The 115,343-nt window shown below is 44.9% G+C and carries 100 protein-coding genes, 1 pseudogene and 1 riboswitch (2 of these 102 only partly in view); of the genes and pseudogenes, 86 read left to right on the plus strand and 15 right to left on the minus strand.

Annotation, left to right across the window (positions count from 1 at the left end; all coding sequences use genetic code 11):
* Both ACE3K2_RS09585 and ACE3K2_RS09590 read left to right on the plus strand, forming a co-directional pair.
* Positions 1-513 carry the 3' portion of a DHA2 family efflux MFS transporter permease subunit gene (locus tag ACE3K2_RS09585; RefSeq protein ID WP_421891128.1) on the plus strand. The gene continues 969 nt to the left of window position 1, outside the view, so the window shows 513 of its 1,482 coding nt (coding positions 970-1,482); the start codon falls outside the window, past its left edge; its stop codon occupies positions 511-513.
* A gap of 297 nt (positions 514-810) precedes the next feature.
* Positions 811-1,452 (plus strand): hypothetical protein, encoded by a 642-nt coding sequence (locus ACE3K2_RS09590; protein WP_421889234.1) that lies wholly within the window; start codon positions 811-813, stop codon positions 1,450-1,452.
* Between the two features lie 91 nt (positions 1,453-1,543).
* Here the strand turns inward: ACE3K2_RS09590 and ACE3K2_RS09595 are convergent, their stop codons facing one another.
* Positions 1,544-2,521 carry an alpha/beta fold hydrolase gene (locus tag ACE3K2_RS09595; RefSeq protein ID WP_421889236.1) on the minus strand — a complete coding sequence of 326 codons (978 nt, stop codon included), beginning with the start codon at positions 2,519-2,521 and terminating at the stop codon, positions 1,544-1,546.
* Positions 2,522-2,757: 236 nt separating this feature from the next.
* Here ACE3K2_RS09595 and ACE3K2_RS09600 point away from each other — a divergent pair, with 236 nt between their 5' ends.
* Complete coding sequence (locus ACE3K2_RS09600; protein WP_421889238.1) at positions 2,758-3,735, plus strand: MBL fold metallo-hydrolase; 978 nt, start codon at positions 2,758-2,760, stop codon at positions 3,733-3,735.
* Positions 3,736-3,786: 51 nt separating this feature from the next.
* Here the strand turns inward: ACE3K2_RS09600 and ACE3K2_RS09605 are convergent, their stop codons facing one another.
* Positions 3,787-4,368: a LysE family transporter gene (locus ACE3K2_RS09605; RefSeq protein ID WP_421889240.1), complete on the minus strand. Its 582-nt coding sequence runs from the start codon at positions 4,366-4,368 to the stop codon at positions 3,787-3,789.
* A gap of 128 nt (positions 4,369-4,496) precedes the next feature.
* Here ACE3K2_RS09605 and ACE3K2_RS09610 point away from each other — a divergent pair, with 128 nt between their 5' ends.
* Positions 4,497-5,051: a helix-turn-helix domain-containing protein gene (locus ACE3K2_RS09610; RefSeq protein WP_421889242.1), complete on the plus strand. Its 555-nt coding sequence runs from the start codon at positions 4,497-4,499 to the stop codon at positions 5,049-5,051.
* A 150-nt stretch (positions 5,052-5,201) separates the two neighbouring features.
* On the opposite strand, the gene ACE3K2_RS09615 is transcribed toward ACE3K2_RS09610, so the two are convergent.
* Entirely contained in the window at positions 5,202-7,619 is a 2,418-nt protein-coding gene (locus ACE3K2_RS09615) for a family 43 glycosylhydrolase (protein ID WP_421889243.1), read from the minus strand.
* A 401-nt stretch (positions 7,620-8,020) separates the two neighbouring features.
* On the opposite strand from ACE3K2_RS09615, the gene ACE3K2_RS09620 reads away from it, so the two are divergent.
* On the plus strand, positions 8,021-11,758 hold the full coding sequence (locus tag ACE3K2_RS09620) for an alpha-L-arabinofuranosidase C-terminal domain-containing protein (RefSeq protein WP_421889245.1): 3,738 nt from the start codon (positions 8,021-8,023) through the stop codon (positions 11,756-11,758).
* Between the two features lie 122 nt (positions 11,759-11,880).
* On the opposite strand, the gene ACE3K2_RS09625 is transcribed toward ACE3K2_RS09620, so the two are convergent.
* The 4 genes from ACE3K2_RS09625 to ACE3K2_RS09640 form a co-directional block, all read right to left on the minus strand.
* Positions 11,881-13,278 carry a TrkH family potassium uptake protein gene (locus tag ACE3K2_RS09625; RefSeq protein WP_421889246.1) on the minus strand — a complete coding sequence of 466 codons (1,398 nt, stop codon included), beginning with the start codon at positions 13,276-13,278 and terminating at the stop codon, positions 11,881-11,883.
* Complete coding sequence (locus ACE3K2_RS09630) at positions 13,262-13,927, minus strand: potassium channel family protein (protein ID WP_421889248.1); 666 nt, start codon at positions 13,925-13,927, stop codon at positions 13,262-13,264. The genes ACE3K2_RS09625 and ACE3K2_RS09630 overlap by 17 nt, the downstream gene beginning before the upstream one ends.
* 158 nt (positions 13,928-14,085) lie before the next feature.
* The gene (locus ACE3K2_RS09635) at positions 14,086-14,346 is read right to left on the minus strand and encodes a hypothetical protein (RefSeq protein WP_421889250.1); all 261 of its coding nucleotides are present in this window, start codon (positions 14,344-14,346) and stop codon (positions 14,086-14,088) included.
* Positions 14,347-14,441: 95 nt separating this feature from the next.
* Positions 14,442-14,570, minus strand: a complete 129-nt coding sequence (locus ACE3K2_RS09640; protein WP_047842809.1) for a DUF4023 family protein — start codon at positions 14,568-14,570, stop codon at positions 14,442-14,444.
* Positions 14,571-14,774: 204 nt separating this feature from the next.
* On the opposite strand from ACE3K2_RS09640, the gene ACE3K2_RS09645 reads away from it, so the two are divergent.
* The 4 genes from ACE3K2_RS09645 to ACE3K2_RS09660 all read left to right on the plus strand — a co-directional run bounded on the left by ACE3K2_RS09645 (position 14,775) and on the right by ACE3K2_RS09660 (position 18,234).
* Entirely contained in the window at positions 14,775-15,527 is a 753-nt protein-coding gene (locus ACE3K2_RS09645) for a TrmB family transcriptional regulator (protein ID WP_421889252.1), read from the plus strand.
* Between the two features lie 122 nt (positions 15,528-15,649).
* Positions 15,650-16,813 carry an MFS transporter gene (locus ACE3K2_RS09650; RefSeq protein WP_421889254.1) on the plus strand — a complete coding sequence of 388 codons (1,164 nt, stop codon included), beginning with the start codon at positions 15,650-15,652 and terminating at the stop codon, positions 16,811-16,813.
* 214 nt (positions 16,814-17,027) lie between these two features.
* A complete protein-coding gene (locus ACE3K2_RS09655) occupies positions 17,028-17,594 on the plus strand; it encodes a sugar O-acetyltransferase (protein WP_421889256.1) in 567 nt (188 codons plus the stop codon).
* 37 nt (positions 17,595-17,631) lie between these two features.
* The gene (locus tag ACE3K2_RS09660) at positions 17,632-18,234 is read left to right on the plus strand and encodes a sugar O-acetyltransferase (RefSeq protein WP_421891131.1); all 603 of its coding nucleotides are present in this window, start codon (positions 17,632-17,634) and stop codon (positions 18,232-18,234) included.
* 198 nt (positions 18,235-18,432) lie between these two features.
* On the opposite strand, the gene ACE3K2_RS09665 is transcribed toward ACE3K2_RS09660, so the two are convergent.
* Complete coding sequence (locus ACE3K2_RS09665) at positions 18,433-19,866, minus strand: glycoside hydrolase family 1 protein (RefSeq protein ID WP_421889258.1); 1,434 nt, start codon at positions 19,864-19,866, stop codon at positions 18,433-18,435.
* A gap of 156 nt (positions 19,867-20,022) precedes the next feature.
* Here ACE3K2_RS09665 and ACE3K2_RS09670 point away from each other — a divergent pair, with 156 nt between their 5' ends.
* Together ACE3K2_RS09670 and ACE3K2_RS09675 are read left to right on the plus strand one after the other, a co-directional pair.
* Complete coding sequence (locus tag ACE3K2_RS09670) at positions 20,023-20,991, plus strand: LacI family DNA-binding transcriptional regulator (RefSeq protein ID WP_421889260.1); 969 nt, start codon at positions 20,023-20,025, stop codon at positions 20,989-20,991.
* Between the two features lie 195 nt (positions 20,992-21,186).
* A complete protein-coding gene (locus ACE3K2_RS09675; RefSeq protein WP_421889262.1) occupies positions 21,187-21,489 on the plus strand; it encodes a DUF3817 domain-containing protein in 303 nt (100 codons plus the stop codon).
* Positions 21,490-21,591: 102 nt separating this feature from the next.
* Here ACE3K2_RS09675 and ACE3K2_RS09680 read toward each other — a convergent pair whose 3' ends face one another.
* Entirely contained in the window at positions 21,592-21,729 is a 138-nt protein-coding gene (locus ACE3K2_RS09680; RefSeq protein WP_278295348.1) for a hypothetical protein, read from the minus strand.
* A 118-nt stretch (positions 21,730-21,847) separates the two neighbouring features.
* Between ACE3K2_RS09680 and ACE3K2_RS09685 the strand changes: the two genes are divergently transcribed.
* The 6 genes from ACE3K2_RS09685 (at position 21,848) to ACE3K2_RS09710 (ending at position 28,476) form a co-directional block, all read left to right on the plus strand.
* On the plus strand, positions 21,848-22,192 hold the full coding sequence (locus tag ACE3K2_RS09685) for a thioredoxin family protein (protein ID WP_421889264.1): 345 nt from the start codon (positions 21,848-21,850) through the stop codon (positions 22,190-22,192).
* A 188-nt stretch (positions 22,193-22,380) separates the two neighbouring features.
* Entirely contained in the window at positions 22,381-23,403 is a 1,023-nt protein-coding gene (locus tag ACE3K2_RS09690) for a LacI family DNA-binding transcriptional regulator (protein ID WP_421889266.1), read from the plus strand.
* Between the two features lie 115 nt (positions 23,404-23,518).
* The gene (locus tag ACE3K2_RS09695; RefSeq protein WP_421889268.1) at positions 23,519-24,508 is read left to right on the plus strand and encodes an ABC transporter permease; all 990 of its coding nucleotides are present in this window, start codon (positions 23,519-23,521) and stop codon (positions 24,506-24,508) included.
* Positions 24,509-24,524: 16 nt separating this feature from the next.
* Positions 24,525-25,412 carry a carbohydrate ABC transporter permease gene (locus tag ACE3K2_RS09700; RefSeq protein ID WP_017688674.1) on the plus strand — a complete coding sequence of 296 codons (888 nt, stop codon included), beginning with the start codon at positions 24,525-24,527 and terminating at the stop codon, positions 25,410-25,412.
* 36 nt (positions 25,413-25,448) lie between these two features.
* The gene (locus ACE3K2_RS09705) at positions 25,449-27,092 is read left to right on the plus strand and encodes a sugar ABC transporter substrate-binding protein (protein ID WP_421889270.1); all 1,644 of its coding nucleotides are present in this window, start codon (positions 25,449-25,451) and stop codon (positions 27,090-27,092) included.
* A 34-nt stretch (positions 27,093-27,126) separates the two neighbouring features.
* On the plus strand, positions 27,127-28,476 hold the full coding sequence (locus tag ACE3K2_RS09710) for a glycoside hydrolase family 30 protein (RefSeq protein WP_421889272.1): 1,350 nt from the start codon (positions 27,127-27,129) through the stop codon (positions 28,474-28,476).
* A gap of 109 nt (positions 28,477-28,585) precedes the next feature.
* Here the strand turns inward: ACE3K2_RS09710 and ACE3K2_RS09715 are convergent, their stop codons facing one another.
* Positions 28,586-28,990: a hypothetical protein gene (locus tag ACE3K2_RS09715; RefSeq protein ID WP_421889274.1), complete on the minus strand. Its 405-nt coding sequence runs from the start codon at positions 28,988-28,990 to the stop codon at positions 28,586-28,588.
* A gap of 218 nt (positions 28,991-29,208) precedes the next feature.
* On the opposite strand from ACE3K2_RS09715, the gene ACE3K2_RS09720 reads away from it, so the two are divergent.
* Both ACE3K2_RS09720 and ACE3K2_RS09725 read left to right on the plus strand, forming a co-directional pair.
* On the plus strand, positions 29,209-30,294 hold the full coding sequence (locus tag ACE3K2_RS09720; RefSeq protein WP_421889276.1) for a hypothetical protein: 1,086 nt from the start codon (positions 29,209-29,211) through the stop codon (positions 30,292-30,294).
* 59 nt (positions 30,295-30,353) lie between these two features.
* Positions 30,354-31,442: a glycoside hydrolase family 99-like domain-containing protein gene (locus ACE3K2_RS09725; protein ID WP_421889278.1), complete on the plus strand. Its 1,089-nt coding sequence runs from the start codon at positions 30,354-30,356 to the stop codon at positions 31,440-31,442.
* Positions 31,443-31,468: 26 nt separating this feature from the next.
* On the opposite strand, the gene ACE3K2_RS09730 is transcribed toward ACE3K2_RS09725, so the two are convergent.
* Positions 31,469-32,314, minus strand: coding sequence for an AraC family transcriptional regulator (locus tag ACE3K2_RS09730; protein ID WP_421889279.1), 846 nt, complete (start codon positions 32,312-32,314; stop codon positions 31,469-31,471).
* A 122-nt stretch (positions 32,315-32,436) separates the two neighbouring features.
* Between ACE3K2_RS09730 and ACE3K2_RS09735 the strand changes: the two genes are divergently transcribed.
* From ACE3K2_RS09735 to ACE3K2_RS09890, 32 genes and pseudogenes are all read left to right on the plus strand, one after another.
* Positions 32,437-33,894 (plus strand): alpha-L-fucosidase, encoded by a 1,458-nt coding sequence (locus tag ACE3K2_RS09735; RefSeq protein ID WP_421889281.1) that lies wholly within the window; start codon positions 32,437-32,439, stop codon positions 33,892-33,894.
* Positions 33,895-34,173: 279 nt separating this feature from the next.
* On the plus strand, positions 34,174-35,469 hold the full coding sequence (locus ACE3K2_RS09740) for an exosporium glycoprotein BclB-related protein (RefSeq protein WP_421889283.1): 1,296 nt from the start codon (positions 34,174-34,176) through the stop codon (positions 35,467-35,469).
* Positions 35,470-36,212: 743 nt separating this feature from the next.
* Positions 36,213-41,462, plus strand: coding sequence for a S8 family serine peptidase (locus ACE3K2_RS09745; RefSeq protein ID WP_421889285.1), 5,250 nt, complete (start codon positions 36,213-36,215; stop codon positions 41,460-41,462).
* A 374-nt stretch (positions 41,463-41,836) separates the two neighbouring features.
* Positions 41,837-43,009: a GntR family transcriptional regulator gene (locus ACE3K2_RS09750; RefSeq protein WP_421891133.1), complete on the plus strand. Its 1,173-nt coding sequence runs from the start codon at positions 41,837-41,839 to the stop codon at positions 43,007-43,009.
* Positions 43,010-43,233: 224 nt separating this feature from the next.
* On the plus strand, positions 43,234-44,535 hold the full coding sequence (locus ACE3K2_RS09755) for a glycoside hydrolase family 125 protein (protein WP_421889287.1): 1,302 nt from the start codon (positions 43,234-43,236) through the stop codon (positions 44,533-44,535).
* A gap of 79 nt (positions 44,536-44,614) precedes the next feature.
* Complete coding sequence (locus ACE3K2_RS09760) at positions 44,615-45,994, plus strand: extracellular solute-binding protein (RefSeq protein ID WP_421889289.1); 1,380 nt, start codon at positions 44,615-44,617, stop codon at positions 45,992-45,994.
* Between the two features lie 67 nt (positions 45,995-46,061).
* The gene (locus ACE3K2_RS09765; protein WP_091016580.1) at positions 46,062-46,928 is read left to right on the plus strand and encodes a carbohydrate ABC transporter permease; all 867 of its coding nucleotides are present in this window, start codon (positions 46,062-46,064) and stop codon (positions 46,926-46,928) included.
* Between the two features lie 22 nt (positions 46,929-46,950).
* Positions 46,951-47,775: a carbohydrate ABC transporter permease gene (locus tag ACE3K2_RS09770; RefSeq protein WP_339302599.1), complete on the plus strand. Its 825-nt coding sequence runs from the start codon at positions 46,951-46,953 to the stop codon at positions 47,773-47,775.
* An 18-nt stretch (positions 47,776-47,793) separates the two neighbouring features.
* The gene (locus ACE3K2_RS09775) at positions 47,794-50,598 is read left to right on the plus strand and encodes an alpha-mannosidase (protein WP_421889292.1); all 2,805 of its coding nucleotides are present in this window, start codon (positions 47,794-47,796) and stop codon (positions 50,596-50,598) included.
* Between the two features lie 240 nt (positions 50,599-50,838).
* Positions 50,839-51,843, plus strand: a complete 1,005-nt coding sequence (locus ACE3K2_RS09780; protein ID WP_421889294.1) for a Gfo/Idh/MocA family protein — start codon at positions 50,839-50,841, stop codon at positions 51,841-51,843.
* A gap of 24 nt (positions 51,844-51,867) precedes the next feature.
* A complete protein-coding gene (locus ACE3K2_RS09785; protein WP_421889296.1) occupies positions 51,868-52,791 on the plus strand; it encodes an AraC family transcriptional regulator in 924 nt (307 codons plus the stop codon).
* A gap of 12 nt (positions 52,792-52,803) precedes the next feature.
* On the plus strand, positions 52,804-53,901 hold the full coding sequence (locus tag ACE3K2_RS09790; protein WP_421889298.1) for a Gfo/Idh/MocA family protein: 1,098 nt from the start codon (positions 52,804-52,806) through the stop codon (positions 53,899-53,901).
* Positions 53,902-54,053: 152 nt separating this feature from the next.
* Positions 54,054-54,767 (plus strand): glycosyltransferase, encoded by a 714-nt coding sequence (locus tag ACE3K2_RS09795; RefSeq protein WP_421889300.1) that lies wholly within the window; start codon positions 54,054-54,056, stop codon positions 54,765-54,767.
* 194 nt (positions 54,768-54,961) lie between these two features.
* Positions 54,962-55,714: a FadR/GntR family transcriptional regulator gene (locus tag ACE3K2_RS09800; RefSeq protein WP_421889302.1), complete on the plus strand. Its 753-nt coding sequence runs from the start codon at positions 54,962-54,964 to the stop codon at positions 55,712-55,714.
* Positions 55,711-56,922, plus strand: a complete 1,212-nt coding sequence (locus ACE3K2_RS09805) for a M20 metallopeptidase family protein (protein WP_421889304.1) — start codon at positions 55,711-55,713, stop codon at positions 56,920-56,922. Before ACE3K2_RS09800 ends, ACE3K2_RS09805 begins: the two co-directional genes overlap by 4 nt.
* On the plus strand, positions 56,919-58,484 hold the full coding sequence (locus tag ACE3K2_RS09810) for an ABC transporter substrate-binding protein (protein ID WP_421889306.1): 1,566 nt from the start codon (positions 56,919-56,921) through the stop codon (positions 58,482-58,484). The genes ACE3K2_RS09805 and ACE3K2_RS09810 overlap by 4 nt, the downstream gene beginning before the upstream one ends.
* Positions 58,485-58,590: 106 nt before the next feature.
* A complete protein-coding gene (locus ACE3K2_RS09815; protein ID WP_278295326.1) occupies positions 58,591-59,508 on the plus strand; it encodes an ABC transporter permease in 918 nt (305 codons plus the stop codon).
* Positions 59,509-59,524: 16 nt separating this feature from the next.
* Positions 59,525-60,454 (plus strand): ABC transporter permease, encoded by a 930-nt coding sequence (locus ACE3K2_RS09820; protein ID WP_421889308.1) that lies wholly within the window; start codon positions 59,525-59,527, stop codon positions 60,452-60,454.
* Positions 60,455-60,475: 21 nt separating this feature from the next.
* Positions 60,476-62,500, plus strand: a complete 2,025-nt coding sequence (locus ACE3K2_RS09825; RefSeq protein ID WP_421889310.1) for a prolyl oligopeptidase family serine peptidase — start codon at positions 60,476-60,478, stop codon at positions 62,498-62,500.
* Positions 62,497-62,979 carry a hypothetical protein gene (locus ACE3K2_RS09830; RefSeq protein ID WP_421889312.1) on the plus strand — a complete coding sequence of 161 codons (483 nt, stop codon included), beginning with the start codon at positions 62,497-62,499 and terminating at the stop codon, positions 62,977-62,979. Before ACE3K2_RS09825 ends, ACE3K2_RS09830 begins: the two co-directional genes overlap by 4 nt.
* 165 nt (positions 62,980-63,144) lie before the next feature.
* Positions 63,145-63,507: an Asp23/Gls24 family envelope stress response protein gene (locus tag ACE3K2_RS09835; protein WP_421889314.1), complete on the plus strand. Its 363-nt coding sequence runs from the start codon at positions 63,145-63,147 to the stop codon at positions 63,505-63,507.
* Positions 63,508-63,576: 69 nt separating this feature from the next.
* Positions 63,577-63,711: pseudogene (locus ACE3K2_RS09840) on the plus strand (GNAT family N-acetyltransferase); the annotation flags it as partial.
* 211 nt (positions 63,712-63,922) lie between these two features.
* Entirely contained in the window at positions 63,923-64,528 is a 606-nt protein-coding gene (locus ACE3K2_RS09845) for a pentapeptide repeat-containing protein (protein WP_421889316.1), read from the plus strand.
* Positions 64,529-64,904: 376 nt separating this feature from the next.
* Positions 64,905-65,441 carry a GNAT family N-acetyltransferase gene (locus tag ACE3K2_RS09850; RefSeq protein WP_421889318.1) on the plus strand — a complete coding sequence of 179 codons (537 nt, stop codon included), beginning with the start codon at positions 64,905-64,907 and terminating at the stop codon, positions 65,439-65,441.
* 386 nt (positions 65,442-65,827) lie between these two features.
* The gene (locus ACE3K2_RS09855; protein WP_421889320.1) at positions 65,828-67,306 is read left to right on the plus strand and encodes an Lsa family ABC-F type ribosomal protection protein; all 1,479 of its coding nucleotides are present in this window, start codon (positions 65,828-65,830) and stop codon (positions 67,304-67,306) included.
* A gap of 199 nt (positions 67,307-67,505) precedes the next feature.
* Positions 67,506-68,072 (plus strand): TetR/AcrR family transcriptional regulator, encoded by a 567-nt coding sequence (locus tag ACE3K2_RS09860; protein WP_421889322.1) that lies wholly within the window; start codon positions 67,506-67,508, stop codon positions 68,070-68,072.
* Positions 68,073-68,424: 352 nt separating this feature from the next.
* Positions 68,425-69,579 carry a glycosyltransferase family 2 protein gene (locus ACE3K2_RS09865; RefSeq protein WP_421889324.1) on the plus strand — a complete coding sequence of 385 codons (1,155 nt, stop codon included), beginning with the start codon at positions 68,425-68,427 and terminating at the stop codon, positions 69,577-69,579.
* Between the two features lie 37 nt (positions 69,580-69,616).
* Positions 69,617-70,924, plus strand: coding sequence for an aminotransferase class III-fold pyridoxal phosphate-dependent enzyme (locus ACE3K2_RS09870; RefSeq protein WP_421889325.1), 1,308 nt, complete (start codon positions 69,617-69,619; stop codon positions 70,922-70,924).
* A gap of 43 nt (positions 70,925-70,967) precedes the next feature.
* Positions 70,968-71,999 (plus strand): zinc-dependent alcohol dehydrogenase, encoded by a 1,032-nt coding sequence (locus ACE3K2_RS09875; RefSeq protein ID WP_421889327.1) that lies wholly within the window; start codon positions 70,968-70,970, stop codon positions 71,997-71,999.
* 80 nt (positions 72,000-72,079) lie between these two features.
* A complete protein-coding gene (locus ACE3K2_RS09880; protein WP_421889329.1) occupies positions 72,080-73,324 on the plus strand; it encodes an MFS transporter in 1,245 nt (414 codons plus the stop codon).
* Positions 73,325-73,402: 78 nt separating this feature from the next.
* Positions 73,403-73,996: a DUF1349 domain-containing protein gene (locus ACE3K2_RS09885; protein WP_421889331.1), complete on the plus strand. Its 594-nt coding sequence runs from the start codon at positions 73,403-73,405 to the stop codon at positions 73,994-73,996.
* A 39-nt stretch (positions 73,997-74,035) separates the two neighbouring features.
* Positions 74,036-74,677: an HAD family hydrolase gene (locus ACE3K2_RS09890; protein ID WP_421889333.1), complete on the plus strand. Its 642-nt coding sequence runs from the start codon at positions 74,036-74,038 to the stop codon at positions 74,675-74,677.
* On the opposite strand, the gene ACE3K2_RS09895 is transcribed toward ACE3K2_RS09890, so the two are convergent.
* Positions 74,674-75,489 (minus strand): AraC family transcriptional regulator, encoded by an 816-nt coding sequence (locus ACE3K2_RS09895; RefSeq protein ID WP_421889335.1) that lies wholly within the window; start codon positions 75,487-75,489, stop codon positions 74,674-74,676. The two genes, ACE3K2_RS09890 and ACE3K2_RS09895, sit on opposite strands and share 4 nt — an antisense overlap.
* 294 nt (positions 75,490-75,783) lie before the next feature.
* On the opposite strand from ACE3K2_RS09895, the gene ACE3K2_RS09900 reads away from it, so the two are divergent.
* Both ACE3K2_RS09900 and ACE3K2_RS09905 read left to right on the plus strand, forming a co-directional pair.
* Positions 75,784-76,926, plus strand: coding sequence for an NAD(P)/FAD-dependent oxidoreductase (locus ACE3K2_RS09900; protein ID WP_421889337.1), 1,143 nt, complete (start codon positions 75,784-75,786; stop codon positions 76,924-76,926).
* Positions 76,923-77,210, plus strand: a complete 288-nt coding sequence (locus ACE3K2_RS09905) for a hypothetical protein (RefSeq protein ID WP_421889339.1) — start codon at positions 76,923-76,925, stop codon at positions 77,208-77,210. Before ACE3K2_RS09900 ends, ACE3K2_RS09905 begins: the two co-directional genes overlap by 4 nt.
* A gap of 134 nt (positions 77,211-77,344) precedes the next feature.
* Here ACE3K2_RS09905 and ACE3K2_RS09910 read toward each other — a convergent pair whose 3' ends face one another.
* Positions 77,345-78,784, minus strand: a complete 1,440-nt coding sequence (locus tag ACE3K2_RS09910; RefSeq protein ID WP_421891135.1) for a DHA2 family efflux MFS transporter permease subunit — start codon at positions 78,782-78,784, stop codon at positions 77,345-77,347.
* A 281-nt stretch (positions 78,785-79,065) separates the two neighbouring features.
* Here ACE3K2_RS09910 and ACE3K2_RS09915 point away from each other — a divergent pair, with 281 nt between their 5' ends.
* The 24 genes from ACE3K2_RS09915 (at position 79,066) to ACE3K2_RS10030 (ending at position 103,888) form a co-directional block, all read left to right on the plus strand.
* Positions 79,066-79,671 carry a TetR/AcrR family transcriptional regulator C-terminal domain-containing protein gene (locus ACE3K2_RS09915; RefSeq protein ID WP_421889341.1) on the plus strand — a complete coding sequence of 202 codons (606 nt, stop codon included), beginning with the start codon at positions 79,066-79,068 and terminating at the stop codon, positions 79,669-79,671.
* A 92-nt stretch (positions 79,672-79,763) separates the two neighbouring features.
* Positions 79,764-80,297, plus strand: coding sequence for a GNAT family N-acetyltransferase (locus tag ACE3K2_RS09920; RefSeq protein WP_421889343.1), 534 nt, complete (start codon positions 79,764-79,766; stop codon positions 80,295-80,297).
* 71 nt (positions 80,298-80,368) lie between these two features.
* Positions 80,369-81,043 (plus strand): response regulator transcription factor, encoded by a 675-nt coding sequence (locus ACE3K2_RS09925; protein WP_278295301.1) that lies wholly within the window; start codon positions 80,369-80,371, stop codon positions 81,041-81,043.
* Positions 81,040-82,410 carry a sensor histidine kinase gene (locus ACE3K2_RS09930; protein WP_421889345.1) on the plus strand — a complete coding sequence of 457 codons (1,371 nt, stop codon included), beginning with the start codon at positions 81,040-81,042 and terminating at the stop codon, positions 82,408-82,410. The genes ACE3K2_RS09925 and ACE3K2_RS09930 overlap by 4 nt, the downstream gene beginning before the upstream one ends.
* A 216-nt stretch (positions 82,411-82,626) precedes the next feature.
* Positions 82,627-83,616 carry an alpha/beta fold hydrolase gene (locus ACE3K2_RS09935; protein WP_421889347.1) on the plus strand — a complete coding sequence of 330 codons (990 nt, stop codon included), beginning with the start codon at positions 82,627-82,629 and terminating at the stop codon, positions 83,614-83,616.
* Positions 83,617-83,779: 163 nt separating this feature from the next.
* Complete coding sequence (locus ACE3K2_RS09940) at positions 83,780-84,763, plus strand: alpha/beta fold hydrolase (protein WP_421889349.1); 984 nt, start codon at positions 83,780-83,782, stop codon at positions 84,761-84,763.
* Between the two features lie 129 nt (positions 84,764-84,892).
* The gene (locus tag ACE3K2_RS09945) at positions 84,893-86,347 is read left to right on the plus strand and encodes an alpha/beta hydrolase family protein (protein WP_421889351.1); all 1,455 of its coding nucleotides are present in this window, start codon (positions 84,893-84,895) and stop codon (positions 86,345-86,347) included.
* Between the two features lie 34 nt (positions 86,348-86,381).
* The gene (locus ACE3K2_RS09950) at positions 86,382-88,469 is read left to right on the plus strand and encodes a serine hydrolase domain-containing protein (protein ID WP_421889353.1); all 2,088 of its coding nucleotides are present in this window, start codon (positions 86,382-86,384) and stop codon (positions 88,467-88,469) included.
* Positions 88,470-88,698: 229 nt separating this feature from the next.
* Positions 88,699-89,067, plus strand: coding sequence for a hypothetical protein (locus ACE3K2_RS09955; protein ID WP_421889355.1), 369 nt, complete (start codon positions 88,699-88,701; stop codon positions 89,065-89,067).
* Positions 89,068-89,069: 2 nt separating this feature from the next.
* The gene (locus tag ACE3K2_RS09960; protein WP_421889357.1) at positions 89,070-90,788 is read left to right on the plus strand and encodes an ABC transporter ATP-binding protein; all 1,719 of its coding nucleotides are present in this window, start codon (positions 89,070-89,072) and stop codon (positions 90,786-90,788) included.
* 421 nt (positions 90,789-91,209) lie between these two features.
* On the plus strand, positions 91,210-91,632 hold the full coding sequence (locus ACE3K2_RS09965; RefSeq protein ID WP_036670809.1) for a MarR family winged helix-turn-helix transcriptional regulator: 423 nt from the start codon (positions 91,210-91,212) through the stop codon (positions 91,630-91,632).
* Positions 91,629-92,708, plus strand: a complete 1,080-nt coding sequence (locus ACE3K2_RS09970; RefSeq protein WP_421889359.1) for a threonine aldolase family protein — start codon at positions 91,629-91,631, stop codon at positions 92,706-92,708. Before ACE3K2_RS09965 ends, ACE3K2_RS09970 begins: the two co-directional genes overlap by 4 nt.
* Positions 92,709-92,878: 170 nt before the next feature.
* Entirely contained in the window at positions 92,879-93,643 is a 765-nt protein-coding gene (locus tag ACE3K2_RS09975) for a class I SAM-dependent methyltransferase (RefSeq protein ID WP_421889361.1), read from the plus strand.
* Positions 93,644-93,654: 11 nt separating this feature from the next.
* Positions 93,655-94,284, plus strand: coding sequence for a pentapeptide repeat-containing protein (locus tag ACE3K2_RS09980; protein WP_421889363.1), 630 nt, complete (start codon positions 93,655-93,657; stop codon positions 94,282-94,284).
* 71 nt (positions 94,285-94,355) lie between these two features.
* A riboswitch (guanidine-I (ykkC/yxkD leader) is annotated at positions 94,356-94,456 on the plus strand.
* A gap of 101 nt (positions 94,457-94,557) precedes the next feature.
* On the plus strand, positions 94,558-94,896 hold the full coding sequence (locus ACE3K2_RS09985; RefSeq protein ID WP_421889365.1) for a DMT family transporter: 339 nt from the start codon (positions 94,558-94,560) through the stop codon (positions 94,894-94,896).
* Positions 94,896-95,210: a DMT family transporter gene (locus ACE3K2_RS09990; RefSeq protein ID WP_253435236.1), complete on the plus strand. Its 315-nt coding sequence runs from the start codon at positions 94,896-94,898 to the stop codon at positions 95,208-95,210. Before ACE3K2_RS09985 ends, ACE3K2_RS09990 begins: the two co-directional genes overlap by 1 nt.
* A gap of 116 nt (positions 95,211-95,326) precedes the next feature.
* Positions 95,327-96,727, plus strand: coding sequence for a DEAD/DEAH box helicase (locus ACE3K2_RS09995; RefSeq protein ID WP_421889367.1), 1,401 nt, complete (start codon positions 95,327-95,329; stop codon positions 96,725-96,727).
* A 132-nt stretch (positions 96,728-96,859) separates the two neighbouring features.
* Positions 96,860-97,216, plus strand: a complete 357-nt coding sequence (locus tag ACE3K2_RS10000; RefSeq protein WP_421889369.1) for an MmcQ/YjbR family DNA-binding protein — start codon at positions 96,860-96,862, stop codon at positions 97,214-97,216.
* A 277-nt stretch (positions 97,217-97,493) separates the two neighbouring features.
* On the plus strand, positions 97,494-98,183 hold the full coding sequence (locus ACE3K2_RS10005) for a hypothetical protein (RefSeq protein WP_421889370.1): 690 nt from the start codon (positions 97,494-97,496) through the stop codon (positions 98,181-98,183).
* A gap of 172 nt (positions 98,184-98,355) precedes the next feature.
* Complete coding sequence (locus ACE3K2_RS10010; protein ID WP_421889372.1) at positions 98,356-99,240, plus strand: alpha/beta hydrolase; 885 nt, start codon at positions 98,356-98,358, stop codon at positions 99,238-99,240.
* 258 nt (positions 99,241-99,498) lie between these two features.
* Positions 99,499-100,656 (plus strand): type III polyketide synthase, encoded by a 1,158-nt coding sequence (locus ACE3K2_RS10015; RefSeq protein ID WP_421889374.1) that lies wholly within the window; start codon positions 99,499-99,501, stop codon positions 100,654-100,656.
* Entirely contained in the window at positions 100,643-101,362 is a 720-nt protein-coding gene (locus tag ACE3K2_RS10020; protein WP_421889376.1) for a methyltransferase domain-containing protein, read from the plus strand. The genes ACE3K2_RS10015 and ACE3K2_RS10020 overlap by 14 nt, the downstream gene beginning before the upstream one ends.
* A 6-nt stretch (positions 101,363-101,368) precedes the next feature.
* Positions 101,369-102,517 (plus strand): NAD(P)/FAD-dependent oxidoreductase, encoded by a 1,149-nt coding sequence (locus ACE3K2_RS10025; protein ID WP_421889378.1) that lies wholly within the window; start codon positions 101,369-101,371, stop codon positions 102,515-102,517.
* A gap of 180 nt (positions 102,518-102,697) precedes the next feature.
* Positions 102,698-103,888, plus strand: coding sequence for a PLP-dependent aminotransferase family protein (locus ACE3K2_RS10030; RefSeq protein ID WP_421889380.1), 1,191 nt, complete (start codon positions 102,698-102,700; stop codon positions 103,886-103,888).
* 92 nt (positions 103,889-103,980) lie between these two features.
* On the opposite strand, the gene ACE3K2_RS10035 is transcribed toward ACE3K2_RS10030, so the two are convergent.
* Positions 103,981-104,406 carry a MaoC family dehydratase gene (locus tag ACE3K2_RS10035; RefSeq protein WP_421889382.1) on the minus strand — a complete coding sequence of 142 codons (426 nt, stop codon included), beginning with the start codon at positions 104,404-104,406 and terminating at the stop codon, positions 103,981-103,983.
* Positions 104,407-104,567: 161 nt separating this feature from the next.
* On the opposite strand from ACE3K2_RS10035, the gene ACE3K2_RS10040 reads away from it, so the two are divergent.
* From ACE3K2_RS10040 to ACE3K2_RS10080, 9 genes are all read left to right on the plus strand, one after another.
* Positions 104,568-105,482 carry a LacI family DNA-binding transcriptional regulator gene (locus ACE3K2_RS10040; RefSeq protein ID WP_421889384.1) on the plus strand — a complete coding sequence of 305 codons (915 nt, stop codon included), beginning with the start codon at positions 104,568-104,570 and terminating at the stop codon, positions 105,480-105,482.
* Positions 105,483-105,678: 196 nt separating this feature from the next.
* A complete protein-coding gene (locus ACE3K2_RS10045) occupies positions 105,679-106,566 on the plus strand; it encodes an AraC family transcriptional regulator (RefSeq protein WP_421889386.1) in 888 nt (295 codons plus the stop codon).
* 85 nt (positions 106,567-106,651) lie between these two features.
* Positions 106,652-107,917, plus strand: a complete 1,266-nt coding sequence (locus ACE3K2_RS10050; protein ID WP_421889388.1) for an ABC transporter substrate-binding protein — start codon at positions 106,652-106,654, stop codon at positions 107,915-107,917.
* A 54-nt stretch (positions 107,918-107,971) separates the two neighbouring features.
* Positions 107,972-108,862 carry a carbohydrate ABC transporter permease gene (locus ACE3K2_RS10055; protein ID WP_091016465.1) on the plus strand — a complete coding sequence of 297 codons (891 nt, stop codon included), beginning with the start codon at positions 107,972-107,974 and terminating at the stop codon, positions 108,860-108,862.
* 15 nt (positions 108,863-108,877) lie between these two features.
* Complete coding sequence (locus ACE3K2_RS10060) at positions 108,878-109,759, plus strand: carbohydrate ABC transporter permease (RefSeq protein WP_421889390.1); 882 nt, start codon at positions 108,878-108,880, stop codon at positions 109,757-109,759.
* Between the two features lie 201 nt (positions 109,760-109,960).
* Complete coding sequence (locus ACE3K2_RS10065; protein WP_421889392.1) at positions 109,961-111,370, plus strand: spore germination protein; 1,410 nt, start codon at positions 109,961-109,963, stop codon at positions 111,368-111,370.
* A gap of 40 nt (positions 111,371-111,410) precedes the next feature.
* Positions 111,411-112,514 carry a GerAB/ArcD/ProY family transporter gene (locus tag ACE3K2_RS10070; protein ID WP_421889394.1) on the plus strand — a complete coding sequence of 368 codons (1,104 nt, stop codon included), beginning with the start codon at positions 111,411-111,413 and terminating at the stop codon, positions 112,512-112,514.
* Between the two features lie 31 nt (positions 112,515-112,545).
* Entirely contained in the window at positions 112,546-113,721 is a 1,176-nt protein-coding gene (locus ACE3K2_RS10075; protein WP_421889396.1) for a Ger(x)C family spore germination protein, read from the plus strand.
* A 43-nt stretch (positions 113,722-113,764) separates the two neighbouring features.
* On the plus strand, positions 113,765-113,983 hold the full coding sequence (locus ACE3K2_RS10080; RefSeq protein WP_421889398.1) for a hypothetical protein: 219 nt from the start codon (positions 113,765-113,767) through the stop codon (positions 113,981-113,983).
* A 90-nt stretch (positions 113,984-114,073) separates the two neighbouring features.
* Here ACE3K2_RS10080 and ACE3K2_RS10085 read toward each other — a convergent pair whose 3' ends face one another.
* On the minus strand, positions 114,074-115,343 hold the 3' portion of the coding sequence (locus ACE3K2_RS10085) for a stalk domain-containing protein (protein ID WP_421889400.1). 5 nt of this gene lie beyond the right edge of the window; only the last 1,270 of its 1,275 coding nucleotides appear in the window; its start codon lies beyond the right edge, outside the window — the gene reads right to left on this strand; the stop codon is at positions 114,074-114,076.

Raw genomic sequence — 115,343 nt, forward strand, 5'->3', positions numbered from 1 at the left:
CTGAATGGATTCTTGTCTCCAATTATGGGACGTCTGTTCGACAAGTTTGGTCCAAAATGGCTGGTTATTATTGGGATGGCTATCGTATCCGTTGTTTTGTTCCTGTATACAGGCATCGAAGCAACAACTTCCCTTGGCACAATCATTACATTGCACGTATTCATGATGGTTGGTATTTCGATGATTATGATGCCTGCACAAACGAACGGTTTGAACCAATTGCCTCCTGAGTTCTACCCTCACGGTACTGCGATTATGAATACACTGCAACAGGTATCCGGAGCTATTGGTACGGCTGTGGCAGTAAGTATTCTGAGCGCAGGACAGACTCGCTTCTTGAGCAATGTGGCGAACCCTGAGACCCCGGAGAATCAATTGGCTGGTTTCACGTCAGGTGTACAAAATGCGTTTGTCTTTGCATTGGTTCTTGCTGTAATCGGACTGATCATTTCACTCTTTGTGAAACGGGTCAAAGTAGGAGCGCAAGCTGGACAACAAGGTCCAATGCATTAATTAATGTAAGCTACGTAAAAAAAAGCGATGCGTCCTTAACCATAAGGATGCATCGCTTTTATGCGTTATTTATTCTATCTTTTTTTGCTGTTGACGTGAAACGGGTTACAGCCATTAGAGTAAAAATGTAGCCGGAATACGATGGTTCAATAAATGAATTTCAGAGCAAATACTTCATGTTCCGGCAAAATTGTATATGTTCATACTAATATAAAAGGGTAATATAGAATGTATTAGTGCAATTTTTAACCAATCGAAAACGGTTTATATTTTATTTTTACTCAAGGAGACATCATTATGATCATCATCAATCCCATTGGCAATAACATTGAAAAGATGCTGCTGCACTACGAAAAAAATGGCCATCTCACTCTACAAGCTTCGCTTATTAGTAATAGCTCGGTTGTATATAGATTGCAAGACTATTGTCTCAAGGTATACGCTTCACGTGCAAGATTGGATGGGGAGATGGAAAGTGAAGCACTTAGGGCATTGCAATGTAATCCTTTTGCACCTAAATTGTATGCGTATTCACCGGGTGAGTATTCCCTGACGGGATGGATTGAAGCATTCAATCTGAAACAGTACCGTGAGAGATATGGACACATTCCTCCAAACTTGATATACGATATGTTTACGACGGAACTTCAGCAGATTCATGCTGGATATTGGGACTGGGATGTCATCCGATATGAGAACTTGCTCTGGACGGAGACAGGTGAAGTAAAAAGAACGAACTTTTGGTTGTGTGAGCCTGCGAAATCCAGTGAGAGCTTGTATCACCAGGTCATTCGAAAAATGGATAACATCTACAATGGGGATCGAACCGAAATGGAGGGGATAGAGCATTACTTTTATCGTCATCAGTTGACTTCGTCAGAGATCGAACAAGCTTTCAGTGATTTCAGGACTCAACGGCCAAGACTTACGATAGCATAATAAATTTCATACTTAAAACCCCAAAGATAGTTTAAGAATCTTTGGGGTTTCTTTCATAATATAGCGCAGCCTTGCTTTAGAAAAGTGACAGTTATTTCTTCACCAGCGCCAATATTTCATCAGCAACGAGGTCGGGGCGGAATTGATGGATGTAATGATCGGTATCTTTAATGGTGATCTGTTTTGAATCATCTGACCAAGATTTGAATTCTACTTGTGATTTATCCCATTCGGGCTCACTTGCACCAAGGTAATCAGCCGTCAGTATGGTGAGTGGAAACGGCAAGGTTTGTTTGTGATCTACGACCACTTTGGCATTGGGAGCTATTTCACGTAATTCATCCAACGTGTTCGCATTACCATAGTTGTACAACAGCGCAGTTGTATCCAATTTTTTCAGATCATCGGGTACAAGTTTCAATTCATTACGATTGGCATTGGAAGTTTCGACAACCAGGTCAGATTGCATGGAGAGGCGGAACAGTCCGGTTTGGATACGGAATTTATTCGCAAAACCACCAATTGTATCTGCCAAGGAGTCATCGTCTTTCGCATAATATTCCGGGCTTCCACCATCGATCATGACGATACCCTTAACAAGATCCGGGTACTTTTGTGCAAAACGGATGGTTTCCAGTGAGCCGAGTGAATGTCCAACTAATACATAAGGTGGCTTCTGTCCAGATACCTGTAACAACTCGTGTAATTCCTCTGCCACGGTATCGACATCACGTTTCTTCTCGGTCCGATCGCTATATCCATAGCCAAATCGATCATAGACAGCGAATTTGGTATTGGGAGCAAGCTTCTCATATAGCGGATAATAATCTACATAGGGATTAGCGGTACCCCAGCCGGAGGCAAGTACTACCGTTACATCACCTTCTCCACCGGTATATAGATGCATATTGTCTCCGTGCACTTTGTACAGCTTTCCAGGAGGTACGAGCATTTTGGCATCCTGCCTTAAACCCACTTGCTGGTAGATCACGCCTGTACCGAAAAGTAAAATAATTAACGCGAGGTCGAATATCAAAAACTTAACTAATCTTTTACGCCATTTCTTCATGTTCTATCACATACTCTCCATGTATTTTCTCTATCATATATGCCCAATCTTATACGAGAGAAAACAGAGTCTTAATTCTATCTTAATTCAGTATATTTTCGATCATACGGGAATGGGCGGTTTTGCCGAAAATTGAATATCAACGGTCAATGAATTAATATATAGCTACGATATGAATAGATCTTATCAAATGTTGAATCACAGATTGATTTTATATAGAACAGAAGGTATGTACAATGACAAAATACGAAAATCAGCTCCCGACATCAGCCGGCATGAACTTCAAGTCCTTGGTCAGTATATTGAGAGATTCCATGCGTGGAAATGTAGAGCGGAGGCCATCAGGCACGATGCCCATGGAGGTATGTGAACCTGCAGACTCATTCAGTGCTTCCGATAATTCGCAGGTTACATGGTTTGGCCATTCAGCCTTTTTCCTTGAAATTGAGGGCCACAGGTTACTCTTTGATCCGATGCTGGGCAATCGTCCATCCCCTGTATCCTGGGTGGGTACCAAACGATACAGCACGAATCTACCGATTCAACCGGAGGATTTCCCGACTCTGGATGCAATCATTATATCGCATGACCATTATGATCATCTGGACTATGACTCCATTCGCAGATTGAAGGATAAAACAAAGCGATTTATCGTGCCACTTGGTGTCCGGCGACGACTGATTCAACTGGGTGTGCCTTCAGAACAGATTACTGAGCATAACTGGTGGGATGAGTTAACGTACAAAGGTCTAACATTGGCTTGTACGCCAGCACGCCATTTCTCAGGCAGAGGATTATTCGACCGCAATTCTACCTTATGGTGTTCATGGGTCATCGCTGGAGAACATACAAAGGTGTTTTTTAGTGGTGACAGCGGATACGGTCCTCATTTTAAGGAAATTGGAAGGAAATACGGGCCATTTGACCTGACTTTGATGGAATGTGGGCAATATGATGAGCGGTGGTCCAACATTCACATGATGCCGGAAGAAACGGTGCAAGCGCATTTGGATGTAGGTGGCAAGTTGCTTATCCCGATTCATTGGGCGGCATTTACGCTGGCCTATCATGCTTGGAACGAACCGGTCGAACGGATCATCAAGGCAGCACATGCTTTGAATGTGAAGATTGCAACACCCAAAATTGGCGAGAAGGTTGTGCTTCATTCAGAGGATTACCCTACACACCCATGGTGGAGAACGGAATTAGGTTGAAATTAAAAGCGTTCAGCTCATTCAATGAGTGAACGCTTTTTCTGTTGCATTTTACATCAGGATCGATAGGGCACTGTAGATTAACAATATACCCATAACGATATTAACAGGACGCTCGTACCTTAATAGAAAGCTCTGAAATAACATGCCACCGAACGCCCAGGTCATATTGGCACTAATGCCGATAAAGGTGAGCAGCAAGGAAAATCCGGTTAATTGAACATGGGACTGCCCAAGAGGCAGAACAAAAACGGATATGGCCGTAAGTCCATACAGAATGACTTTGGGATTAATGAATTGAAGTGTGAACCCAAATAGAAATGAATAATGATTGACCTTGTTCTCTTCCGCATCGGCAGGTTTACTTCGCATAATTTTGACTGCCAGATAAAGCATGTACGCACATCCCAACAGGTTCAAAACAGGTGTGATCTTGGGGATATACTGATGAAGAATAAGGTTGAAATAACTGGACAGAAACATAATAAGCAGGCAGCCGGCTGCAACTCCACTAATAAACGGAAGGGTCTTGCGGAAACCCTGATTTCTTGCATGCGTCATGGAAATGATATTGTTGGGTCCGGGTGTAAATGAAGCGATGATTGCATAGGTCACTAAAGGTATGATGTTCATGGTTCCTCCACGTTTTCTTAGTTGTGTGATATAATAACCTAAATGTACGTTATAGCGCACGTTCTTTATCATTGTACAATATGTGCGTTATAAAGCACAACTGGTTTATATCATGAGGAGGATGGACTGTGAAAAACATTAATCATATTCTTGCCCAGAACTTGAAACAGCTCAGGGAACAGAGAAAGCTTAGTCTGGACAAGGTTGCCGAAATGTCCGGCATAAGCAAGACCATGCTGGGTCAGATTGAACGTGGCGAATCCAATCCATCGATTGCAACCGTTTGGAAGATTGCCAACGGCCTGAAAATTTCTTTTACTGCGCTGATCCACGAGCCGAAGTCAGATACTACCGTTGTAACGGGGGATGATATTCAAGTATTGATGGAGGATGAGGGAAGGATTCGGATCTATCCGCATTTTCCTTTTGAAGAGGGTCGGCGTTTTGAAATATATATGATGGAGATGGAGCCCCAGTCTGCGTTGAATGCTGAACCGCATATCGAAGGTACGGAAGAATTTATTACGGTTGTTGAAGGGGTCGTTACGATTCGGGTAGGGAGCGAAGAATATTCGTTGAAGCAAGGGGAGTCGATCCGTTTTGGAGCCGACAAGCCTCATGCCTATGTTAACTCCGGTGTTAAGGGGAACAAATTAAACATGGTTATTCATTATTCGAAGTGATATGCAATTCAATAAAAAGACAATAAAGCAGCCAGATAGATGAACAGACTCTCCATTGTTTAGTCGTGGACAAATGGGGTGCAGTTCAGTACATTGGCTGCTTTATTGGTTTGTTCGTTATGAAACCCAGCGTCTAAGATATGGCTCGGGTTAAGGCTTTTCTCTGGCCTGACGCTGGATTTCCTTCGCTGTTAATGCTTTATCATACACTCTTACATTATCCATACTGCCTTTGTAGAATGGATCAGCCGTGTAACGACTCTTGCCCACATACGCTTCCGTCACATGCAGATCTTTTGGGTTAAAGGTGATCTCAGAGCTGCTGGCAACAGATGTACCGTTCACATATAGAGTGCCTATATCACCCTGAAGGGTTACAGCAACATGAACCCACGTTTTAGAAGGCAAGGGATTTGCAGCAATCAGACTCTGATCCCGTCCCTCATTGTGAATGGTGAATTGTAATGCCCCATTATGCTGAGATGGAGTAAGGAACATATGTCTGGTCAAGCCATTTCCAAAGTCGAAAATACGCTGCCAGGAACCGCCGCCATCCCAATTGACCCAAGCGCTAAACGTGAAATCCGTGGTATCTGTAAGGAGTCCAGGCAACTGAATATAACTGTCGGTTCCATTAAATGTGGCAGCCTGATTTTTGCCACCTGCAGCAGTACTGACCACGTTATAGGCTTCTCCGTGATATCCGTTTTTACTGGAATCCTCTGCGACTTTGGCAAGTTTCTTGTGATCAAAAGTATATTCCCCAAGCAATGGGCTTACCGCTTGCTGCGGAATGATAACGTTAAACGTTTTGGAACTTACCGCAGTTCCTTTACGTATCGTTGCGGTTAATTTCACTTTGGCATCACCCTTGCCAGCGCGTGGTCGCTGCACTACCCCTGTAGCGGATAGCGCCGAAGTGTTGGAGCTTTTCCACGTAATGTCTGCATCACTTGTTCCCTTGGTAGGAAGAGAGAGATTAAAGAACACATGATCCGTATTACCAATGCTCAAATCCTTTTTCACTGCATTTACAATGTCTTGATCACTTCGTTCTACACCTTGAGTTCCCCAGATGGCAATCCCGGAGGAGGAGAGGGCGCTAAAGGTCAGAACTGTACTCTGAGATTCCGAATTCCATTCATGTGTGAAAACGCCGTTATACACAACTTGATTCGATGTAATCTGAACTTTGTTTTCTGTGCCAAGACTCCATGTTCCTGTCACGGCACCATGAATCCGGCCATCTGCTGTGAACTGTACGGTCTGAGATGGCTTGATATTCGCCGTGATGTCCTTACCATGATTCACCCATTGGTACTGACCGGTGATATCCTGAGTTGTCAGTTGGGCTGTATCCTCTTCCAAGGCAGCATAGCGATATGGAGAAACGACGGGCCAACCATCCGCATTCATATGCATCTCATGTACGCGAACTTCATGTTCTTCGCCACGCCCCGGAAAGCGAGTATGGAAGATGAGAAATTGTTTGCCAGTCTCCGCATCAAAATAAGCTGAGTTGTGTCCCGGTGATACATAACCGATTCCCAGGCCTGTGCCCGGATCGCCAATCTGTCTCTCGAACAGGAAGTTCCCCATTAATTTGACTCCAAAAGGCTCAATGGAACGATCATCAAATAGCGGTTTATCCTTGTCCGCTTTAACGTTGATCATATCGTTTCCTTCGGCATCCAGGAAAGGACCATCCGGCGTTTGGGAACGAGCAACTCGAATGTTATATCCTCCGTCAGCACCCAGTCCCCCGTAAGACAGGTACAGATAATAATAATCGGTTTCGGGACTGTAGAGCATATAAGGTGCTTCAATACGACTATGGTTACCTCCGGTCAGTTTTTTGCCATAACCTTGATTCGGCAGCGGTTTGCCTGTCGTCTCATCCATCTCCAGAATGAAAATTCCCCCGGAGTAGGAGCCATACACCATCCATAACTTGCCGTTTTTATCATAAAAGACATCAGGATCAACCATATTGGGATGAATCGTTGCATCGTAAATGGTACCATCCTCACTGATCTGATCCCACATGCCGGATTTCAACAGAATGCCCTGATCCTTATAAGGTCCTTCGATGTTATCTGCGACAGCAATTCCGAGGGCTGATCGGGGAGAGTCCCCTTTACAAGCATTGTAGTACATATAAAATTTGCCGTCCGCGAGCTGAATGACATCTGCCGCCCATAACGTATCAGTCTGTGCCCATTCCAGCGCTTCAGCAAATTCCTTGGTTACATTGGGGACAACAGGATTATTGTCCGTAACACCAGAGGCGACGAGATCCCAGTTCAGAAAATCTTTGGACTTGGCCACTTGCAGATGTGATCCAAAAATATAAAAGGTATCATCCACCTTAATGACAGAAGGGTCATGAACGGAAACATTTTTGAATGATGGAGCAGGATTTGCGATAGCTGTGATGGAAGTCTGCGAGTTGCCCACGTTTGTCCCTGAACCATTGGCGAACACCGAGACCGGAGCCAAAGTTGTTGCCGTAAGTAATGCGGTGCTTAGTACAGAAATGTTAAGTGCGTTTACCCAATAACGTTTCATACGTTTCCCCTTTCCTAATCCCAAAATGAAAATAACCCGATACTTGGCAACACACGATATAAGGTTCGGCAGACCTCCTTTGGGTATTTCAATATATTAAGCGCTTTCATTTGATATATTATCAATTGGTTTATATGTTTGTAAACCATAAAAATAATGAATTTATAGCAAAATGACAGAATATAAGAGGGGAAGAGAGAGCGCTAGAGCTTTTCGCATTCAATAAAAGACAAAGAAATCAGGAGTCATTCCTAAATTGAGGATTGAAATTGGGCGCTGAAATGCGATAGTATTACGTTTAGATCGTATGTTTACGTATTTATAAATCATTTTATGTTTATTGGGATTAAAGGCAGGTATTTTGTTGTAATGATAATCCAGACTACATAGGAGGTACAAACATGACTACATATCAGAACCAATTGATCGCAAAATACACGTTTGAACATGCCCTTCATATCGGGAAAGACAGCTCCGGGAACGGGCATGATAGTTTGGCAAAAGGTGAGTTGCCCCCTGTAATATCCGAGTTGAAAGGCAGATCGGCTGTAACTTTTAACGGGGGAGGGAATGGAACTTCTTATCTGCACTTACCCTCGAATTTGCTTCAGAATGTAAGCGATAACACCGGAGTTACTGTTGCGACTTGGGTCTTCCTGGGCAAAGGCTCCAATGTGTGGGAACGAATTTTTGACTTTGGCAAAGGGGAGAAGGGACCGTATATATTTCTGACGCGTCAGCTCATGGGTACGTTATATGCCGGAGATAATCTGGTTGTACACCCGAGTGGAGGAGTTGCAAGTGGAGAATGGATGCATATTGCACTCTCCGTGGCAGGCAGCCAAGGAGGCACATTGGGCAGTGCGGGTCCGATTGTATATGTGAACGGGGAGAAGGCCGCAGACGGTTCGATCAGTCAGACGTCCAGTGGCAATTATGCCAAACTGCGCAAATGGTTTGATACGTTCAAGGACCCTGAGAACTACAGCCAGAATTATATTGGACGCTCCCAATACGCAGCTGATGTGGATTTTGCAGGTTCGTTATCCGACTTCCGGATCTATGGGGCAGCGCTCACCATGGATGAAGTCATTGAAGTGATGTGTGAATCACTGACAGATGAGGCGATTGTGAAGCTTGCCGCAGACAAGTACTTGTCCTTCCCCAACCGAATCATCACCAAAGATGTGTCACTGCCTGCAGATTTGTTGGGTGGTAAAGTGACGGTGAATTGGAGTTCAAGTGAGCCGGAAGTCTTGTCCGAGAACGGAGAAGTTCAGGTAATCACATCGGCACAAGAAGTTACGCTGCGTGCACTTCTGACGAAAGGTGAAAGCAAGCTGAGTCGGAGTTTTGACGTATCTGTTGTGCCAGCCCATGTCGCGCCTTATACGGTCACTATCCATGGAGATCAGAAGGTGGCTGACATCAGTGAAGTGATGTATGGTTTATTTTACGAGGATATTAATAACGCGGCAGATGGCGGGATCTATGCGGAGCTTGTTCGGAATCGATCATTTGAATCCTTTACATTTGATACATATTCACATGATTCTGGGGAATGTGGTTGTTCGACAGGTCGAAATCGTGAACCATTGTTTGCCTGGTCAGGTGATACCGAGAAGATGCTCGTGCAGCATACGGATGGACTGAACACCCACTTTAACGTGCAAGATCCTGAAGTGAATGCTCATTATGTGACAGTTCAGGATGGAGCAACCATTCGAAATCGTGGATTCTCAGACTCCAACCAGCATTGTGCCATGTCCATCAAGCAGTGTGAGGCGTATGATTTTACCGTATGGGCAAAAGCAGAATCGGCAGGAACGATCACTGTTCAATTGCAGGATGGAGAAGATACTTCCATTAGTGATTCGGTAACGTTACATGTTGAAGGCGGGAATACATGGAAGAAATACGGCTTGTCTCTGACCGGAACAAAGACTGTACTTGGTCAACTGGCACTTACGTTTGAAGGTGACATCTCCATCGATATGGTGTCCTTAGTGCCTCAGAATGTATGGGGAGCTGATCCGACAGAAGAAGGAATATCCGCTACAGCACATGCCAACTACACAGGTAATCCGAACTATCGATTGAGAAAAGATCTAATTCAGGCACTCGCAGATCTGCATCCGAAGTTCCTGCGTTTTCCGGGAGGATGTATCTCGGAAGGGTCCTTTATATGGGACAACGTATACGATTGGAAGGATTCTGTGGGACCGGTTGAGCTACGCAAAGAGAATTATAATGTCTGGGGTTACATGATGACGATGGGGCTTGGTTATATGGAGTACTTCCAGTTGGCGGAGGATCTGAATGCTGCTCCAGTTCCAGTCATGGCTTGCGGTGTGTTATGTCAGGCACGTTCGGATTATGCTCACCCTGCGGGTGGCGCTTTGAGGGATTATTATATCCGCAACTTCACTGATCTGATCGACTTTGCGCTCAGTACAGATACTGAACACAATGAATGGGCGGCAGTGCGAAGTCAGATGGGGCATCCTGAACCGTTCGATCTTCGTTATCTGGGCGTAGGCAATGAGAACTGGGGCACTGAATTTTTTGCCAACTTCGAAGTATTCAAACGTTCGATAGATGATTACATGAGACGGAACTATCCTGATCATGAGCTGCACATTATCTCGACGGTTGGTGCACAGGCGGATGATGATGCGTACCAGGAAGGATGGAAGTTCCTGAGTGGGAACCTCACCGGATCAGCTCAAGTTGCTTTTGCAGATGGTACAGAGGTGATTGAAGAGACCGTAACCTGGTATGAGGACCAGGAGAATTACATGGATACCATCGCAGATGAGCATTACTACCGATCCAATGAATATTTGCTGAACAACGTGGATCGGTACAATTATTATGACCGGGCTTATCATGAAGACGGAAGTATCGATTGGAAAGAGTCATCCAAAGTATTTGTGGGAGAATATGCTTCCACGGATAAAAATACGCTGGCAGGTGCGGTTGCGGAAGCGGCGATCATGACCGGATTTGAAAATAACGCGGACGTTGTTCGTTTGGCTGCCTATGCACCATTGTTCAACAAAGTATTGACCGATGGTACCTACCGCTGGACACCGGACTGTATCTGGTTTGATGATGAAACGGTGTGGTATACACCGAATTATTATGTACAGCAGCTTTTTGCAAAACATGTAGGGGACCAGGTACTTGCGACTTCGTTCTCCACCTATAGCAAAGGCAAACCGCTGAATCTCATTCCGCGTGGCGGCATCGAAATTGCAACAGGTCATGCAGACATCGTGGTGAAACGCGTCACGGTCACGTCCAATGAGGATGGCACCGTACTGTTAGATGAAGATTTCAGAAAACGTACGGAGCCTAGCGATGTATGGGGACAGATTCCCGGATCGCAAGGTTACAAGATAACCGCAGGGAAAGGGCTCATTTTGAAGGCGCAATCAAGCGGATTAAATGGATTGTATCTGTTGAATGACAAATGGACCCACTACAGTGTTCACGTTGAGGCTGAAAGAATGTCAGGTGAGGATGGTTTTTACATCGGCGTGGGGTTGACGGATATCTCACCTGAGAACAAGGATGTCATCGAGTATGCAATCAGTTACGGTGGGAACGCAACAGGCGTGAAGGTGTACAAACAAGGGATCGAGGGTTATACACTGGGAGATTATTCATCCAGTTCCACAGCAGGTAACCTGAGAGCGGTCAACTATGAACCACTCGAGAATGGCACCGATTATACGATCACGGTTAACTATGGTGGGGACACTGGTAAGAACTTGATCTGTTCCTATACGGACGGGCGCAGTACCAGCAAGGTTCTGGATTATAAGCTGGAAGCTTACAATCGGGAAGTATTCCATTCCGTGACGAAGGACGCACAGCATGTGTATGTGAAACTGGTGAATTCAGATGGTGTGGATAAATCAACCCGGATTTGCCTTCAGGATCTAAAGGTTGATGCTTCAGCCAGATTAATCACGCTTACGGGAGAAGATCATTTGGTGCATATTCCGAATGTGAATCAGAAGAATGATGAGAAAGTAGTTCCACAAGAACAGAAGATAAAGCTGATGGGTGAGTCAGCGACCGTTTGTTTGCCCGCTCATTCGGTAAATGTTCTCATTATGGATTTTTTATAAGGAATACGTAAAAAGGCTCCCTTAATGCAGACATCTGTCGTTTGCGATAAGGGAGCCTTTTGTTATGGAATAAAATGCAATCACTGTGCCGTAATAGGATTAACATGTCCTTAATTCATATGTTAACCAATGAGGACATGATCCTCTGCATAACCGATTTTGGATGTGCGTTTCTTCTGCGCCAATGCAAAAGCCAGAGTTAGTGGTCCCAATCGTCCCGCAAACATAGTAATGGTGACTATAATTTTACCAGCAACACTCAATTCACTTGTAAGACCCATCGATAGTCCTGTGGTGCTAAAAGCCGAAGTGGCTTCAAACAGAACATCCAGAAAATGATTTTCAAGAATGCCTTCGGATATGGATAACAAAATGGAGATTCCAAGTACAAAAGCGAGGGCACTTAAGACCACAGCGAGTGCGCGCATCACTGTTTCTTCTGCAATTTTACGTTCAAAAGCATGAATTTGCCCACCGCCCCGAAATGTTTGAATCGTCGCAAGAACAAGGACCACAAAAGTATTGATTTTAATTCCTCCACCTGTTCCGCCGGAAGAAGCCCCAATGAACATCAGGATAATAATGAAAAATTGGGATGTGGCCAACATACTTCCAATGTCAATGGTATTGAATCCGGAGCTTCGAGGAGCAGTACCCTGAAATAGAGCAGCCCATATGCGTTCACCGAAAGATAAATCAGCGAACGTAGAAGGATTCCAACTCTCGATTAAAAAGATGGTAAGGAATCCAATCAAGTATAGAGAAAAACTGCCGATTAATACAATCTTTGAATGCAGAGAGAGTTTTCTCCATGAACGTTTGCGGAATATATCCACAACTACAATGTAACCCAAACCGCCAATGATAAAGAGCGTAATAACTGTAAGATTAACAACCGGGTCGCCAACAAATGGAGTAAGGCTATCAGTCCAAAGAGAAAAGCCCGCATTATTGAAGGCAGAGATGGAATGGAACATGGCATAATATAAAGCTTGTCCCCATCCCAAATCGCTTTGCCAGCGCAATGTTAAAACCACTGTAGCCAGAGCTTCAAAAGCAAATGCTATAAGCACAATATACAGTGATAACTTAACCAGACCTTGAGCAGAGGATGTATTGGTGGCTTGTTGAATAAGGAGCCTCTGTTTCAAGCCAATCCGTTTCCCCAGAATAATGGCTACCATTACACCTAGTGTCATGAAACCCAACCCGCCAACCTGAATTAAAATCATGATAATGATCTGTCCAAATGTAGAAAAGACAGTCCCTGTATCCAGAACAATCAGCCCGTTTACACATATCGCAGAGGTTGCTGTGAACAAGGCATCAAGCAAACCAATGGATGTCCCGGTACTAGAAGATAGAGGCAGTGCAAGCAATAAGGCCCCGATCCAGATGAGTGCAAAAAAGATGATCATGATAAGTTGAGGAGGGCTCATATTATTTTTCAACTTGTTCACAATGGATTCAATGTCCGTAAATGCCGAAGTTTTCAGTACACGTTTATTTCTTTGGTTCATAATCACTCTCCAGATTCCGAATGTCATCGTTACTGCCTATTAACAGGAGCATATCTCCCGTACGGACTATGTCTTCAGCCAGGGGTGAGATATTCAGGTTATTCCCCGTTTTGATGGCGATAACCGTACATCCATATTCAGCCCGAATGTTGAGTTCCAGCAATGTCTTCTGATTCATACTTATGGGAGCTTTGATCTCGACCAAATTATAATCGGAAGATAATTCAATGGAATCAATAATGTTGTCTGAGCTAAGTTGATTCCCCAGTCTCGTGGCCATATCCCGTTCTGGGTAAACAATTTGATCGGCACCAATCTTGCTAAGGACACTACCGTGGTTGTCATTTTTGGCCTTGGCTGTTACTTTAGGAACATTAAGTTCTTTCAATAACAGAGTGGTCAGTATACTTGCTTGCAGATCTTCACCGATTGCAACAATGGCGTGAGAAAAGTTGCTTGCCCCAAGCTCAACAAGGACCGATTTGTCAGTACAGTCCGCCTGAACGGCATGGGTAGCTATTGTTGAAATTTCCTGAACAAGAGTTTCACTCTTGTCTACAGCGAGCACTTCGTGTCCATTTTTAATGAGTGTATGTGTCAAGCTTGATCCGAAACGCCCAAGGCCAAGAACCATAAACTGTTTTTTCATAGTATCCCTCATTGTAATCAGAATAAATAATGATTTCTTCTACATGTTAATAGGTAAATATTACATTACGTAAACAGGATTGTAAGGTTTCATATCTTAATTCGAAAAAATGAAAAAATAGTGCTCTCCTAAAGGGAGCACTATTTTTTCGGTTCTGATTATCTGCGTTTCAATAACAGAACTCCACTGATTGCTGACGTTTTCTGGCGATACACCACTTTGAATCCAATATCATTGTCCAGCAAACAGTTTAATGCATTAATCAGTAATGCGCCGGGAACCAGTGTGAATGTACACGGAGCTGTATTGCCAATCACGCGTACACTTTGGATTCTGCGGGCAGAACCAGGGACAAGCGCATTTCTTGACCAATAGATTAACACCAGATCCGGTTGTCGAACAGCATTGACAGGAGCCATACTAATCATCTCTTTTCTATTAAAGGTTCTTAATAGTAGATGAAAAGTAGAGGAAAAGGTGTTAGACGGAAGTCATGTTGTTTAATAAATAGACTCTACTTATTCGTAGAATGCTGTTTCGAAGGCAATTTGTCCCCTGGCGTTCCCTTGCCGTTGTTTTTATTGTGACGCGCTTTTTCGGCATTTTCGTTAACTTTTTTCACAAAATCTTGCGTGCTTTCCATTTGAAATTACAGCTCCTTCCACAAGCAAAATGGGTATTCGATTGTTAATATAACCACTGGAAAGTGATTTTATTTTAGTGACATCGCAAAGTTTAATTTGGATTCCACATTTCCTAGGTTAGTTGGGACATACTGGACATGGGAAGTGTAGCCGTCTAAACTAGATAGACCAGACATAATAAGAAGGGATGCGCCGATCCAAATATGTTGCAGAAATTCGGTTTTACACAATATGAAAGTCAGGTATACGAGGCTATATTTGCGCAGGATGAACCACTTGATGCCACATCTATTGTTAATTACTCCAATGTCCCCAAAGCCAAAATCTATGAAGTGCTTAATCGTCTGATCGATAAGGGAACGGTGCTGACAACGATGGATGGAAAGAAGAAATTATATATGGCCGTGGATCTTCAGTCCATTATTCATAAGATCAAGGCTGATTTTGATAAAGATATCGAGGAACTGAAGCGTTACAAAATCAAACGTACATTCACGGACGAACATATCTGGACGTTAAAAGATGAATCATCCATTGGATCAAACATTGAACAACTTATCGAGGAAGCGGAATCATCAATTCTTTTCCTGGCATGGAATGAGCGAATGGAGAAATATCGTGAACTGCTGGAGCAGAAGGAAAAGCAGGGAGTGTACGTTGAAGTGTTAGCCGTAGGGGGAATGGAGACCTCTTTAACGCGCAAATACTCGTTGATTCCATTACTTGACGCGCCAGAGCCATCACAGCTGCTCATTGTGGATCATGCGTATCTGCTGTTTGCCGGTGTAGAGCACGATTCATGGCGAGCCATTAAGACGATGTCCAAACCAATTGTCAAAGCGATGACTGATTATTTCTACCATGATGTTGCGCTTACTCAAATTACCAAAAAATACGGTGACCAACTGTTACAGGATGCTGAGATCGAGCGTTTGCTCACCAGGTTGATCTATTAAAACTATTCTCTTGGAGAATAGTTTTTTTGTTATATTTTGTTTGAAAAATCATGAAAATAACTATTGAAAATTTCATTTTTATAGGTTACTATCGTAGTTGTAACTTTTGAGGAGGATTCACAATGAATAAAAAAGTATATGTGCTTGCTATCGCAGCATTTGTGGTCGGAACCGTTGAACTGATCTTGGGCGGAATTCTGGACCTGATTGCTTCGGATCTTCAACTTTCCCTGGCGAAAGCCGGGTATTTAATTTCCATTTTCTCACTTGTCTATGCGTTGTCCGCGCCGATTTTATTAAATATGACGGCCAGATTCGAGCGTAAAAAGGTATATATGTGTACGCTGTTTGTATTTCTGATCAGTAATCTGATCTCTGCGTTCAGTACCAGCTTTTATATGCTGATGGCGGGTAGAGCGCTCGGAGCAGCAACAGGTTCACTTATTTTTGTTCTCTCCCTGACCCTTGCAGCGCGAATTGTGGAACCACAGTATAAAGGACGCGCCGTGGGGACCATTACCATGGGAGGCAGTGCCTCACTTATCCTGGGTGTACCCCTTGGTATCTTTGTAGGCAACTTGGCAGGCTGGCGTGAAGTGTTTATGTTGATCGCTATGCTGACCGCAGTGGTAATGGTAGCGATCTGGATTGCGATGGATCGTGTGCAGCCTATACCTGCTGTATCCCTGAAAAAACAGCTTACGGCTCTGTGGAATCCCAAAATGTTGGCAATCCACGCTACGACTTTGCTTGTGCTTGCAGGTCACTTGACTTTATATGCGTATTTCACACCATTTCTCCAAGAAACGCTGGGTGCCAGTGCAACGATGGTTACGTTTATCTATATGATGTTTGGGATCGCCGCTGTTGCAGGAGGAGGCATCGGGGGCATGTTATCCGATCGTCTGCATCCTGCCAAAGCGATAGTCATTGTGCTGATTCCCTTTATCGTGAGTATGGCTGTCATTCCGTTCAGCGTAGGATTACCTCTGATTGCCTTTTTGCTGCTGTTAAGCATATGGAGTGCACTGAGTTGGACCGTTACGCCTGTACAGAATAGTCTCATTATCAAAACTTCGCCGGAGACAGCAGAAACGCTAATCAGCACCAATTCAGGTATTGCACATGCAGGTATTGCACTGGGTACCTATATCGGTGGCATGGTGATTGATCATTCATCAATTCTGAACAACGGATGGGTTGGTTCTGTTCTGATTTTGCTTGGTTTGGTCTGCGCCATTTACGCCATTAGCGTTAAGGAAAAAACCATCCAGGCGATTGCCTAAAATAAAGACGTACCAAAACTTGAACCTTTGCATTCCCATAGACAATGGGGTGTAGAGGTTTTTTGCTATTTTACGAGAGTATGCGAGAGCAGATCAAACTACTTTCATATAGAATGAAACTTGCTTTATTCATCGTAATCTATATAATTAAAATAGTTTTAAAAAGTATCATCTAATGTCGAACTGGATGATATACACATAGGGAGCGATGATCATGATCACAAAGACGGAAAAACAAAAAATGCTGGATGGCGAGCTGTACATGGCTTCGGATCTCGGATTGTCTGAGGATAGGGAGTATGCAAGAAGAATGACGCGGACATTTAACCAAACGACAGAAACGGACGGTGAGCTTCGCACCAAGTTATTGAAGGAATTGTTGGGATCTACTGGGGAACACTTGAGTATGGAACCCAATATTCATGTGGATTATGGATATAACATTCATGTAGGTAACCATTTTTATGCCAATTTTAACTGTACGATATTAGATGTGTGTGAAGTTCGTATTGGAGACCATTGTTTAATGGGGCCTGATGTACATATCTATACGGCTACTCATCCACTCCATCCACATGAACGCAATACGGGTGCAGAATATGGCAAGCCCGTTACGATTGGAAATAATGTATGGATTGGTGGTAGAGCCGTTATTAATCCGGGTGTGACCATTGGACACAACGTAGTCATTGGTTCTGGTTCGGTGGTTACGAAGGATATTCCGGATAATATGATCGTGGGCGGCAATCCTGCTAGAATCATTAGAGAGATAGAGCTTTAACATATTTATAGATAGAAGATGGGAAGTGCTAGGGATGATGACTGAAAAAGAGAAATCTCAATTAGGGTTCTTATACAATGCCAATTATGATCAAGAGTTGATTGAAGAGCGCTTGTATGCCAAAGGACTTTGTTACGATTATAACCAGCTCCATCCAGGGAAGATCAATGAAAGAGGAGCGTTAATTAAGAAATTGTTTGGGAAAACGACCGATCGTTTCCTGATTGAACAGCCATTTGTATGTGATTATGGTTATAATATTCAAATTGGTGAGAACTTCTATAGCAATCATAATATTGTCATGCTGGATGGAGGCAAAATTAGTTTTGGAGATAACGTTTTTATTGCTCCCAATTGCGGATTTTACACTGCTGGCCATCCTTTTGATGTGGAGCAGCGCAATGAAGGTCTGGAGATTGTTGGACCGATCACGGTGGGGAATAACGTGTGGATTGGTGGCGGTGTAACTGTTCTTGCCGGTGTGACGATTGGAGACAATACAATCATCGGAGCAGGGAGCGTAGTGACCAAAAGTATACCGTCTGGTGTGATTGCTGCGGGTAATCCTTGCAGGGTCATTCGCAAGATAACGGAAGAAGACAAAACAAAGTACAGCAGGGATGTAGTGAAGACCATCTAGTGAAGAATAAATAGTGAACAACGTGATTCTCGCTAAAGAGAATGCCCGATGTGTATCATCGGGTGTTTCTTTTTGAAAATAAAAATAAAATCCCCAGACAAAAAACATGCCAAGGTATCGTATAACCGACACTTTTTTCATGTGATTTGCTGGGGGATAGACGGATGAATCTGTTACATGTAACTTTGCTAAAAAACCTTAACGCTGCAAACTTTTCCCGTTACTGCTGATCACTTCTTTGTACCAATGGAAGGATTTCTTGCGGTAACGTTCGAGTGTTCCTGAACCATCGTCATGACGATCAACATAGATGTAGCCATAACGTTTTTTCAACTGGGCAGAAGACGCACTGACTACATCAATGCAACCCCATGATGTATAACCCATAATTTCAACGCCATCTTTAATGGCTTCGCCAACCTGAACCAGATGATCATTTAGATACTGGATTCGGTAATCATCTTCGACGGTTTTCTCGCCGTCTGCACCCGTGATCAACTCATCAACAGCGCCAAGACCATTCTCTACAATGAACAGTGGTTTCTGATAACGGTCATAGAACATGTTAAGCACATAACGTAAGCCTTGCGGGTCAATCTGCCATCCCCACTCACTTGCTGGCAGATAAGGGTTAGGTACGCCGCCAAGCAGGTTACCTTCACCTGCGATTTGTTTCTCGGGGTCTGCTGTCTGGCAGATACTCATGTAATAACTGAAAGAGATGAAGTCCACTGTATTCAGAAGCATGTCCTCATCGCCAGCTTCCATCTGAATCTCGATTCCATTCTCCCGGAAATAACGTTTCATATAACCAGGGTAGCGACCTCTTACATGTACATCACCGAAGAAATAGTTGCTATGTTCGAATTCCATGACTTTAATCATATCGTCTGGATTCGGTGTCAGCGGGTAAGTAGGCATGCTAAGCATCATACAACCAATCTGTGCCGTAGGAATAATCTCATGACAGAGTTTCACAGCGGAAGCACTGGCTACAAACTCATGATGGATCGCCTGATACAGATCTTGTTTACTAAGCTTCTCCTTCGGCGTATAGATGCCACCGCTCATGAAGGGTGCTTCGAGAATCGAATTGATTTCGTTAAAAGTAAGCCAGTATTTTACTTTGTTTTTATAACGATTAAATACGACAGTTACATAACGCTCATAGAATCCGACCATTTTCCGGTTAACCCAGCCATCGTATTCTTTGGACAGGTGAAGTGGTGTCTCATAGTGGGATAGCGTAACAAGTGGTTCGATTCCGTATTTGTGACATTCGTCAAACAGATCATCGTAGAATTGCAGACCTTCTTCATTCGGTTCCAATTCGTCTCCTTTCGGGAAAATCCGGGACCATGCGATGGACATGCGGAATACTTTGAAGCCCATCTCTGCAAACAGTTTCACATCTTCCTTGTAGCGATGATACAGATCAATGCCGATCAGTTTCATGTTATCTTCGGTGGGTTCTTCCGTAATAGGCCCCATGATACCTTTGGGAGCTACATCCTGCGTAGATAATCCTTTGCCGCCTTGATTGTATGCACCTTCAGCCTGATTGGCTGCAATTGCGCCACCCCACAGGAAATTTTCCGGGAATTGATAGGTTTGATTTTGAGAGTTGCTCATGTGTATCGCTCCATTCATCAAATTTATATTTAAGATGATTCATGTATGACATAAAAAAGCTTAAACGTTGTAACGGGTTACACGTCAAGTTTTACTTTTGATCCCAATCAAGGCATACTATTATTCCATAGTTCGTTAGCAAGAAGGGAGTCTCCGATGTCCAAGTTCGATGAAATTATGAAGCGGTCCGGTTACTCAAAAGCAACTGTGTCACGCGTAATTAATCATTCCCCACATGTCAGTGATGAAGCACGACAGATCATAACGGATATTATGAAACAGTTGAATTATATTCCCAACCGAAATGCGGTATCGTTATCGACAGGACAAACAAAGCAGATTGGAATTGTGACCTCTACCACAGGTGAGATCATTCTTACATTCATGAATCAATTCATTGATACAGCCATGGATTTTGGGTTTCAGACGATTATCTATACATCCCGTGGAGATCCGGAAATTGAATTGCAGGCGTTTGAAGATCTGCGCAGTAAACGAGTTGATGGGCTGGTTATTATTGCTTGTGTTAATGACCCGCGCAAACTAAAGGCATATTGTGAGTATGGGCCCATTGTCTCCTGGCAGCGAATGGGGAACGACGAGATCCCGTCTGTTGCGATGGATCAGGCTGAAGGGTACAAGTTAGCTTTGGAGCATCTGGTTTCGAGAGGATACACCCGAATTGCCAATGCATTTGGCAGGGCTGAAAGTTTGAATACCCAGAGCCGCCGTAAAGCCTATGAATCTTTCATGAAGAGTAGAGGTATGCCTGTGTGGACTGAAGCGTATCAATATTCCGTATTCAGCTCCTCCGATGGCGAAGAAGCAATGCGAAGAATGGCAGAAGGGCCAGAACTTCCACAGGCCGTATTATGTTCGAATGATTATGCAGCCATCGGCATTTTGAGTGAAGCACGCAGACGAAATATTCAGGTACCGGAACAACTTGCCATTGTGGGGTTTGATGATATCGAGCTTTCTCGTGTTCTCGGGATCACGACCATACACAATCCGATTGCGGAGCAAGCCACCCAGGCGTTCCATCAATTGTGGGCCGTGTTGGGTAAAACAGAGTTGAAGACAGAGCGGCTGACCTACCAGCTGATTGAACGTGAGACGACTTGAATCCGTAAGATCTGAAGTGAGAATCAGTTTTTATGGATTCAATAATTATTCAAATTTGAAGCATCTTCGAATCAAACCCATACGTTATACTGAAGATGAGCTTTAGAATGACATATCTGTACAGATAATAGCGTGAAGTTTTTGTATCATGTTACAAGTTACATATTTCACAAATGATTTGCGGGAAAGGTGAGAATGGACTTTATGAAAACAGTGACAGGCCGATTCAGAATTGCGGGCATATGGGAGGGCGTATCGTTACTTCTATTAATTTTTATTGCTATGCCTCTGAAATATTTTGCAGATATCTCTTCCGCTGTAGCCGTAATGGGCATGATTCATGGTATTTTGTTTCCTTTGTATCTTATTGCGTTAGTTCACTTGGCTGTGGTCAAAAAGTGGAAGATAACGCGCTGGCTGATGGGTGGACTGGCTGGTCTTTTGCCGTTTGGAACTTTTGTATTCGAATCTTATCTTCGGAAGAGAGATTGGAAATAAACTTCCAATAGAAGAGTAAAAATTCAATAGAATACTAATCAAAGCAAGGCGACCAAGTACGGAAGTTATCCGAACAGGTCGCCTGCTGAGTTCTAGCGAGTTTTATTTCACTACGCCTGTTTGACGATCGGACAATAAGCTGACTCCAATATCACCAGAGGCGTTTGACACAGGTGCATAGGCTGAGAAGGAAGTTACAACAACCAGGGCAGTAAACAGAAATAAAAATGATTTTTTCATACCATAACCTCTTTCATATGGGTATATATTCCATATTATTCTAACGCACATAGGCTATACTTGGAAAGAAAAATTTTAAATGAGCAAGCTGTAAAATGACTGAAAGGGTTGAGCTTTTGTGAAGGATATTCATGAGTTAACATCCATAGAAATGGTTGAAGAGGCTATTCAACAACATGAATTGGTTTTTTTGTATGTATCTCGTCCGGAGTGCAGTGTTTGTCACGCTTTGCTTCCCAAAATCAGGGCGGTGCTTGAACCTTATCCGTCTATATATCTGGGTCACATAAATGCTAACGAAGTGGAAGAGGTTGCGTCCAAGTTTCTTATTTTTACAGTTCCAACCATGCTCATGCTTGTGGAGCAGAAGGAGTATATTCGAGCGGATCGTTTTGCTCCCTTAGAACGTTTGGCAGAGCAACTGCAACAGATCCATTCTATGTTTACCGAGGATGGGGAATAGAAAGCAAAAGCTTGCTGAAAGGTGGCTCATACGTGAGCCGTTTTTTTTATTTTTTGCGCTCTCAGCAACATATAACTATGGATAAAGGACACGATGCCTAAACTCCTAAATTAAAGTATTGCCATGAAAACGGTTTTATGATAATTTAAACATTATAAAAACGTTTTTATAGCAAAGGAACAAAACTTATGGCAAAGATAACGATTAAAGATGTAGCAAGGGAAGCGGGTGTATCCATATCTACAGTCTCCAACGCCTTGAATGGTGTGGATGTCTTGAACCCGGAGACAAAATCACATGTTCTTAAGGTGGCAGAGCGTTTAAACTATGTGCCCAATCTGAATGGCAAGCTGTTGAAGTCCGGTCAGACAAAAATGCTCGGTTTTTTCACTACAAGTGTATCGGGTCCGTATTTCTATAAGCTGGTCGAGTCGATGTCTCGCGAATGTGATCGTCTTGGGTATGGTTTGAATGTATTTGTGACAAAGGACAAACACGTTATTATGAGTAATATTCTCGGTCGGCGGGTGGATGGTGTCATTATTTACGAAGAGCTTCGAATTGATGAGCAAGATATTATCGCCATGGAGAAAGACAAGATTAAGGCTGTTTTTCTGGATCGGGTCTATCAGAGCGATACGATGGGAAGTGTCATTTTTGACTCGTATGTGGCAGCATACGAAGCAACCAAGTATTTGATTGGGCTTGGGCACAAGAACATTGCTTATATTTCGGGTGTGGACACGATGTTTGATAGTGTGCAGCGTAAAGAGGGTTATCTGGCTGCCTTGCGTGAATATCAGCTTCCAATCGATGAAGATTACATTATACAGGGGTATTTTGAGGAGGAAAGCACATATAGTGCGATAAAATCTTTTCTTCATTTACACCCCGGCAAGCGGCCGGATGCATTTCTAGCAGGGAATGACTTGAGTGCAATTGGCTGTATGCATGCGTTGAAGTCTGAGGGCTTTGAAGTGCCTCAAGATGTTAGTGTCGTGGGTTTTGACGATATTGATATCGCACAGTATTTTTCTCCACCGCTCACAACGGTAAGAAATCAAATTGCAAGACAGGGTATTCTGGCCATCAATCAACTGGTGGGTATGATCAAGGAGAAAGAACAAGGGGCTGCACAGAAATTGGCGGGTGAACTGGTGGTTAGAGGTTCAAGTCATGTGAAGATCGACCGGAAAGACTACCGCACATAAGTTGATGCAGCTTCTTCTCCGGTCTTTTTTACACAAATATAAATAAAGATTTTTTTTATGCTGAAAAATAAAAACGTTTTTATGACTAGTGCAAGATGGAGGGGAGTAAAAAAACGTGGATAAATTAGCCGTAGAAACTTCAACCGGTAAACATAAGATCAGTCCCAACGGAAAGAAGCCACTCGGGCAACGGATCAAAGAATTCGTTGTGGATTATCGAAGACAATGGGAGATTCAATCGATGATTATCCCTGGCATTATATTTATGATTATTTTCTGTTATGTTCCGATTTATGGACTAACGATTGCCTTCAAAAATTACACGGTCATTGATACGCTGGCCACTGCTCCATGGGTAGGACTGGATAATTTCAGAATCATTTTGTCAGACAAATACTTCTGGGATGCCGTTGTTAATACACTGGGGATCAGCTTTTTGAAACTGGGGATTGGGTTTGTCATTCCGATTATTCTCGCGATCATGATCTACGAGTTAAACAGCGGACGCTTCAAAAAGTTTGTGCAAACGGTTTCATATTTACCTCACTTTTTGTCCTGGATCGTACTTGGGGGAATGCTGATCACCTGGTTTTCAACAACGGGGTTATTTAATCAGTTGTTGCTTAGTCTGGGAGTGATCTCGCAACCGCAGAACATTTTGCTGGATGCAGGCAAGTATTGGTGGATTGCTACCTTATCGGATATCTGGAAAGAGGCAGGTTGGGGAACCATTCTGTATTTGGCGATTATGGCAAAGATTGATCCTACGTATTATGAAGCTGCCAAAATCGATGGTGCAAGCCGTCTCAGACAGATCTGGAATATCACATTGCCTAACATGAGATCCATCATCAGCCTAAATCTGATTCTAACTGTAAGCGGTTTATTGGGATCAAATCTGGATCAGACCCTGGTTCTCATGAACTCCCAAAACCGTGATAAAGCGGAAGTGATTAACTCGTATGTCTATCGTATGGGGATGTCACAGGGTGACTTTTCATATGCAACGGCCGTTGGCTTGGGTGTCTCAATCATCTCTGTCATTCTGCTCGTTACGGCGAACAAAATCACAAGCAAATTAAACGATAATCAATCTGTGTTGTAAGAAGGAGGCATCCCGCGTGAATGGAAAGGTGGCAAAAGAAGATCTCGATAGTCGGATCTTTGATACGTTAAACATGATATTGCTAATCATCTGTACAATCGTTATTCTGGTTCCGCTCTGGAATGTCATCATCTCTTCCTTTAGTTCAGGCAAAGCGTTAGCGGAAGGTGGATTCATCTTCTGGTCACCGGAATTCTCGCTGGAGAATTACAGAGCGGTATTCAACGATCAGGGGATCTGGCAGGCCTTCTTCATATCGGTGTCCAAAACAACGATTGGTGTTGTTACACATGTGTTCTTTTGTGCCATGGTTGGATACGGTCTGAGCAAAAAGTACATAAGAGGCCGTAAATTATATGTTGCCATGGGCGTCATCACGATGTTCTTCTCCGGTGGCATGATTCCAACATACCTGTTAATCAAATCACTCGGATTGTTAAACAGTTTCTGGGTGTACATTATCCCGGCGTTATTCAGCTTTTATGATGTCGTGATTCTGATGAATTTCTTCCGTAATGTACCTGATTCTCTGGAAGAATCAGCTAAGATTGACGGCGCAGGGGATTGGCATATTTTCCTGAAAATCTTCATTCCACTCTCCATGCCTGCCATGGCCACCATTGCGCTATTTAATGGAGTAGGGCAATGGAACGACTTCATGACAACCAAGTTATACATTACCGATCAGTCACTGTATCCACTTCAGATGATGCTCTATGAGATTATCGTTCAGTCCCAGACCCAATCCATGCAAAATGTTGGAGGTTCGGCTGTAATTGAAACAACAACCAAAGGTGTGCAGTTGGCCACCATTGTCATTACAACACTACCTATCGTGCTGATCTATCCCATCGTTCAGAGATACTTTATCTCGGGAATGATGCTTGGTGCGGTCAAGGAATAGGAGCAACAAACACCCCATTTTGAGGAGGAATAAAACATGTTGAAGTTGAACAAGGCATCGGGAAAAAAAGGGATTAAATGGTTCGTGTCATTGCTTTCAGCAGTTATTATGATAACAGGTTGCAGCAGTGGGTCTGGGGGCTCCAGTGAAGGAAACTGGGTTTCCATTGAAGAGCGGTATACTGTTGACCCGGAAAAGCCGGCTTGGCAGTTGGATAAAAAGGAAGAAACTACAGACCTGACGTGGTACGTCAATGCGGATTGGTGGAACACCGATTTTGGCAAGGACATTGTCACCAAGAAAATTAAAGAGGATCTGAATATCAATATTAAATTCATCACGGGTGATGATACCAAGTTAAATACCTTTTTCGCAGGTGGAGATATGCCTGACTTGCTGACCGTATTTGACTCCAATTCTCCTGTGGTACAAAAAGCGGCAACCTGGGCCATGCCGCTGAACGATCTGGCAGAAAAATATGATCCTTACTTCAATAAAGTCGCAGCTGCCGATACATTGAACTGGTTCCAATTGGCGGATGGAAAAACCTACGGTTACCCGAACTATTCCAATACACAGGAAGATTATGATAGCGGTAACATTCCTGCCAAAACGGCATTTATCATTCGTAAGGATGTGTACGAAGCTTTGGGTAGTCCGGTCATTGGAACACCAGAGGAATTCCAAAGTGTGATGAAACGAATTAAGCAAGAGTTCCCTGCACTGATTCCATTTGGATTCAACTCTATTGGTGAAGGAACAGGGTCACTCGGGGATACATTGCAAGATTTCATCGGCGTTCCACTGGAGACCGAATCGGGAGAATTCTATGATCGTAATCTGGATGAAGATTACCTCACATGGTTGAAGACATTGAACACCGTGTACAGAGACGGCAATATCAGTGATGACAGTTTTGCCGATGATGGAACGGCTTTTGAGGAAAAAGTAAAGTCCGGTAAATACGCAACCATGTTGCTTGATGGTACACCTCAACAAGGCGGGAACCTGCAAATATATATGAGTGCCAACCCGGGCAAAGAATATGTTGCCATTGATGGTCCGCAGAGCACCAAGGGCAACGCACCGACGTTAAATCAATCCGGGATAACCGGGTGGATGATCAATTACATCTCCAAGGATTGTAAAGATCCGGCCAAGGCCATTCAGATTTTCACATACTTATTAAGTGAAGAAGGCCAGACACTCATGAATTACGGGATCGAAGGGGAGACCTTCCAGACCAAAACCGACGGTAGTGTAGAATTGCTGCCAGCGGTAAAAGACATGCAACTGAATAACGCGGATCAATTCAAAAAGGATTACCGGATGGGTGAGTTTATGTTCTTCGGTCATGACCGCCACAAAGCACTCAGTGCAGATGCTTTTCCGGAAGCGATTAAACAGATGCAGGAATGGGGCAAAGGCAAGCTGAAACCACACTTCATTCTGGAGAATATTAGCCCGGATCAAGGTACACCTGAAGCTCGTGCGTTGTCAGCAATCAATACAAAATGGAATACAACACTGGTCAGTATGGTACGTTCCAAGGATGATGCATCGTTTGACAATGCACTGGCTGCGTACAAGTCATTTTTAGGTGAAAATCGCTGGGAAGAGATTGTCAAAGTGCGCAGTGAAAAGATGAAACGGAACAAAGAGAAACTGGGCATTCAATAATACAAATTTGAAATATGAAGGAGAATTCTATCCTATGACTACATTCAAAATGTACAAATCCACAGGAGAAGATGAATGTTTTGTACCCGTGTCCTCGGATCAATTGCAACCTCTTGCCCCTGATCTGGAGACAATGACCATTCATCTGGATGATCAGCTAACGTATCAGGAGATGGACGGATTTGGTGCTTCTTTTACCGATTCTTCTGCCTATCTGATTAATCAAATATTGAATGAGGAGCAGCGGGATGAGCTCATGTCCCGGCTGTTCCATCCGGAGAAAGGTATTGGGCTCTCGGTCATTCGTAATCCGATGGGTGCTTCAGACTATGCGAGAACGGTATACAGTTATAACGATATGCCAGAACAGCAGACAGATCCAGAATTAACCCGGTTCAGTATTGCCCATGATGAAGAGGACGTTATTCCTTTAACGCAAAAGGCGCTGGGATTGAATCCTGAACTGAAACTGTTTGCTTCACCATGGAGTGCGCCCGGCTGGATGAAAACAAGTGGATCGATGATTACCGGACAATTGAAGACGGAATGGTATCCCGTTTATGCCGAATATTTTGTGAAATACATTCAAGCGTATACAGAGCATGGATTACCGATCCATGCCATTACACCACAGAATGAGGCGTTATATGAACCTGGGCATTATCCCGGTATGTTGATGCCGGCCGAAGCACAAGCAGACTTTATCCAAAACCATCTCAAGCCAGCCTTTGTTAAAAACGATATTCGAACCAAAATTCTCTGTTATGATCATAACTGGGATCAACCGGACTATCCATTGACCGTGCTGGAACAAGCGGGAGAGGAAGTTGACGGCGTGGCCTGGCACTGGTATGGGGGCGATGCATCTGCTCAAACGAAGGTATACGAAGCCTTTGCAGGCAAAGAAGTGCATTTCACCGAAGGCTCAGGCGGAGAGTGGATCCCGCCATTTGAACAGGCCTTCTCAAATGTGATACGAACGGGAATTCAGATTCTTCGTAATTACAGCAAGTCATTTGTACTCTGGAATATGGCGCTTGATGAGAACAACGGGCCAACCGTTCCGGGATTTGGTCGCAGTACATGTCGTGGGATCGTGCAGGTCAATCAGCAAACAAAGGAACTTACGTATACACTTGATTATTATGCCTTGGCGCATTTTAGTGCTCTGATCCGTCCCAAGGCTGTTCGGATTGAATCAACGTCCAGTGATAATGGAATATGTTCTGTGGCTTTTAAAAATGCCGATGGTTCATTGGCATTAGTCATCTTCAATGATGGGGAGCAGACGGGCAACGTACAGGTTAAGCTGCGCGACGATGTATTGTTGAAGTTCCAGCTTGAAAGTAAGAGTGTCTTATCCGTATTGATCACAGATGTATAAATGGAAGAATTTAAACTAGGCTTTATCAGAAAAGAAAACAAAAGAAGCGATATCCGGAGTGTAGACGGGTATCGCTTCTTTTGGTGATATTGCCTGTGGATGGATCGCATTATACCGGCTGAATGGCAAGATGGGGTGTTCCACTGCTCTCATCAACGAACAGAATATATTGGTTGCCAGCGGTTCCTGTTAAGACCAGACCGGGTTGACCTGCAACACCAGGATTGTAATATCTGAACTGTTGTAGAGTTGGCAGAGACACGGGAAGAGTAGGCTGATTGAGTGCCATTAATTGTGTAGTAGCCTTAACGCTATCTCCAGCTTGGATTACTCCGCCTACACCCAAATGATTGACAATCGAGGAGCTCGCGTTGATTTGCAGGCTGCCTGCTATGGTCTGACTGCCATTGACATTTAGATGGACACCAACGGTTTGATTACCATTAACCTGTAAATCCTGATTTATCGTCTGATTGCCGGTGACAAGAATACTATCAAATGTTGGCAATGACATCATCTCCTATATAGTATTCTTATATTCTATGAGGACAAGATTTGAACCGACCCGGGTGACCACACATTATATGTACGAGATAAAGCCCGTTTTGCGATGAAGAGCGAGTGAAGCGGTCAATAGAAGAAACCATGCCACGATTTTGTGCATATTGTAGGCAGAGGATGTTTTCGTATGGAACGGGAGGGTTTGTTATCCGAAAGAAGTCAAAAATGCAGGTGAAGTCCATAAAAAAGAATCGTTCAGTTCATGATGCAAACCAGTTATTTCTGAGACAGATGCATGCCGTACTGAACAGAAAACTCAAATCCATGCGCAAACACATGGCAGTACAGCAGTTGGATCTCAAGCAACAATGGTTGAAAATGATGCAGGAGGAACGTGCATCTAGCCGAGTAAAGTCCAAAGTGTTCTATAAGGAGTTAAATGTGCTTCTGATTACACCGTGTAATGACCGGGAGATGTCATCACACTGTGTACTGATTGAACAAAGCCTTAAACATCTCGTGAGGCATGTAAATGAGATTAAATATATAGAATCCGTCTCAGCCAGTCTGTCTGCTATGGAGGTTGACCTGATTCTGATTGTTGGAAGTGATGAACAATTGCCAAATGAGAATATTACAGCGTTAAAAACATCAACGGCCAAAAAAGTAATCTGGTTGTCTCCGAATCAAACTGGAAGTCAAAGCGATGCCATGCTGCCGTGGTTGGATCACGTGTTTGTGCAGAATTCATGGTCAATGAGTGACCCTCAGCCACATCTGGCAGGCTCTGCTCGGTATGAACTGTTCATGCCGCCTGATCCCCATATATTCTGTCCGCAAACTGTTCACCCGGAGTACGAATCAGATGTTTATATCATTGGAGATGCGGAACCGGATAGTATCCTAACGACTTTTGCCACATCCGGTCTTCTGAATGACAAAATAGTTCGGGTGGATGGGAAGGGTTGGACTCAGTTTGGAGATTTCTACCCAGTTCACAGTCATGAAGCTCGCCAGATGCTGTATAACGGAAGCAAAATCGTTATTCATAGTGGAGAATCGATCAAACACGTGATGGAAATTGCCACATGCGGGACGTTTCAGCTCATAGGGCCATCGGCGAATCAGAGTAACGTGGTAGACCTTAATATTTTCCAACAATTCACCTCCTGCGAAGAACTCATTCAGAAGTTTGAACATTACTGGCAGAGTATTGATGCAAGAAGACTGGCAGCCAGTCATGCCTTGGCATACATGAAATACAATCAGTCCCATCTGCAAAAAACACTGCGACTGCTGGATATCATTTTTATATAAACCATCAAAAATCACAGGCGTGCAGGCTGCATTATGTTGCTGCATTGGAGGCGTTCAGATTGAAGGTTATTGCTCTGCATCTACCCCAATTTCACCGGATTGAGGAGAATGACCGTTGGTGGGGGGACGGTTTTACAGAATGGACCAATGTAAAAAAAGCCACTCCTTTATACTCGGGTCACCATCAGCCTAACCAGCCATTTCAGGGGAACTATTATGATCTTTCCGATCCAGATGTACGAAAGTGGCAAGCAGAAACAGCCAAACATCATGGCGTTTATGGATTCTGTTATTATCATTATTGGTTCAAAGGTAAACGTTTATTGGAAAAACCGGTTGATGAAATATTGAACAGTGGGGAGCCTGATTTTCCATTTTGTTTGTCTTGGGCCAATGAAACATGGACAAGAAAATGGGATGGGCAGGAATCAGATATTCTCATGGCCCAGAATTATGGGGATCGAGAGGATTGGGAAGAACATTTTAATTATCTGATAAAGGTATTTAAGGACAAACGATATATTCGAGTGGAAGGTAAGCCGCTATTTCTGATCTATCGGCCAGCCAGCATTCCTCAATGTGAGGAAATGATACAGTACTGGCGTGAATTGGCTCTGGGGCATGGCCTAAAAGGGATCCATTTTGTACAGACCATTGGCGGGTTCCCTACATGTAATCATCAGATCTTTGATGCAAGCATGGAATTTGAACCGCATTACACGTTTGCACATGGACATATGAATGGGATCTGGATTCAAATGAACATCAAGGGCCAGCAGCATATTGCCGTGAACTACGACAAGGTATGGTCCTCCATTCTGGAACGAACACCACACCGTAACGGAGAAATTGTCTACCCAGGTGCTTTTGTCAATTGGGACAATACACCGCGGAGAGGCGTTGAAGGACAGAGTACGCTCGGTGCTACTCCAGAGAAATTTGGACTGTATCTATCGAGACAGATGGAGAGAGCAAGGACGCTGTACAAAAGTGAATATCTTTTTGTTAACGCCTGGAATGAGTGGGCGGAAGGGGCTTATCTTGAGCCGGATCAAAACTATGGTTACGCTTATTTGAGAGAACTCAAAAAAGTAACTCAACACGAACGATTGAATAAAAACAAGTCTATAAGAGGGAGTTCCGAATGAGGGAACTCTCTCTGAAGTGAGCTTATTTATAGACCAAGTTTGGTTGTGACTACCGTTTTTTGTCTGCGGTACTCTGTTGGCGTGAGTCCTGTATGCTTTTTGAACTGTCTGGAGAAATAGTACAAATCACTAAAACCGAGATGCTCGGCGATGGCAGTTATTGTGTTTGGGGTGCAGGTCAGCAGTTCCTTGGCTTTATCGATTTTTTTGCCAGTAATATAGAGGATCGGAGGAAGGCCGATCTGCTGCTTGAAGAATCGAATGAAATAATTGGGATGCATGTAAGCGATCTGGGCCAGATCCTGTACCGAAATATTCTCTTCGATATTGGAATCAATGTAAGCCAGAATGGCAGATAATTTCTCCATGACAGGCACGTTAATAAAAGAGATCTGCTCCAGATCCAGATTCATAAGATAGTGGGAAAGTAACTCGGTCAGTTTGCTCTTGGCCATCATATGAGCATAGACTTCATCGGATTTTGCATATGTAAGGATGCTGCTGAAGATTCCTTGGATCAACTCAGGTTGATCTATCGTGCAGATGTGTGGGAATTTCAGAATTTGAAACAAATTGATTCCCCCAACCTTCGCGCTAAAGTGACACCAATATTTGAGAAAAGGACGGTCATTAATGGCGGAGTAGGATTGTTTGATCCCCTCAGGCATTAAAATAAGCTGATTCGGCGCAGGGTAATATTCCTCATCTCCAATCTTGAGCCAACCTTCACCTTCACATATGAAATAAAACTTGCTGTAATCGGGCGTGTAATCCAGATCCCGCCAGTCTGTATCACACCGATTGTAATTGACCATAAATAATTCGACTTGGAGATTGGACAGGTAGTTTGTAAGCAAAGTTTGGTGATTCATACTTTTCATCTCCATACAAGGTTATTATTGTCCATCTAAAAGTTAGTGTTCTGCATGTCTATCCTTCGGTCGCAGCACTACAATACAACTACAGACGATATCAGAAGGGATGAGAACATCACATGGACAAACACGAATATATGCAACAGATTGAAGCAAGGATTGCGAACGGTAAATTCAAGGACAACTGGAGTTCGCTGAGTGCTTTTCAAGTTCCCGAATGGTACCCCAAAGCGAAGTTCGGCATATTCATTCACTGGGGACTGTATTCAGTACCGGCCTATGATAGCGAATGGTATTCGCGAAATATGTACATACAAGGCACCAAAGCTTATGAGCATCACCTTGCGGTGTATGGACCTCATAAGGAATTTGGATATAAAGATTTCATTCCGATGTTTCGTGCAGAGAAGTTCGATGCAGACGAATGGGCAACGTTATTTAAAAAGGCCGGAGCCAAATATGTTATGCCCGTGGCAGAGCATCATGATGGCTTTCAGATGTACAAGAGCTCTATCTCTCACTATAACACATATGAAATGGGCCCCAAACGGGATCTTCTGGGTGAGATGAAGGCTGCGTATGAGAAGCAGGGGCTGACCTTATGTGTGTCGTCTCACCGCGCCGAGCACTGGTTCTTCATGTCTCACGGGAAGGAGTTTGATTCCGATATCAAGGAACCCCTGGAGCGCGGGGATTTCTATTGGCCAGCCATGCCTGAGCCAGATCATCATGATCTGTATGGTTCCCCTCCAACCGAGGAGTATCTGGAAGACTGGTTGATTCGATGCTGTGAACTGGTGGATCAATATCAGCCGAAGGTCTTCTATTTCGATTGGTGGATTCAAACGGTTGCGTTCAAACCCTATCTCAAGAAATTTGCGGCCTATTATTATAACAAAGGTGAAGAATGGGGCGTGCCTGTAGCTATCAATTATAAACATGAGGCTTATATGTTTGGAAGTGCGGTTCCGGATGTAGAGCGCGGACAGTTCGCTGATCTCAAGCCTTATTTCTGGCAAACGGATACGGCTGTCGCTAAAAATTCATGGTGTTATACGGAAAATAATAACTATAAAACGGCTGAGGAGATCATTCGGGATCTCGTCGATATTGTAAGCAAAAACGGAAATTTGCTGCTGAACATTGGACCCAAAGCAGATGGCAGTATACCGGATGAAGATCGTGACATTTTGCTCAGCATCGGCAAGTGGCTCGAAGTGAATGGGGAAGCGATCTATGATACGACATTCTGGCGCACGTTTGGCGAGGGACCGACAGAGGTGAAGGAAGGGCAATTCACGGATGGAGATACGAAGATATTTACGAGTGAAGATATACGCTTTACGTTAAAAGAAAGCAATCTGTATGCCACGGTTCTTGCCTACCCGGATAACGGAGTGATTCACATTAAATCGCTGAAGGAAGGTTCTCATCACTATCAAGGGGTCATTAAGGACATTCAGGTACTTGGATACGAAGAAAAACCGCAATGGGAGAGAACCGCAGAAGCACTGACGATCACAACGACAACTGTGAAGAGTAATGCACCGATTGTTTTCAAAATTGAATTGGACTAATCAACAAAGATCACTTTAATACTGTAAATATAATAAAGAGCGCTATCCGATGAGTATTGTACTCATCGGATAGCGCTCTTTGGGTTGGCTACATGAGGGTTGGTTCACATGCAAAATCTTCTCCATGATATTGAAGGCTCCCAGCAAAAAAATGTAATGCAGCAATTTACTTAACAATTATCACGAAGATCTTTCTTGCTAATATACTGTTATCACCAAATCAGTGATATTCGCCTGTTATGGAATGATTGAGACTCACTAAGGAGGATAAGCAAAAAGATGAAACCAAAGAAACGCATAAGATATGGTTGGAACGGATTTAAAAAAAGTAAAGCTGAGGACTGCGACCACCACCAAGAGCACCATCATAAATGCTTTGACAAAGAAGCCGAATTACTTTTCAAGTTGGTGGGTGAGTTAAAAGGAGCCATTGTACAGGTTTTTGCCAATCCCACCCCGCACAATGTTTCACTTCTGATTGAAGTACTGCGTAAATTACTGGCTTTGATTCATCATTCGGATTTGAAAAAGGGAACCAGGGCAGACCTTGAAGCAGTCTTGGAGCTCACAATTGTATCTGCAGAGGCCGTTCCATTTTCTCCGATCAGTGTGGGAACCAATTTGCAGCAATTGCTGGATGTGCTGCTATCTGTCGTTTTACAGGGAAATATCGATTCGGCTGAGAAAGATCAACTGGTCATTTTGATTCGGGCGACCGAATTGGCCATTACAACAGGGCTTAGAAATATAGGGATTCAGGGCCTTGCTGGACCTGCAGGACCGGCGGGTCCTCAGGGCGTACCTGGTCCACAAGGTCCTGCTGGCGCTGCTGGTTCTCAGGGAGCAGTAGGTCCTGCAGGACCTATAGGGCCGGTTGGGACTGCTGGTACCCAGGGCCCGACAGGTGCTACGGGTGCTACGGGTGCAGCAGGACCGGCAGGTGGTGCAACAGGACCGACAGGTGCAACGGGGAGCACAGGAGCTGTTGGGGCAGCTGGCATTACAGGAGCGACAGGAGTCACTGGGGTTACTGGCGTAACAGGCGCTACGGGTTCTGGAGCAATTATTCCGTTTGCTTCTGGTGGACCTGCCATATTGACAACAGTTGCTGGTGGACTGGTAGGAACTACAAGTCTCATTGGTTTTGGAAGCTCGGCAACGGGAGTCAGCATTCTGGGTGGCACGATTGATTTAACGGGGACGATTGTTGGACCGCTCATTAACTTTGCGTTCTCTGTCCCACGGGATGGCGTTATAACTTCCATTGCTGCCTATTTTAGTACAACAGCAACCTTAGCCTTGGTAGACTCAACGGTGACCATCACTGCGCAATTATTCAGTTCACCGACTCCGGATAATGCTTTTACTGCGGTTCCAGGGGCCGTCGTTACACTGGCGCCTCCACTCACTGGTAATATTGCTTTGGGTACCATCTCCAATGGCATAACAACCGGATTGACTATACCCGTGACTGCACAGACACGTCTGCTGCTGGTGTTCTCAGCAACAGCAACCGGATTAACACTTTTGAATACGGTTATTGGTTATGCAAGTGGCGGTGTGAACATTACATGATAACCGGGATGAATGAACTCAATGAATGGATGCGAACACAATAGAAATGCAAACAAGCTGAAGTCGATCATATATCAACTTCAGCTTGTTTTTTTGTCACCACATGTAAGGGTGAAGTATTGACTTAAAGGGTGAGAAATAGTTATAAAGAACTACTTAATTCCTTTAAAAATATCAATTGTTCGTAATTGTGAAAGGTTAGGGAGGAATGAAGAGACATCAGACATACAAAAGCCTTAAAAATGCTTATTTTCTATATTTTTCAATAAAAGTGCTTGTATATCTCGAAAAATGACTTTATACTATACCAATAAAATCCAATTAAATTCTTAATCTACTATTATATGTAATTTAAATGGTTTTTCACTCACTCGAATTACGATCGAAATTCATATTCACTACTCCTTAGCAAGCGTTCTGCTAACGCTCCTGATTACCCTTCCACATGAATGCTTATAGACATTCACTCTCATTGCATTACTCAAATACCCAAGCCGTTTACTCTCTGATTTAATCCTATACATTCAATCTCCTAAACTTCCAAGTGAAAAATCATAGACTGATCTGTTATCTCTACTGACCCATATGGATCCCTAACCAGACCTGTAAAGGAGGTGAGGCTTTATGTGAAATCGAGGGCGTTTATTCCGCCCGTAATAAAGGTTAGTCTACCGTTTTCTTCTGCAGAGAAGGGCACATGTACCAGACTAAATTACAAAACCGGGTAAAAGGAGTGGAAAAGTTTGATAAAGATTAATCGGTTACGCAAGCCCATCTCCATGGGGCTCTCGCTTCTCCTTGCATTTTCGATCATTCATCCGGTTTCAGCTGAAAACTCCCCATCATCCAAATTGGATATGAAATCTGGACTCGCCAAAGTTTCGGAGGCTAAAGTAAACGCCAAGTTGACCAAAGAATTTGAAGGTAGTGAATATGTTACCTATCTGGTGAAAATGAAGGAACAGGTGGATACGGCAGCAGTCTCCAAACAGGCTCTCGAAAAGGCGACCATCGCCAAACAAACGCCTTCAGCCACAAAGCTGTCCGTTCGGAATTCAGTCGTCAGCTCTCTGCGAGAAACGGCCTCACGTACGCAATATCCATTGGAAACTTATCTGGAAAAGGAAGTTGACCTGGGCAAGGTCAAAGAATATAAAAGCTATTTTATTGTCAATTCACTGGCAGTGACAAGTACCAAAGAAGTCATGGAACAGATTGCGTTGCTGCCTGAAGTAGAGAAGATTCTACCGAATGAGACACGATACTTACAGAAAGCCGAAGTGAGTAAAGAACCGGTGAATGCGGCATCAGCCAAAGATGATGTCCAAACGCCAGCCAAAGACTCTTCAGTCGGAGTCAAAGACAAAGAGCCTGCTGCAAAGGACAAGCTTGCAACAGAGAATGTGGAATGGAATCTGGATTACATCAATGCGCCAGCCGTGTGGGATCGGGGCATTGATGGAACAGGCATTGTCGTTGCCAATCTGGACAGCGGTGTGGATTATACCCACCCGGCGCTTCGCAGCAAATGGCGGGGCCTGGATGCTTCGGGCAATATCGTTGATCCCGAACTGAGTTGGTATGATCCGCACAGTAATGCTTCACTTCCTGCGGATGGAGACGGGCATGGTACACACACGATGGGTACGATGGTTGGCTCCGAAGCAGATGGCACCAACCAGATCGGGGTTGCTCCCGGTGCAAAGTGGATTGGTGTACGGATATTCAATCCGGAAACAACAGATGCCATTATTCTGGACGGCGGACAATGGTTGATTGCTCCTGTGGATGCGGAAGGCAATCTGCATCCTGAACTTGCACCGGATGTCGTGAACAATTCATGGGGCGGAGGAGCAGGACTGGATGAGTGGTTCCGACCGATGGTGCAAGCCTGGCGAGATGCCCAGATTTTTCCGGAATTCTCCGCAGGAAATGTGAGACTGGGTAACCCGGGCGGACCTGGTTCTGTTGCCAACCCGGCGAACTATCCTGAAAGTTTTGCTACAGGAGCAACCGATATCAACGGCAACCTGGCTTCGTTCTCCCTGCTGGGCCCATCCCCGTATGGTGAGATCAAACCGGAAGTATCTGCTCCTGGTGTGAATATCCGTTCAGCAGTTCCAGGCGGTGTATATGAGGGAGGCTGGAATGGAACATCCATGGCAGGCCCGCATACAACTGCGCTTGCTGCACTCCTGCTTCAGGCCAATCATTCCCTTACAGTGGATCAGCTGGAGCAGATCATTACAGATACAGCCACGCCGAGAACAGATAGTCAGTATCCAACATCTCCTAATAACGGCTACGGTCATGGCATTATTAATGCTCTTGATGCTGTGGGTTCTGTACTCGAAGGCATCGGCACGGTATCCGGCAGAGTGGTTACAGCCGGAGATGATCTGGAAGAGCCGGTACTGGAACACACCCCTGTCAATTCAGCCTTTACAGGCATCGATATACCACTAACAGCACATGTCACAGATAATGTCGCAGTAGTCTCCGTCGAGGCTTTTGCCAAAACGACTGGCACCAACCAGTATGTCTATCTGCCGATGAATCGGATCGATGGAGATAACAAAGATGGTACGTACACAGCGACCATTCCGGCATTTCTCATTGAGCCACAAGGCGTGGAGTATTATATTCGCGTGAACGACTACGGCAACAACGGATTCGAAAGTGAAGTATACAAGGTGGCTGTCTCCAATGGTGTTCAGCCAGGATACCTTCAGGATTTTGAAGAAGATCAGCTGGGCTTCACGACTGGTGGTACCGGAAGTACCTGGGTATGGGGAGCACCAAGCAGTGGTCCTGGAAGTGCTTACTCCGGTGACAAGGTGATTGCAACCAACCTGCAAGGGACTTATCTGGCAAATAGTAACGCATATCTGCTTGCGCCACCAATTGATCTCACCGAGAGTCCAGAAGGTGCGCTAGTATCTTTCAAACACTGGTATGATCTGGAGAATAACATCGACTTTGGCAAAGTATATATCGCTTCCGAGGACAGTGATTATGTGTTCGAAGAGTTGTTAAGCTTCACGGGTGCGGGTGGTAACTGGAAGAAACAATATGTGGACCTTCGCGAATACGCGGGACAACAGGTGTTCATCAAATTCAATCTGACCAGTGATAACTCGGTGCAAAAGGCTGGTTGGTACATTGATGATTTCGCAGTTGAAGAATTGGATGATCTTGCACCAGGAGCTCCTGCGGGATTAACAGCAACCGCTGATATTCTGGGCAACGTAGCCTTGAGCTGGACTGGACCGGGCGATGAGGATCTCGAATCCTATGTTGTATATCGTTCCACAACAGCAGGTACAGGTTATGAATCCATTGGAACTACCACAGGAACAACGTTTACAGATACGGCTACAGTTACGGATTCGACCTATTATTATACCGTTGCCGCACTAGATTATAGTGGCAATGAAAGCGACAAGTCGAATGAGGTCTCCATTACGGTGGAGGTGCCTGAGGATATCTACATTGATCATTTCGATGGCAGTGATGATAATGGCTGGACTCATTCGGGAACCAAAGATGAATGGGAACGCGGCATTCCGGTAACGGGACCTGCCAGCGCTGTTTCTCCGCCGAATGTCTGGGCGACTGATCTGGACAATACGTACGAGAATGGCTCCAACTATTCGCTCGTATCCCCAGTCATTGATTTGACGGATGTATCCGAAGGAACACTTACATTTAATCATTGGTACGAGATTGAGAGCGGATACGATTACGGATATGTGGAAGTCACCAAAGATGGTGGAACGACATGGTCAGAACTGGGCAAATTCTCACATAGTACAAACGGTAAACAATGGACACCGGTATTTTATGACCTGGATGCACTTACCGGCAATGAAGTACAATTCCGGTTCCGTCTGACTTCAGACAACAGTGTTGTGAGGACAGGTTGGTTTATTGATGATTTCCGGGTACTGGGTGTTGCTGCGGAGACGGTCACAGAGGACAGTGCCGTTGTGCTTAACAGTGACAAACCAAAACCGTCCTATGATAACCCTTGGTACAAAATTTCGCGGACAGACAAAGCGGAATTCAACAAAACGAAACAGCAACAACCGGAAGTCGAAAAACCAGGAACAGGTTCGGTTACTCCACAAAGCCTGCCTGCAAGTGCAACGGTTACCGTATTGGAAACCGGACGTTCGGTGAAGACAGATTCGGCTACAGGCAAGTACAGCTTCACACACGTAGCAGGTGATTACACGTTAAAAGCTGAGGCATATGGATATTATCCTCAAACTCAGCAGGTAACGATCACCGATGGCAGTGGAGCCAAAGCCAACTTTAATCTGGAGGCAATCCCGCATGGACAGATTGAAGGTGTAGTAACGGATGAGCGGACAGGACAACCACTGGCTGATGCTTCCGTTCTCGTCGTCGAAGATGCCAATGTAGGTGAAGTTCGCACAGGTTCAGATGGCAGTTTCGTTATTCAGGTATTGGAAGGAAGCTATACTTTATCCATCCGGGCTGCGGATTATTACAGTAAGACGGTTACTGTGACTGTACCTGGTAATGGTACGGCAGAGGCAAATGTTGCCTTGAAACCATTCATCGGCTTCCCGGGGGAAATTGCTTATGATGATGGAACAGCAGAGAACGCACGAGCTTTTAACGCTGCGGATAACGCTTGGGCAGTTCGAATGACACCAGAGCTGGAGACTGCACAACTTACGGGTGCATCGTTCCGTTTCTGGAACACCGAGTGGCCTGTGCCTGGAGGTACAGCGTTCAAATATGCCGTCTATGATGCATCGGGTCCTGGCGGAGCTCCGGGACGACAACTGGCTGGACCATTTGACGGTACTGCACTTCGTAACGATCAATGGACAACCGTTGAATTCCCGGAACCGGTCATTGTAACGGGCGACTTCTATATCGTGTATGTACAGAGTATTGCTGGAACTGGCGCTCCGGGACTCGCTACCGATGAGGATGGTACGAATGCAGGTCGAAGCTGGCAGCGAGTAAGTGGGGTGTGGAGTACTTCACCTGCAGAAGAAGGTAACTACATGATTCGTGCAGTTGTGAGATACCCGGTAAATGCACCTGTGCTCACAGTACCAGCGAACACGTATACGAATCAATCGACCTTCACTGTGTCGGGAACGTCTCCGGCATCCGGCGCACAGATTAAGATTTACAACGGCAAAGATCTCGCTGGCACGACAACTGTCGCAAATGGGAAGTTCTCATACGGTGTGAAACTCCGTTCTGGCATTAATGCGATTACTGCCGAGGCAGTAGTTGACGGAAAAACAACCGACCGCTCACTCCCCGTTGTCATCATTTTGGATCAGACCAAACCACAGTTGACGATTGTTACACCAGAGCAAGGGGATCGTATCAATGCAGAAGTTGTTCACGTAACGGGAAATGTCGTGGAACAATTCCTCGATAAGGTAACCGTTAACGGACAAACCGTACAAGTGGGCAAAGACAGAAGCTTCAGTCACCGCGTATTGGTCAATGAAGGCGAGAACACAATTACCATTACTGCAACCGATATCGCTGGTAACAAAACGACCGTAACCCGCACCGTCTACGTGGAAACGGCGTTGCCAGAACTTACGAATATTACGCCAGCGGAAGATGTTCGAATCACATCAGGAGAGAGTGTCAGCGTTTCGTTTGAAAGTAAACCTGGTCTGCAAGCATCTTTCCGAATTCAGTTACCGCTGAATCTGAATGCCCAAGGGGCAGGAGAGGTTCCATTGGTGGAGACTGAACCTGGGCGTTACACGGGAACGTACACAACACCTTCATCCCTTGTTCTTGAGGGTGGAGTCATTGTAATTCGTGCTCAGGATGCAGCTGGCAACAAAGTAGAAGCCGAAGCAGCTGGACGATTGTTCGTCACCGCAGCACAGGAACAATCCAATCCAGAACCAGATTCGAGCCTTGAAGAGACAGAATCTACTGAACTTAGTCCACCGTCTGCTGAGGGTCTGCAACCTTAATTAATCAAAATATGACATGGATGACAACTGCGTTTTAACCATCTAAGCACGAAGCCGATAAGCCGAGTTATCCGGGCTTGTCGGCTTTTTGTTGTATCTCAATTCACATCTGGTGCCTAAGACTAATGAATTGATCCAGGACGCGTTTGAAGACCATTGGGGTGGATACCCCAGCATGGTCGAATCGCAAGGTGATTCGATATTATCGTCATGCCACCAAATGAAGTGACGAATAATAATCATCCCGGTTCACAACGAGGACGGTTATTGGTATAACCAAACCAGACAAGCCCTCTCGATCTCTATTCTTCACATTAATGATATAACATGATATATTAGGATGTAGAACATGAGAAGTATGGGTATTTATGGAGGTGCTTGTATTGGGGAAAGACTCGGCATCCAAGCCGATGTATGAACAGATCTTTGAATCCTTGCGTGAACGGATACAGCTTCATGAATATCAAGTGGGTGAGCGTGTTCCTTCGGAAAAGGAATTATGTGATGAATTCGGAGTTAGCCGGATTACGACGAAAAAGGCGCTTGAGATGCTGGCGAGTGAACAATTAATAGTTCGTCAGCCGGGACGGGGTTCTTTTGTAGCCAACACGGCAGATGTGTTACAAGAAAGACCTATCAGACCTGCTCCGCATGCTGCGGTTAAAGATCCGGAGAAGAAGCTGCTCATTGGTCTGGTCATTACCAACTTCAGTGATATGTATGGTACAGAACTGTTATATGGAATGGAAGAAGCTTCACGAGCGCATGATTGTTTTCTCGTACTTAGACGATCCTTCGGGATTCCCGAGCAGGAAGAACAGAGCATTCAGGAACTGCTGGAACTGGGAGTGGATGGATTAATTATCTTCCCGGCACAGGGTGAATATTTCAGCGATGAAATTCTTAAACTGGTCGTTAACAAATTTCCGTTTGTCCTGATTGACCGGTACTTGAAAGGCATTCCGGCTTCATCTGTCAGTACGGATAACGTAGGCGCGGCGAGAGAAGGAATGAATTATTTGTTCGATCTCGGTCACCGACATATCGCTTTTCTGACGCAGCCTCCGGCCAACACTACACCGATTGAAGAACGAATCGAAGGGATTATTGAGGCACATCATGATCAAGGGGTGCTGGTGAACAGGGAACTGTGGTTAGAATCTTTTCTTTCGACACTGCCTAGTGTGTTCGATCCTCAAGTCGAGGTCCGCGATGTGGAGACACTGGTGGAACATTTACAGAAATATCCGCAGATTACTGCCCTTTTTGCTGCGGAGTATCATATTGCTTTACTTGCAGAACAGGCAGCAGATCAGCTTGGTCTGAGGATACCGGAAGATTTGTCCATCATTTGTTTTGATAGTCCAAACGCAGCCGAAGGAAGTCGTGTAACTCATATGCGACAAAGCCAGTTTGATATGGGGAAACAAGCATTTGAGATGGTGCTTCAAAGTATGCAGAACAACGAAATGGCAGTGAAAAGAGTTGTTTTGCCAGCCCGTTTGGTGAAGGGGAAGTCAACAGGTACGCTGAAACAAAAGAGTTAATTTTGGCGGCTTTATAATCATTATGTTCAAAGAGGGACTTCGTGGAAACGAGGTCTCTTTTTGTTGTGGATAAAAAAGGGGAACAGCACCTTGATTGGTATACTATTTAGTGCGGTTAAACTAAAATAACATGCTAATATACAAATAAATATATTGACATAACATTATATTCGTTTTAGGATGATGAAAGCGGTTAACAAATTGGATTACATAAGGAGGACAACATGCTGAAACCCAGAGATGATCAAGAAATTTCCCCCTCGATATACGACATGATTGATCGGGTTAACCAACGTATGCCGGATTTTCCGGAACTTAACCAAATGTTCAAAAACTGTTTTACCAATACAATGGCGACCACAATTCAGCGCAAAGAAGATGGCACAACTTTTGTGATTACGGGAGATATCCCTGCCATGTGGTTACGTGATTCTGCTGCTCAGGTAAGACCCTATCTGGTCCTCGCTTCTGAGGATGAAGATATTGCTGACATGATCACTGGATTGGTTGAACGTCAACTGAATTATATTCTCCTGGACCCTTATGCAAACGCTTTTAATGAGACGGAGAGTGGGAAAGGACATCAGGAAGATCTGACGCAGATGAATGATTGGATCTGGGAACGGAAGTATGAGATCGACTCTCTGGCTTATCCCATTCAGCTCAGTTATCTCTTGTGGAAGAACACGGGAAGAACAACGCAATTCAATGATACGTTTCGCAAAGCAGCCCAGATTATCATGCAGTTATGGCAAGTGGAACAGCATCATGAGACGAAATCACCTTACACGTTCCAGCGTCTGGATGCTCCCGAAACCGATACACTCAGCCGAGAGGGACGAGGTACGGAAACAGCCTACACAGGCATGACTTGGTCGGGATTCCGTCCCAGCGACGATCGCTGTGAATATGGTTATCTGATTCCATCCAATATGTTTGCCGTTGTGGCGCTTCGATATCTACAGGAAATTGCTGAAGCTGTGCTCAAGGATGAATCGCTGGCAGCGACTGCTCAGCAGTTGGAGCAACAGATCAACAAAGGTATTCAGGATTATGGCACCGTTGAACATCCGGAATATGGAACTATATACGCGTACGAAACAGATGGTAAGGGCAATCACAATCTGATGGATGATGCCAATGTGCCGAGCCTGTTGTCTTTACCTTATCTCGGATATGTGGAGGAGAACGACGAGGTGTATCAGAATACACGCCGTTTCATTCTATCCTCGCACAACCCGTATTTTTATGAGGGAACAGCTGCTGCTGGAATCGGTAGTCCGCATACACCAGAAGGGTACATCTGGCATATCGCTTTATCCATGCAGGGGCTAACTACAGAGGATCGTCACGAAAAACTGCGATTGCTCCAGCTCATTCAGAAAACGGATGCGGATACCGGATTGACCCATGAAGGCTTTTCGGCCAACAATCCACATGAATATACACGTCCGTGGTTTTCATGGTCCAACATGCTCTTTAGTGAGCTGATGATGGATTATTGCGGATTCCGCGTACAGAAATAGGATAGCAAAGCAAGAGAGGACCTGCGAGTACATCATAACGTTCGGAGTTCGTTGAATTCCGACAAGAGGAGAGCGAACCATGAGAAAATATTCATTGAAAATGCCGGTAGCAGCAGTTATGACATCCTTGCTCATTCTAACCACAGCCTGTTCAGGCGGAAGTTCAAGTACAGGAACAACCAGTGATGGCAAGAAGGAAGTAACCGTATCGTTCCGTTCTTCAGGATCTGAAGATACACTTACGAAGTTTTTCCAATCAGGCTTGGTGGATCAATTCGAGAAAGAAAATCCGGATATCAAAATTAACATTGCACCTGTACTGGCTAGTGAGGGTGATTATACGTCCAAAATGGTTTTGCAGATGAAATCGCCTGACACGGCGCCTGATGTCATTGCCGAAGATACATCCATCATCAAATCGGACGCTGCTGCGGGATATCTGGAGCCACTGGATACACAGGTTCAGGGATGGCCTGATTGGGAAGAGCACATCATCGACAACCTGAAGGCAGGGGTTACTGGCGAAGATGGCAAAGTGTACGGCGTTCCGGCTACCTCGGATACACGCGGGATCTGGTACAACAAGGAACTGTTCCAACAGGCGGGACTTGAAGTTCCTTTCAAACCTGCAAGCTGGGCAGAAGTCCTCGAAGCAGCACGTACCATCAAGCAAAAATTGCCAGGTGTGACACCGCTTAATATGATCGTGGGTAAAGCAAACGGTGAGGGTGTTACCATGCAAACGCTGGAAATGCTGCTTTATGGTACGGCGGATACGCTGTATAACGACACTACCAAAAAATGGGTAGTTAACAGCCCTGGGCTGCTGGATTCCTTCAAATTCATAGATCAAGTGTTTAACACGGATAAAACAGGTCCGACCATGCAGGTCGCCCTGAATGGACAAGCTGGCAGTATTGCATTCCAGCAACAGTTCCCACAGGATAAACTGGCGATGGCAGTTGATGGGAGCTGGGCAGGTTCGACATGGGCCGAGAACGGTGCTGCTCCAATTGCCAACGTCGAAGAGAAAATAGGCTTTGCGCCATTCCCAACACAAAATGGGGAAGAACCTGGAGCAACGACAATGTCTGGAGGATGGGCTTGGTCTGTTCCTGCACAAGCGAAAAATAAGGAAGCCGCTTGGAAATTCATCGAGTTCCTGATGAATAAGGAAAATGCGACTGCACGTGTAATAGCGGAAGGTAGCCTTAGTCCACGTAATGATTCCACAGAAGTTGAAGGTTATACCGATCGTCCATATACGAAAGAAGCACAGGAACTCTTGAATGTGGCCCACTTCCGTCCAGCGAACGATCAATATGCAGCGGTATCCGCCCAATTGCAAAGCATTGTTGAGAGCATTGCCTCTGGCAAGCTGACGCCGGAAGACGGAATTACGCAATTGAAGGACAACGTATCCCGTTCCCTTGGCGCGGACAGCATCGAAGAGAAATAAGGATATCGATATATTCGGAGGGGGAGGCATAATCTCCCCTTTTTCCGGTTCGAATGGAGAGTGACTTATGAAAAGGAAAGCACCAGGTTCATTTCTGTTTCTCATGCCTTCCGTACTGTTATTACTTGTGTTTTTCATTGTTCCCATCATTCTGACGATCTGCTTTGCCTTTACGAATATGGCTCTGACCGGGGCGGCAGCCAAGAGTCTGGAGTTTGTCGGATTCCAGAATTTCATTAATATGTTCCATGATCCGGACTTTCGCATAAGCGTCTGGCGCACGCTGGTCTTTCTCATCTTCTCCGCAGTGATTGGTCAGGTATTGCTTGGGTTCATTCTGGCTCTTCTAATGAAGGAGAAAAATGTGACGTTCCGCCGGGTCATTGGCATCATCGTCATTGCCGGTTGGGTGACACCCGAGATTGTTGTGGCATTCTGTATGGTGGCCTTTTTCAGTGACAATGGTTCATTGAATCAGATTCTCGGCTGGTTTGGGGCAAATCCCATCTCCTGGTTGTTCAGTTTCCCTATGGTGAGTGTCATTATTGCGAATATCTGGCACGGTACAGCCTTCTCGATGATGGTCTATCAATCCGCTCTGGATGATATTCCGAAGGAAGTTGAAGAAGCTGCAATTATTGACAGTGCCACCGGGTTCCAGATTGTCAGACACATTACGATTCCAATGGTAAAAGGGTCCATCGTGACCAACATGATGTTGGTCACCTTACAAACACTGGGCGTGTTCACGTTGATCTATACGATGACTGGTGGTGGCCCGGGTACTTCGACACAAACCCTGCCAATCTTCATGTACAACCAGGCCTTTGTGAACTATCAGTTTGGATACGGCACAGCCATATCGTTGGTTCTGCTGTTCATTGGTATTATCGCCAGCCTGTTCTACATGCGATCCATGAAAGTGAAAGTGTAACCATGAAGGAGGTTCGATCCCTATGGTCAAACATGGGCTTCAACGCAAAATCCAATACGGGATTCTAGTTTTTCTGGGGCTCTGTTTTTTATTGCCGCTGCTCTGGATCATCTTGGCTTCATTTGATCCGAACGCACAGCAGGGCATCAAAATGCCCAGTACCTGGACCATTCAAAATTTCAAGGATGTACTCGGGGATGCGAGCAATCTTCGTTCATTCGGTGTCGGCCTGATTCTGTCGGGAGGGCAAGCGATATTGGTTGTTCTGGTATCGGTGCTTGCTGCGTATCCTTTATCCCGTTATGAAATGAGATTCAAAAAAAGCTTCCTGTTATCCATTCTGTTCATGACAGCTCTTCCGATTACGGCCGTGATGGTTCCGGTATTTCAAATGTTTCTGTTCTTCAAAATGCAAAACAGCATCATTGCCACAATGCTGTTCCTGACCGCATCCTCACTTCCTTATGGCATCTGGATGATGAAAAACTTCATGGATTCGGTGCCAATTGATCTGGAAGAATCGGCATGGATTGACGGTGCGTCCGTATGGAATGGCTTGAGACGAATTGTGGCTCCGCTAATGTTGCCGGGTATTGCAACGATAGCGATATTTACCTTTTCGGGAAGTTGGGGTAACTTCTTCGTGCCCTACATCCTGCTCCAGACACCGGAGAAACTTCCGGCATCGGTCACCATTTATCAATTTTTCGGCAGCCACGGCATGGTTGAATACGGCAGATTGGCTGCATTTTCACTACTTTATACGATGCCTTCGGTTGTGCTATATATCTTCTCCCAGCGTTACATGTCCAAAGGCTTCAGCATGGGCGGGGCAACCAAAGGTTAATGACAGGAGGTACACAACATGACAACCCAAAAGACGGCACATCTCATCTCGCATACCCACTGGGACCGCGAATGGTATATGCCTTATGAACACCATCATGTACTGCTCATTGAACTGATGGATAAACTGCTGGATACGCTCGATCAGGACCCGGAATATCGTTATTTCCATCTGGATGGGCAGACGATTATTCGTGAAGATTATTTGCAGGTTCGGCCCGAACAGCAGGAGAGACTTGACCGCTATATTCGTGAAGGACGCATTCATTTTGGCCCATGGTATGTGTTACAGGATGAGTTTCTGACCAGCAGCGAAGCCAACTTGCGAAATCTGCTCATCGGGCATCGTGATGCTCGACCTTTGGGTGTGATATCCAAGACGGGATACTTCCCGGACTCATTTGGAAATATGGGACAGGCACCGCAGATCCTGCAGCAGGCGGACATTCAGAACGCGATCTTTGGACGTGGGGTGAAGCCTACCGGATTCAATAATGCGGTGGTTGATGCAGACAGTTACGAATCTCCCTATTCCGAGATGATCTGGCGCTCGCCGGACGGCTCGGAAGTGCTCGGCATTTTGTTCGCAAATTGGTACTGCAATGGGATGGAAGTTCCGGTTGATCCGGAGAAAGCCAAAGTATATTGGGATAAAAATCTGGCGGATGCCGAGAAGTTCGCCTCGACCTCACATCTGTTGTTCATGAATGGTTGTGATCATCAGCCGATCCAGACGGATCTACCCGAGGCTTTACGTACGGCGGCTACGTTGTATCCTGATGTGGAATTTATCCATTCGAATTTTGACGATTACATTGAGGCGGTTACGAAAAATGTCCCTGAGCATCTGGCGACCATCGAAGGCGAACTTCGCAGTCAGCACACGGATGGTTGGGGAACACTGGTGAATACGGCATCCGCAAGGGTTTATCTGAAACAATTGAATCAGCAGGGGCAGACGTTGCTTGAAAAAGTAGCCGAACCACTGGCCGCCATGGCCCATATCGCCGGGGTTAAAGATTATCCGCATCATCTGTTGACGCATGCATGGAAGATGCTGATGCAGAACCACCCGCATGATAGCATCTGCGGATGCAGTGTGGATGAGGTTCACCGTGAGATGGTGACCCGCTTTGCCAAGAGCAGACAGCTTGCAGAAAAGTTGGTTTCCCAGAGCGCGCAGGCGATTGCTGAGTCCATTCATATGCAAGCTTCTGAGACTTGGGGAGAGGAAGCAGTATTATTCACTGTGTTCAACACGAGTGGGTGGAATCGAAATGGAATCATTGAGATGGACCTGATTGTGGACAAAGCCTTTTTCCCGGAAGGACCTAATCCTCAGGCACTTGCGCAGAAGGTGGAAAAAGATGCACTGCCAGCATATCAGCTGGTCGATTCGGAGGGTCACACGTACTCGGCGGAAATCAAGGATCTGGGTGCACATTTTGGCTATGAACTTCCGAAGGATCGCTTCCGACAGCCTTATATGGCTCGTAAAGTAAGAGTAACCTTCCAGGCGGCGGATGTACCTTCGCTGGGTTATAAGACGTATGCTCTCATTCCAGTTAAGGAACAAACAGAGAGTGCTAAGATTACTGAAGTACCAGATACGAGCGAATTCGTCCGAGTTCAGGGCATGATGATGGAGAACGGTCATTTGCGGGTGACGATTGAAGAAAATGGTACGGCAACGATTGAAGATAAGGTCTCCGGTGCTGTATATAGGGGATTGAATTCATATGAAAATACCGGTGATATCGGCAATGAATACGTTTATCGTCAGCCTGACGGAGAGATGACGCTCACCACGGAGCATCTGAAGGCTGACCTGCGGATCCTCGAGCAGTCTCCGTATCGGGCAGTTATGGAAAGTGTACTACGCTGGGATATCCCGGCTGGAGCAGACGAACTGTTCGAGCTGGAAAAGCGCCAAATGGTTCCTTTTACAGAACGAAAGGCAGAGCGAGTCAAGAACACCGTCCCGCTGGTGATTACGACAACGTATACGTTGGAAGCAGGCAGTAATATGGTCAAGGTAAAATCTGAATTTAACAATCAGGCCAAGGATCATCGACTGCGCGCACTCTTTCCATCAGGACTGGTGACAGACGATCATTATGCGGATTCCATCTTTGAAATTGCCAAACGTTCAAACACACCGGCCAAAGAATGGGTGAATCCGAGTAATGCGCAGCATCAGCAAGCGTTTGTGCATGTGACCGATGGTGATTATGGCTTGATGATTGCAAACAAAGGGCTGAATGAATACGAGATTTTACAGCATGAAGAGGGCAGTACGATTGCGGTTACGCTGCTGCGTGCCTCCTCGGAACTGGGAGACTGGGGCGTGTTCGAGACACCAGAAGCCCAATGTCTGGGACAACAGCGTGTGGAATATGCGATTATTCCATTTGCAGGGGATGCAGCACAGTCAGGCGCATGTGCATCCGCATATATGTATCCCATTCCCTGGACGACTGTGCAGCTAGGGTCATTAGCACGCACCTATGAACAAGAAGCTCATGCTGGAGGAGCTGATGGGCAAAAGATTGAACTACCTCTAACGAAGCAATGGCTGGCATGGAATGCGCAAGGTTCGACACTGGCATTCTCCACACTGAAGATCGCGGAAGAAACCGGAGATGTGATTGCTCGCTGGTATAATCTGAATTCCGAATCAGTTGAGTTGAACGTGCATACTGGATTTGAATGTGAATCCGTCTATGAAAGCGATGTGCTGGAGCGAATTAAGGATACATTGAGAGAGGACAGCCAGACGATATCCGGGTTCAAGATTGTTACACAAGGTTATGCGTTGAGTTGACATTTGAACATTATTATCTTAGAAACCTCCTGTTCACGGTAGTGTGGACAGGAGGTTTTGTCATGTGCCCGCTAAGTGCGCCCACACCAAAGTGTTATGGGGAACTGCATGCATACCTAATAATATTCATGTCGTGATTTTATACATTTATTGTCGCGAGTTTCTATTAAAAATACATTAACTCTGTGATAACTTATAGATAAATGTCAGAATATTATATAATATGGAGGTAAAACAACAGTGACCATTCGAATTGGGAAAATTAGCTTGTGGCATGTTCACGCATGGGATTACATCAAGCAGGCACAGGAACATGAAGATACAGTCATCGCAGCGGTGTGGGATGAAGATGCCAAGCGGGGACAGGAAGCGGCTGAACGTTTAAACGTGCCATTCTATGCTTCACTCCAAGATATGCTGGCTAAGGATGACATCGATGCCGTTATTGTAGATGCGCCAACCCGCATTCATGAAGAAGTCATCACCGCAGCGGCAAAAGCTGGTAAACACATCTTCACGGAGAAAGTTATTGCAGCGACACAGGCGGAATCCAACAGAATCCTTGATGAGGTAAAGGCAAACAATGTCAAGATGACAGTCTCCTTACCACGTCTGAATGCAGGATATACGCTAACGATTCAGGATGTGCTTGACCAAGGGTTACTTGGTAAAGTGACGTATGTTAGAGCGCGTTTATCACATGATGGAGCCATTTCGAACTGGTTGCCTGAACACTTTTATGATCTGAAGGATTGTCAGGGCGGTGCGCTGATTGATCTGGGCTGCCATCCGATGTATCTGGCCAAACTGTTTCTGGGTCAGGAAGTAACGGAGGTTAATGCCAATTTTGGATACATTACAGGCAAGGAAGTGGAAGATAATGCTGTCGCAACCCTGTTTACGGATTCGGGAGCAATCGGCGTAGTCGAAGCTGGTTTTGTGAACAGCCATTCTCCGTTTACGATTGAGGTTCATGGTACGGAGGGTACACTTCTGTATGGAACACCTGATGACAAGTTATTGATTCGCACAAAAGCAGCACAGGGACAGTATCAAGAGTGGACGGAGCTTCCTTTGGCAGACAAAAGAGAAAGCGCATTCAATCAGTGGGTTTCACATATACAAAATGATACGGATGCAACTGAAAACGTACAGATCGCTATGGAGCTGACCCGGTTGATGGAAGCTGCGAATCTCTCTAACAAGGAAGGGCGCAAGATCGCTCTGAACGAGTTGAAGGGTTAGGTTTTATTAAGGAGGTGTGCAATCTTGAGCCTGTATCCTTATGAGAAAATGCTTGAACGGCAGGATCTCCTGGAGAGACTGGATATTTCAATGGTTTGGGGACATTATGAGATTCGCGTGATGCGATTTCATCTGACTTCTTTTCCAGCGGGCCGAGTTGTGGATTTCCATAATCATGCGGAGTTTGAGTTTCATTTTATCCCGAGAGGTAAAGGCAAAGTTATTCTCGATGATCAGGCGCATGCACTCTCGGAAGGGATGCTGTATCTGACTGGACCGGGTGTTGTTCATTATCAGGAGGCGGACGCCAAAGAGGACATGGATGAACTATGTCTTCATGTGGATATCGTTCACAAGCCAAGAGAGCATGTCGATCCCTGGGAAGCAGCTGAATCTGAGGAAACGATTGAAAAGCTGAGAACACTCCCGCATGCTCCGGTGAATGATTATCATCGGGCGATGCATTGTTTTTTGGAAGCCTATGAGGCCTGTGATCAGAAATTATTAGGTTATTATACATCGATCAAGCAACTGGTCATCAGCATATTACTCAAAACCGTGCGAGCATACGACACCGGAGGCAATCGACCGGAAGCCCCTGTCCGGGACATGTCGGCGTATCGTTATGAGTATGCAGTGCAGTATATGGAGGCGAATCATCCTACAGTGGTGACGCTGGAGCATGTAGCTGAGAAACTTCATATCAGCAGCAGACAATTGCAGCGAATCTTCTATCAAGTACAGCCGAAGATGCCGTTCAGCCGTGTACTGGAAGATATTCGTCTGCGCGCCGTGTGCCGCAATCTGGAGGAAAGTAACGTATCCATTGAACAGATCGCTCTTGCTTCAGGCTTCAATAATGCCAACTATTTGCATGCCGTATTTCGCAAACGTCTGGGGATGACCCCGTCGGCTTTTCGTAAAATGAAACAACCAATACTTAAGTGAGGGTGAATGTATATGAGTAAAGTATATCGTATCGGAATTATCGGCTGTGGTGGAATTGCAAATGGTAAACATCTGCCAAGTCTGAGTAAACTGGATAATGTTGAACTGGTGGCTTTCTGCGATATTGTTCAGGAACGTGCAGATGAAGCGAAACAAAAGTATGGCTCTACGGATGCTGAAGTTTATACCGATTATCAGGAATTGCTCAAGGATGACTCTCTGGATATTGTGCATGTACTTACACCGAATATCTCTCATGCCGAGATTTCCATTGCTGCCCTGGAAGCAGGCAAACATGTCATGTGTGAGAAGCCAATGGCGAAGACATCTGCTGAAGCGCAGCTCATGCTGGAAGCGGCAGAACGTACCGGCAAGAAATTGACCATCGGATACAACAATCGTTTCAGAGAAGACAGTCAGTATTTGAAGAAGGTGTGCGAAGCGGGTGATCTGGGGAATATTTATTTTGCCAAAGCACATGCGATCAGACGTAGAGCGGTGCCAACTTGGGGTGTTTTCCTGGATGAGGAGAAACAAGGTGGCGGCCCACTGATTGATATCGGTACACATGCACTCGATCTGACACTCTGGATGATGGATAACTATCAGCCCAAAGTCGTTCTGGGGACGACGTATCATGAGCTTTCGCAACGTGAAAATGCTGCCAATGCCTGGGGCCCGTGGGACCCGAAACAATTCTCCGTGGAAGACTCGGCCTTTGGCATGATTGTGATGGAGAATGGGGCAACGATCATGCTGGAATCCAGCTGGGCGCTTAACTCACTGGACGTGGATGAAGCGAAATGCAGCTTGAGCGGCAGCGAAGCGGGTGCGGATATGAAGAACGGACTGCGCATCAATGGCGAGAAATTCAGCCGTCTATATACCAATGAGATTGAACTGAGTGCTGGCGGGGTAGCTTTCTACGATGGCAAGAGCGAGAGCGCGCCGGATGTGGAGATGAGAAAGTGGATTGAAGCGATTGAGAACGATCAGGAACCGGTGGTTACACCAAAACAAGCGCTGGTTGTATCTCAGATCCTGGAAGCACTTTATGAATCTGCTCGTACAGGCAAGGCTGTATATTTGAATAACAATAAGGAAGCATAGAACAGACATAAACAAACAGATTACATAACCCTTTGTCCCGTTATTGGAGACAGAGGGTTTTTTGATGTTTTGGATTTCTAGCTATTGGTCCATACCAGACTCTATTTCGGCACATATGATGAGAGAAAAATGAGCTGAAAAGAGGTTGTGTCTTGACTAAACAGAAAACGAGTCATGGTGTTTCCATTGTGGTATGTACCAATCGGCCGCAATTTTTTGACAACATTCTGCAAAATTACAGTCGGCAGCGTTATAAAAGCAAAGAACTGATTATTGTCCTGAATCATGACCGCATGAATCTGGCATTATATCAAAAGCGTGTTCGGAATCTTGCCAATGTTCATGTTTATCAGGTTCCGGAGAGCATTTCATTAGGACAAAGCTTGAACGCTGGCATGACAAAGGCTCGCTTTTCGTTAATTGCCAAATTTGATGATGATGACTACTATTCGCCGTATTATTTGACAGAACAGGTGAGAGAACTTAGACGGACTCAAAGTGATATCGTGGGCAAACATTCGTGCCTGGTATACTTGGGTGCGTCCAAGACACTGTTGGTCAGATCTCCCGCTGAAAAAAATAAACCGGTTGAATTTGTGCAAGGGGGTACAATTTTATTCAAAAGGGAGGTCTTGAAAAAAGTCCGCTTCACCGACCGTTCAATAGGGGAAGATGTAACCTTCCTGAGACAATGCAGGAAAAGAGGATTCAAAGCTTACGCGACCTCACCATTCAATTATGTCTATCACCGCAGACAGAACAAAAAAAGTCATACGTGGAGAGCGAATGATAACTTTTACCTGGAAGGAAGTACCAAGCTTGCGGTTACGGAAGATTTCAGATCCTTTGCTGATAAGAAGGTATAGAAGTTACCACAAAATAGCGAAAGGGAAGATGCATCTGCCAATTGCAGATGCGTCTTTTTTGTGCCTGAATGCTTCAATTTGGAGGTGCCGAGAAAAAAAGTTGAATTTACTTGAAAAAAAGTATTGCATATAAGTTTAGTCGGAATTATATTAATGGTATAAGGTCTAGACCATATACAGATCGGAGTGTTTAGATGTCGAGTACGTTTTCATTTCGTTTTGAGAAAGTATCCACCAAAAAGGTCAGTGAATTCATTAGAGAACAACTGGAAGAAGCCATTATTTTGAAAGAATTGATGAGTGAAGAACAACTTCCAGCCGAGCGAGATCTGGCAGAGATTTTTAATGTAAGTCGCATTACGGTTCGTGAGGCACTCTCTTCACTGGAAGAGAAAGGTTTGATTGAGAAAAGGGTGGGTGCCAAAGGCGGAACATTTGTACTGCCTCTGACAGCCAATTCGCATAAACGGACCAGAGAAGAAATTAAACGGGATTGGTCACAGATGCTGAAGGTGTTTGAATATCGAACCATCATTGAGCCCGAGGGAGCTTTTCTCGCTGCTGAGCGGATCACCGCAGGCGAACTGGAGCTGCTTGAGGGCTACATGGAGCAAAGTATAGAGCCAGATTGCACAAGGGAATGGTTCAGGGCACTGGATGTGAAATTTCATCTGACCATCGCCAAAGCTTCGGGGAATCCATATTGCGAGAGAGCGGTCAGACAGATCCGGACCAAAATCAATCCGGCACTGGACTTGATGCCTTATGATGACCGGATCCGTACCGTCAACCACGGTGTACATATGGAGATTCTTGAAGCGCTGAAAGCACATGACAGGGTCAAATCCCGGGAGACGATGAAAAGACATATCGAATTCTCGGCTGACGCGATCTATGCCCGTTTGGTTTCTGAATCAGATCAAAATGAAGGGAATGACAGCAAATGAATCGTTCAGAACTGATACAGCTGGCTCAGCCACTACAAGCCCAGTTAAGCGCCTGGCGCAGAGATCTGCATCGGCATCCGGAGATTGGTTACGAGGAGCATCGTACATCCTCTATCGTAGCTGAACATCTGGAAAGCCTGGGACTGGAAGTTACACGCAATGTGGGACAGACCGGGGTTACAGGCCTGCTTCGCGGAGAGACCGAAGGACCAACCTTTGCCTTGCGCGCAGACATGGATGCTCTGCCAATCCAGGATCAGAAAGCGGTGGAATATCGCTCACAAGTAGAAGGCAAAGCGCATCTGTGTGGACATGACGCTCACACTTCCATTCTGATGGGGGCTGCCCAACTGCTTACAGGCCTTGGAAGACCGAAATCAGGCAACATCAAATTCATTTTCCAGCCAGCGGAAGAAGGACTTGCAGGGGCAAGAGCCATGATTCAGGATGGTGTTCTGGAGAATCCGAAGGTTGATGCCATCGCAGGGTTACACATGACCCCTGGACAGGACACGGGAACCTTGGGTGTAAGTCAGGGCGTTGCATTTGCATCAGCTGATCCCTTGATTATTAAGGTGTTTGGCAAGGGTGGACATGCAGCTCGTCCGCATGAGGGCATTGACGCGATTGCGGTATCCGCTCAGGTCATCACCGCCTTGCAAAATATCGTCAGTCGGATGGTCGATCCGCTTGAACCCGCTGTAGTCACCATTGGCAAAATCACCGGAGGTTATATGGGAACAGCCATCGCCCCCGAAGTGGAGATGATCGGTACGGTTCGTACACTCTCACCTGCCATTCGTGAACGGATGCCAGCTTTGATCGAGCAGGTTGTCAAAGGGGTCTGTGATTCTTTCGGAGCAGGATGCGAAGTCGTATATGGAGATGGATACCCTGTTGTCGTGAATGATCTCGGCATGGTTGACCTGCTGACAGAGACCTGCAATCAGGTTAATGCGGAGAAGGGATGGAACTATATCAAACCTTCCACAGGGGGCGAGGATTTCGCTTTTTATTGTGAACAGATTCCGGGTGTGTTTTTCAGACTAGGATCTGGTAATGATGAGGAACGTACTCGTTATCCGCTCCACCATCCCATGTTTGATCTCGATGAGACAGCGATGCCGTATGGTGTGGGTATGTTGTCTGCAGTTGCACTTGAATTTTTGGCTAGGAATACAACTTCTGAGGGGGAGCAATCACAATGAAAAAAAGACAATGGACAGGCTTATGGATCACGTTACTGGCAATCGTAATGGTGCTTAGCGCCTGCGGAGGAAAAACGACAAGCACAGATGACAATGCCGCAACAGAAGGAACGGGCAGTGGAAGCGCAAGTACAACATTGACCATTGCCGCGGCTACAGATATTGAGAGTTTTGATCCGCACAACAACAACAATACATCCAGTGAGGCGGTTCTGGTCAACGTTTTTGATTATTTGATCAAAAATGACAGTGAGCAGAAAAAAGTTGCAGGACTTGCGACTTCATGGGATCAGGTTGATGATACAACATGGAGATTCAAGCTGCGTGAAGGTGTGACCTTCCACAATGGCGATCCATTTACTTCGGCAGATGTAAAATACACGCTGGAGCGCGTAGCCAAGGACGAGACACTGAAACAAAACAGTTATTTCAAAAATATCGTAGAAGTTAAAGCGGTGGATGACTATACCGTAGACATCATCACGGATGGTCCAGATCCGTTGCTCCTGAATCGTTTGTCCAAGATGGGAGCTGGTATTCTGCCAGCAAAATATATTGCGGATAAAGGATTCGATGCATTCCTGAAGCAACCGGTAGGCACAGGTCCTTACAAGTTCAGTAAATGGACGAAAGATGATCGTGTGGAACTGGTGAAAAACGAGAACTACTTCGACGGTGAACCAAAATGGAATGAAGTGGTATTCCGCGTTATTCCTGAAGCCTCCACGCGTGTATCCGAATTGCTTGCTGGTGGTGTAGATGTTGCGTCTTCCATTCCATCCACTGACATTGCCCGGATTGAAGGTGAAGCAGACAAAAAGATTGTCAAAGCGCCAATCCAGCGTGTGCTTCAGTTGATCTTCCGTCAGACAGAAGGCAGCATCACGGCTGATCCGAAAGTCCGTGAAGCGATTGATCTGGCTATCGACAAACAAGGCATTGTAGACAGCATTGCCGGCGGTGCAGGTATCGTAACCCGCACATCCGTAACACCAGGCAACTTCGGTGCGGATCCTTCATTGTACAAAACGTCACTCTATGATCAAGAAAAAGCAAAACAATTGCTGCAAGAAGCTGGCTATGCTGAAGGTGAAGCCGAGATGACCATCTCCGTTTCCGCTCAGTATAAAGAACAGGCTGAAGTTGTTGCAGCGATGCTGGAACAAGCCGGATTCAAAATCAATCTGGATGTCCTGGAAGCAAGTGCATTCAGTGAACGTTACAGCTCCAAATCATTCAAAGAAATCTTCATGATCGGTATTGGTAACTCCTTGTTCGATGCTTCGAATAACTACAATCGTTATATGTTGGATGAAGCCAAAGGTGAGTCGGATTACAACAATCCTGAAGTAGAAAAATTGCTTCAATCTGCATTGGTGAACATGGACCCAACGGCTCGGGAGAAAGAGTATCAGCAAGTGCAGCAGATTTTCTCTGAAGAACGCCCAGCGGTATATCTGTACCAAATGGAAGGTGTCTACGGAACCAATGCCAAAGTGAACTTCGCGCCGCGGAGTGACGAGATGTTCTATGCTGACGAGATTACACCTGTTGCACAGTAACATCGGGTATAATAACCGGTCATTGAAAAGATAAGGCCGTGAACGGCAGGGACTGGATAACCATGTTCCTGCCGTTCTTTTTCTTAACAAGGGAGGTGAACAAGGAATGGGCAGATACGTACTTAAGTCATTACTACAGATCATTCCGGTGCTGTTCATTGTTTCATTAATTGTGTTCATTTTGGTTCGAGTTACCGGTGATCCGGTTGCGCTAATGTTGCCCGAAACGGCTACCGCTGAAGATCGTGCTGTCTTGACGCAGGCACTCGGTTTGGACCAGCCTTTATATACGCAATACGTGAAGTTTCTGGGCAGTGCGATCCAGGGAGACTTTGGTCAGTCTTTCCGTTACAATCAGCCTGCATTGGAGCTTGTGCTGGAGAGATTGCCTGCCAGCTTTGAACTGGCCGTAGCCGCGATGTTTTTTGCCGTACTTATGGCTGTGCCACTTGGGGTCATTTCAGCTGTTAAACGTAACACGTTTACCGATCTCATCATTTCAGGAATATCCGTCATTGGTAAGGCAATGCCAAACTTCTGGATGGGGATTATGCTTATCCTCTTGTTCTCCGTCATGCTGGGCGTATTGCCGGTATCTGGTCGCGGAGGATTGTCACATCTGATCTTGCCGGCATTTACACTCGGCGTTGGACTGGCTGCCCAGATGACTCGACTGATTCGTTCAAGCATGCTGGAGATTCTGAATCAGGACTATATTCGAACAGCCCGCAGCAAGGGGCTTGGCCGAATGGTTGTCATTGTAAAACATGCATTTCGGAATGGATTGATTCCGGTTGTGACGATTATGAGTTTGCAATTTACAAGTCTGATCGGGGGAACCTTGATTACGGAAACGGTATTCTCCTGGCCTGGACTGGGTCAATTACTGGTTGTTGCAGTCAACACGCATGATATGGCGATTGTACAAGCCGCTGTGTTTGTCATTGCGGTCATCGTTGTAGTAACCAATATCTTGACGGATGTAGCCTACAGGTTACTTGATCCGCGTATCAAATACGACTAGAAGGAGGTGCAATCATATGACAGGCAGCAATGAAATGCCAATTCCGGGTACAGAACAGGAACAGGACCATGGGCGTGCACCAACGGGATTTCGTTATATCTGGCAACAATTGATCATCAGCAAGACCGGAATGTTTGGTGCTGTGCTTGTATTGTTGGTTGTGTTAATTGCCATAGGTGCACCTCTATTAACGAGTCATGATCCGGCAGCGGTGAATCCGCTCAATCGTCTGAAACCACCAGCATGGCTTGAGGGCGGAACGGCCGAATACTGGCTCGGTACGGATAATCTGGGTAGAGACATGTGGAGCCGAATTGTATATGGTGCTCGGGTTTCCTTAATCGTGGGTATGGGTGCAGTGATTGTGTCCGGAATCATTGGTGCCATTCTGGGGCTGATATCCGGATTTTACGGGAAATGGGTGGATGCTGTCATCATGCGTGTAGGTGATGCATTCATGGCGATTCCAACCATTCTGTTCATGCTTGTTGTGATGGCGATTGTCGGCCCGGGTATTACGACGCTGATCTTTGTCATCGGGGTGACAAACTGGGTCCCATTCACACGTGTGGTAAGAAGTGAGGTTCTGAGTATCAAAGAGCGGGATTTTGTTCATGCAGCCAGATCCATTGGTGCGAAGAATGGAAGACTGATTCTGAAACACATTCTGCCGAATATCCTCTCATCCTTTATCGTGATCTGCGGTATGAATGTTGGCACGACGATTATTATGGAAGCTTCACTCAGTTTCCTGGGTCTGGGTATCAAACCACCCGATGTATCCTGGGGAGGGATGCTCAGTGATGGCAGACAATACGTTGCAACAAGCTGGTGGGTCGCTACATTCCCGGGACTAGCCATTACATTTACCGTACTCGGTGTTATTTTCCTTGGTGATTGGCTGCGTGATGTGCTTGATCCACGTACGGAGACAACCCATAAATAAACGGAGAAGGGAGCCATCATTATGAGTCAAAGACCAATTCTGCCGGAGGATCTGGTTCACTATCGTTGGATCAGCCAGCCAGTAATCAGTCCGAACGGACAAGTGGCATATGTGGAACAGACCATAGATCAGGATAAAAACGAATATAACACGCAAATTCGAGGGATCTCGCTCGATGGTCAAGAAGATATTGCACTTTCGGATGGAACAAAGGATTCCTCACCTGCTTGGTCGCCAGACGGCACACAGCTCACTTTTATTCGCTCACTGGATGGTGGCAAAGGACTATGGACACTCCATTCAGATCAAAAAGAGCCGGTCATGCTGATATCTCCTGCATGTAAAATATTGAATTATATCTGGTCTCCGAACGGGGAGTACATTGCGTTTACCAGCAAGGTGCAACCGGAGGACCAACAGAAGAAGAAAGCTGACGACCAACAGGAGCCACCTGCACCTGTGTTGAGAGGTAAGGTCTTTGAGCGTACAACGCCGAAGGCGGAAGGGTCCGGCTGGTGGGATGGTCAATACAGCCATTTGTTTGTATATGAGATGACAAGCGGGGAGATCACGCAGGTGACATCCGGGTTATGGAATATCAGTGCGCCGGCATGGTCGCCGGATAGCCAGTATCTTTCCTTCATATCCAAGCAAGTGGAAGATCAGGAACTCGATGCGGATCTGCTCTATTTTACAGATGTATACAGCATTCGATGGGGAGAGAGTGATCTCTTCAAAGTGACGGATTCCAGTCTGACAATAAGCCAGTTTTCCTATTCACCTGACGGACAGCAACTCATCCTGATTGCCAGTGATCGCGAATACGGGAGTGGGAGCCTCAACAGCTTATATGCTGTCCCTGTTCATCGGGGGGAACCCAGGATAATTGCACCGCAGTTAGATATGCAGATTGGTAACGCAGCACTGGGGGATATGAAGTCAGCAGCTGCATCACCTTCTCCGATCTCGGATGCCCATCGTCCGGAACGTGGTGTATATGTACTCGGAACGCATAATGGGAATGTGGACGTGTATCGCATTCAGGAAGATGGAGCTTGTCAACTCGTAACGGGCGCGGGTGAAAAGGATGTGTATCAGTATACCTTAACGCCAGACGGTACGACGTTGGTTATCGCTGCATTGACGGACGGACATCCTGGAGAGTTATACCGCGTGAATATCGACAATGGTGAAATGTTTAGACTCACTAGGCGGAATGACGAATTCATGGCTGATTTAGAAGTAAATGTACCTGTTCGTGTAGAGTTTAAGTCTTCCGATGGATGGCCGATTCAAGGTTGGTTAGCGAGACCGGCAATACGTGATACCAATGGAAAGCTGCCGCTGATTTTACAGATTCATGGTGGACCTCACGCGATGTATACGGGAACATACAGTCATGAGATGCAGACACTTGTTGCGCAAGGGTACGCTGTGTTATGGGTTAATCCACGGGGAAGTATGGGATATGGCCAGGAGTTTGCCAGAGCTTGCCGTGGCGACTTTGCCGGAGGGGATTACCGGGATCTGATGGAAGCTGTTGATCATGCCCTGGCTACTTATGATATCCTTGATGCATCACGTCTGGGCGTCGCAGGTGGCAGTTATGGCGGAGTCATGACCAACTGGATCGTAGCGCACACACATCGCTTCAAGGCGGCTGTAACCCAGCGTTGCATCTCCAACTGGTTGTCCATGTATGGAACGAGCGATATCGGAATTTCCTATGTGGAGGGAGTCATTGGCGGCAATCCAGCGGAAAACGCTGAATTCCTGTGGTCTCGCTCACCTCTTGCCCATGCACGTCACATTGAGACGCCACTTCTGATCATGCACGGAGAGCAGGACTATCGGACACCAATTGCCCAAGCGGAAGAATTATATACTACCCTAAAACGATACGGTAAAAAGACCAAACTCATTCGTTATCCAGGCTCCAACCACAGTTTGCTCAAAAGTGGTAAACCTTCACTGCGGATTGATAGCTTCGAACAGGTGAATGCCTGGTTCAATCAGTATCTCGGGAATGAGGAGGGCGAGCAATGAGTCGAACTCAGCTGTCCATTCCTGTCGGGCTCCTTGTAGAGAATGTTCTGACAAGTGGGTTACCGGGAGAAGTGATTATTGAATGTTTACAACGTCGGGACTATGTCCGGTTGTTGCCTCTGGTTAAGGAATCCGCGATGGATTTTGATGAAAGATTACAGACAGCAGCTGATATCGGAGACGATTGGGAAAAGGCGATACGGCAAGGTTATGAGTTCAAGTTTTTGCATATTAACGGGTTGAAGCGATTGCTCGATTTCCGGTTTGACCGTAAGGTGGATCGGGATTATGTTCAAGATGAACTGTCACTGAAACATATTCAACTGACCGCAGAAGAGATTGAATTGCTACAATCGTTAATTGGCAGGCAGTGGATCGTGCAACTAGAAGAAACAGAGGCAGCAGAAGAAGGCACAACAGAGAGCAATGGCAAGTCGTCCTCCTGCATTCCTGTCCGTATTCAACTGAAATTCCCATAATCGGACCAGTAGAAACCGCGATGATCGCGGTTTTTTTTGGTATGTACAGGTAGAAATGTGGACGACGGAATTCAAAAGTTGAAATGGCGCTTTGGATGATTTATATTTATATTAAATGATATTTTTATCTATCAAAAACACAGATGAAAAAGGGGGAAACCTAGGATGTCCATTCAAAATGTTCTGGGAAAAATTCAAATCTCGGATGATGTGATCTCCAAAATTGTGGGCAAGATCGCGAATACCACCAGTGAGATTTCCTCCATGTCGACAGGACTTGTAGAAGGCATCACCAAAAAGTGGAGTGGCAAAAGTCTGCAAAATGGCATTGCCATTCGCAACGTAGAATCCAGACTGGAGATCAACCTAAAGGTTGTGATTCGTTATGGAACAAAAGTGCATGAAGTCTGCAGGGAATTGCAAAACAATGTGAGAGTGCATGTGGAACAATTGACCGGGTTAACCATTGATACGGTGAATGTAATCGTTGAGGGTATATCATTCCACCAATCTGATGTGAGGCTTTAATCCAATTTCAGCTACCTAGAGGAGTGACAGCGATGAATAAGATTTCCATTATAAAAGCCAGTCCACCTGTCGAAATTTTCCCTTACGGTTAAAAAGGAAAATCTACTAGCTATTAAACTGTATGAACGTATGGGTTACCAGAGAGTGGGGGAAATCAACAAACCTTCGCTGTCCCTGTACCGAATGTGCAAAATACTGGTGTAGTGCACATACATAAGCCCACATTGGAACAGTTAGATGTGTGGGGTTAGAGGGACGCTATATGCGTTCCTTTTGTCGTTTTAAGATCATTCTCATAAAAAAGTAACTTGACTTTTGTATGGGTTTAAGCAGGTACTTGACAGGGGTGTGGTATAGTATAAAAAGTTGTTTTAATGAAGAAAGACGGAGAAATATACAATGTGGGGTGTAACCAGTGTATCAATATAAAGATCAGGAATATGAAGCAGTGCATTTTGAGGGACGTGATCTGCGCTATGGAGAACTCATAAGTTGTATTTTCAAACAATGTACGTTCATGAATGCTTCTATGGAAGAGATTGAGACAAGTAACTGCCGTTTTATCGAGTGTGACTTCAAAGGAGCTTCCATGAATGGTTCAATTCATACGGAATCGGCTTTTGAAAACTGCACCTTTGGTGGTGCGAATCTATTTGCTTCCAAATTCAGTTCTTGCAAGATGACGGGATCGGACTTTTCCGGTGCGCAAATGGATGGGATTACACTAACTCACGGCGATTGGTCTTATACGAATCTGAGACATACCCGATTAGGCAAACAGGATTTGCGAGGAATTCGTTTTTTTGAAGCTGACTTTACGGACACCGATTTCACCAAAGCGGATCTGAGAGACTGTGATCTTACCCGTGTTGTATTAAGCAGAGCTAAGCTGCAAGGGGCGGATCTAAGAGGGGCTAACCTGGAAGGCATCGATCTGAAATCACTCGATATCAAAGGTGTTCGTTTGGATCGCGAACAAGCCGTTCTGTTTGTGCGCTCGTATGGTGCGAAAGTAGATTGAATTAAACATACACTGCATGAAGTCGCCCTTAAGGCGGCTTTTTTGACTTTAAAATCTTTCACAATCAGGAAAATAGGAGGGAATACTAGATATAAACAAGAAGTAGCTAAATCATTCATGATATTGTACAGACTTCATCCAGTATGGATGGAAGGCCGGGCGTGCGATTGGATTTAACTGTAACCCAAGTTGACGGCCGCACCTTTCCAACCATTGTAGAAACTTATATCCCGATCACACATATACCCCATTTTCAGAAAGGAAATATGATTAACGTAAGGTACATGACGATGGGGAATGAACGAAAAGTTGAGGTTGAGGATGCTTATGTTCCTTAAGCAAAAAAGAGAATAACTCGGTTCAGGAGGATGTTTTTTTGAAGTTAATTCAAACATATGATGTGGATCTAAGTGAAGAATGGTCAACTCTTCTGCAAGAATTACTTGTTGCCAGTTTTCCAGAGGTTTATCCAAAAGACAGATTGTTCTTTAAGCAAATACCACAGGGCAGAATATTGGCATTCACCCTAGATAACCAACTAGTTGGACAAGTAGGACTGGATTACAGGATGATGAATTTAAATGGAACACCCATAAGAGTGTTGGGGATCATCGATTTGTGTGTTTCTCCGGCTGTTCGTTCTCAAGGAATCGCTTCTTTGTTAATATCCGAAGTGGAACGAGTGGCCCAAGGGCGTGTTGATTTTGTCCTTTTATTTGCGGATCACGATGAACTGTACAGAAAAAATGGATTCAAAACGGTGAGCAACACATGTAAGTGGTTGAAAATTGATCATGAAACCTTAACCACAGTTGGAGTTGGGACTCAAATGGTGGAGGGGTTAATGATTAAAGAAGTGGGAAGCGTGCCATGGGATGAAGGAGAACTCGATTTTTTAGGATATTTATATTGATCAAGGTCGGGTATAAGATGAGGTTTTTCTGAGTTCTCGCCTTGACCCGTGTTGTTGTTCCATGTTACGTTTTCTGTATTCAAATTTTGAGCTTTCAAAGGGGTGATAAAGTGATGACTGAATTAGAGGTTGTAGATGTTTATGTGGACCTGTCAACGAACATGAACATTGGCATGGTTCACAATATTACTAATCAGAATCCGACACTTTGTCCTCCTATGCATAGATCTACTTGGCACTGAACGTTATATCGCCAGGTTCCTTTATCGTATAAGCGAATCTAAATTCTGATTATGTTCAAATATTAAAGTGAGGGAATCCATGCCATGTTTAATGGTGAATCCCGTCTATTTACTTTTATATTTCACATAAGAAGGATGATCTGCATGTCTTTAATTAACGTTACCAACCTGACCTTTGCCTACGAAGGCAGTTACGATAATATATTTGAAAATGTTAGTTTTCAGTTAGACTCCGATTGGAAATTGGGTTTTACCGGAAGGAACGGCAGAGGCAAAACAACCTTCCTCAATTTGTTACTAGGCAAATATGAATATAGTGGGCATATCTCTGCGAATGTTAGCTTTGAATACTTTCCTTTCCAGGTAGAGAATAAGGGAGCCATGACCCTCGATGTCATCGGCGAGATTCATCCTGAATATCTGCACTGGCAGGTTGTGCGCGAGTTTAACCTGTTGAAGGTGTCGGAAGATGTACTGTATCGGCCTTTCGATACGTTATCCAACGGAGAACAAACAAAGGTGATGCTGGCTGCTTTGTTCCTGAAGGATAATCGGTTTCTGCTCATTGATGAACCTACCAATCATCTTGATCTTCATGCGAGACAAATCGTAAGTGATTATCTCCGCAGCAAGAGTGGGTTTATTTTGGTGTCTCATGATCGATCCTTCCTGGATCAAAGTGTAGACCACATCCTTTCCATCAATAAGAGTAACATCGAGATTCAGAAAGGCAATTTCTCCGCCTGGTGGGAAAATAAACGAAGACAAGATCAGTTTGAACTTGCAAGTAATGAGAAATTAAAGAAGGACATCAAGCGTTTATCCGATTCAGCCAAACGGACCGGTGGATGGTCGCATGAAGTAGAAAAGACCAAAAATGGTACGAGAAATTCCGGTTCCAAGGTGGATAAAGGATATATTGGGCATAAGGCTGCCAAAATGATGAAACGTTCCAAAAATATTGAACAAAGGCAGCAATCTGCGATTCAAGAGAAATCCAAACTTCTCAAAAATATCGAGAGTGCAGAACGACTACAGATTCATCAGCTGGATTTTCACAAGCATGAACTTGTCGAATTGGAGCATGTATCCATATCGTACGGTGCCAATACCGTGTGCAAAGATGTCAGTATCACGGTTGAAAAAGGGGAACGTATTGCCCTTTATGGTAAAAATGGATCGGGCAAATCAAGCATTCTTAAACTGATTTGTGGTGAAGATATTGCTTATACAGGTCTTTTCCGAAAGGATCATCAGCTTAAAATATCGTATGTGTCGCAGGACACGTCCGATCTCGGAGGATATTTATCTGAGTATGCAGCCACACAGGGGATTGATGAGAGCTTGTTCAAATCGATCCTCCGAAAGTTGGATTTCTCCAGACTGCAATTGGAGAAAGATATCTCAACATTTAGCGCAGGTCAAAAAAAGAAGGTACTCATTGCCAAAAGTCTTAGTGAAAAAGCTCATTTGCATATATGGGATGAACCACTGAACTTTGTGGATGTCATTTCACGTATGCAGATCGAAGACCTGCTGCTGGAATATTCACCGACCCTGCTTTTTGTAGAGCATGACAGTGAATTTTGCGCCAATATTGCTACAAGAATCATTGAACTATAAACAACAGACTGCGTTAAAAGATAACGATCCTAAGAGCCGCCGAATGGCGGCTTTTAAGCTTTATATGAGTATAACAGTAGCGTGTAACGTTCAGACTGCGATATGGTGAGAATGTATGCTATAATTTTATGAACTCATCCAATCATATGATGGATGAATCGATCATTTGTAGACTAATTCGCCAAGAGGTGTAATACCCATGAAAAAGGAAATGACAACAATCAAACAAACCAGGCTTCATTCCATTTTGGACGAGGCCACCAAGTTGCTGATTGAAAAGCCGAATGCTTCCATGAATGAAATTGCAGAATCTGCCAAAATTGGGATCGCTACATTACATCGATATGTGGAAAGCCGCGAACAGCTCATGGTTCATCTGGGATTACGCGCAATTGAGGTGGTCAGTGAGACCATGCAACAAATCCAACTGGATGAGGAGCACTGTGAAAAGTACATACCTGAGCTGATCGAAGCACTGATTCCATTAGGCGACAAAATATATTTTCTGGCTCATGACACGACCATTAACTATAATCCCGAGATTGAGGGAGCAGATCTGAAACTGAGAGAACCGGTACTGCATGCGGTCGGTCTGTTACAACAGAAAGGTTATTTCCGCTCCGATCTCGATAAAACCTGGATTGTAGATGTGCTGTATTCCATCATGTTCCTGACGTGGCAGCAGGTTGTAAGTGGTCATATCGCGAGAAAAGCAGCCCCTGCGCTTGTAATAGACACGTTTTATCATGGGTTTAAGCAGCACTAGGTCAGTGCCGATAAAAGCAAAACAATAGATCTTACTACGAAAACACCCCCAAAAGATTCAATCGTATCGTTAGATGCGCAGACTCTTTGGGGGTGTTTTTTTGCGTTCACAACAGCGTTTCTTAGTGCGCAAGTATCATAGACTTGATTTTTACTGAGATTCAAATATTAACAAGGTTCAGAATTTAAGATTTCAAGTTTACAAAAAATGATATAAATTTCTAGTAGATTCAAATCATTACCAAATAAAGACAAAATATTCAAACGAGGAGGCCGGACAGAACAACCTGCAATGGTGCAGTTTAAAATCAGCTCAAGTACTCATTCCATCAACCCAAATCAGGAGGGATTCCATGCTTTACACCATTATTGTGCCAGTCAACCAGGACTATAACATTTTGAACCTGTTCACAGATTCGTTACTCCGGACGGTAAACCCATCCACTCAGATTATTTTTATTAACGATGGTTCCGGCTCAGCAGTCTTTCAACATCTGGATAAACTGAAGCAAGAAGTAAGAGAAGGTGTTACCATCGAGATTCTTCAGCATGATTTTCCACTCGGTTGCGCAGTGTCGATTAATAGCGCACTGAGTCTTGCCAAGGGAGAGTACATTTTCTTCCTGGATTCAGACACCATTCTTCAACCCAACTGGCAACCGATGATGAAAGAGACACTGGATAGCGATATTACCATCGGCATGATTGGAGGGGTTCTGTTGTATCCGCAAACCGGAGGGGTGCAGCACTGCGGCATTGCTTTTGCCGACACGATTGGCCGACACCTTTTCCTGAATGCATCTCCTGATGATATTCCGAAAGAAACCTTCTCCGTTCAACTGGTGGTGTTTGCCATGTTCGGCATGAAGCGGGAGGTCTACGAGACCATCGGCAATCTCGATGAGAAATTCTTTAATGGGTACGAGGACTTTGATTATCAGATGCGGGCACGGGCTGCCGGATACGATACGGTTATTAACCCGAATATTCAAGCGTATCACTGGGAACGCAGCAGCGGCATTCACCGCAACTTCAACCGCAAGAACAATCTGGCACGCTTCTGGAAAAAGTGGGGCGGTCAAATCGAGGCTGATGTGTGGCCATTCGTTTTCAGTCATCTGAAAGCGCAGCTGGAGAGCCAAGGGGAATACCAGCATCTGCCGATTGTCGGCATAGATCTGGCAGAAGTTCGTAGTGATGCCGATACGTTTTGGACCAAGCTGGAGGAAGCTGACTTTGCAAATGTAGCCGAGGTACGTGACTATTCCAATCGCTTCAACTCCAATGGGGCTATCTGGCTGCCACAGGTTCTGGGCAAGGAACTGATTCATAGTGAGAACCGGTTACTGTTTTTGGTGGACAATTTTGCCCGTTTGCTGGAGAACCGTTACTGGATTGAGATGAGACACGCTCATCGGGCCAAGGATCTGATCATCGATCTGTATGGCAATGTAATCACGATGGATCGCATCTACGATGGATGCTGGCCTGGAACCAAAGTTCGGTAATGCACTCACAACGAAAATAAACAGGGAGGTACCTAAGGTGAAAGAAAAAGAGAGCACGCTCGATCGTGCCGTACGATTTAGCCGGAATCTGGAGTGGTTGGAGCAAGTCGAAAAGGTAATTCCGAGCGGATGCAGCACTTTAGCCAAAGCACCTGAACGTTTATTTCCAGGGCATACACCCGTATGTTGTGCAGAGGCTTACAAATCCCGATTTACAGATATTGACGGTAATGAATGGCTGGATTGTGAAATGGCGATGGGTACGGCGTCCTGGGGTCATGCGAGGCATGAAGTCCAACTAACTGTCATTCACCAGCTCAAAAAAGGGACAAGCTTTTCGCTTCCGGCCGACATCGAGCTTGAATGCGCCGAGTTGATTCTGGAGCGGTTCGAGGGTCGTTATCCGTCGCTGCGTTTCACCAAAAGTGGTGCCGATGCAGTGAGTGGGGCCGTACGACTTGCCCGTGCTGCAAGTGGCAAAAGCAAGGTTATTGCGACGGCTTATCATGGGTGGCATGACTGGTCTGCCTACGGTTATTATGGTGGCCACACAAAAGAACGGGGCATTCCAGTAGATATCGAGCGTTCAACAATCTGGGTCAACAAACCTACTGCGGAGCGAATTGAAGCCCAGATTACCTCATCTCCGGAGGATATCGCATGTATTGTTTTATGTCCCAACGAGTGGAAAAGGGATGCACTGGAGGAAGTCGTCAACCTATGCCGATCTCTGGATATCATTATCATATTTGATGAGGTCACTTCCGGTATTCGAATGGGCAAACAGGCTACAGCAGGAGAATATGGCATCTGGCCTGATCTGCTCTGTATCTCCAAAGGTATGGCAAACGGTTTACCGCTCGCAGCGGTTTTGGGACCAGAGCACTTGATGTCTCTGTCGGGACAGGTTCGATTCAGCAATGCCCATTCCAGCGAAACAACAGCGCTCGCGGCAGCCATTGCCTGTGAACGATTAATGAAAAATGCGAAAGTATGGCCGACTTGGCGTGACCCGGCAACCCGGATCATGAATCGTCTGGAATCTGAACTTGTGTTACTCGGATTAACGGATCAATTGGAATTGAAGGGGACGTATGCAAGCTTCTGCATTCAATCCTTGGCTGAGGATAACTTCCAAACGGACCCTTTCCGCGAGTTCATGGTGAAGAGAATGGCTCACTTCGGCATCTTCACCAAAGGTTACTTTATTTTCTCGGATGCCCATACACGGGAAGAATTGCTGTGGGTTGAGGAAGCGCTGTTGCAGATCCTGTCAGACTGGAAAGAGATTCAGAAGCAGGAACATCTTCAATCGATGCAACTTTCGAAAACGTTTGAAGCTTAATCCATAGATTAGAATTCGACAATCGACTAGGAGGAATTATTCAATGAAAGCACTCGTATATCAGGATCTCAAACAGGTGACGTACCAGGAGATTGAGGAGCCAACCATTCAGAAGCCAAACCAGGTGAAAATTAAAATTTATGGTTCAGGCATCTGCGGGACAGACCTGAATATTGTCAAAGGCAAAGTGCCTGCGAATAAAGGAACGATCATTGGTCATGAAGGTGTCGGCACCGTTGTTGAGGTGGGTGATGAAGTACGCGGTTTCAAGATCGGTGATCGGGTATTGGTTGATCCCACGCAATCTTGCGGTACCTGCTCCTATTGCCGTGAAGGCCTGTTCATCTACTGCGAGAATTTTGATGACTATCAGGTAGGGATGACGACGCACGGAACCTTTGCCGAATATTTTGTTGGGGACGAAAAGTATATCTATGCCATCCCGGATTCCATGAGCTGGGAAACAGCCATGATGATTGAACCACTGGGCTGTGTGCTTCAGACATTCATGAAAGCAGGGACTAAGCCAAGTGACGCTGTACTCGTCCTCGGTTCTGGTGCAATCGGTTCCCTGTGTCAGCTTGTGAGCAAACGATTGGCAAGGCTTACTGTCGGCACGGAAGTTGATCCATACCGCAAAGAGTTCGCTTCAGGGATTGCAGATCATGTCTTCTATCCTCAGGACCTGACGCTTGATAAAGTATATGAGATCAATAATAACAAAAAGTTTGATATTGTAGTGGACGCGGTTGGTAATCAGCTTCATGTGGGATTTGAGATGATTGCCAAAGGCGGCAAGATTATTCCTATGGGATATGACGATAGCTATGAGGTGACATTCAAATCAACAGCCGTGATTAATGATGGCATTAGTATCATTGGTGCAGTTGCCAATCACTCGATGATCAGTACGGCACTGAAATTTGCCCAGAGCATTCCGGAACTGGAACAGATGGTGACAGCGAAGGAACTGCTGAGTGATTATGAACAGGCCTTTAATGGAACGATTGGTTATGACTTACGTACTGGAGAGACGTTACCGATGAATTCAGTCAAAACAGCTCTTATCCTATAAGCATGTAGACATTAGCGGGTTCGCCGCTGCGATAAGTTGGAATTCGCAGCGGTGAAAACTGCAGAAGGAAGGGATATCGATTGAAATTGCTTCAAGATTTGCCGAAGAATCCACGCTACTCCATTTTACTCGAACCGGTATGGGCCATCCCGGGCACGATCGTTCTCTTCTACGCTCCTTTATATATGAAGGAAGCCGGACTTTCGGACATTGAAATCGGTATCATCAATTCGGTAAATCTTTATTTTGCCTTTATCTTTCAATTGTTTGCGGGTTCCATTACCAATAAGCTGGGGCGTAAACGAACAACGCTGATCTTTGATCTGCTTGCCTGGAGTGTTCCCATGTTCATCTGGGCTTTTTCCCAGAACTTCTGGCTGTTTCTAATCGCCTACTTGCTGAACGCAACTTCGAAGTTTGTAACGGTCGCATTTAACTGTCTAATTATTGAGGATGTGGAGGAACACAAACGATCGAAAGTGTTTGCCATTCTCAACATGATTATTACAGGTGCCGGGGTATTAACCCCCATTGCCGGGGTAGTTATTGCTGATTTTGGTATTGTGCCAACACTGGCCAGCATTTACTTTGTAGGGGGCATCCTCATGACGGCCATGTTTTTCATTCGTAACCGATACACGGATGAGACTGAAGTTGGCAAGGAACTTATGGGATTGCATAGTAAAACCCGCGTGCTTCAGAGCTTGGGTGCCAGTCTGCGTCTGTTCGGCAAATCATTCTACAAACGGCGACTTTTTCCGATTATTTTGATCACAGTCTTGTCCAATCTAATCCTTCAGTTGAATTTCTTTCAGGTCATTTTCTTCAAGGAACAGTTGAAATTCGATGACCGTGTCATTTCGTTTATCCCGGTTGTGACTGCGGTAACGGTCATGCTGCTCTATCTGGTCATCATTCCGCGACTGAAACGGCGTTCAGAAGAAAAGTATGTTGGTTTTTCCATCGTGCTTAGTACGGCCGGGGCTATTCTGTTTCTATTGATCCCTGTGGGGAATATAGGAATGTTGTTTCTCACGTTAATTGTGCTCGCTGCGGGTAACTTCATTTTGCAGACGTACCGGGATTCTCTGCTGATGAACCGATTGGGTACGCACGAGAAAGCCGACATGTTCTCGGCTGTGCAGACGGTCATGACGCTCACAGCCATTCCATCGGGATACTTGACGGGTTTGCTCTACCATCACAATCCAACGCTATTGTTCAGTGTCATTCTTGGTCTATATATCGTACTCATGGTCATCATGTTTTTCCTGCCAGATCCGCAAAAGCACTCCCAAGTGCTGAAACCTTACAAAAATATGTAGAAGAAGGGGTTATCTGTATATTGATCGAATATGTAGTACAGAAAAAAACTAGAACATAACTTGGGAGGCTGCTAACAAATGACCAACGTAATGACAACAGAAGCACGGAAGCAATGGAGCTGGATAAACGAGCCCGAAAGCTGGTCCTATACGGATCAGGGAGGTGTGCTGGTGGAGGCAAAAGCGGATACTGACTTTTTCCAGGACCCTGCGGGCAAGCATATTCGTGCAACAGCACCATTCCTATCCATGCCTGTGCCTGGCGACTTCGAAATCACAACCCAGTTAACCGTGGATATGAAAAATCAATATGATTCCGGATGCCTGATGGTGATGGCGGATGATCTTAACTGGTGCAAAATTTGTTTTGAGTATGATGGAAAAGCACCTACCATCGTGTCAGTGGTCACACGTGATGGTTCATCCGATGATTGTAATTCGGTTGAAGTCTCCGTATCTAATCCCTATCTGCGTATACGCAAAGTAGAGGACTGTATATCATTCTTTTATTCACCCGATGGGGAAGAGTGGAAACTAATTCGATATTTCGGCATGCCGATTCAGGGGGAACTTCGAGCTGGATTAGTTGCACAATCGCCAACGGGAACGGGCTGTACGTGTCACTTTTTATCTGTGAACGTTACTCATCCGGACTTGACCGCACGCTTCTAATCCGCTTCCCCGGCCGATCATTGGAGGGAGAACAGGTTTATGGTAAAGGCATTTATATTTGATTTTGATGGACTCATTGTCGATACAGAGACACCTTGGTACTATGCGTTTCGCGATATTTATGAAGAGTACGGAGTTGAACTTGGTCTGGAGTTATGGTCGAAAAATGTGGGGACATCTTTTGAGGAATTTCATCCATTTCTGTATCTGGAGCAAGCGCTCCAAAAAAAGATAGATCATGATCATATCAAACTGCTTTCTGAACAGAAATACGAAGCCTATCTGGGACAGGCGGCTATTCTGCCAGGGGTGTATGAATTGCTTCAGTCTGCGAGGGAAAAGGGGATTCAGCTTGCGGTTGCCTCCAGCTCTACACGGGACTGGGTGCATGGTTACTTGCAGAAATTAGGCATTTTTGATTATTTCACCGTTGTTCATACATCGGAGGATGTGAAGCGGGTGAAACCTGATCCTGAACTGTACCTTCTTGCTCTTCAGAGTCTGAGAATCGAGGCATCCGAAGCGATTGTATTTGAAGACTCACCTAACGGACTGAAGGCAGCCAATGCCGCAGGTATTCGTTGCATCATCGTACCTAACGAGGTAACGCGTGGTCTGGAATTCGCCATGCATGAACTGCGGTTATCCTCGCTGGCCGAGATTGATATGGGGGCTCTTTAATCCAGATACTGCTTGCGCAGCTCGATCGGGGAGACCCCTTCGTATTTTTTGAACACCGATCCAAAGTAACTGGCACTGTTAAAACCAACGGCTTTGGCTATTTCATGAGCCGTAGTTGCAGCATTCTGAATGAGCATTTCCTTGGCTTTCAATAACCGATATCGCATCAGATACTCCAGTGGAGTCATTTGAAATTCTTTTTTGAATATCCGATTGAGGTATTGTTCGGTTACGTCCATCTGCTCAGCCAACATGGGGAGAGAGATATCCTGATGATAATTTTGTTTGATAAAAGTAATGAGTTCATCCAATCTTAATCGGGCATTAGAACGTTCGTAAGAACTATAGCGTTCACCTTCAATGGTTAATCTGACCAAAAGCATGTACAGTAATGCGGATACGTGCCAGATCTGATCCTTGTGCCGGGACTGCAGCGCCAACGTAATTTCATGCAACAGGATATGAAGCATTCCATCCGGCTTGAAGGCGCGCAGCTCCCCGATCTGCAAGGTATGCAAGAATCGTGGCAATAAATAGCCATTGAAAGACAAACAATCAAATCGTAATGAATCACTCAGATTGTGGTAACGGTAGGTTACCTCCGGGAACAAAATGAGAGCTGTCCCTTTTTTGATCGAAAATTCATGATTCTTAGCTGCGATATGCCCTGTTCCTCCGATGCACTGTACAATGCTGTAGTCCCGTGAATGGTCGCTCCAATTCATCAATTCATCAACGGTCAACTGGTTTTGCCCTGTAATCATGAGCGGCATATCGGTATCCAGTGGATTCCCCATGCTAGGTTTCGGCATCGTCGTGTTATTCCTCTTTTCGTTAAAGGATCATGTGCGTAAGTGGCGTGGTTACAGCGTTAAAAGAAACCTAGAAAGAATTATATTACATAAATGGAATAATTTTAATTGAATGACAAGCAATAATAAAACGTTTTCAAAAGAAATGATCCAACAATTCTATATTGGTTGGACTAGCTTGAACCGCAGTCAGATCAGTCTCTATTTAGGGACTAAAAGTACGCCTGCCTTGCCAACAGAATGCGAAACAGTATACGCTATAACGGATGAGTGATTAAGGAAAGGGATGCAAACATGAAGAAAGTCATCGTAGTTGGATCGGGTATTCTGGGGGCATCAACTGCCTATCAATTAGCCAAACGGGGCGCAGAAGTAATTATCATAGACCGAAAAGATATAGGACAGGCAACGGATGCAGCTGCCGGGATCATCTGTCCATGGCTGTCACAGCGACGTAATCAGGACTGGTATCAACTCGCCAAGGCTGGTGCGCGGTTCTACCCTGGCATCATAGCGGAGCTTGAAGGCGAGGGAGAAACGGAAACCGGTTATGCGCAAGTGGGCGCGCTCAGCATTCATACGGATGAGGAAAAGATCAGCAAGATGGAAGAACGAGCCGATCTTCGCAAAGCAGATGCACCGGAGATTGGTGACATTACACCTCTTGATGCCAAAGGAACCCGTGATCGTTTTCCTCTACTGGATGAACGTTATCAGTCGGTACATATTAGCGGTGCTGCACGTATAGATGGACGGGCGCTGCGAGATGCATTAATTCGATCTGCACAGCGAAATGGAGCGGAAGTGATCCATGGAGATGCCACGCTTCAATTCGCAGCGAATCGGGTCATTGGTGCGGCTGTTAATGGTCAGAGTTTCCTGGCAGATGAAGTCATTGTCTGTGCAGGTGCATGGGCCAACGCACTGCTGAAACCACTCGGCGTACACTTTAAAGTGCACTATCAGAAGGCACAGATTATGCATTTACATGTCACGGAGGAGGCGGATACAGGCCGCTGGCCTGTGATTATGCCCCCGTCTGATCAATATTTGCTGGCCTTTGATCAACAGAAGATTGTGATTGGAGCGACTCATGAAAATGATGTGGAAGGTTATGATACAAGAGTAACCGCCGGAGGTATGCAGGAGGTTTTGAATAAAGGGCTGGAACTGGCACCGGGTCTCGCAAACAGTACATTTCAGGAAGTACGAGTGGGATTCCGGCCGTTCACACCTGGATTTCTGCCTGTAATGGGAACTGTGCCAGGATGGAAGGGGCTGATTACCGCGAATGGACTTGGGGCATCTGGCTTAACCATGGGTCCTTTTATCGGGAGTCAATTGGCGAAACTAGCTCTTGGGATGGAACTGGATATCGATATTGAACCGTACACGGTTAGTAAAGCAATGGATGAAATGGAAAGAGGTGAGTTATGACCTATTCACAACGTTTATCTGATGGTGTGAACTCGTCCGACATCATATATCTGGAGCATCAGATCGGTACGACAAAAGAAGAACTGCGAATAGCTTTGGAGAAACAAGAAACATACAAACGCGAATGGTCGGAATTGGAGTCATCACCAATCGGTAAAGCATCAACAGACGATTCAGACAAGCAAGTCTTGATGGAGAAGGCAAGCGATACGCAGAATCGGATTAAAACCCTGTCTGAACAGCTGGAACAGCTACAGGAATCATTGGCGAAGCTTGGCGATTGATCGGTTCGTATTACTCGGATTGAACCGTTGGGTAGAGAGAGGTTCATCCGGGATACAACCTAAAAAGCGGCAGATCAGACGTAAACGTCTTGATCTGCCGCTTTGTTATGCAAGCAATTATGAGGCTGGATACCTTAATTAGAATTCATGGAAACTTTTTGTCTGACAACCTGTTTGACTTCTTCCTCTTTGGCTTGTTTGGTACGTTTGATAAAGAAGGAAAGAACCAATCCTACAACCGCGATACCCACGATAACAACATAGGCATCATTAATCCCCTGAATCATGGACGCTGTAGCCAACTGTTGTTGACTGAGGCCATTGGCAGCACCCGTTGCCATCATATCCTGTATGTGTGCCGTTGTACGGGAGGTCATGACACTCACGAGCAATGAAGTACCTACAGCGCCAGCAACTTGTCTGACGGTGTTGGTGATGGCGGTACCATGTGCACCAAGTCTTGGAGGCAGTTGATTAAGCCCCGCAGTCTGAATCGGCATCATGAGCAAAGCCATACCAATACGACGGCCGGTCGACATTAATACCAGGTAACCATAACTGGTTGAATCCGTTAAGTCGATGAAACCAATGGTCGTCAAGATCGTGATGACCATCCCGATAACAGCCAGCCATTTCGCACCAAATCGGTCAAATAATTTTCCGGCTACAGGCATGAGGAAACCCATGACAAGAGCACCAGGAAGGAGTAATAATCCGGACTCCAGTGCAGTGTAACCACGTGCATTCTGAAGGTACAGGGGAAGCAACATCATGTCAGCATACATGATCATTGTAATTGCGATACTAATGACCGTGGTCAGGGAGAACATGTTGTACTTGAAAGCCCGCAAATCGAGCAATGGATCTTCCGAAACGAGTTGACGCCAAGTGAACAGCGCAAGTGCAATAAGACCAGCAGCAATACAGATAAGTACTTCTGCACTTGACCATCCCAGACTTCCAGCTCTGCTGAAGCCATACAGCAATGCACCGAATCCGATGGTGGACAGCACCACACTGATCGTGTCGAACTTGGTGTGTAAACGTTCGGATACATTTTTCAGGTATACAAATGCAAAGGCAATGACAATCAGGGTTAATGGAATCATGCCATAGAACATCGTTTGCCAAGAGTAGTTCTCCAGAATATAACCGGCAAGGGTAGGTCCGATGGCAGGCGCAAAAATAATCGCAAAACCAACCATACCCATGGCAGATCCTCTTTTTTCAGGAGCAAACAATGTCAAAATAACGTGCATCAAGAGTGGCATGATAATACCTGCGCCCGCTGCCTGAATCATGCGTCCAGTCAACAATGCGCCAAAGTTGGTTGCAAGAGCGGATACGATGGTACCAATCAGGAAAATAAACATGGAAGCTTGGAATAATTGCTTGGTTGAAAAGCGTTGCATGAAGTAGGCCGTAATGGGGATCAGCACCCCGTTCACCAGCATGTAACCTGTCGTTAGCCATTGTGCTGTTGCGGCGGAGATGTTAAAATCACCCATTAATTCCGGTGTAGCGACACCCATGATTGTTTGATTCAACGTTGCAAGGAAGGCTCCCAAAATCATGATAAACAGAATGGGGCCTTTCTTTACGGATAATTCATCTTGCACTCTAACCTGACTCAATCCTTTTCATCCTTTCAAACCACGCGTGACTAAATTTACAACGTGTTGTATAGTTTACATTGTATTTATTGAATTATATACATATTCGGACAGATTACAATTTACGTTATGAGGTGTTTTCGTCGTTTATTTTACAAATGTTATAATATTGTTGTGTAAATCAAAAATAAACGACTGATTGTTTAAAATTGTAATGTTCAACATTTGAAGGAGGGATACACGTGAAAGACGAGAAGAAATCAGTCGTGGACCCAAGAATATTGCGAACACGTCAGTTAATTCGAGGTGCATTTGTTGAGTTGCTGCAGGAAATGGATATTGAGAAATTGTCAGTGAACAAAATTGCCGAACGAGCAACAATTAATCGGGTAACCTTCTACCTGCACTATCGCGATATTACGGATATGATGGAAAAGATGGCTGACGAGATGATTGAGAATATTGAACGGATTGTGGATGAATATGCCCCTCATTTTGAGAAGCAAACAACGGAGGAGGCTTGGCCTGTTCTGGTCAAGTTACTGGAGCATTTTGCAGAGAACGCCTCGTTCTATCAGGTGGTACTTGCCACAAAGCGAACTCCCATTTTCACAGAACGACTCCTGAAACTGTTAAGTACCTTGGTCAAAGCTAAGATAGATCGAGCCGAAATGGAAGATGTCCTGGAGAATTCCGGCATTCACAAGGAAATTGCGATCTGGTATGGTTCATCCGCCCTGATTGGCACCATTGTGGCTTGGTTACGTAATGACATGCCTTATTCACCGCATTTTCTGGCGAAACAATTCTCTTTGATTCGCTCCTACTCCTATAATGACCTGATATAATTAGACTGCAATACGCAGACGTTAAACCGGGTCCAATGAATAGCAAAGGTCAGCTCTTTGCACCCATACATAATAGAGGAGGTCTTAATGTAATGAAATATAGTTCAGAACGTATCTATGTACGATTTTGGAAGGTGGAAGACGCCTCATTGCTTCTGGATTTACAGGTTCGAAATCGTGAGGCAATAGAGAGAACTTCAGGAAGTAATCGGGATGACTCTTACTACAACTTGGAAAAGCAAAGGGTACTTATCGAGAGCTGGGATAAGAAGAGAGAAGAAGGAATTCGCTATTCCTTCGGTATTTTTCTACATACAACGGATGAACTTGTGGGCGAGATATCTTTGTTCAAGATCATAATGGATTCCAGCCCCAAATGGCTTGTCGGTTATGTAACGGATGTGCTGCATCAAGGTAAAGGTTATATGAGCGAAGCCCTGCAATGTGTGCTGGAGTTTGCCAAACATGAGACTGAAATTACTCGCATCGAAGCTGGTGCGGTACCTGAGAATACAGGGTCCATCCGTGTACTTCAAAAAGCAGGATTCACAGCATGTGGGTCACAGTCTGTCCCAATTCAGGGAACATTGAAAGAACATACGATGTTTGCTGTGGATATACAATGAGCAGGATGTATTGCTATTTAGTATAAATTGAATGATATATTTAAACGTAACGGAGAGGACAGAAAAAACCTATGGCTACGATACTCGTTGCAGACGACGATGCGAATATTCGCGAACTCGTCTGTCTCTTTCTCAAAAACGATGGATTCACAACGGTGGAAGCTGCGGACGGTAAGGAAGCTCTTACCGTGTATGGCGAAACTCCAGTGGATCTGGTTGTGCTTGATATTATGATGCCTGTTATGGACGGTTGGGCACTGTGTAAGGAACTCCGAAGAGCCAATCCCGACCTCCCGCTGCTCATGTTGACCGCGAGAGGAGAGACTTGGGAGAAGGTGAAAGGATTCGAATTGGGGACGGATGATTATTTGACCAAACCGTTTGATCCATTGGAGCTTACCGCTCGTGTCCGAGCATTGCTGAAACGATACAAAATTGGCTCGACACATACAATCCAGTTTGGCAACGTCATTCTGGATCGTCAGACATATAAGGTGATGAGAGGTACGGAGTCGCTTACGTTGCCACTTAAGGAGTTCGAATTGCTGTATAAGCTTGCTGGAACACCAGGCCAAGTCTATACACGTGAGCAGTTGATCGATCAGATATGGGGTATTGATTACGCCGGAGATGATCGAACGATAGACGTACATATTAAGCGCCTGCGCGAACGATTCGCGACTACACCTGATTTTCGGATTGAAACGGTTCGTGGGCTAGGATACCGACTTGAGGTCCATGAATGATCCGATCCATATATATTCGTGTGGTCCTGACCTTTCTGGGGTCTGTCATCGCTGGTACGGTCATTTCATTTTTTGTGTCTACCTGGATATTTGAGGACAAATTGAACCAAAACGCTCAAATTAACTTGCGTAATTTTGGCCAAGACGTTGTGCAGATCTATAAGACTCTGCCTTTACGTGAAGCAGACTTGTACGTAAGTGGAATGAAACAGCTCAATTCCTATCATATTCGAATTTACGAAGATACGGGTCAGTTCACAACTTATGGAAAAACTAACGGACATAAGTCTGCTGTTGTGACGAGTGAGCAGCTAAAGAAAGTATTAAGTGGGGGCGTTGTACAAGACACCAGGGATGGGATTGGTACAGTGCTCTTGGGGTTACCGTTGAAGACGGAGATGGGAACCAAAGCGATGTTTTTGGAAACACTCTCACCACCCTCAGCTACGTTTGTGGTCAAGTGGGGCTTGATCTTTGCAACCAGTTCGTTGATGACTGGAAGTTTGTTGATTCTGATTGCATCTGTATATCTGGTGAGACCGATCAAGAAATTGACCAAAGCAACCAAACGAATTGCAGCTGGAGATTTCAACGTCAAGTTGAACATTAAGCAAACGACCGAGATTGGTACGTTGGCTCGCAGCTTTGAAGAAATGATGCACGATCTGCAGCAATTGGAGCAGATGCGCAGGGAATTCGTAACGAATGTTTCACACGAGGTTCAGTCTCCGCTCACCTCGATATCCGGTTACGCTTCAGCACTTAAACAAGTAAACCTCTCGGAACAAGAACGGAACCGTTATCTGGATATTATTATTGCTGAAGCAAAGCGAATGTCCAAAATGAGTGATAGCTTGCTCAAGCTGAGTTTGCTTGAATCGCAGTCACAGCAACTAAAGCTTAATACCTTAAGTCTTGATGAACAGATCCGGCGAGTTATCGTGGCGCTCCAGCCGCAATGGTCTGCGCGTAATATTCATTTCGAGCTTGATCTGGAGAACGTGAAGGTAACGGCTGATCACGACCAGTTAAATCAGGTATGGACAAACATCATCGGAAATAGCATCAAGTTTTCCAAAGATGGCGGTATGATTAAAGTCTGTATCGAAGAAGATATCAAAAATGTGACTATTCGAATATCCGACACGGGCATTGGTATTGCCCTTGAAGATCAGAAGCGTATATTCGAGCGCTTCTTCAAGGCAGATCGTTCCCACAGTCGTAAATATGACGGGAGTGGTATGGGACTTGCTATCGTTAAACAGATCGTGTCCCTTCATCAGGGCGACATTAGAGTGGAAAGCGAGCCTGGTCAAGGTACGACTTTTATTATCACGTTGCCAATCCATCCACCAACCGATAGTTAATCTTTTTTGGATAAGCTGAGGTATAGAATATTGATCCAAATGTCTAACCCCTATCTTCATGCCATGTATAACATGCAAGCTTCCTTGTATGTTATACATGGTTTTTTTTTGCTTGTTCATACTCCGTTCATATTACGGTCACGGGGAGTACATCTTTGTTGGTTAGGCTTGCATTAGCGGTCTGTTAGGCCAATAAACAGATGAAGACAGGAGCAGATGAATGTGAATCAACAAGCAGACAAAGAAGTACGGAGTAAAAGCAAAACAAAAAAAGTGTTAAGCATTTTGTTTAAAGTGCTTGCTGCAATCCTTATAGCAATCTTACTTTTTGTAGCTACCGTATATACCGTTAATAAAATCAGTAGTTATTCGGAGCAAAAAAGAATGGAGCCGTATGGTCAACATGTATCCGTAGACGGGAAAAATATGAATGTGTTCATTCAAGGCAAAGGCGAGGAAACGATTGTACTTCTGCCGGGTTTTGGAACAGCGTCACCTGCACTTGATTTTAAGCCACTCATTTCAGAATTATCCCCTTATTATAAAGTCGTCGTGGTTGAACCTTTTGGTTATGGATTGAGTGATCAGACTGAAAGGGAACGCAGTACGGCAAATATCGTCAGTGAAATCCACGAAGCGTTACAGAGTCTACATATTGATCGTTATATCTTGATGGGTCATTCCATTTCAGGGCTCTATAGTCTGGATTATGTGAACAAATATGCAGATGAAGTAAGTGCATACGTTGGGCTGGACACCAGTGTTCCAGCGATTAGTGAACAGAAGGTTGAAGCATCAGAAATCGTACCGATTACATGGTACCGTAACTTGGGTTTCCCACGTTTGCAATTGAAAATGAGTGATGATCCATATGCTGGGCTACCTTATGATGAACAAACCAAAGAACAATTGAACATTTTGATACACAAGAACATGTTTAATTCAACACAATTAAACGAGATTGTAAGCATGTATTCCAACTTTAAAACAGCTGAACAGTTAACGTTCCCAGTCGATCTCCCGGTTCTTTTCTTTGTTCAAAAGAATCATCCGGCAGTGGACAATTGGGTACCCGAGCACGAGAAGTTAATAGAGAACTCAGTGCGTGGTGAAATGGTGCTGCTGGAAGCAAATCATTATCTATACCGTTCCCATGCCAAAGAAATCGCTGAAAAATTCAGGGGTTTTATGGGAGGAAATCAATAACTCCATTAGAATAAGCGTCTGTTCTGTAACGTCAACAATATTTTCTTACTTGTTCATATTCAGTTCATATTGACGTCACGGAGAGTACATTTTCATTGGATAAGATTTCATTAGCAGCAAAGAAGACAACCGAACAAACAGTTCAAGACAGGAGAAGATCAGAATGACACAACCTGAAGGAAAGAAAGCCAAGAATAGAACCAGGGCCAAGAAATTACGAAATATAATACTTAAAGTATTAGGAGCAATATTAATCGCTATTATTTTATTCCTAGGTATTGTTTATTTGACAAATGTGATCAGTAGTAATTCTGAGGCCAAAAAGATAGAACCCTACGGTCAGCATGTATCTGTAGACGGGAAAAATATGAATGTGCTCATTCAAGGTGAAGGCAAGGAAACGATTGTGCTTCTGCCTGGTTATGGAACCGCAACACCAGCGCTTGATTTCAAGTTGCTTATTGATCAATTATCACCATATTACAAAGTTGTTGCTGTTGAGCCATTCGGCTATGGATTAAGTGATGAAACTGAAAAAGAAAGAACCACAGAGAATATCGTAAGTGAAGTTCATGAAGCTCTGCAGCAACTTGATATTCATCAGTACATGCTCATGGGTCACTCCATTGCAGGCATTTACGGCATTGATTATGTTAACAAATATCCGGATGAGGTGACTGCTTTTGTTGGTATTGACAGTAGTGTTTCCACCCAACCAAGTATCACAGATACAAAGTTCCCAATCAAAACGTTTGCTTTCCTCAGAAATACTGGTCTCTTAAGATTAATGATGAAAGTGGGTGCAGACCCCTATGAGGGACTGGCATTCGACGAACACACGGTTGAGCAGATGAAAATGATATCGACTAAAAATATGTATAATCCCACGTCATTAAACGAGATGGATCATATTTATTCCAATTTTAAAGGTGCTCAAGGTTTAACCTTCCCTAAAAATCTTCCACTTCTTCTTTTTGTACAAGCAAATAATGAAGATGTAGAAGGATGGATAGCGCTGCATAAAGGGCAGATCAAAGATTCCGTACATGGGAAAGTCATCTCAATGGATGGTTCACATTATTTACATCATACTCAATTCAATAAAATTGCTGAAAACGTTAGAGCTTTTATGGCCGAAGCGAAATAAATATCCTGTAGAAGCCTATTCGTAACTTAACAGATGCGCATTACCGAATATGAGAAACCGTCCTGCGGGGCGGTTTTTCCATAGTAAATTCAATTCGGATGATGTCCTTGATGAAAGAGAGGAATACAAATGAGATTGTTTGAAGTACTTTTAGTTCTATCCTGTTTTGCTTTACTCGTAGACCTGCTATTTATTAAAAAAAGTGCAAAGAAAACAGGCTTGGGTGTGGGGATAGGAAGTGGCGTCATATTCGTCGTTCAATTATTGGTTGAGGGATATAGATGGCAGATGCTTCTGGTTTATATCATGACGGCTCTATTCATACTTATTGTTTTACTCAGACATTCCGACAAGATGATCAATCTAAAAATTGGAAAGCTGTTGAAATATAGTTTATCTTCCCTGATCGTCATTATGCTTGTTGCTTCTACCCTCTTGTCGGTATACTTACCTGTCTTTGATCTGCCGAAGCCGGATGGACCAGAGAAGGTGGGGACTCAAACATTTCATTTTACAGATCAGAACAGAGATGAAGTCTTAACGGAAGATCAAAGTGATAAGAGGGAGTTAATGGTCCAAGTCTGGTACCCTACTGAAAACAGCAATAACCAAAAGCGTGACACGCTGTTTCCAAATAATAAAGAAATGTTCAAAAAGTATATTCAAAGCTTCTCTGCTTCTTTAAAATTGCCCGAATTTGTGCTCGACTACTTGAAGTACAGTCAAACCAACTCTTATGAAAATGTAGAAATATTACCTTCTGCAACTCCTTATCCCGTGGTACTGCTATCTCATGGTATGGGAACGAGTAGAGTTCTACAAGCATCACAGGCGGAGAATCTGGCCAGTCATGGGTATATCGTGTTCACCACGGATCATACGTATAACACCTTTGCTACCCTTTTTCCAGATGGCCGTGTAACGGATTACAAAAAAAGTACGACTACACTGGATGAACGCACAAAAACAGGGGATATATGGACGAAAGACGTGGAGTTTGTAATCGATCAAATCGAAAAGCTGAATTCAGGTGCAATCGAAAGTCAGTTTAAAGGGAAAATCGATCTAAATAAAATAGGCGCGATGGGGCATTCTTTTGGGGGTGCAACCGCGTTTAATGCAACGTATTTGGATCATAGAATCAAGGCCGGGGTTAATATGGATGGGTCACTATATGAAGTGGAAAATAGAGATGATATCAACAAACCGTTTATGTTCATCCGATCAGGAAGTTTTGAAGACTGGTTAGCCAATTTTGAAGTGGATAGAAATTCGGATGACGAAGTAACTAAATTTCTTTCAGATGAGCTGCACATCATGAAAAATGTTATTGAACATGGGGGGAATGTGATTTATATAGAAGGAACCCAACACTTCAATTTCACAGATCTTCAATTCTATTCGGAGCTGGTTAAGTTGTCAGGGATTACAGGAGACATCAATGGTAAAAGAGGGTCAAATATCGTAAATGAATATGTACTCGATTTCTTTAACAAGCAATTGAAAGGAACGGGTGGAAACCTGATTCAGGGACCGAGCGACAACTATCCAGAAGTGAGGTTTATAGATTCGGAAGAACTGTAATGCACCATAACATTAAAATCAGGAGATGATGTGAATGGGACGACAAAAGGGAAAACGAATGTCAATCACCGCCTTAACTCTGGTGTTAACGATGTTAGCTCCAATGTCAGTCATGGCCGCATCAGCTACAAGTAACAGCAACGATCTAATATATGAACCAACCAAGAAAATAGTGGCGGAGAAAGCCAAGTTGCTCACGGAGACGTACGGTACGACCAGTGTGCAATATGCATTAATTGATAGTGGGGAGATTGTGGTGTCCGGTCAGACAGGCAAGAACGATCTAAAGGACAAGGTACCGCTCACTTCGAATACGATTTATGGCATAGGATCAACTAGCAAAATGATGCTTACAGCGGCTGTGATGAAGCTGGTTGACGAAGGAAAGGTAGATTTGGATCTGCCTGTTGTGGACTATATCCCTGATTTTAAGATGAAAGATCATCGCTTCACCCAAATCACACCACGCATGCTGTTGAATCATTCTTCCGGTTTGCTGGGCAGTACTGGCAGCAATGCTACATTGTACGGGGATAATGACACGTATTCACACGATACGTTTCTGGAGCAATTGGCGAATCAACACCTGAAGGCAGATCCTGGCGCATACTCGGTGTATAGTAACGACAGTTTTACGTTGGCCGAGATTATGGTTGAACGTGTTAGCGGCATGAGTTTTACGGCTTTTATACACCACTATTTTACGGAACCTTTGGACATGCAACATACCAAAACACCACAGGATGTCGTTGACCCGGCAGCAATGGCGGGAATCTATTCTCCTGTGTATGAGGGACAACTTCCACAAGAGAATAATAATATCATCGCTACTGGGGGCATCTATTCCACCGCTGAGGATCTGGTGAAATTTTCACAAATCTTCACAGGAGAAGTCGATGGCATTCTATCCAGTAAGTCGGTAGAAGCCATGACGCAAGCAGAATACAAAAGAGGCATGTGGCCGGAGGATCGCGACACGTCCATCTCTTACGGGCTAGGGTGGGATAGTGTGAATTTGTACCCATTCAGTGAATATGGCATCAAGGCCGTGACGAAAGGTGGAGATACGATATCATATCACTCTTCATTAATCGTCCTGCCGGAATACAATCTGGCTGCAGCCGTTACCTCATCAGGAGGAACGAGTGCCAGAGATCAGTTCATTGCAAGTGAATTATTACTCAGTGCACTTGAGGAAAAGGGCATTATTAAAGAACGGAAACCGGAAAAATCTTTTGGCGTGCCAGTGAAGGCAGATATGCCTAAAGAAATATCCACGTATGCCGGTGTATACGGTTCTAATAATTCGGTTAAGAAGATCGAAATGAATGCTGGGAAAATGACTGTATCCGCGCTGACAGCTCCAAATACCCCGGCTCAAGAATACACATATACCGCGGATGGTACGTTTGTTAACGATAAAGGCACAGAAAAGCTGAAATTCGTTACGGAACAGAATGGAAGGACGTATCTGTGGTCTCGATCTTATATTTCCATGCCGGGACTGGGACAGTTGGCGTTCTCCGAATATACGGGGGAGAAGCTGGAAGCCAATGAATTATCCCAGGATATTACCGCCTCATGGAAGCAGCGTGAAGGTAAGAGATATTACGCAGTGAATCAGAAGTATACATCAACTGTATATCTGCATTCATCACCAATCCTTTCTTTCCATATGAATGAAGAGACCCCAGGGTATATGACCAATAGTAAGATTATTGGAGCCAACAAAGCAGTCACGGATCTGCAAATTCCTGGTATGGCAGGACGGGATGCAAAGGAAATTTATTTCGCTGAAAAGAACGGAGTGGAGTACATTACAGCTCTAGGTAGTGTGTACGCCAGTGAGGAAACAGTACAATCCCTCTATTCGGGTAAACAATCTGTGACAACGATTCAAGCAGATGGGTATGCCAAATGGTTTTCGGTGCCAGCAACGATGAATGGAAAAGTCATGACCGTTAAACTGCCTTCCAATAGCGGCTTTGCCGTATATGATCAAAAGGGTATTTGTATTAATCACACCGTAGTCAGCGGTAAGAATGAGGTTGTTTTGCCAGAGAACGGCCGCATTGTATTTGCAGGTGAGGTGGGTTCAAAGTTTGAAATTTCATTGAAATAATAAAAATTTATGTAGTACATGGATAATGATGATTTTCGAAGGAGCAAGAACAATGAAGAACAAAAAGCCGCAAAAATGCGGCTTTTTTTCTGTTAAGAATAAGATAAAACGGATATACACGTATATCTGCCATATGGAAAATTTAGGTTGACACCTCTTATTATCACTTATACAATCGTATACATGAATATGTTGTATACAAACGTATACACATAATGGAGGTGGCAGGATGAGAGATCGTCATATTGAAGAATCCGATGGAAGTGTACGTCAAGGTGAACGTCCAAAACGTGATGTGAGTGATAATGAGCAACGTGGAGAGCGTTCCAGACGTGGCAGAGGACATGGTGAACATCAGGGAAAACGGGGCCATGGTGCGCAGACATTTCGTCGTGGACGAATTCTTGTATTTCTGGAGCAGATGCAGAATCGAAGAACAACACTCGCCAGACAACTTGGTCAGGAGGAGTATGAACATATTCGCCCGATGATCAGTGGGGAGTTAAAAGCCATTGATCAGGTCATCGACGAGTATATCCATCTTTTTGAACTACAAAATGAAGATGTAAGTCCCAATAAGGATCTGGAGAGTGAATAAGTATGATTCGTCGTTTTTTTTCGTATTATCGCCCTTATAAAAAACTGTTTTTGATTGATTTTGGATGTGCTGTACTCGCAGGTCTTCTGGAGTTGGCTTTCCCGCTTGCCGTCAGCAAATTCATTAATGAGCTGTTGCCAGGTCAGGATTGGCCTCTTATTTTGCTTGCCTGTATTGTGCTGTTATCCATCTATGCACTTAATACGGTATTGAACTATGTCGTTACATACTGGGGACATATGCTGGGCATTAACATTGAGACGAATATGCGTGAGAAGATGTTTGCTCACTTGCAGAAGCTGTCTTTCCGGTTCTTTGATAATCGTAAAACGGGCCACTTGATTGGTCATCTTACAAATGATCTGAATGACATTGGCGAGGTTGCTCACCATGGACCTGAGGATGTATTCATTGCAGTCATGACATTAATCGGATCGTTCTGGCTGATGGCTAACATTAATCTTGAGCTTGCGCTGCTTACTTTTATCATTATCCCAATCATGGCTTGGGTCATTATCGTATTTGGTGGCCGGATGACCAAGACCTATCGGCGACTCTTCGGAGACGTCGGCAATTTCAATGCACGCATTGAAGATAACGTTGGTGGTATGCGTGTTGTGCAATCGTTTGCCAACGAGGAACATGAGAAAGAGCTTTTTGCGGTGGACAATGCGAATTTCCGTAAAACGAAACTGCTTGCCTACAAAACAATGGCAAAAAGTATCTCGGTCAGTTATATGATGATGCGATTGGTTACGGTCTTTGTCATGATCAGCGGGGCCTGGTTTTATATCGATGGCAGGATCAATATGGGTGACTTTATGGCCTTCCTGCTTCTGTCCAATATCTTCTTCCGCCCGATCGAGAAGATCAATGCCGTTATCGAAAGTTATCCGAAGGGCATTGCTGGTTTCAAGCGTTATCTGGAGATCATTGATACAGAACCTGAAATTGCGGATAGCAAAAACGCCGTTGAATTCGAAAGTGTAAAGGGTGATATTCGCTTCGAGAACGTCTCGTTCGGATATGAATCCGGTCGGCGTATTCTGAATGATATCAGTCTGTCTGTTCGACCAGGGGAGACGGTTGCTTTTGTTGGACCTTCGGGTGCAGGCAAGACAACCATCTGCAGCCTACTCCCACGATTCTATGAGGTAAAAGAGGGACGTATCACTGTAGATGGTGCGGACATTCGGGACGTTAAGCTTCAATCGCTCCGTAAGCATATCGGGATTGTACAACAGGATGTATTTTTATTCTCGGGTACCATTAAGGAGAATATTGCATATGGTGACCTGCGTGCAACAGACGAACAGATCTGGGATGCCGCCCGTCGTGCCTCGTTGGAGGAATTAATTCTTACGTTGCCAGATGGCATGGATACGGTCATTGGCGAGCGTGGAGTCAAGTTATCCGGTGGACAGAAGCAGCGGTTATCCATTGCTCGTATGTTCTTGAAAAATCCACCCATTCTTATTCTCGATGAGGCAACCTCTGCGCTGGATACGGAAACGGAAGCACTGATTCAGCAATCACTCGCTGAATTGTCGGTGGGCAGAACAACACTTGTGATTGCACACCGATTAACAACAATCAAGAATGCGGATCGAATCATCGTCGTGAACACAGATGGTATCGCTGAACAGGGTAACCATGAGGAATTGGTTGCTGCTGGAGGCATATACAGCCGTCTTCATCAGGTGCAATATAGTCACTCTTAATCCATATAAATTGAACAAAAAATATTTTTACACTCGTCACTCCGATGACAGAACAACCTTCCGATCGCTGTTATCCCCAGATTTTTTTTATTCCTTCTATAAAGGGGAAATCCGGGGATAAAGGCGAGCGCTGCGCTTCTTCAGGTTTTTTCTGTCCTCTCCGTTTTGTGTAAATGTTTAGTTCAATTTATATAGAAACTTAAGCAGCTGACTAAGTATCTAAATCAGTATCTAAATCAAACAAACCTTGGCCGCGCTTATGCGCGGCTTTTTGGTTTGGCTTAAAATGGGGTTACAAATGCTAAGAAAAGATAATGTTGACAACGTCCACTAACGTGATTATTATAATGTTGACAATGTCCACTAAAAAGGAGGGCTTGACATCAACTCTCAGTACATAAATCCAGATATTCTGGCTGACATGCGACGTTTTAACCGTTTTTATACGAACATACTTGGTGTACTCGACAAGCACATTCTCGGCACAGGGTATTCCTTTGCTGAAGTACGGGTCATTATTGAGATTGGAATTCGGGGCGAGAGCATTGCGAACAATCTCGTAGATACACTGACCATTGATCGCAGTTATATGAGCCGAATTGTGAACAAGCTGTCTAAGGAAGGACTGCTGGTGAAAGTCGATTCTGCTGCCGATAGCCGGGTCAGTCTGATTCGTCTGACAGCCAAGGGTGAGGAACTGTATGCCCAACTGAATGATCGATCCGATCAACAGATCCTGAAGCTGATGCAAGAATTAAATGAAGAAGAGATTCAAGAGGTATATACCTCCATGATGAACATACAAGAGAAGTTGAACAAGAAAGCAGGAGAGACAACACGATGATACGATTTGAATGTGACTATAACGAAGGTGCGCATGAACGCATTTTACAAAGATTGATGGAAACCAATATGGAACAGACGAGCGGGTACGGCACGGATGAGCACTGCGAACGGGCGAGAATGCTTATTCGTCAGGCCTGTGACAATGAGCAAGCTGATGTTCATTTTCTGGTTGGCGGTACACAGACCAATACAACGGTGATCGCGTCTATTTTGCGTCCATATCAAGGTGTGATTGCAGCGAGCTCTGGACATATTGCAGTTCATGAGACGGGAGCAATTGAAGCAACGGGACATAAGGTGCTCACGGTTCCAAGTGAGGACGGAAAGATCACGCCTGAACAGGTTAGGGCAGTTTATGATGCACATATGAACGAGTCGTCACCGGAACATTGTGTGCAGCCAGGCATGGTCTACATATCTCAGCCAACCGAGAACGGAACGATGTACAGCAAGGCAGAATTGCAAGCATTACACGCAGTCAGCAGAGCATGTGGTCTTCCATTTTTCGTGGATGGAGCACGTCTTGGATATGCACTCGCTTCACGCGATTGCGATATGACACTTGCTGATCTTGCGCGCTTGTGTGATGTATTTTACATTGGTGGAACCAAGATTGGGGCATTAATGGGAGAAGCGGTTGTTATCCTGAATGATGCGCTGAAACCGGATTTTCGTTATATGATCAAACAAAAAGGTGGCCTGCTTGCCAAAGGCAGACTGCTGGGGATTCAATTCGAAACCCTGTTCGAAGACGGTCTGTATCTTGAAATTTCCCGTCATGCCGTGGATATGGCCTTGAGAATTCATGATTCACTCGAACAGCAGGGAGTACGTTTCCTGTACGATTCACCAACCAACCAGCAGTTTCCGATTCTGCCCAATCGGTTGCTTGAGAAATTACGGAATGATTATACCTTTTCCTTCTGGGAAAAGATTGACGATACACACAGCGCGGTGCGCTTTTGTACCAGTTGGGCAACCCGTCAGGAGAATGTGGATACGCTCACTCGTGATATCGCTCAATTATTGCAAGCAGAGATCCAGGTGCCGCAACGGGTCGAAGCATTGGTTTAACTTTGCAAATGTTAATACTGAAAAGGACAACCACGACGGGTTGTCCTTTTTCGTATACTTTTCGTGAGATGTGGTTATCGAACCAAGTGAGAGAAGTGAATTGACAGTTCTCTTCTATTAAAGCTATTATAGATATAATATATCCTTAATTGAGGAGGAAATTGTATTCTATGAATAACGGACATTTATCCGGTCCAACGAACGAATCGTGGAGTGGTCATTCTGCTCCTTTTACAGCGTTACAGGAAATATCTATCTTATCCTTACTCCAGCCGTCCCATGGAGAGCGAATTCTTGATGTGGGTTGTGGCAATGGTGATCTGACAGCCAAAATTGCAGCCGCAGGAGCGCTGACAACAGGCATTGATTTTTCGGAGGAGACGATTAGGCAAGCTAAACAGAGATACCCTGATATAAATATTGAAGTCGGAAATGCCTGTCATTATCGGACAGAAGAACCGTTTGATGCTGTCTTCTCGCATGCCGTTCTGCATTGGATAAAGGATGCTCCAGCTGTAGTGCAATCCATACAGTTAGCGCTCAAGACGGGTGGACGATTCGTAGCTGAGTTTGCTGGTAGTGGCAACACGGCTATATTAATAACTGCAGTACGTGAAGAACTGAATGCTCGTGGATACAAATGGGAAGGTCGGAATCCATGGTATCACCCTACCATTGGCGAATATGCTAATCTACTGGAACAGAACGGATTTCGAGTTCGTCTGGCCCAGCACGTTGACCAATTTACCCCGTTTAAGCCAGGTGCCAGAAAGTGGTTGACCAGCTTCGCGGAGTATTTATTCAGTGGTATCACATCTGCAGAACAGGATGTTATTATGGAAGCTGTTGAGAAAAAAGTACAGCCACAACTGATGCGGGATGGACAATGGTATTTGGACAGAAGCCGACTGCGAGTGGTAGCTGTTAAGGAATAGGGGAATGCAGTATGAAAGTGGACAAACCCAAGCTTCAGGAGCAGTTGCTCGAACCCGAAACGATTGCATTTCTCGAATCCAAAGTGGAGTACAAACACAAACTGATCGAGAACATTACATTGGATCAACAGGAAGCGAGTAAGGTTTCCTTTGAAAATGTTGTATTTAGACATGTGACGATCTCGGAGTCTACCTTGGAACAATTTGAATTCACCGATGTCCGGTTTGAACACTGCGATCTCTCCAATGTCAATCTCTCTGGTGCCTTCATGCACCGGATCGAATGGCATAACTGCAAGTTTGTTGGAACTGATTTCTCCAATAGTCGATTGCAAAATGTCAGTTTCCTTTATGGTCTAGGCGACTACAGTAACTTCCGTTTTGCCCATCTGAAGCAGGTCACCTTCTCCGAATGTAGCTTGATTGGTGCGGACTTTGCCTATTTGGCACTTCAAAAAATGGAGTTCATTCAATGTAACATCGACCAAGCTTCCATGACGGGAACGAAAATGAAGGATTTGGATCTTAGCGAATGCCAATTTGACTCCTTGGTTTTAACCATGGAAGATCTCAACGGTTGTGTGATTTCACCACATCAAGCGGCTACATTTGTAGGATTAATGGGCATCATTATTAAATAAATAGAATGATCATAATATCAGGGTTGCCAAGATAGTAGAAGTGTGTATAATTGGAGACACATTAGAATAAAAAACAGGTTTTCTAGGGTTCCGCGACGGATGTGTCGGTCTGGTCCGAGAGAAAACCCGCAACCTGTTGGTTGTGCCACGGAGGGATAAAAGCCTGGGAGATGAACTGCTACATGCAGTTTGTTTCCCGGGCTTTTTTGTTTTTTCCTAATGAACCCTTACGGGTTGTGCAAAAAAATGTAGAAGAGAAGGGATGTTTCAGGTATGAATAAGACTTGGCTATCGGTTGTGATTGCTGCGTTATTTGAAGTGGGTTGGGTCATTGGATTAAAACATGCCAGCGGGCTGCTGGAATGGGGCCTTACACTGATTGCGATTATGATCAGTTTCAGCTTAATGATTGTATCTTCGCGTACCCTGCCAGTAGGAACCGTATACGCAGTATTTGTTGGCCTTGGTACCGCTGGAACGGTACTGGCAGAGATTCTTTTGTTTAATGCACATGTCCAAACTGGAAAAATGATACTCATTGGTACACTTTTACTCGGCGTTCTTGGTCTTAAAATGTTAAGTAAAGAGAAGAATAAGGAGGTGCAGCTATAATGAACTGGGTATTTCTTATTTTGGCAGGCGTATTTGAGATGATCGGAGTGCTGATGATAAACAAGTTACACAAAGACCGCAATTTCATTTCACTGGTTTTATTGATAGCCGGGTTTGGGTTAAGCTTCCTGTTCCTGTCCCTTGCGATGGAAACTCTTCCGATGGGGACAGCATATGCGGTATGGACGGGAATCGGAGCCTCCGGGGGTGCCATTCTTGGCATGGTGTTTTACGGAGAACCTCGAAATGCCCTAAGAATTCTGTTTATCGCTATGGTTCTCGGATCGGCAGTCGGTCTTAAATTGGTTAGTTAAATAAGTGGAATTAAAAAGATAATGTACAGATTACGTTTTTAATGGTATCCTTATACGTTACGTGTGAAATAAAAGATACGTCTTATTGATAGATGTGCGTAAATGAAGGAGACAACATGACATTTAAGGACTTAAATATTATCCCCTCTATTATGGAAGGGTTAAGCAAAGCAAACTATACTAATCCTACCCCTATACAGGAACAGGCCATACCAGCTGTATTAGCTGGCAGAGATCTGCTGGGATGTGCACAGACAGGAACAGGCAAGACGGCAGCATTTTCGGTGCCGATCATTCAATTATTAAGCGAAAGATCCAAAGGACCCAAGTCCGCACGACATATTCGTTCATTAATTTTAACACCAACACGAGAACTGGCTATTCAGATCGCGGATAACATTAAGGTATATAGTCGGTATACGGACATCCGTTGTACGGCTATCGTTGGCGGTGTTTCGCAAAAAGTGCAAGAGCGGGCGCTTAATCAAGGAGCAGATATTATTATCGCAACACCTGGCAGACTAAACGATCTAATTAACCAGAAACGTATTGATCTGAAGATGGTTGAGATTCTCGTTTTGGATGAAGCAGACCGGATGTTGGATATGGGCTTCATTCATGATGTAAAAAGAATTATCGCCAAAATGCCGAACAAAAAGCAGACGCTGTTCTTCTCAGCTACTATGCCTCCTGAAATCACCAAAATGGTTAAAACCTTGCTGGTTGATCCAGTCAAAGTAGAAATTACACCGGTATCTTCAACAGTAGATCGCATTGAGCAGTCTATATATTTGCTGGAGAATGGCAAGAAGCAGCATATGTTGAACCAGATTCTGGAGGATAAATCCATCGTCACGGCATTGGTGTTCACACGCACGAAGCGCGGCGCTGACCGGGTCACACGTGATTTGGCCAAAGTGAATGTTACGGCACAGGCTATTCATGGCAACAAGTCTCAGAACGAGCGACAACGGGCACTGAACAACTTCAAGAGTGGGGCAACACGTGTATTAGTTGCGACGGATATCGCTGCAAGAGGAATTGACGTGGAGGAACTGTCACATGTCATTAACTTTAACCTGCCTAACATTCCGGAAACGTATGTTCACCGTATTGGACGTACAGGTCGAGCAGGTAAAAGCGGGATGGCCATCTCGTTCTGTGAGAAGGATGAACTCCCATTCCTGAAGGATATCGAGAAAGTAATTAAAAAGACGATTCCTGAAGTGAAAGGTCATCCGTATCCAATGACAGGTGTACCTGTATTTGAAAAAACGAACAAAGCACCAAGCGGTAAACCTTCGTTCAACAAATCGACTGCAGGCAAACCGGCGAAGTCCAAAGCTAACCCGGCACGCAAGCCCAAATCCGAATGGTTTGCCAAGAGTGGTAAATCAAACAGTAGTCGTTCAAACGACGGTAGATCCAACAGCAGTAGATCACACAGCACTAGCAGTAAATCCAATAATGGCTCGTTCAGCCGCAGCAGCAAAACAAGAAACGATAGAGCCAATTAAGATCTAGATAAATTCAGCTAAAACCTTCTCCATTCATATGGAGGAGGTTTTATTATGTGTAGAGAGCTTATTTACATACGAACTTACATTCGGTATCATTATATCGTCCACTGGTGAAAGGGAGGTACTGACTTGAAGGATACGATGATTAAGTACAGTTTGAAGAAGAAAGGGGCGACCATGGAGTATCCATTTGGACCTGATCCAGTTGCGATTAAGGTTGCGGGTAAGATGTTCGCGCTTATATTTGAAAACAAAGAAAAGAACTGTCGCTTGAACTTAAAATGTGATCCCATTATTGCAGAGAATCTTAGAGAGCAGCATGAAGCCGTTCAACCGGGATATCATATGAGCAAAAAACACTGGAATACCATAACGCTGGATGGTTCATTGTCAGATGAGGATGTCTACGTCATGATCGATCACTCGTATGATATGGTTATCCAATCCCTTCCAAAAAGGATTCGGGAATCTCTGGCCGAATCGTGAGAAAATTCATTTAACATACATTTAACTCATGCTATTCATCACTCATCAGATCACTGACCTGGAGTCTCTCATAGGTTTTGGCTATTGTGAATTCGAAGGGTCGTTATCTGAAACCACTTTTACCGTTCCTTTCGCTTGCAATTCTTTGGACATCCCCGGTTCCGCAGGCTTGATTATTCCGGATTTCAGCTATTATTGGCTTAACAAGAAATGTGATGAAATATACGAGGTATATGAAAAGGCGAATGGTCTGCTCGCCAAGTAGTATGAATATCTTATGAAAATGAAGACATACTTGAATTCCATGTGGTCCCGATACCTTGGAAATAAACAAGATCGAACGGCCTTGTTCAACGTTGTATCCCTTATTATCAATGCCTGGATTGGGATAGGTAAGTTAGTCCTGGGCTTATATCTCCTTTCTGGATGGTTCATCACGAATGCTGTGTATTATTTGATTCTGTGTATAGCCAAAGGACAGGTGCTTCATCAATATAAAGTTGCCAAAGGGATGGAGTCTCCCCAGGAAAGACATTCTATGGAGCTTGCGGTGTATAAACGCGGAGGTCTTTTTCTATGTTTTCTGGGCGTGTCCTATTCAATCGTCTGTCTGAGAATGTATCTAATCGGTGATGCCTTCATATATAGCGGACTTATTGTATATATCGTGGCTATAGTCGCCTTTACCAAACTGGTTTTTGCCGTGTGTGGTGCCTGGGCTAACCGTCATCTCCATAACCCAATTATATCTACATTAAAAATGATTAACTTCACCGATGCCATGGTATCCATCGTTGTGACACAAGCGACACTGCTTACAATGCAAGCCTCACCTCTTGCATTAAAAACCAGCAGCTTGTTTGGCATGGGGTGCAGCGTTTTGTTTTGTCTGATGGGGGTCTGGATGATGTCCCACAAGAAAAAGGAGTCAAGTATGGAGCAGGGGAGTACGTCAAATGAACAGTGAGACAAATGGGGGAGCTAGATATTTCACATGAACATGCTGTCACAACGGTAGGTGTGCTGGCAACAACAGTGGGGCAGGAAAATCACATCACTGTCTTGAATTCATTGGAGAATGAATGATTCAAATCTCCGATTATAGGAGTCATTCTTAATGCAAATAAGGAGTGATATCTATGAATCAACAACAACAACTGGCAATGGTACAACGTATGCGTCAAAATGACATCGGGACAGGTGCGGCTCTTCAACCCAGTTCCACGTATGCTGTCACAGTGGAAGAAGTCATGATTCCTACGACTAAAGGCGAGACGCGTGTACTCGTGTATAAACCGGATAGGGATCATCCCGCTCCGCTGCCAGTCTTCTTTAATATGCATGGGGGTGGTTTCATCTTGGGACAAGCGGAGGGGGATGATCCCTGGTGTCGCCTGATTGCTGATCGTGCTGATTGTCTCGTTATCAATATCGATTATAGTCTTGCACCAGAGAACAAGTTCCCAACAGCGGTCCACGAATGTTACGACGTTGTAAAGTGGGTTCACACCAATCCGGGATCCTTCTCGGTTAATCCGTCTCTATTCGCCATTGGAGGGCATAGCGCTGGTGGAAATCTTGCTGCAGCAGTGTGCTTGTTGAATCAACAACGCGGTAGCGAGCTGCCATTTGTTCTGCAAGTTATCGATTATGGCGTGTTGGATGTGGCAACAGATCCTGCCGAGAAACCGAGTTTTGAAGAAGCCATTCCAGCCGATATCGCCAGAACATTTAACGCCATGTATCTTGAAACGCCTGAAGATGCGCAAGATCCGTTAGCATCACCTGTGCTTGCACCAACATTGGAGGGTCTCCCGGAAGCATTGATTATTACCGCGGAGAAAGATTCACTTGCGCAAGAAGCCAGAACATATGCAGCAAGGCTGGAAGCAAGCGGTGTGAAGGTGACGCTTAAGGAATATGTGGGGGCAGCTCATGGATTTACACATTTTGGCGATCTCCAGATGGCTGAGGATGCCTGGTATCGGATGAGTGACAAGATCAGAGAAGCGTTTTCCAAATAACGTACATCAGAACAACGTTGAAGAAGTGGTTAGAAATTATTTGAGAAGGTAATATCATAAGGTACCTTGAAGTCGCCTAAATGGCGGCTTTTTTTGGTTCATTGGTGTGATGGATTCGATGGCCCGGTGAAACGAAGCTTCTGAGCTTGCGGATGTGTTAATAAACTGGATTAGGAGCCTTCCTGAGATTATAAAGATATCGTTAAGGGTAAGAGTTGTTAATTAGAGGAAATAATGACCAATACCAGGAGGTTTATTATGAACCAATACAACAGTCCAGCCGATATCGCGATTTTTGGCATGGGAACGGCTCTACCTGCTCACCCCGTAGCGCAGTCAGATATTGCAGAGCTGATCGCTTCTTCTCTTCAGGATCGGCCAGATTTGGCCCGTTTTGCCAGGCGTGTATTCAAGTCCTGTGGTGTTGAAACTCGATATACCGTAGAACCGAGCTATCTGGGTTCACTGAAAGAATGCCGATATCTGCCCTCTGGAGAGCGTCCAGACGTCCCGACAACTGAAGAACGAATGAATATATACAAGCGAGAGGCGCTTCCGCTGGGGATCGAAGCGGCAGAGAAAGCGCTTGAGGATTCAGGCGTATCTCCCAAGAGCATCACACATATCATCACCGTCAGCTGTACAGGTCAATATCTGCCAGGTCTTGATGTTATGCTCATCCGCCACTTGGGTTTGTCTGCACGTGTTAATCGACTGCCGCTGATCTTTCAGGGCTGTGCCGCAGGGTTGAAAGCCATTCAGATGGCACGTGATGTCGTGCAGGGTGCTCCGGGATCACAGGTGCTTGTTGTCTGTGTAGAGTTGTGCACCATTCATTTTCAGCCGGTGCAAGATCGGGAAGCGCTGTTTGCGGCTTCATTCTTCGGAGACGCAGCTTCTTCTTGTGTAGTGGGCACACCAGAACCTCAGCACAAGAATGTTCTAAGTCTGGGAACGGGATACTCTGTGCTTCTTCCGGATTCAACTGAAGATATGACCTGGGAAGTTGGTAACGTGGGATATGACCTGTATCTATCACCACGTATTCCGAAGCTGCTCGCTGTTCATCTGGAAGAGGAACTGCGTCTCTTACTGCAAAGTGAACAGCTTCCGGAGCTGTGGGCCATTCATCCGGGAGGACGCGGGATTGTGGACTCTGTGCAGAATATAATGAATCTGAGAGATGAACAAACGAAGTACAGCAGGGACATCCTCAGAACGTTTGGTAACCTATCTTCCAACACAATCCTGTTTGTACTGAATGCGATGCGTGCGGATATGAAGGCTCAGGGTCAATCCTCAACAGATGGTGTAGCCATGGCATTTGGACCGGGACTTACGGCGGAACTGATGAAATTCACTTATGTACCCTCAGTATCTTCAGTGATGGAGGAGCACGAACATGTCCTTCTTTAGAACATTGTCCATTCGGGCGAAGGAAGATGAACTGATGGATGACTTCTCTCTGGGAGGGGAGGAGCTGCGTGAAGCACTTAGACATCTGAGACGTCTTAACAAAATATTCGCAGCACCCGGCCCAACGCTGGCTGGTGTAGAGAAGTTATGGAACTCTGTCGGAAGGCCAGATAAGTTGACTCTGCTGGATGTGGGGGCAGGTTCAGGGGATGTGAACCAGAAGCTGCTGCAATGGGCGGATCGTCAGGGCATTCAGTTGGAGATTACTTTAGTTGATCTGACGGAAGAGGCGTGTGAGGAGGCGAGACAACTATTCCGTGACGAACCCCGAGTCAGGGTACAACGTGCCGATCTTACACAACTGCCGGATGCTTCAGCAGATATCGTGACAGGGTCCCAGTTTGTCCATCATTTTGATGGAGATCAGTTGGTTGATATGGTTTCTCATATGCTGAGAGCATCCAGGCATGGTGTCGTCATTAATGATATTCACCGCCATCCCGTATCCTATAAAGCGGTCTGGATTACAACACGAATGATCTCGCGCAATCGGTATATTCGTCATGATGGGCCTCTTTCTGTAGCCAAAGGCTTCACAGGGAGGGATTGGAAGGAACTTAAACAACGGCTAAATCATGATACGATGACTTATGAATGGAAGCCTTTGTTCCGTTACTCTGTTGTTATTCCCACGAAAGGCAGGTGAACTTACGTGTCGAAATCGATAGATGTGATTGTCATCGGAGCCGGAATTGCCGGTAGTACGTGTGCCATGCAACTGGCTGAAAAAGGTCATCGGACCCTTTTGCTGGATCGCCAGGAGTTCCCCCGGCACAAAACCTGTGGGGAGTTCATGTCACCCGAAACCAAGGAGATGCTGGAAGTTCTGGACATTCACCTTTTGGACCAGACGAAGAAACCCAGCACCATGGATCACGCGAAAATTGTTATGCCACAAGGTGGAGTGATTGAAGCACCACTGCCAGGATTCGCATATGGCATAAGTCGCTATGAGCTGGACCAGATTTTGCATCAGAAGGCTTTGGCGGCCGGAGCACAGATTGTTACCAAAGCGACCATAACGAGCATTGAGCAGCTTGAGGATGCCCGTTATGAGGTTCAGGTGAAACAGGGAGATGAGCGGATCAGCTATAGAGCCAGAGCCGTCATTGGAGCACATGGGACCAAGAAGCCGCGTGGGATGGCTTCCGTACCTGATCTGCGGGACCAAACCGTATATGTTGGTGTTAAATCCCACTTCAGCGGTATCCAGATTCCCCCACGGGTAGAGTTATATTTTTGCGAGGGAGGTTATGTGGGGATTTCCCCGATTGAGGACGGTAATGTGAATGTCGCAGCATTGTTGACACTGGATACCGTCCAGGGAAGTGGCAAGTCTGTAAACGATATTTTACAGGCAGCTTCCCTGACAAACGTTAGTTTGGCAGCACGTTTAGCCGAAGGAGAGCCTGTAGATGGAACGCAAGTGTCGATTGCGCCGCTGCATCTATCCAATGTTCCTGAACCATGGTCCGAATATCCGCATATTGGAGATGCCATGTTGATGATACCACCCTTATGTGGAGATGGAATGTCTATTGCCCTTCGTTCCTCACTCCTGTGTGCACGTTGGACTGACAAGTACCTGCAAGGTCACATCGAACATGCCGATTGGCAGAGTAATTACACGCTGGAAGCAAGCCGTGAATTCGCCCAATTGCTCAGACGTGCAAGAAGAATTCAGAAGCTGGCTTTTGCCAAAACCAATAAATTCTATCCTGGTCTGGCCCGGATGATCCCCGGTTTAGCCGCTTATGTCGTGAAGGCCACACGGTTAGCCGAGATGAACGCAGTGCGCTAATCCATTGAAGGGTTGCTCAATACTTATGCAAAAGAGGTTGCTGACGGCGGCCTCTTTTTTTGGTGTATAAACATTAATTTGGTGGAGATAGTTTGGAAATTCGGAAAATGCTCGTATAATAGAATCTAATGTAACGATAGAGAACTAAGTCAGATGAAATGTCGGGAGGCACTACTTAAGATGAACTATTCATTTTCCAATCGTATCGCAGCACTGCAACCATCCATTATTCGTGAGATTCTGAAGGCTTCTTCGGGTCAAAATGTGATTCCATTCGCTGCGGGTAATCCCGCTCCGGAAACCTTTCCGATTGAGGCGATTCGCACGTTCACCCAATCCATCCTGGAGCAAGACCCGGTCACGGCTCTGCAATATGGAATTACAGAAGGGTATGTTCCCCTCAGGGAAGCATTGACTCAACATTTGAAGACAGGCTTTGATACCGGTAATCCATCCGATCAATTGTTCATCGTATCTGGAGCGCAGCAGGGGATTGAACTTGCCTGTAAAGTGTTCTGTAATGAAGGGGATACAATCATCTGTGAGAGTCCGAGCTTTATCGGTTCCCTGAACTCCTTCCGGGCATCTGGTGCGAAGCTTGCAGGTGTTCCGATGGAGATGGACGGTATGGATATCGAGAAACTGGAACTGGCACTGCAAACGGAGCCCAATGTAAAACTGATCTACGTGATCCCTAGTTTTCAGAATCCGACCGGTGTAACGACGAGTCTTGCGAAACGTAAGGCGATATACGAGTTGGCTAAGAAATATGGCGTTATGATTCTGGAAGACAACCCGTACGGAGAACTTCGATTCAATGGAGACGATGTGCCAACCATCAAATCTATGGATGATGAGGGTCTGGTCATCTATGTTGGATCATTTTCCAAAATTTTGTCGGCGGGACTGCGCGTTGGTTTTGTACAAGCCCCATATGAAGTGGTGGAGAAGATGGTTGTTGCCAAACAGGGAGAAGACGTACATACAGCGATGCTTCCACAGATTCTGGCATACAAGTTCATGACAGAGTATGACTACGCGGGGCATATTAACAGTATTCGTGAGGTATATCGGAGAAAAGCAACATTGATGATGGATAAGCTGCAAGAACATATGGGTGAGTCCATTACCTATACTAAACCGGATGGTGGACTGTTCCTCTGGTGTGACCTGCCAGCACATGTGCCAATGATTGAATATGCCAAGACTGCGGCATCTCAAGGGGTTGCCGTTGTACCGGGAAATGCATTCCTGGTGAACGAGCAAGACCCTTGTAATGCCATCAGACTTAATTTCTCAACCCCGTCAGACGAACAGATTGTCAAGGGTGTAGAGATTTTGGGGCAGGTATTAAAAGGTTATAACGTTTAATATGATCAAAAAGTTAGTAGATCCATCAGAAGTCGCCAATGAGCGGCTTCTTTTTGGTGTTATCTCAAAGCTTCTCAGAGTTTTTCACAGCCCTAATTATCAATTAAAGCACTTAATTCAGCCTGAAAGACCCTCTGATTCCTCTGATTAAACGTACTCAGCAGCACGGTAACAATCCCATTACCTTTTCGTCGGGGAGTAAGTCCAATGACTTCTGCAATGACATGAAGTTCATCATCCGGAAAGACAGGTTTCAGGAATTGAATATTATTCATTCCGGTACCCGCCACGACATGTTCTCCATAAACCCCGACCTCAATCCATAATTTAAAGGAGATATTCATCGTTTGCATACCAGAAGCAATTAAACTGCCAAAGCGGCCTTGCTTGGCCTTTTTCTCATCCAAATGCATGTACTGTGGATCATAGATTGTGGCAAACTCAATAATATCGCTTTTGGATAATGCCAAGGATGCGGTTTCGTAGCGCTGACCTATTACATATTCACTGAATCTCATGAAGGCACCTCGGTTTCTTTAATATGTTTATCGGTAGTTGATGCCTTGGACAGAGACATGACTGGACTGACGTGTTAAAATGCTAGTGAACAGTCCGGTGTGTATTGCTGTGTTACTGCCATAATGGACGAAACAGATGAAACTGTCTTTGAGGAGTATATATGATGATAACGATTAAAGATGTAGCCAAGATGGCGGGTGTAGCCAGTTCAACCGTGTCTTGCGTACTCAACGATAAAGGGAATGTAAGTGAGCCAACAAGGCAGAGAGTACTTGCAGCAGCAAGCCAACTTAATTACGTGAAGTACGGCCCTGCATCTGAAATGAAGCGAAATAGTACACATACCATTGGTGTGATTGTCCATGACATGTCCAGTCCGTATTTCTCGGATTTGGTGAACGGAATAGAAACCGTCGTCATGAGTCATGGATACGATATGATTGTATGTAGTTCGTTGGGTGGAGAGAAATCAACAGCCCACCGTTACATTCGAGAACGAAGAATGGATGGAGCTATTGTTATCGCTCAGAATATTCAAGATCAGTTACTTATTGAAGCATCTGAAGCAGGGTTTCCGATTGTTGTTATGGATCGGGATCTGGATGCTCAACATATTGTAAAGGTTTTGATGAGTGATACGCAAGGCGGTTACTTGGCTACCCGTTATCTGATCGATAAAGGGCATCGGACAATAGCTTATATTAGTGGTCCATCACAATCGGAATGTAATCTCCAGCGTTATCAAGGTTATTTGAAAGCCTTGAAGGAAGCAGGCATTGAAGAGAACCCCGAATGGAAAATTGGCGGGCAATACATGAAGCAAGATGGCTACATTGCAGCCAAGAAACTGCTAGAAGGAGAGTTGCCATCCGCTGTATTCTTCGCGAATGATGAAATGGCCATCGGCGGCTTGGAAGCCTTCAGGGAACATGATATTTCAATTCCTGAACAGTTATCCGTCATTGGCTTTGACAACATACCTGCATCTCAGTACATGAATCCACCACTAACCACATTTCGTCAGCCAAGAGGGATGCAGGCCAGCTTGCAGGTCATATTCTCTTCCAACTGCTGAATGGAGAGATCGTAGAGACGTTATATTCACTGGACATCCAATGTGTGGAACGTGATTCTGTTCGGCTCCTCAACCTGAGTTGAGGAGTTTTTTTATTCTATAGAATTTTAAATGCTTAAAAAGAAAGGAGAGTAGCCATTTATGCATAATATAAAGACGAGGAGTTTTTTGCACTTGGAATTAAATGGAGGGTGATATGATGGGCGTACCCACTTTTTTGGAGACTGGTCATATGCAAGAAGGTTTTCCCATTCGGGTAATTCACACAGGAAATCAGTTTAACTATGCTGCACACTGGCATGATGAGGTTGAACTGATTCTTGTCAATGGCAAGAGTGCCCGAATTGGCGTGAACGACCACGTTTGTGAGTTGCAAAAAGGGGATGTGCTGCTGATCAAACCAGGGGATGTACACTGCTTTTTGCCGGGGACCGAACAGCTGACCATTATCTTGTTCCGACTCGAATTGTTAACGGGAAGTTTCACAACCGAAGCCGAAATTCAGGACCTCGGACAACTTTTCAACAAAACAACAGTTATTCCCTCGGATACGGGAAGTCAGAGCAATCTGGCTCAATATATAGATGTCATCATTACCGAGAAGAAACACCAGAAGCCGGGATATCGATGGTTAATGGTATCCAGATTGTATGATCTCATCATACTTTTATTGCGTACAAAAGTACCCGTTACCACCGATGAATCAACATCTTCAGGATGGCCCTGTACTTCTTCCAAAAAATTTGAATTTCTTGAATCGGTCTGTGAATACCTGGAGGAGCACTATGCTGAACCGATCAAGTTGGAGCAGGTGGCGGAACATATTAAATTCAGCAAGTTTCATGTCTGTAAATTATTTAAAGAGATCAAAGGCGTGACACTGATGGAATACTTGAATCATTTTCGAATTATCAAATCCGAGTGGGCCTTATTGTTTCGTCAGGATACCATTCTGGAGATTGCGATCGGACATGGGTTCAACAATGTGAACTCCTATAATCGTCTTTTCAAAAAATATAATGACTGCACGCCCTCCGAATTTCGTAAGAAACACCGTACAAATATCACAAAATATGAAGGGTAATGCACAATATTTGTAGAGAAAGCTATCTCCAAAATCAATATACTCTAATAAATTGTAAGCGTTTCCTTTTTGAAGGAGGGGGCCTATGAAGAAGTGGTTTAAGCCAACTATTGTAGTTGTATGTGCAGCGCTGTTGTTAGCTGGTTGCCAGTTCAGTCCATCGAATCAAACCAAGCAACAGGAGATTACCGTGTGGAGTTTTACCGATGAAGCAAAGTATGCCATCGAGAAATTTGAAGAGAAATATCCTGACATCAAAGTGAACTTTGTCAACATCCCCGGTAATTTCTATATCACCAAGTTGAAATCTGCGCTACAGACAACCTCGAAGGCTCCAGATGTATTTATGATTGAAAATGCGAATATTCGAGAACTGATTGACGTTCCCTATCTGGAAAATCTATCAGCTTCTCCATATAACGCCAATGAACTTATCCAGGAACAATATGCTTTTGTGCAGGCCAATGAAAAGGACAGTGAAGGAAATGTCAAAGCGATAGGTTATCAGGGAACACCAGGGGGCATCTATTATCGTCGGGATTTGGCGAAGACATATCTGGGCACCGATGATCCGGAGAAGGTAGGTTCACAGATCAATACATGGGAGAAGATCTTCGAGATTGGAGAGAAGGTGCAGCAACTTAGCGGGAATAAAGTACATGCATTGGCGAATTGGAATGCTATATCGAATTCATATGATGGTATACCTTGGGTGAAGGACGGCCAGCTCGTCATCGATCCAACCTACCTGGAAGTACTTGATCTTGTACGTGAAGCACGTGAGCGGAAGGTCCTTGCCGAGTATGAGGATGGAAGTGCCGGTTACGCTGCATCCATGCAAAAAGGAGAGGTCATGTTCTATCCAGGGGCAACCTGGGCCTTGCAATATACGTTCAAGGCCAATGCCCCGGCTACCGAAGGCATGTGGGGCCTGGCTCAGGGACCTTCAGCGTTTAGTTCGGGCGGAACGTATATCGCGATGTATAGTAAAAGTGACAAAAAAGATCTCGCTTGGAAGTTTATCGAGTTCTATAACTTTAACCACGACTTTCTGTCGGAGTTAGCGAAGGAGCAGGATTATTTCACCAGTAACATGGTTGTGAATGATGAACTTGCCCAGTCGCTCTCATCGTCCTATTTGGGAGGACAGAAGCATTTCGAGTTTTTCTCAGAGGCTGCGAGACGGGTTCCTGTATACAAACGCACCAAATATGATGCCACGATTAACAATGATATCTACAAGAATGTACTCCAGTTGTATCTCAATAAGGACATTCAGACCAAGGAAGAAGTCGTAAAGCGAATCAAACGTGATGTCACCTTGAGATTTCCGGAGCTGGAAGTGAATTAACTTAGTAGGAATCGAATGGTTATACACATCCAATGATAACTGGGGGGATAGAACATGTTTGCCAAAACGATTCGCAAGGACCATTACGGCTACTACTTCATTGCTCCGTTTTTTATTATTTTCACCATTTTTGGGCTTTATCCCATTTTATATTCGCTCTATATCAGTTTCACCAACTTTGATGGAATCACGACGCCTGATTTTGTAGGGATCGGTAACTACGTTGCCGTATTACAAGACCCGTTGTTCTACAAAACCTTGTTTAATACGTTATTTATCTGGGGGGTCTCCGTGGTTCCGCAGCTGACGATCTCCCTTGTACTCGCTTTTATTTTGAATGATAAGCTGCTCAAAGGACGGGATTTTTTCAGAGCCGTATACTTTTTTCCAAATATCGTTACGGCTGCATCCCTTGGATTACTTGTCAGCTTGATTTTTGACTGGCAGTCTGGCGGACTGAACCATTTTTTGGTTCAAACCGGCATCATACAAGATCCAATTAACTGGAAAAACGATCCCTGGTTTATGCGGTTGATTGTATCATCCATCTTGTTTTTTCAATACTTCGGGTACTCCATGGTCATCTACCTTGCAGGTCTTCAGGGGATAGATCCGTCATTACTGGAAGCTGCCCAGATGGATGGCGCGAAAAAGAAACATATTTTCATCCATATTATCGTGCCGATGCTCCGTCCAATTATTCTGTTTCAGATGATTACATCCATTATTGGTGGCATCCAGATTTTCGATCAGCCATTTACATTAACCAATGGCAATGGTGGTCCTGACCGGGCAGCTATGACAAGCATTATGTATCTCTATAATGTAGCATTTCAGAGCACACGTTTTGGTTACGGCGCTGCAATTGCATTTTGTCTGTTTATTATCATCATATTGTTGTCCGTTGCATCCTTCATCATGACCAAGCGGAAGAGCCGTTCATAGGGAGGGGGAGTTCTCATGCAAACTGCAAAATCAGTTGAACAACCAAATGCGGCGATTCAGCAATATGCCACCACAAGAAGGCTGACAGCAGGCAAGATCATCATCTATCTGTTATTGATTGGGCTTGCCGTGCTGTGCATCATTCCATTCTATCTGATGCTCATCTATTCAACACATAACAATGCAACGATTGCTTCAACATTCACTTTTCTTCCCGGATCGTTTTTAATTGATAATTATATGAACATGGTGTCCAAAATCAACATTTGGCGCGGGTTTGCCAACAGTATATTTATTGCTGGATCATCAACCGTGTTATCTCTTTATATTGGTGCTTTGACCGCATACGGTTTTGCCAAATTCAAATTCAAAGGGCGGAACTGGCTGTTCCTGTTTCTGTTAGCGACCATGATGGTGCCTGGTCAACTGGCTCTGATTGGTGTATATCGACTATTCAGTATGATGGGGCTTCTGGATAGCTATGCCGCTATTATTTTGCCTGCTGCGGCTAATGCGTTTAATGTATTCTTTATCAAACAGTTCATGGAGAGCAGCATCCCGGATGAGATTATTGAATCTGCACGGGTGGACAGTGCCGGTGAGTTCCGGACGTTTAATCAGATTGTACTGCCTATTCTGGGGCCAGCGATTGCTGCCCTTGGCATATTCACATTTATCGGATCGTGGAATAATTTCCTAACACCGCTGGTGCTGTTTTTCTCCCTGGATAAATATCCGCTTCCGGTATTGGTTGCGTTAGTGCAGGGGTATTATGGGATGGATTATGGACTCTTGTATTTGGGTGTAGCGATCTCCATCCTGCCTATCATTGTTGTATTCTCTGTATTTTCCAAACAGATTATTGGCAGTGTTGCCTTGGGTGCTGTGAAAGGATAGTGATTAACAGAAAATAGGGAATTGCAAAGGGCAAGATCTCCGGAATTATAGGAGTGAATAAATTACTATATTGATCAGGGTCGCTCAAGAGGGCGGCTCTTTTTGCTATTCAATATTTTGCGTATATATCCCAACTTATAAGTAAAGGATACCTTTAACTGAGAATATCTGGACGAGCATGCGCAGAAAGGGGAGGGCGGTATGGACACATCACCGATAACAGAGCAGAACCTGCCGTTAACCGGATCTCTTGCTGTTGATCAAGAAATGCTAAGCTCCGTTTTTGCAGGTTGCTCGGATGTTGTGTTTCATACATTCCAAACGGCCTGTCATACTTCAGCGGTATGCGTATATTGTGTTGGTTTATGTGATACAGAGCGGCTGGAAAGACAGGTGCTAACGCCCCTTCAGGAAATTGGGATTGAAGCTGCGCAAGTTCCCCTGGCTTCTGTGAAGCGTGTTGAAACAACCACTCAGGCGGTGCAGGCAATATTAGAGGGGGAAGCTCTGCTATTGCTGGAAGGTTCAATAATCGGAACTACCTACCCGCTATACAAAGCCGCAAATCGTTCAACCGAAGAACCTTTAGCTGAATCTACCGTGCGCGGTGCACGGGATGGATTCACAGAATCGTTGACGATGAATATGTCTCTTCTGCGCAAACGTCTCAAGACACCTGCATTGAAGCTCCATACACGTAACATGGGAGATCGAACGAACACCAGTATTTCACTTGTATACATGGAGGGGATTATTGACCCCAAACTGGTCAAGGAAGTGCAGACACGACTTGCCGATCTAAAACTTCAAGATGTACTGGAGAGTCAGTACATTGAGGAAGGCATTGTGGATCAGCGATATTCACCATTTCCACAGATGATTGCGACAGAACGTCCGGATGTTGTGGCTTCCAACCTGTTGGAAGGTCGGTTTGCTATTCTTGTTGACGGAACACCTTTTACCCTGATCGCGCCAGTGACCATTTTTTCCATGTTACAATCTCCGGAAGATTATTATCAAAATGTGTTCATGAGTGTTTTTGTACGCTGGCTGCGATACGTTTTCTTTGTTTTATCCATGCTGCTTCCATCGGCTTATGTAGCGATTACGACATTTCATCAGGAGATGATTCCTACTGTATTACTTCTCAGTATTGCCCGGGCGAGAGAAGAGATCCCTTTTCCTGCACTGGTGGAAGCGCTCATTATGGAAATCGCCTTTGAAGCACTGCGTGAGGCTGGCGTCCGATTGCCGAAGCAGGTCGGATCGGCGGTCAGTATCGTGGGAGCCTTAATTATTGGGCAAGCGGCGACGAGTGCCGGAATTGTGTCAGCCCCCATGATTATCATTGTTGCGATTACCGGTATCGCTTCTTTTATGATTCCCCGTTATGCTGCCAGCATCGCAACCCGATTACTGCGTTTTCCTATGATGTTTCTGGCGGGAACGCTGGGACTTACAGGTGTTATGTTGGGAGTCATCCTGGTTGTTATTCATCTGAGTAGTCTTCGTTCATTCGGAACACCTTATCTGTCACCTATTGCCCCTACAATGAGCAAGGAACTCAAGGATGTATGGTGGCGACCAGCACCAAGAAACAAACCGGACTAGAACAAGCCATACTCAAGCAATCAAGGGAGCGGGATTACACATGTTAACGGACAAAGGAAAAATATCGGAGACACAATTGGCATTCTTGATCTTTCCTGCCATTCTAGCGACCGCAATATTGTCTGTCCCGGGTATTACCATGCATTATGCGGGCCATGACATGTGGCTCTCTCCGATTATGGGCTCCATCGTTGGTTTTGCAGCGGTAGGGGTCTCTATTGGACTGGATCGCCTGTACCCTGGAAAAACGCTCATTCAATCGAGTGTATCGATTGCGGGTCGTATTCCTGGGAAATTAATTGGATTAGTATATATCATCTTCTTGCCCCATTTGACAGGCTTGATTATACGGACGTACGGAGAATTTATTGTTAACAATGCACTTCCGAGAACCCCCCTATTTGTTGTAATGGGGACTATGGTTGCGGTGTGTGCGCTTAATGTCAGACTGGGAATCGAAGTGGTTGGACGCACCTCCCAAATCTTTGTGACCCTCCTTATCGTGTTGCTTAGCCTGATCTTCATTCTCTTGATCGGGGAACTGAATCCAGCAGAATTATTCCCTTTCATGGAGAACGGACTGCTACCCAGTATTAAAGGGGCTCTTGCACCAGCTGCGTGGTTTAGTGAATACATCGTAATCGCCTTCTTTCTCCCCTATGTCAATCGTAGAAAACACACAACACGAGTTATGTTGGGTTCCCTTTTAATAACGACAACCGCAATGACGGTAATCAATCTGTTTTGTCTGTTTTTAATTGGAGATCTGACGGATAGCTTTGTATATCCGGTTATGATTGCCGCAAGATACATAACCATTGCAGATTTTCTGCAACATATTGAATCCCTGATTATTGCCGTTTGGATTTTTGGAATCTTCGTCAAAATTTCTGTTTTTCTTTATATTTTTGCAACATCCACAGCCGAATGGTTTGGTTTGAAGGATTACAAATCCGTCGTTGTCCCCCTTTCGTTTCTGTGTATGGTTTATGCCTACTGGGTTGTGTCCGGTGGATCGGGTGCTTCCAGTCTGGTTGGCCCTTCAGCTAACTTGTATACGATCAGCATTTTATTAATCCTTCCGGCTATGATCTACGGTGTCGCATGGCTGAAAAAAGGGTGGACACATTTCAGAAAGAATTGAGCGAACACCTGATTGATGGGGGGAGGAGCACTTGCGAATATATAGAGTACTGCTAATGCCAATATTGTGTTGTGTGCTTTTGAGTGGATGCTGGGATCGCATTGAAATTAACGATTTGGCTATTGTGCTGGCTACAGGTATAGATTACGAAGATGGCAAAGTACAACTGACTTCACAGATTTTCATCCCGCGAAAGGCGAGTGCAGGGGATAGCAGTGGGAGTGGGGGCAGCCCAAGCGGAGTTACGATGATTCGTACGGCGGATGGACGTACGATCGCGGAGGCATTGAATCGGTTGCAACGTAAAGTTCCCCGGAATATGTTTTGGGGCCACTGCGAAGTCATCATCATTAGTGAACAAGCCGGCAAGCGGGGGATTCGTGAGTACATCGATTTCTTTTTGCGTTATCCTCAGTTCAGGGAGCATGCCTATGTCTTTTCCAGCGAAAAGGCGGCGAAAGATATCCTTGCCTTACTTGATCCACTGGAGCGAAGTTCTGCAGAGTCGTTGCGAGAAATGGCCAATATGAAGCTGGGTACACGGATTACCGCTCTAGAACTAGGTAAATCGATTGAAGGTCCTGGTAGCTCTGTCATCTTGTCTCGCATGTTAATCTTACCCCCGGAGCCCGATCAGGATAAACTGACAACCACGCCGTATGTAAAAGGTTTGAGCTTGTATAAGGAGGATCACTACGTCAAGACGGTCAAAGAACCATTAAGTGTAGGTGTATTATTACTTGCAAAAGAACTGAACAACATTATTATGCCTGTTGAATTTAAGCCTTTAAAAGGTTCTTTTTCGATCCAGCCCCTTGAAATTCAAACTGTCTTGAAACCTCGGATTGTAAACCAACAGTGGAGTATGAAGGTCGACATCCAAACCAGGGGAGAAGTGGTGTTAAATACGACGGAGGCCGATCTGACTGATCCTGCTGTGATAACTAAATTGGAACAGGAGTGGTCGGCTAAGCTCACTTCATTGGCACATGATGCTTTAGTCATGTCCCAGAAGGAGCTACGCACTGACTTTTTCAAATTCGCCGTTGAATTTCGCAGATACTATCCGAATCAATGGAAGAAGCAGGAGAAGAATTGGGAAACCATCTATCCTGAATTGGACGTGGAAGTCAAAGTGGAAGCCCATGTAGTACGTACTGGAAAATCAACAGGACCACAGGGGATACCGGATGAGGACGAAAGTTGAACAGAGACCGCTGCTGTTAAGTCCTGTGAAATGAGGTGATTATATGAAACTAGGCTCAATCCTTGGAATTCTGATGCTGGCGGCTGCGATAATATATGGGGAGTGGAAGGGTAGCAAAGAAAAGCGAGCCAGAATAGTGAGTGCAGGAATTACTGCAGTGGCGGCAGTAATTGGGATCATTCTTCTCTTTCAGCCCCGTTTGCCTGGTCCTACCCAGGTTATGAAACTTGTATTTGGAAGTGTGGATAAAATTATGAAGTAAGATGATGGGGAAAAAGAAGGGCCACGTCTCTGCGTACCTGAGCTGTGGTCCTTCTTTTACTTCAAGTGAGCTGCATCCACTCAAAGATGTCTATTCTTTGATCACAGAAGCGTTAACGGCATCTTCCATCTTGGTATTGTAGGAACGGAACAGACCCAGACGCCAGAACGCGGCACCTTTGAGGTCATAACGTTTGGCAAGACCGAGCTTGTCATCTACAGAGGAGGGTGTTTCACTGCTTAGGCTGATACCGAGCAGAAGCTTGTTCTTCGGGACACCGGCCTGTATGGCTAATTGAATCGCCTGATCTACAAGACTATTGGGCTCAGGTACCTGAGATTTGGTGCCAACCGGATTATACTGATAGGCCATAATAATAAGATCATCTGCAATAGAGGCAAGTGTCTTGTAATCATAACCTTTATAAGCACTATTTAGCGGAGGTACCGCTAGAGATAAAGCTGTGTCTTGGGGCAAGGAAATCTTTAGTTGCTTCACATACGCATTGAGTAACTTCTGTTGTTCTATCGCATCCAGTTTAAAACCAAGTCCTTCAAAATCCAGAACAACTCCGCCAAAACCATGTTCTTCGATAGCAGCAGTTATACCTTCAATTGATTTCTGGCGCAGGCTGCTGTCACTCAACACTTTGGTCAGTTCACCGTTTCCATCCAAGGCATATACCATGAGTTGCGGTTGGATTCGCTGATCTGCTGCGTCAGCAACGATGGACTGCGGCGTAATATCACCCGCAGCAGCAGGAAGACGGTACTCTTCCCCCTGAAGTGTAAACTGCCCTTCGCGATCAATGCGGCTCCAGCCAAATGCGACAGAATTCATGGAAGTAATAAGATCCTTTTCTTGAAAGGATTGCAATGCATAGAAGGCTCTCAGGTGCATCTCGCGTTGTGGGGAGACGAGGGAGACCGTTTTGGTTGCCTGATTCCAGCTTACTTGTACACCGAATTGGTTACTGAATGAACTTAGTGGAATGAGTACGCGTCCCTCCCGCTGAACAGGTGGAGCTGGGAGTGTAACTTTCTTCCCATTTACGGTGGCTGTGGTGCTACCCACTGTTAATACTACTGCGGTGGTTTGACCTTTTACGGCGTTCGTTGCTTTCACAGTCTGCGTTTTGCTGTTCCACGTTATATCGATACCAAGAGCCTCTCCAACCGTCCGAAATGGTACATAAGTGACACCATGTTCAATTCGTGGAGCTGCATCAAATTTTAATGGAACATCATCCAATTGAACTGAGATAGCCGGGGCAGCATAGGATTCACCGATATTCGGGGTACTTCCAAGCACAGAGAGAGCGAGTACAGTACCCGCGGCGATTCTTCCTGCATTTTTAATA

Origin of the sequence: Paenibacillus sp., assembly GCF_048976745.1 — a bacterium.
In the GTDB taxonomy this organism is placed as follows: Bacteria; Bacillota; Bacilli; order Paenibacillales; family Paenibacillaceae; genus Paenibacillus.

What these genes read in the sequence shown, in the direction of transcription:
- ACE3K2_RS09920 (WP_421889343.1), top strand. Translation starts at nt 79,764, where the DNA reads ATGAAATATAGTTCAGAACGTATCTATGTACGATTTTGGAAGGTGGAA.
- ACE3K2_RS10035 (WP_421889382.1), bottom strand. Translation starts at nt 104,406, where the DNA reads ATGAGATTCAGTGAATATGTAATAGGTCAGCGCTACGAAACCGCATCC.
- ACE3K2_RS10030 (WP_421889380.1), top strand. Translation starts at nt 102,698, where the DNA reads ATGAACTATTCATTTTCCAATCGTATCGCAGCACTGCAACCATCCATT.
- ACE3K2_RS09735 (WP_421889281.1), top strand. Translation starts at nt 32,437, where the DNA reads ATGGACAAACACGAATATATGCAACAGATTGAAGCAAGGATTGCGAAC.
- ACE3K2_RS09940 (WP_421889349.1), top strand. Translation starts at nt 83,780, where the DNA reads ATGACACAACCTGAAGGAAAGAAAGCCAAGAATAGAACCAGGGCCAAG.
- ACE3K2_RS10080 (WP_421889398.1), top strand. Translation starts at nt 113,765, where the DNA reads ATGAAACTAGGCTCAATCCTTGGAATTCTGATGCTGGCGGCTGCGATA.
- ACE3K2_RS10005 (WP_421889370.1), top strand. Translation starts at nt 97,494, where the DNA reads ATGAAAATGAAGACATACTTGAATTCCATGTGGTCCCGATACCTTGGA.
- ACE3K2_RS09865 (WP_421889324.1), top strand. Translation starts at nt 68,425, where the DNA reads ATGCTTTACACCATTATTGTGCCAGTCAACCAGGACTATAACATTTTG.
- ACE3K2_RS09935 (WP_421889347.1), top strand. Translation starts at nt 82,627, where the DNA reads ATGAATGTGAATCAACAAGCAGACAAAGAAGTACGGAGTAAAAGCAAA.
- ACE3K2_RS09890 (WP_421889333.1), top strand. Translation starts at nt 74,036, where the DNA reads ATGGTAAAGGCATTTATATTTGATTTTGATGGACTCATTGTCGATACA.
- ACE3K2_RS09665 (WP_421889258.1), bottom strand. Translation starts at nt 19,866, where the DNA reads ATGAGCAACTCTCAAAATCAAACCTATCAATTCCCGGAAAATTTCCTG.
- ACE3K2_RS09905 (WP_421889339.1), top strand. Translation starts at nt 76,923, where the DNA reads ATGACCTATTCACAACGTTTATCTGATGGTGTGAACTCGTCCGACATC.
- ACE3K2_RS09985 (WP_421889365.1), top strand. Translation starts at nt 94,558, where the DNA reads ATGAATAAGACTTGGCTATCGGTTGTGATTGCTGCGTTATTTGAAGTG.
- ACE3K2_RS09950 (WP_421889353.1), top strand. Translation starts at nt 86,382, where the DNA reads ATGGGACGACAAAAGGGAAAACGAATGTCAATCACCGCCTTAACTCTG.
- ACE3K2_RS10060 (WP_421889390.1), top strand. Translation starts at nt 108,878, where the DNA reads ATGCAAACTGCAAAATCAGTTGAACAACCAAATGCGGCGATTCAGCAA.
- ACE3K2_RS09620 (WP_421889245.1), top strand. Translation starts at nt 8,021, where the DNA reads ATGACTACATATCAGAACCAATTGATCGCAAAATACACGTTTGAACAT.
- ACE3K2_RS09820 (WP_421889308.1), top strand. Translation starts at nt 59,525, where the DNA reads ATGACAGGCAGCAATGAAATGCCAATTCCGGGTACAGAACAGGAACAG.
- ACE3K2_RS09835 (WP_421889314.1), top strand. Translation starts at nt 63,145, where the DNA reads ATGTCCATTCAAAATGTTCTGGGAAAAATTCAAATCTCGGATGATGTG.
- ACE3K2_RS09790 (WP_421889298.1), top strand. Translation starts at nt 52,804, where the DNA reads ATGAGTAAAGTATATCGTATCGGAATTATCGGCTGTGGTGGAATTGCA.
- ACE3K2_RS09705 (WP_421889270.1), top strand. Translation starts at nt 25,449, where the DNA reads ATGTTGAAGTTGAACAAGGCATCGGGAAAAAAAGGGATTAAATGGTTC.
- ACE3K2_RS09670 (WP_421889260.1), top strand. Translation starts at nt 20,023, where the DNA reads ATGTCCAAGTTCGATGAAATTATGAAGCGGTCCGGTTACTCAAAAGCA.
- ACE3K2_RS09595 (WP_421889236.1), bottom strand. Translation starts at nt 2,521, where the DNA reads ATGAAGAAATGGCGTAAAAGATTAGTTAAGTTTTTGATATTCGACCTC.
- ACE3K2_RS09690 (WP_421889266.1), top strand. Translation starts at nt 22,381, where the DNA reads ATGGCAAAGATAACGATTAAAGATGTAGCAAGGGAAGCGGGTGTATCC.
- ACE3K2_RS10040 (WP_421889384.1), top strand. Translation starts at nt 104,568, where the DNA reads ATGATGATAACGATTAAAGATGTAGCCAAGATGGCGGGTGTAGCCAGT.
- ACE3K2_RS09995 (WP_421889367.1), top strand. Translation starts at nt 95,327, where the DNA reads ATGACATTTAAGGACTTAAATATTATCCCCTCTATTATGGAAGGGTTA.
- ACE3K2_RS09715 (WP_421889274.1), bottom strand. Translation starts at nt 28,990, where the DNA reads ATGTCATTGCCAACATTTGATAGTATTCTTGTCACCGGCAATCAGACG.
- ACE3K2_RS10015 (WP_421889374.1), top strand. Translation starts at nt 99,499, where the DNA reads ATGAACCAATACAACAGTCCAGCCGATATCGCGATTTTTGGCATGGGA.
- ACE3K2_RS09990 (WP_253435236.1), top strand. Translation starts at nt 94,896, where the DNA reads ATGAACTGGGTATTTCTTATTTTGGCAGGCGTATTTGAGATGATCGGA.
- ACE3K2_RS09600 (WP_421889238.1), top strand. Translation starts at nt 2,758, where the DNA reads ATGACAAAATACGAAAATCAGCTCCCGACATCAGCCGGCATGAACTTC.
- ACE3K2_RS09760 (WP_421889289.1), top strand. Translation starts at nt 44,615, where the DNA reads ATGAGAAAATATTCATTGAAAATGCCGGTAGCAGCAGTTATGACATCC.
- ACE3K2_RS09635 (WP_421889250.1), bottom strand. Translation starts at nt 14,346, where the DNA reads ATGGCTCCTGTCAATGCTGTTCGACAACCGGATCTGGTGTTAATCTAT.
- ACE3K2_RS09875 (WP_421889327.1), top strand. Translation starts at nt 70,968, where the DNA reads ATGAAAGCACTCGTATATCAGGATCTCAAACAGGTGACGTACCAGGAG.
- ACE3K2_RS09615 (WP_421889243.1), bottom strand. Translation starts at nt 7,619, where the DNA reads ATGAAACGTTATTGGGTAAACGCACTTAACATTTCTGTACTAAGCACC.
- ACE3K2_RS09660 (WP_421891131.1), top strand. Translation starts at nt 17,632, where the DNA reads ATGACTGAAAAAGAGAAATCTCAATTAGGGTTCTTATACAATGCCAAT.
- ACE3K2_RS09710 (WP_421889272.1), top strand. Translation starts at nt 27,127, where the DNA reads ATGACTACATTCAAAATGTACAAATCCACAGGAGAAGATGAATGTTTT.
- ACE3K2_RS09980 (WP_421889363.1), top strand. Translation starts at nt 93,655, where the DNA reads ATGAAAGTGGACAAACCCAAGCTTCAGGAGCAGTTGCTCGAACCCGAA.
- ACE3K2_RS09675 (WP_421889262.1), top strand. Translation starts at nt 21,187, where the DNA reads ATGGACTTTATGAAAACAGTGACAGGCCGATTCAGAATTGCGGGCATA.
- ACE3K2_RS09650 (WP_421889254.1), top strand. Translation starts at nt 15,650, where the DNA reads ATGAATAAAAAAGTATATGTGCTTGCTATCGCAGCATTTGTGGTCGGA.
- ACE3K2_RS09605 (WP_421889240.1), bottom strand. Translation starts at nt 4,368, where the DNA reads ATGAACATCATACCTTTAGTGACCTATGCAATCATCGCTTCATTTACA.
- ACE3K2_RS09910 (WP_421891135.1), bottom strand. Translation starts at nt 78,784, where the DNA reads ATGATTTTGGGAGCCTTCCTTGCAACGTTGAATCAAACAATCATGGGT.
- ACE3K2_RS09885 (WP_421889331.1), top strand. Translation starts at nt 73,403, where the DNA reads ATGACCAACGTAATGACAACAGAAGCACGGAAGCAATGGAGCTGGATA.
- ACE3K2_RS09680 (WP_278295348.1), bottom strand. Translation starts at nt 21,729, where the DNA reads ATGAAAAAATCATTTTTATTTCTGTTTACTGCCCTGGTTGTTGTAACT.
- ACE3K2_RS09730 (WP_421889279.1), bottom strand. Translation starts at nt 32,314, where the DNA reads ATGAATCACCAAACTTTGCTTACAAACTACCTGTCCAATCTCCAAGTC.
- ACE3K2_RS09805 (WP_421889304.1), top strand. Translation starts at nt 55,711, where the DNA reads ATGAATCGTTCAGAACTGATACAGCTGGCTCAGCCACTACAAGCCCAG.
- ACE3K2_RS09755 (WP_421889287.1), top strand. Translation starts at nt 43,234, where the DNA reads ATGCTGAAACCCAGAGATGATCAAGAAATTTCCCCCTCGATATACGAC.
- ACE3K2_RS10055 (WP_091016465.1), top strand. Translation starts at nt 107,972, where the DNA reads ATGTTTGCCAAAACGATTCGCAAGGACCATTACGGCTACTACTTCATT.
- ACE3K2_RS09945 (WP_421889351.1), top strand. Translation starts at nt 84,893, where the DNA reads ATGAGATTGTTTGAAGTACTTTTAGTTCTATCCTGTTTTGCTTTACTC.
- ACE3K2_RS09810 (WP_421889306.1), top strand. Translation starts at nt 56,919, where the DNA reads ATGAAAAAAAGACAATGGACAGGCTTATGGATCACGTTACTGGCAATC.
- ACE3K2_RS09975 (WP_421889361.1), top strand. Translation starts at nt 92,879, where the DNA reads ATGAATAACGGACATTTATCCGGTCCAACGAACGAATCGTGGAGTGGT.
- ACE3K2_RS09955 (WP_421889355.1), top strand. Translation starts at nt 88,699, where the DNA reads ATGAGAGATCGTCATATTGAAGAATCCGATGGAAGTGTACGTCAAGGT.
- ACE3K2_RS09930 (WP_421889345.1), top strand. Translation starts at nt 81,040, where the DNA reads ATGATCCGATCCATATATATTCGTGTGGTCCTGACCTTTCTGGGGTCT.
- ACE3K2_RS09960 (WP_421889357.1), top strand. Translation starts at nt 89,070, where the DNA reads ATGATTCGTCGTTTTTTTTCGTATTATCGCCCTTATAAAAAACTGTTT.
- ACE3K2_RS09630 (WP_421889248.1), bottom strand. Translation starts at nt 13,927, where the DNA reads ATGAAAAAACAGTTTATGGTTCTTGGCCTTGGGCGTTTCGGATCAAGC.
- ACE3K2_RS09655 (WP_421889256.1), top strand. Translation starts at nt 17,028, where the DNA reads ATGATCACAAAGACGGAAAAACAAAAAATGCTGGATGGCGAGCTGTAC.
- ACE3K2_RS09740 (WP_421889283.1), top strand. Translation starts at nt 34,174, where the DNA reads ATGAAACCAAAGAAACGCATAAGATATGGTTGGAACGGATTTAAAAAA.
- ACE3K2_RS09625 (WP_421889246.1), bottom strand. Translation starts at nt 13,278, where the DNA reads ATGAACCAAAGAAATAAACGTGTACTGAAAACTTCGGCATTTACGGAC.
- ACE3K2_RS10050 (WP_421889388.1), top strand. Translation starts at nt 106,652, where the DNA reads ATGAAGAAGTGGTTTAAGCCAACTATTGTAGTTGTATGTGCAGCGCTG.
- ACE3K2_RS09590 (WP_421889234.1), top strand. Translation starts at nt 811, where the DNA reads ATGATCATCATCAATCCCATTGGCAATAACATTGAAAAGATGCTGCTG.
- ACE3K2_RS10010 (WP_421889372.1), top strand. Translation starts at nt 98,356, where the DNA reads ATGAATCAACAACAACAACTGGCAATGGTACAACGTATGCGTCAAAAT.
- ACE3K2_RS09860 (WP_421889322.1), top strand. Translation starts at nt 67,506, where the DNA reads ATGAAAAAGGAAATGACAACAATCAAACAAACCAGGCTTCATTCCATT.
- ACE3K2_RS09765 (WP_091016580.1), top strand. Translation starts at nt 46,062, where the DNA reads ATGAAAAGGAAAGCACCAGGTTCATTTCTGTTTCTCATGCCTTCCGTA.
- ACE3K2_RS09895 (WP_421889335.1), bottom strand. Translation starts at nt 75,489, where the DNA reads ATGCCGAAACCTAGCATGGGGAATCCACTGGATACCGATATGCCGCTC.
- ACE3K2_RS09925 (WP_278295301.1), top strand. Translation starts at nt 80,369, where the DNA reads ATGGCTACGATACTCGTTGCAGACGACGATGCGAATATTCGCGAACTC.
- ACE3K2_RS09645 (WP_421889252.1), top strand. Translation starts at nt 14,775, where the DNA reads ATGTTGCAGAAATTCGGTTTTACACAATATGAAAGTCAGGTATACGAG.
- ACE3K2_RS09800 (WP_421889302.1), top strand. Translation starts at nt 54,962, where the DNA reads ATGTCGAGTACGTTTTCATTTCGTTTTGAGAAAGTATCCACCAAAAAG.
- ACE3K2_RS09900 (WP_421889337.1), top strand. Translation starts at nt 75,784, where the DNA reads ATGAAGAAAGTCATCGTAGTTGGATCGGGTATTCTGGGGGCATCAACT.
- ACE3K2_RS10070 (WP_421889394.1), top strand. Translation starts at nt 111,411, where the DNA reads ATGTTAACGGACAAAGGAAAAATATCGGAGACACAATTGGCATTCTTG.
- ACE3K2_RS10065 (WP_421889392.1), top strand. Translation starts at nt 109,961, where the DNA reads ATGGACACATCACCGATAACAGAGCAGAACCTGCCGTTAACCGGATCT.
- ACE3K2_RS09970 (WP_421889359.1), top strand. Translation starts at nt 91,629, where the DNA reads ATGATACGATTTGAATGTGACTATAACGAAGGTGCGCATGAACGCATT.
- ACE3K2_RS10020 (WP_421889376.1), top strand. Translation starts at nt 100,643, where the DNA reads ATGTCCTTCTTTAGAACATTGTCCATTCGGGCGAAGGAAGATGAACTG.
- ACE3K2_RS10045 (WP_421889386.1), top strand. Translation starts at nt 105,679, where the DNA reads ATGATGGGCGTACCCACTTTTTTGGAGACTGGTCATATGCAAGAAGGT.
- ACE3K2_RS09825 (WP_421889310.1), top strand. Translation starts at nt 60,476, where the DNA reads ATGAGTCAAAGACCAATTCTGCCGGAGGATCTGGTTCACTATCGTTGG.
- ACE3K2_RS09855 (WP_421889320.1), top strand. Translation starts at nt 65,828, where the DNA reads ATGTCTTTAATTAACGTTACCAACCTGACCTTTGCCTACGAAGGCAGT.
- ACE3K2_RS09830 (WP_421889312.1), top strand. Translation starts at nt 62,497, where the DNA reads ATGAGTCGAACTCAGCTGTCCATTCCTGTCGGGCTCCTTGTAGAGAAT.
- ACE3K2_RS09770 (WP_339302599.1), top strand. Translation starts at nt 46,951, where the DNA reads ATGGTCAAACATGGGCTTCAACGCAAAATCCAATACGGGATTCTAGTT.
- ACE3K2_RS09965 (WP_036670809.1), top strand. Translation starts at nt 91,210, where the DNA reads ATGCGACGTTTTAACCGTTTTTATACGAACATACTTGGTGTACTCGAC.
- ACE3K2_RS09640 (WP_047842809.1), bottom strand. Translation starts at nt 14,570, where the DNA reads ATGGAAAGCACGCAAGATTTTGTGAAAAAAGTTAACGAAAATGCCGAA.
- ACE3K2_RS09775 (WP_421889292.1), top strand. Translation starts at nt 47,794, where the DNA reads ATGACAACCCAAAAGACGGCACATCTCATCTCGCATACCCACTGGGAC.
- ACE3K2_RS09815 (WP_278295326.1), top strand. Translation starts at nt 58,591, where the DNA reads ATGGGCAGATACGTACTTAAGTCATTACTACAGATCATTCCGGTGCTG.